This is a genomic window from Chitinophaga solisilvae (assembly GCF_009928525.1).
Classification (GTDB): domain Bacteria; phylum Bacteroidota; class Bacteroidia; order Chitinophagales; family Chitinophagaceae; genus Chitinophaga; species Chitinophaga solisilvae.
The window spans coordinates 115,344-205,372 of sequence record NZ_JAABOK010000014.1 but is presented as its reverse complement, the minus strand read 5'-3'; the positions used below and the strand labels follow the sequence as shown (position 1 = coordinate 205,372).

At 50.0% G+C, this 90,029-nt stretch carries 62 protein-coding genes (1 of these 62 only partly in view); 38 read left to right on the top strand and 24 right to left on the bottom strand.

Annotation, left to right across the window (positions count from 1 at the left end; all coding sequences use genetic code 11):
• Positions 1 to 2: 2 nt before the first annotated feature.
• From GWG06_RS25040 to GWG06_RS25030, 3 genes are all read left to right on the top strand, one after another.
• Complete coding sequence (locus tag GWG06_RS25040) at positions 3 to 14,531, top strand: non-ribosomal peptide synthetase (RefSeq protein WP_338076707.1); 14,529 nt, start codon at positions 3 to 5, stop codon at positions 14,529 to 14,531.
• Positions 14,532 to 14,592: 61 nt separating this feature from the next.
• Positions 14,593 to 15,879: a diaminobutyrate--2-oxoglutarate transaminase gene (gene ectB / locus GWG06_RS25035; protein ID WP_127043447.1), complete on the top strand. Its 1,287-nt coding sequence runs from the start codon at positions 14,593 to 14,595 to the stop codon at positions 15,877 to 15,879.
• 61 nt (positions 15,880 to 15,940) lie between these two features.
• Positions 15,941 to 17,731 carry an ABC transporter ATP-binding protein gene (locus tag GWG06_RS25030; protein ID WP_235938516.1) on the top strand — a complete coding sequence of 597 codons (1,791 nt, stop codon included), beginning with the start codon at positions 15,941 to 15,943 and terminating at the stop codon, positions 17,729 to 17,731.
• Between the two features lie 154 nt (positions 17,732 to 17,885).
• Here GWG06_RS25030 and GWG06_RS25025 read toward each other — a convergent pair whose 3' ends face one another.
• Both GWG06_RS25025 and GWG06_RS25020 read right to left on the bottom strand, forming a co-directional pair.
• Positions 17,886 to 19,106, bottom strand: coding sequence for an NAD-dependent epimerase/dehydratase family protein (locus GWG06_RS25025; RefSeq protein WP_160716849.1), 1,221 nt, complete (start codon positions 19,104 to 19,106; stop codon positions 17,886 to 17,888).
• Positions 19,107 to 19,352: 246 nt separating this feature from the next.
• Entirely contained in the window at positions 19,353 to 20,237 is an 885-nt protein-coding gene (locus GWG06_RS25020; protein ID WP_160716847.1) for an aminoglycoside 6-adenylyltransferase, read from the bottom strand.
• A gap of 255 nt (positions 20,238 to 20,492) precedes the next feature.
• On the opposite strand from GWG06_RS25020, the gene GWG06_RS25015 reads away from it, so the two are divergent.
• Positions 20,493 to 21,149 (top strand): hypothetical protein, encoded by a 657-nt coding sequence (locus GWG06_RS25015; RefSeq protein WP_160716845.1) that lies wholly within the window; start codon positions 20,493 to 20,495, stop codon positions 21,147 to 21,149.
• Positions 21,150 to 21,489: 340 nt separating this feature from the next.
• Complete coding sequence (locus tag GWG06_RS25010) at positions 21,490 to 22,239, top strand: hypothetical protein (RefSeq protein ID WP_160716843.1); 750 nt, start codon at positions 21,490 to 21,492, stop codon at positions 22,237 to 22,239.
• 116 nt (positions 22,240 to 22,355) lie between these two features.
• On the opposite strand, the gene GWG06_RS25005 is transcribed toward GWG06_RS25010, so the two are convergent.
• The 5 genes from GWG06_RS25005 to GWG06_RS24985 all read right to left on the bottom strand — a co-directional run bounded on the left by GWG06_RS25005 (position 22,356) and on the right by GWG06_RS24985 (position 34,812).
• On the bottom strand, positions 22,356 to 23,528 hold the full coding sequence (locus GWG06_RS25005) for an alginate lyase family protein (RefSeq protein ID WP_173962680.1): 1,173 nt from the start codon (positions 23,526 to 23,528) through the stop codon (positions 22,356 to 22,358).
• A gap of 253 nt (positions 23,529 to 23,781) precedes the next feature.
• Positions 23,782 to 24,657, bottom strand: coding sequence for a hypothetical protein (locus tag GWG06_RS25000; protein WP_160716841.1), 876 nt, complete (start codon positions 24,655 to 24,657; stop codon positions 23,782 to 23,784).
• A gap of 10 nt (positions 24,658 to 24,667) precedes the next feature.
• Positions 24,668 to 32,302, bottom strand: a complete 7,635-nt coding sequence (locus tag GWG06_RS24995) for a non-ribosomal peptide synthetase (RefSeq protein ID WP_160716839.1) — start codon at positions 32,300 to 32,302, stop codon at positions 24,668 to 24,670.
• Positions 32,303 to 32,332: 30 nt separating this feature from the next.
• Positions 32,333 to 34,216, bottom strand: coding sequence for a phosphopantetheine-binding protein (locus GWG06_RS24990; protein ID WP_160716837.1), 1,884 nt, complete (start codon positions 34,214 to 34,216; stop codon positions 32,333 to 32,335).
• Between the two features lie 311 nt (positions 34,217 to 34,527).
• Entirely contained in the window at positions 34,528 to 34,812 is a 285-nt protein-coding gene (locus tag GWG06_RS24985) for a hypothetical protein (protein ID WP_235938514.1), read from the bottom strand.
• Between the two features lie 308 nt (positions 34,813 to 35,120).
• On the opposite strand from GWG06_RS24985, the gene GWG06_RS24980 reads away from it, so the two are divergent.
• The 3 genes from GWG06_RS24980 (at position 35,121) to GWG06_RS24970 (ending at position 38,299) form a co-directional block, all read left to right on the top strand.
• Entirely contained in the window at positions 35,121 to 37,052 is a 1,932-nt protein-coding gene (locus GWG06_RS24980; protein ID WP_202183111.1) for a tetratricopeptide repeat-containing sensor histidine kinase, read from the top strand.
• Positions 37,045 to 37,680: a response regulator gene (locus GWG06_RS24975; protein ID WP_160716833.1), complete on the top strand. Its 636-nt coding sequence runs from the start codon at positions 37,045 to 37,047 to the stop codon at positions 37,678 to 37,680. The genes GWG06_RS24980 and GWG06_RS24975 overlap by 8 nt, the downstream gene beginning before the upstream one ends.
• A gap of 121 nt (positions 37,681 to 37,801) precedes the next feature.
• Complete coding sequence (locus GWG06_RS24970) at positions 37,802 to 38,299, top strand: hypothetical protein (protein ID WP_127042607.1); 498 nt, start codon at positions 37,802 to 37,804, stop codon at positions 38,297 to 38,299.
• Between the two features lie 297 nt (positions 38,300 to 38,596).
• Here GWG06_RS24970 and katG read toward each other — a convergent pair whose 3' ends face one another.
• Positions 38,597 to 40,864, bottom strand: a complete 2,268-nt coding sequence (katG, locus tag GWG06_RS24965) for a catalase/peroxidase HPI (protein WP_160716831.1) — start codon at positions 40,862 to 40,864, stop codon at positions 38,597 to 38,599.
• A gap of 512 nt (positions 40,865 to 41,376) precedes the next feature.
• Positions 41,377 to 41,721, bottom strand: coding sequence for a hypothetical protein (locus tag GWG06_RS24960; RefSeq protein ID WP_127044613.1), 345 nt, complete (start codon positions 41,719 to 41,721; stop codon positions 41,377 to 41,379).
• A gap of 295 nt (positions 41,722 to 42,016) precedes the next feature.
• Here GWG06_RS24960 and GWG06_RS24955 point away from each other — a divergent pair, with 295 nt between their 5' ends.
• On the top strand, positions 42,017 to 42,760 hold the full coding sequence (locus GWG06_RS24955; RefSeq protein ID WP_127044614.1) for a GntR family transcriptional regulator: 744 nt from the start codon (positions 42,017 to 42,019) through the stop codon (positions 42,758 to 42,760).
• Between the two features lie 157 nt (positions 42,761 to 42,917).
• Here GWG06_RS24955 and GWG06_RS24950 read toward each other — a convergent pair whose 3' ends face one another.
• Genes GWG06_RS24950 through GWG06_RS24940 form a run of 3 tightly spaced genes read right to left on the bottom strand, consistent with a single transcriptional unit; the run spans position 42,918 to position 50,220 of the window.
• Positions 42,918 to 46,172 carry a glycoside hydrolase family 38 C-terminal domain-containing protein gene (locus tag GWG06_RS24950; RefSeq protein WP_160716829.1) on the bottom strand — a complete coding sequence of 1,085 codons (3,255 nt, stop codon included), beginning with the start codon at positions 46,170 to 46,172 and terminating at the stop codon, positions 42,918 to 42,920.
• 11 nt (positions 46,173 to 46,183) lie between these two features.
• Positions 46,184 to 47,575, bottom strand: a complete 1,392-nt coding sequence (locus tag GWG06_RS24945; protein WP_160716827.1) for a sugar porter family MFS transporter — start codon at positions 47,573 to 47,575, stop codon at positions 46,184 to 46,186.
• A 17-nt stretch (positions 47,576 to 47,592) separates the two neighbouring features.
• Positions 47,593 to 50,220 carry an ROK family protein gene (locus GWG06_RS24940; RefSeq protein WP_160716825.1) on the bottom strand — a complete coding sequence of 876 codons (2,628 nt, stop codon included), beginning with the start codon at positions 50,218 to 50,220 and terminating at the stop codon, positions 47,593 to 47,595.
• Positions 50,221 to 50,333: 113 nt separating this feature from the next.
• Here GWG06_RS24940 and GWG06_RS24935 point away from each other — a divergent pair, with 113 nt between their 5' ends.
• The 6 genes from GWG06_RS24935 to GWG06_RS24910 all read left to right on the top strand — a co-directional run bounded on the left by GWG06_RS24935 (position 50,334) and on the right by GWG06_RS24910 (position 54,081).
• Entirely contained in the window at positions 50,334 to 50,774 is a 441-nt protein-coding gene (locus tag GWG06_RS24935; RefSeq protein ID WP_160716823.1) for a hypothetical protein, read from the top strand.
• Positions 50,775 to 50,820: 46 nt separating this feature from the next.
• Positions 50,821 to 51,201, top strand: a complete 381-nt coding sequence (locus GWG06_RS24930; RefSeq protein ID WP_160716821.1) for a tautomerase family protein — start codon at positions 50,821 to 50,823, stop codon at positions 51,199 to 51,201.
• Positions 51,202 to 51,230: 29 nt separating this feature from the next.
• Complete coding sequence (locus GWG06_RS24925; RefSeq protein WP_160716819.1) at positions 51,231 to 51,752, top strand: GNAT family N-acetyltransferase; 522 nt, start codon at positions 51,231 to 51,233, stop codon at positions 51,750 to 51,752.
• Positions 51,753 to 51,774: 22 nt separating this feature from the next.
• Positions 51,775 to 52,350 carry a Crp/Fnr family transcriptional regulator gene (locus tag GWG06_RS24920; protein ID WP_127043424.1) on the top strand — a complete coding sequence of 192 codons (576 nt, stop codon included), beginning with the start codon at positions 51,775 to 51,777 and terminating at the stop codon, positions 52,348 to 52,350.
• 44 nt (positions 52,351 to 52,394) lie between these two features.
• Positions 52,395 to 52,988 carry an NAD(P)H-dependent oxidoreductase gene (locus GWG06_RS24915; RefSeq protein WP_160716817.1) on the top strand — a complete coding sequence of 198 codons (594 nt, stop codon included), beginning with the start codon at positions 52,395 to 52,397 and terminating at the stop codon, positions 52,986 to 52,988.
• A gap of 61 nt (positions 52,989 to 53,049) precedes the next feature.
• Positions 53,050 to 54,081, top strand: a complete 1,032-nt coding sequence (locus GWG06_RS24910; RefSeq protein ID WP_160716815.1) for a linear amide C-N hydrolase — start codon at positions 53,050 to 53,052, stop codon at positions 54,079 to 54,081.
• Between the two features lie 130 nt (positions 54,082 to 54,211).
• On the opposite strand, the gene GWG06_RS24905 is transcribed toward GWG06_RS24910, so the two are convergent.
• Complete coding sequence (locus GWG06_RS24905; protein WP_127043421.1) at positions 54,212 to 54,601, bottom strand: winged helix-turn-helix transcriptional regulator; 390 nt, start codon at positions 54,599 to 54,601, stop codon at positions 54,212 to 54,214.
• Positions 54,602 to 54,848: 247 nt separating this feature from the next.
• Here GWG06_RS24905 and GWG06_RS24900 point away from each other — a divergent pair, with 247 nt between their 5' ends.
• Positions 54,849 to 55,379 carry an NAD(P)H-dependent oxidoreductase gene (locus GWG06_RS24900; RefSeq protein ID WP_160716813.1) on the top strand — a complete coding sequence of 177 codons (531 nt, stop codon included), beginning with the start codon at positions 54,849 to 54,851 and terminating at the stop codon, positions 55,377 to 55,379.
• A gap of 124 nt (positions 55,380 to 55,503) precedes the next feature.
• Here GWG06_RS24900 and GWG06_RS24895 read toward each other — a convergent pair whose 3' ends face one another.
• The gene (locus GWG06_RS24895; RefSeq protein ID WP_160716811.1) at positions 55,504 to 56,286 is read right to left on the bottom strand and encodes a nuclear transport factor 2 family protein; all 783 of its coding nucleotides are present in this window, start codon (positions 56,284 to 56,286) and stop codon (positions 55,504 to 55,506) included.
• Positions 56,287 to 56,511: 225 nt separating this feature from the next.
• Between GWG06_RS24895 and GWG06_RS24890 the strand changes: the two genes are divergently transcribed.
• Together GWG06_RS24890 and GWG06_RS24885 are read left to right on the top strand one after the other, a co-directional pair.
• On the top strand, positions 56,512 to 57,174 hold the full coding sequence (locus tag GWG06_RS24890; protein ID WP_160716809.1) for an ATP-grasp domain-containing protein: 663 nt from the start codon (positions 56,512 to 56,514) through the stop codon (positions 57,172 to 57,174).
• 189 nt (positions 57,175 to 57,363) lie between these two features.
• Positions 57,364 to 58,044, top strand: coding sequence for a hypothetical protein (locus tag GWG06_RS24885; RefSeq protein WP_160716807.1), 681 nt, complete (start codon positions 57,364 to 57,366; stop codon positions 58,042 to 58,044).
• 177 nt (positions 58,045 to 58,221) lie between these two features.
• Here the strand turns inward: GWG06_RS24885 and GWG06_RS24880 are convergent, their stop codons facing one another.
• Complete coding sequence (locus GWG06_RS24880) at positions 58,222 to 59,598, bottom strand: serine hydrolase domain-containing protein (RefSeq protein ID WP_160716805.1); 1,377 nt, start codon at positions 59,596 to 59,598, stop codon at positions 58,222 to 58,224.
• Between the two features lie 121 nt (positions 59,599 to 59,719).
• Between GWG06_RS24880 and GWG06_RS24875 the strand changes: the two genes are divergently transcribed.
• Genes GWG06_RS24875 through GWG06_RS24865 form a run of 3 tightly spaced genes read left to right on the top strand, consistent with a single transcriptional unit; the run spans position 59,720 to position 62,464 of the window.
• Positions 59,720 to 60,610, top strand: coding sequence for a DMT family transporter (locus GWG06_RS24875; RefSeq protein WP_160716803.1), 891 nt, complete (start codon positions 59,720 to 59,722; stop codon positions 60,608 to 60,610).
• Positions 60,610 to 61,338, top strand: coding sequence for a 3-keto-5-aminohexanoate cleavage protein (locus GWG06_RS24870; RefSeq protein WP_160716801.1), 729 nt, complete (start codon positions 60,610 to 60,612; stop codon positions 61,336 to 61,338). Before GWG06_RS24875 ends, GWG06_RS24870 begins: the two co-directional genes overlap by 1 nt.
• A gap of 43 nt (positions 61,339 to 61,381) precedes the next feature.
• Positions 61,382 to 62,464 (top strand): alpha/beta fold hydrolase, encoded by a 1,083-nt coding sequence (locus tag GWG06_RS24865; protein WP_160716799.1) that lies wholly within the window; start codon positions 61,382 to 61,384, stop codon positions 62,462 to 62,464.
• Between the two features lie 88 nt (positions 62,465 to 62,552).
• Here GWG06_RS24865 and GWG06_RS24860 read toward each other — a convergent pair whose 3' ends face one another.
• From GWG06_RS24860 to GWG06_RS24850, 3 genes are all read right to left on the bottom strand, one after another.
• Positions 62,553 to 62,963, bottom strand: a complete 411-nt coding sequence (locus GWG06_RS24860) for a VOC family protein (protein ID WP_127040741.1) — start codon at positions 62,961 to 62,963, stop codon at positions 62,553 to 62,555.
• Positions 62,964 to 63,000: 37 nt separating this feature from the next.
• Entirely contained in the window at positions 63,001 to 63,429 is a 429-nt protein-coding gene (locus GWG06_RS24855) for a helix-turn-helix domain-containing protein (protein WP_160716797.1), read from the bottom strand.
• Positions 63,430 to 63,596: 167 nt separating this feature from the next.
• Positions 63,597 to 64,334, bottom strand: a complete 738-nt coding sequence (locus GWG06_RS24850; RefSeq protein WP_127040747.1) for a class I SAM-dependent methyltransferase — start codon at positions 64,332 to 64,334, stop codon at positions 63,597 to 63,599.
• Between the two features lie 285 nt (positions 64,335 to 64,619).
• On the opposite strand from GWG06_RS24850, the gene GWG06_RS24845 reads away from it, so the two are divergent.
• Both GWG06_RS24845 and GWG06_RS24840 read left to right on the top strand, forming a co-directional pair.
• A complete protein-coding gene (locus tag GWG06_RS24845) occupies positions 64,620 to 65,189 on the top strand; it encodes a hypothetical protein (protein ID WP_160716795.1) in 570 nt (189 codons plus the stop codon).
• 749 nt (positions 65,190 to 65,938) lie between these two features.
• Positions 65,939 to 66,679 (top strand): LuxR C-terminal-related transcriptional regulator, encoded by a 741-nt coding sequence (locus GWG06_RS24840; protein WP_127040753.1) that lies wholly within the window; start codon positions 65,939 to 65,941, stop codon positions 66,677 to 66,679.
• On the opposite strand, the gene GWG06_RS24835 is transcribed toward GWG06_RS24840, so the two are convergent.
• Entirely contained in the window at positions 66,645 to 67,724 is a 1,080-nt protein-coding gene (locus GWG06_RS24835) for an AAA family ATPase (protein WP_160716793.1), read from the bottom strand. The two genes, GWG06_RS24840 and GWG06_RS24835, sit on opposite strands and share 35 nt — an antisense overlap.
• A 79-nt stretch (positions 67,725 to 67,803) precedes the next feature.
• On the opposite strand from GWG06_RS24835, the gene GWG06_RS24830 reads away from it, so the two are divergent.
• The 8 genes from GWG06_RS24830 to GWG06_RS24795 all read left to right on the top strand — a co-directional run bounded on the left by GWG06_RS24830 (position 67,804) and on the right by GWG06_RS24795 (position 75,608).
• On the top strand, positions 67,804 to 68,439 hold the full coding sequence (locus GWG06_RS24830; protein ID WP_160716791.1) for a class I SAM-dependent DNA methyltransferase: 636 nt from the start codon (positions 67,804 to 67,806) through the stop codon (positions 68,437 to 68,439).
• A gap of 6 nt (positions 68,440 to 68,445) precedes the next feature.
• Complete coding sequence (locus tag GWG06_RS24825) at positions 68,446 to 68,925, top strand: DinB family protein (protein ID WP_127040762.1); 480 nt, start codon at positions 68,446 to 68,448, stop codon at positions 68,923 to 68,925.
• Positions 68,926 to 69,152: 227 nt separating this feature from the next.
• Positions 69,153 to 69,935: a hypothetical protein gene (locus GWG06_RS24820; protein ID WP_160716789.1), complete on the top strand. Its 783-nt coding sequence runs from the start codon at positions 69,153 to 69,155 to the stop codon at positions 69,933 to 69,935.
• Positions 69,932 to 70,531 carry a tetratricopeptide repeat protein gene (locus GWG06_RS24815; protein ID WP_160716787.1) on the top strand — a complete coding sequence of 200 codons (600 nt, stop codon included), beginning with the start codon at positions 69,932 to 69,934 and terminating at the stop codon, positions 70,529 to 70,531. The genes GWG06_RS24820 and GWG06_RS24815 overlap by 4 nt, the downstream gene beginning before the upstream one ends.
• Positions 70,532 to 70,673: 142 nt before the next feature.
• On the top strand, positions 70,674 to 72,131 hold the full coding sequence (locus GWG06_RS24810) for an aminoacyl-histidine dipeptidase (protein ID WP_160716785.1): 1,458 nt from the start codon (positions 70,674 to 70,676) through the stop codon (positions 72,129 to 72,131).
• A gap of 148 nt (positions 72,132 to 72,279) precedes the next feature.
• Positions 72,280 to 73,725 carry a sensor histidine kinase gene (locus GWG06_RS24805; RefSeq protein WP_160716783.1) on the top strand — a complete coding sequence of 482 codons (1,446 nt, stop codon included), beginning with the start codon at positions 72,280 to 72,282 and terminating at the stop codon, positions 73,723 to 73,725.
• Positions 73,726 to 73,938: 213 nt separating this feature from the next.
• Positions 73,939 to 74,742, top strand: a complete 804-nt coding sequence (locus GWG06_RS24800) for a hypothetical protein (protein ID WP_160716781.1) — start codon at positions 73,939 to 73,941, stop codon at positions 74,740 to 74,742.
• A 161-nt stretch (positions 74,743 to 74,903) separates the two neighbouring features.
• The gene (locus tag GWG06_RS24795; protein ID WP_160716779.1) at positions 74,904 to 75,608 is read left to right on the top strand and encodes a hypothetical protein; all 705 of its coding nucleotides are present in this window, start codon (positions 74,904 to 74,906) and stop codon (positions 75,606 to 75,608) included.
• A 4-nt stretch (positions 75,609 to 75,612) separates the two neighbouring features.
• On the opposite strand, the gene GWG06_RS24790 is transcribed toward GWG06_RS24795, so the two are convergent.
• Both GWG06_RS24790 and GWG06_RS24785 read right to left on the bottom strand, forming a co-directional pair.
• The gene (locus tag GWG06_RS24790) at positions 75,613 to 76,839 is read right to left on the bottom strand and encodes an RNA polymerase sigma factor (protein ID WP_160716777.1); all 1,227 of its coding nucleotides are present in this window, start codon (positions 76,837 to 76,839) and stop codon (positions 75,613 to 75,615) included.
• 45 nt (positions 76,840 to 76,884) lie between these two features.
• Positions 76,885 to 77,661, bottom strand: coding sequence for a hypothetical protein (locus GWG06_RS24785; protein ID WP_160716775.1), 777 nt, complete (start codon positions 77,659 to 77,661; stop codon positions 76,885 to 76,887).
• Between the two features lie 449 nt (positions 77,662 to 78,110).
• Here GWG06_RS24785 and GWG06_RS24780 point away from each other — a divergent pair, with 449 nt between their 5' ends.
• From GWG06_RS24780 to GWG06_RS24765, 4 genes are all read left to right on the top strand, one after another.
• Positions 78,111 to 79,331 carry a sterol desaturase family protein gene (locus GWG06_RS24780; protein WP_160716773.1) on the top strand — a complete coding sequence of 407 codons (1,221 nt, stop codon included), beginning with the start codon at positions 78,111 to 78,113 and terminating at the stop codon, positions 79,329 to 79,331.
• Positions 79,332 to 79,416: 85 nt separating this feature from the next.
• Positions 79,417 to 81,117 (top strand): GMC oxidoreductase, encoded by a 1,701-nt coding sequence (locus GWG06_RS24775; protein ID WP_160716771.1) that lies wholly within the window; start codon positions 79,417 to 79,419, stop codon positions 81,115 to 81,117.
• Positions 81,118 to 81,417: 300 nt separating this feature from the next.
• Positions 81,418 to 82,602, top strand: a complete 1,185-nt coding sequence (locus tag GWG06_RS24770; protein WP_160716769.1) for a cytochrome P450 — start codon at positions 81,418 to 81,420, stop codon at positions 82,600 to 82,602.
• Positions 82,603 to 82,628: 26 nt separating this feature from the next.
• Positions 82,629 to 83,612: a terpene synthase family protein gene (locus GWG06_RS24765; RefSeq protein WP_127044437.1), complete on the top strand. Its 984-nt coding sequence runs from the start codon at positions 82,629 to 82,631 to the stop codon at positions 83,610 to 83,612.
• A gap of 29 nt (positions 83,613 to 83,641) precedes the next feature.
• Here GWG06_RS24765 and GWG06_RS24760 read toward each other — a convergent pair whose 3' ends face one another.
• Positions 83,642 to 85,459, bottom strand: coding sequence for a hybrid sensor histidine kinase/response regulator (locus GWG06_RS24760; RefSeq protein ID WP_127044438.1), 1,818 nt, complete (start codon positions 85,457 to 85,459; stop codon positions 83,642 to 83,644).
• A gap of 411 nt (positions 85,460 to 85,870) precedes the next feature.
• Between GWG06_RS24760 and GWG06_RS24755 the strand changes: the two genes are divergently transcribed.
• Positions 85,871 to 86,383 (top strand): cupin domain-containing protein, encoded by a 513-nt coding sequence (locus tag GWG06_RS24755; protein WP_160716767.1) that lies wholly within the window; start codon positions 85,871 to 85,873, stop codon positions 86,381 to 86,383.
• Between the two features lie 12 nt (positions 86,384 to 86,395).
• Here the strand turns inward: GWG06_RS24755 and GWG06_RS24750 are convergent, their stop codons facing one another.
• Positions 86,396 to 87,184 carry a PhzF family phenazine biosynthesis protein gene (locus tag GWG06_RS24750; RefSeq protein WP_160716765.1) on the bottom strand — a complete coding sequence of 263 codons (789 nt, stop codon included), beginning with the start codon at positions 87,182 to 87,184 and terminating at the stop codon, positions 86,396 to 86,398.
• A gap of 47 nt (positions 87,185 to 87,231) precedes the next feature.
• A complete protein-coding gene (locus tag GWG06_RS24745; RefSeq protein WP_160716763.1) occupies positions 87,232 to 87,606 on the bottom strand; it encodes a hypothetical protein in 375 nt (124 codons plus the stop codon).
• 163 nt (positions 87,607 to 87,769) lie between these two features.
• Here GWG06_RS24745 and GWG06_RS24740 point away from each other — a divergent pair, with 163 nt between their 5' ends.
• Both GWG06_RS24740 and GWG06_RS24735 read left to right on the top strand, forming a co-directional pair.
• A complete protein-coding gene (locus tag GWG06_RS24740) occupies positions 87,770 to 88,849 on the top strand; it encodes an aromatic ring-hydroxylating oxygenase subunit alpha (RefSeq protein WP_160716761.1) in 1,080 nt (359 codons plus the stop codon).
• 9 nt (positions 88,850 to 88,858) lie between these two features.
• Positions 88,859 to 90,029: the 5' portion of an APC family permease gene (locus GWG06_RS24735; protein WP_160716759.1), read on the top strand. 263 nt of this gene lie beyond the right edge of the window; only the first 1,171 of its 1,434 coding nucleotides appear in the window; it begins with the start codon at positions 88,859 to 88,861; the stop codon falls past the right edge of the window.

The window sequence follows — 90,029 nt, the reverse complement described above, 5'->3', positions numbered from 1 at the left end:
ATCTGACCAACCGCATTACTTCTACCACCATCCGTTATGTGATCTTCGGTGGTGAAGCCTTGAACCCCGGCAAGCTGCAGCCCTGGCAGCAGCTGTATCCGGCAAGCCGTCTGATTAACATGTACGGTATCACGGAAACAACGGTGCATGTCACTTACCAGGAATTGTCCGCCGCTCATCTGAACAGCAGTGCGAGCGTGATCGGTAAGCCTATCCCGACGCTGAGCGCCTACATACTGGATCAGCACCAGTCGCTGGTGCCGGTAGGTGTAGCCGGTGAATTGTACATCGGTGGCGCTGGTGTGGCGCGTGGTTACCTGAACCGGGATGAACTGACGGCAGCAAGATTTATCAGCAGTCCGTTTGCGGCAGGCGAACGGCTGTACCGCACCGGCGATCTGGCACGCTGGTACCCTGATGGCAACCTGGAATACCTGGGCCGTATAGATGACCAGGTGAAGATCCGCGGCTTCCGTATAGAGCTGGGTGAAATAGAACATACGCTGCAACAGAGCGGCCTGGTGAATAACGGTATCGTACTGGCTAAAACAGATACTACCGGCAATAAGCAACTGGTAGGTTATGTTGTGCCCCGTGAAGCATTTACGCGTGAAGCTGTTCAGGCATTCCTGAAAATGCATTTGCCGGAATACATGGTGCCGGCGCTGTGGGTACTGCTGGATGAAATACCACTGACCTCCAACGGAAAGGTAAACCGTAAGGCATTGCCGGACCCGGTAGCAGCACTGCTGACAGACAGTATATATGAAGCGCCGCGCAATGAAACAGAAGCGCAGCTGGCGGATATCTGGCAGGAACTGCTGGGCATACAACGGCCAGGCATACACGATAATTTCTTCGCACTGGGCGGAGATTCTATCCGGGTAATAAAAGTAGTCAGCAGAATATCTTCCGTGATGGGCAAACAGGTAAAAGTGTTTGATGTATATCAGTCAGCCACGATTGCGCAACTGGCTGCCCTGCTGGAAGAAAAAACAACTGAGGATGATACGGCGCAGGTATATGCTGCCGTGAAAACCGAACTGGATACATTGCGTCAGACAATACTGCCGCAATTACCTGATGCCGCACTGATAGAAGATGTTTACCCCATGAGCGATATCGAGAAGGGAATGATCTATGTATCGCTGGTAAATCCTGAAGACGCATTGTATCACGACCAATTCGTGTATAAGATCACCCCTGCGTTTACCAGGGAAATCCTGGAACAGGCTTACAGCCTGCTCGCGGCGAAGCACAGCATTCTCAGAACTGCATTCAGAATAGGCAAGGAAGAACAGGATGTGCAGATTGTCTATTCATCAGTGCCCGTACAGATAGACTGGTCTGATATTTCAGAACTGCCGGATAACGCTGTCAGGGATAAAGTAGAAACCTGGCTGCAGGAAGAAAGAAAACGACCTTTTGCCGTGGATCAGGCGCCTTTATGGAGAAGCAGTGTATTCCGCCTGAAGGAACATAACCTGCTCGTATTCCAGTTCCATCATGCTATCCTGGACGGATGGAGTGTTGCCTCGCTGAATACGGAACTGTATGAGATCTGCGCTGACCTGCTGGCAAATAAAACGGTTATTCCCGAACCGCTCCGCTGCAGTTATAAAGATTATATCATCGAAAGTCTGGTGGCTAAAAGAAATGATGCCAACCTGCACTTCTGGCAGGAAGAACTGGCTGATTATAAACGCCTGGATATTTTCTCCAGGGATAAATCAGTACGGCAATCCCTTACACATCGCTATGATAAAGACTTCCAGCAGCGGCTGACAGAAAGGACGCAGCAGGACAGGTTATCTGTCAAAGGTATTTTCCTGGGCGCTTACCTCGCGGCCCTCAATCTGCTGACATATGAAGAAGAAGTAACCATCGGGCTTGTGACCAACAACCGGCCTGTATTGGAAGACGGAGATCGTTTGCTCGGCTGCTTCCTGAATACTGTGCCTTTCCGTTTTGAAATGGAAAGAAACACGATGAACTGGAAGAACTATTTCAGCAGGATAGAAGAGAAGCTGTTACAGTTAAAGGAAAGAGATCGTACCAGCCTCTTTGAAATTACCAAAATCACCGGTGAACAAACCACTGATGAAAACCCTTACTTCGATGCATTGTTCAATTTCGTGAACTTCCATGTGTATGAAAATCTGGGTGGTGATGTAGAAACAACCGCCCGGCAGGAAGATACACAGGAAAGAATCAGTGATCACGAACAAACCAATACCTTCCTGGATTGCACGGTGAGCCTCACCGGTGGCGATCTGCAGGTCGAATATTCCATCCGTAAGGAACTCCGCTCCGGCAAACGGCCGGAAGATCTGCTCCGGTATATGAACACTGTACTGGCAGCTTACCTGGATCAGCCGGAAACCCTTATGAATAGCAGCTCGCTGCTGCCTGCAACCGAAATGTCACAATTGTCGGTACTGGCAGCAGGTAACGTCACCGACTATCCGCAGGATAAAACACTGCATGCCCTGTTTGATGAACAGGCACAGGCCGTGCCGGAGCATACGGCGCTCGTGTATGAAGATACCGTTATCACTTATCGCAGCCTGCAACAGGCAACGGACCGGCTGGCGCATTACCTGCAGACGCAAGGCGTTACTGCGGGTATGAATGTACTGGTAGGCCTGGACAGAAGTATTGAAATGATGGTGGCTATCCTGGCCATCCTGAAGGCAGGAGCAGCATATGTGCCTGTTGATATGTCCTATCCTGCAGAACGCATCCGCTTTATCCTCGAAGATATAGGCAGTGGCACCGTTATTACCGATGGACATTACCGGCAACAGCTGTTTGATACATTTGATACAGCCGTTAACGTTATCTGTGCAGATGCAATGACAGCAGATTCCTCCTGGGAGCAGACACGCTGGACAGCTCCGCAGACAGCGCCGGAAGATGCTGCCTACGTGATGTATACATCAGGATCTACCGGAAAGCCCAAAGGGGTAATTGTATCTCATCGCAATGTTGTCAGCCTGGTTATAGCCGGTACCTATTTCCCGTATGATGCAGACGGCATCCTGCTTTCCACCGGATCTACCGCGTTCGATTCTGTCACCGGCGACTACTGGGGCACGCTGCTCCATGGCGGGCAGCTGATACTCGGCGCTGAACGAACCCTGCTCGACAGCAACCAGCTGAAACAGTTACTGACCGACCGGCAGGTGAACGGCTTCTTCATCACTACCGGCTGGTTTAACCAGCTGGTGAATACAGACATCAGCGTGTTTGCCGGCCTGAAAACCGTATCCAGCGGCGGTGATAAGCTATCGGTAGAGCATGTGCTGAAACTGAAGCAAGCCTACCCCGAACTGGAAATTATTAACGCATACGGACCTACGGAGAATACGGTAGCTGCCAGCAGTTACGTAGTAACGGAGACGGCCTACGAAAGTTCTATTCCTATCGGCCGGCCGCTGAACAACCGGAATGTGTACATCGTGGATAAATACCTGCAGCCTGTGCCTGCAGGCGTACCGGGAGAAATACTGGTAAGCGGCGCCGGACTGGCAACCGGTTACCTGAACCTCCCGGAGATGACAGCAGAGAAGTTTGTCAGCCATCCTTTTGAACCAGGCGCCAGCGCTTACCGTACCGGAGATCTTGGCCGCTGGCTTCCGGATGGAAACATAGAATTCCTGGGCCGTGCTGATGACCAGGTGAAGATCCGTGGATTCCGTATAGAACTGGCAGAAATCGAAAATGTACTGGAACAGTCTGAACACATAAAAGCCTGCGTGGTACTGGCAAAGCAAAGCCAGGGAGGCGGCAGGTTCCTGGTGGCATATGTGGTGCCGGAAGCTACATTTGACAAACCAATGGTGCGCCAGTGGCTGAAGGAACGGTTGCCGGAATATATGATACCTGCGCAATGGGTGATGATGGATGCATTGCCACTGAGTTACAGCGGTAAGGTGAACAGGAAGGCATTACCCGATCCGGATATGTCCGCATTGTCCGGCGCTGCCTACGTAGCACCGCGTAATGCCATCGAAAATAAACTGGCTGAAATATGGCAGGAAATACTGGGACTGCAACGGGTAGGCATATACGATAATTTCTTTGAAACAGGAGGCCACTCCTTGCTGGCTATCCGCCTGATGGGAGCGGTGCGTAAGGAACTGTCGGCCGACCTCATTGTGCGGGACCTGTTTATACACAGCAATATTGCATCGCTGGCGGCACATGTGTTGCAGCAGCAGGGTAAGGCTGTGGAGATACCGGCCATCGGCACGCAGCGCCGGCCGGAAAGAATTCCGCTTTCCTTCGGTCAGGAAAGGTTGTGGTTCATCGACCAGATGGAAGGAACCACGCATTACCATATCCCCGTTGTGCTGACGCTGGATCACAGCGTAGACCATGACGCGCTGGCATATGCGCTGCAGCATATCGTGGACCGCCATGAAGTGCTGAGAACAGTGATCCGTCAGGCAGACGATGCGGATACTGCTTACCAGGAGATCATGCCGGCCGCCGGATGGCAGCTGCAGATCCGCCACGGCGGCGCTCAGCAGCAGGAAGAGATCGCAGCATTTGTAGATCAGCCGTTTGATCTGTCTGCCGATTACATGCTGAGAGCAGCTTTGTTTATTAATAACGCCGATGAATATACGTTGGTTATCGCGATGCACCACATCGCGGCTGACGGATGGTCCATGTCTGTAGTCGTGAAGGAGATGACCGCCTTTTACACGGCCTTCCTGTCCGGTACCGCACCGGAGCTGGAACCGCTGCCTTTCCAGTATGCCGACTACGCTGTATGGGAAAGATCTTACCTGCAGGGGGATGTACTGAAGAACCAGGAAGCCTACTGGCGGGAAAAATTATCCGGCGCGGCTCCGCTAAACCTGCCCACCGACTTTGTACGGCCATTGCAGGAAAGCCGCAACGGCGCCGTGCTGAATTTTACTTTGCCGGCATCTCTGACGCAGGCATTGCATCAGCTGAGCCAGCAGTCCGGCGCTACGCTGTTCATGACCCTGCTCTCTGTATTTAAAGTGCTGTTATCGCGTTACAGCGCACAGGATGATATCTGCGTAGGGACGCCGGTAGCTGGCAGGAAGCAACAGGAACTGGAAGGACTGATCGGATTCTTTATTAATACCGTGGCGCTCCGTAGTGATCTCAGCGGGGAACCGTCTTTCCATCAGTTGCTGCAACAGGTGAAAGCCACCTTGCTGGAGGCGTATGAACACCAGGAAATGCCATTTGAGAAAGTGGTGGAAACTGTGGTGAAAACCCGTGACCTCAGTCGCAGCCCTGTATTCCAGGTGATGTTTGAATTACAGCAGATGCCGGAAGTGACACGCACACCATTGGGTGAGGCTGACTTCCGTATGGAAGAGGTGGAAAGAACGGCCGCCTTGTTCGACCTTACTTTTACATTATCAGAAAATGCTGATGGATTAACACTCAGCATTGAATATTGCACAGACCTGTTTGCACCGGACACCATCAGCCGTATGGCTGGTCACTATGAACAGTTGCTGCAGGCAGTTGTAGCCAACCCGGTTAAAAAAATCAATGCGCTGCCGATGCTGACCACAGCGGAAAGCGCGGAGCTGCTGGATTTATTCAGCGGACCGGTAACGGCATATCCTGAAAACAAAACTTTCGTGCACCTGTTCGAAGAACAGGCACAGCGTACGCCGGATGCGGTGGCGCTGGTGTTTGAAGAACAGGAACTCACCTATGCAGCCCTGCATGCGCGCGCCAACCAGCTGGCGCATCACCTGGTGCAGTCCGGCGTTACTACGGATACGCTGGTGCCTATTTGTATAGAACGTTCCCTGGAAATGATCGTGGGCGTGGTAGGCATTATGAAGGCTGGCGGCGCTTATGTGCCGGTAGATCCCAGGTTCCCTGCGGATCGGGTGAGCTATATTCTGGAAGACAGCTCCGCAAAAATCATCGTCAGCAGTGAAGCCAGCCGCGGGGTATTACCGGCAGATATGCAGGTGATCTCTATGGACGGGGACAGGGAGCTGCTGGCGCAATACCCGGCTACAGCGCCTGCAGTGGTAACTTCGCCGCAGGACGTGGCCTATGTGATCTATACCTCCGGTTCCACCGGCAAGCCCAAAGGCGTGCTGGTAGAACATGCCGGCCTGCTGAATCACCTGCTGGCCATGATTACGGAGTTCAACATGAGTACCGCTACGGTGCTGGCTTTCACGGCACCGTATACGTTCGATATTTCTGTCTGGCAGATGATCAACACGATGATCTGCGGCGGCCGCACGGTGATCTATACCGAATCGCTGATCCTGCGCCCGGATGCCTTGATCCGCGATGTGGACCGGCGCGGGGTAACACTGCTGCAGCTGGTACCTTCGTACCTGACGGCAGTGCTGCAGGACGACGGCGGCGTAGGGCTGTCAGCGTTAGACTACCTGCTGGTGACCGGTGAGGCGGTATCACGGCAGCTGCTGGAACAGTGGTTCAGTCATCCGGTGTTCGGCCGCATACCGGTAGTGAATGCCTACGGTCCGACGGAAGCGTCTGACGACGTGAGTTTCCACTTCATGCGGGAAACACCGCTGTCTGCCAACGTGCCGGTGGGCAAGCCGGTACAGAACCTGCACTTATACGTGCTGGACGCCAACGGAGAACTGTGTCCGTATGGCGTGCCGGGAGAAATCTGTGTAGGCGGTATCGGTGTGGCGCGTGGTTATCTGAACCGCGATACACTGACTGCGGAGAAATTCATTGCCAATTCCTATCATCATGGCCGCCTGTATAAGACAGGCGATGTAGGGCGGTGGCTGCCTGACGGCAACATCGAATACCTGGGCCGTGCAGACGATCAGGTGAAAGTCCGTGGCTACCGCATTGAGCTGGGCGAGATAGAAAATATCCTGCATCAGCATGCCACAGTGAGCAATGCCGTAGTAGTGGCGAAAGCCGGGGCCGGCGGCATCAAGCGCCTGGTGGGCTATCTGCTGACAACCGCTGACTACAGCCGGGAAGCACTGCAGTTATGGCTGCAGGAGCAGCTGCCGGAGTATATGATACCGGTGCTGATGGAACTGGATGCTTTCCCGCTGACGGCCAACGGCAAAGTAGATAAGAAAGCGCTTCCGGACCCCTCCGACGAACATTCACCACAACGCATATACGTAGCGCCGCGCAATACCGTGGAAACGCAGCTGGCCACCATCTGGGAACAGCTGTTAGGGGTAGCGCGTATAGGCGTGCACGATAATTTCTTTGAGCTGGGCGGCCACTCGCTGCTGGCTATCCGCCTGCTGTCACAGCTGCGCCGGGTGCTGTCGGTGGAGCTGACCGTAAAAGACGTATTCCTGTCGCCCACCATTGCCACGCTGGCGTTGCAGGTGGCCGGCCATGATACCGGCGTGCAGCTGCCTGCCTTAAGTGTACAGGAGCGTCCTGCGCGCATCCCGTTATCGTATAGCCAGGAACGTTTGTGGTTCATCGATCGTTTGGAAGGCAGCACGCATTACCACATCCCGGCGGTGCTGAAGCTCACCGGCGCGGTAGATACCGCTGCGTTGTCGCTGGCGCTGCGCCGCATCGTAGAACGCCATGAAGTGCTGCGCACGGTGATCCTGGAAGAAGAGGGTACCGGCTATCAGCAGGTAATACCGGCAGATAACTGGGAATTACGTATAACCGTAGCCGGTAGTGATACCGCGCAGCAGATAGCAGAACTGACGGATGCGCCATTTGATCTCTCGCGGGATTACATGCTGCGGGCGGGATTAATCAGGCTCACCGCATCAGAACATTTGCTGGTGATAACGTTACATCACATCGCATCCGATGGCTGGTCATCTTCCATTATCATCAACGAACTGAGTATAGGTTACAGCGCAGCGCTGGCAGGAGTGGAAGCGCCGTTGCCCGCCCTGCCGGTACAGTATGCAGACTATGCCATCTGGCAGCGCAGCTACCTGTCAGGGGAGGCGTTGCAGCAGCAGCTGGCCTACTGGTCCGCACAATTATCCGGCGTGGAAACGCTGAACCTGCCGGCTGATTTCACCAGGCCGGCCACACAAAGTATTCAGGGCGCTATTGCCGGTTTCCGGATCAACGGACCGGTAGTGGATGCATTGAATAAACTGAGCCGGCAGCGGGGCGCTACGCTGTACATGACGCTGCTGGCGGTATTCAAGGTATTGCTGCACCGTTACAGTGGTCAGGATGACATCTGCATCGGTACACCCGTAGCGGGAAGGAGTCAGCAGGAAACAGAAGATATGATCGGCTTCTTTGTCAATACCCTGGCCGTACGCACTGATCTCAGCGGAAATCCTTCTTTCGGAAAATTATTGCAACAGGTAAAAGATACGCTGCTGGCTGCTTACCAGCATCAGGAAACACCTTTCGAAAAGATAGCGGACATGGTGGTGAAATCCCGCGACCTCAGCAGGACACCGGTATTCCAGGTATTATTCGTCTTGCAGAATACACCGGACAGCGTTGCAGAAACGCCTTTGCCGGAACTGCAGCTCTCTGAGTATGATACCGCACATCATACCGCAAAGTTTGATCTGAGTTTTGTGCTGGAAGAAGATGCAGATGGTTTATCCGTTAACGTGGAATATTGCACGGACCTTTTCCGCGAATCGACAGTAGGCAGCATGGTAGCGCATTTTGAACAACTGCTGCTGGCCGTTGCTGCTGATCCTGAGCAGGAGATTGGTTCGTTGCAGATGTTACGCGCTGCAGATAAAGTACAGCTGCTGGATACTTTTGCAGGAGAACAGCAGCCATATCCTGCCGGCAAAACGCTGAAAGACCTGATAGAAGAACAGGCTGCAGCCACACCGGATGCTACCGCCGCAGTATTTGAGGGGCAGTCGCTCACCTTTAAAGCGCTGGATGAACGTGCGAATCAGCTGGCGCATTATTTAAGAAAACAAGGCATTGCAGAAGATACGCTGGTGCCGCTCTGCCTGGAGCGAAGCCTGGAAATGATCGTCGGTATTACTGGTATCCTGAAGGCAGGAGCTGCATATGTGCCTGTAGATCCGGAGTATCCGCAGGACCGTATCGCTTTCATGTTACAGGATACTGCCGCCACGCTGGTGCTCACGAATGCTGCGCAGGCTGCGATGTTATCTGCAGTAGCAGCAGGCGTCAGCGTGATAGCACTGGATACGCAGTGGAATCAGATTTCGGAGGAACCGGTAACACCACCGGCAACAGCCCTGCAATCCCATCACCTGGCCTATATGATCTATACCTCCGGATCTACCGGTATGCCTAAAGGGGTGATGAATGAACATGCAGGCGTAGTTAACCGTTTGCTGTGGACGCAGGATTATTTTAAACTGAATGCTTCAGATGCAGTACTGCAGAAAACAACCTTCTGTTTTGACGTATCTGTGTGGGAACTGCTATGGCCGCTGATTGCCGGTGCTAAGCTGGTATTTGCCGCACCGGGAGGCCAGAAGGATGCAGGTTATCTCCGGAAGCTGATAGCAGCAGAACAGGTGACGACCATGCACTTTGTGCCGTCTATGATGGATGTTTTTCTGGAAGACATGCCTGCCGGTACCTGTCATTCCCTACGCAGGGTGCTGTGCAGTGGTGAAGCCCTGAAACCGCAGCAGGTAGACAACTTCCACCGGAAATTTACCGCCGCAGGATTGTATAACCTTTACGGACCTACGGAGGCAGCCATCGACGTTACCTGCTGGGATGCAGTACGCGCCACGGCGCCGGTAACCCTGGTGCCGATAGGGAAACCGGTAGCCAACACGCCGCTGTATATACTGGACAGATACAACAATCTCGTGCCTGCGGGCGTACCCGGAGAACTGCATATCGGCGGTGTCCAGGTAGCTCGCGGATACCGGAACCGTCCGGAGCTGCACCGGGAAAAATTCATCCGCGATATTTTCGCGGAAGATAGTAATGCCCGCCTGTATAAAACGGGCGACATCTGCCGCTGGCTGCCCGATGGTAACATCGAATATCTCGGCCGAATCGATGACCAGGTGAAGATCCGCGGGTTCCGCATTGAGCTGGGCGAAATTGAAAATGTGCTGGAGCAGAGCGGACTGGTACAGCAATGCGTAGTGATGGCGAAACCGGATAACGCCGGCAATAAACGGCTGGTAGGTTATGTGGTACCTGCGTCCTCATTCACAAAAGCGGCTGCAATATCATGGCTGAAAGAACGGCTGCCGGAATATATGGTGCCTGCCGCCTGGGTGGAACTGGAAGTAATGCCGCTGACATCCAATGGTAAGGCCAACCGCAAGGCGCTGCCGGAACCGGAAGCAGCCGCTGTTTCCGCTGCCGCCTATGTTGCGCCGCGCAACAGTACGGAACAGGCGTTGGCCGGCATCTGGGAACAACTGCTGGATATAAAACAGGTGGGGGCCAACGACAGCTTCTTTGAGCTGGGAGGGCATTCCCTGCTGGCTATCCGCCTGATAGCAGCAGTGCGCCGGACATTGTCAGTAGAACTCGCTGTGAAAGATGTTTTTGTTCACCCTACTGTTGCCGCACTGGCAACACATATACAGGAACATGGCAACCGCAGCCTGTTACCTGCCATCGCGGAGGTAACGGAGAAGCCCGTACGGATTCCGTTGTCCTTCAGCCAGGAGCGTCTTTGGTTCATCGATCAGCTGGAAGGCAGCGTGCATTATCATATTCCGGTAGTGCTGCGGCTGCAGGGTATCCTGAACAGAATGGCCCTGCAGTATGCATTACAGGGCATCATCAGCCGGCATGAAGTGCTGCGCACCGTGATCCGTGAAGAAGACGGACAGGGTTATCAGGAAGTAATGCCCGCCGGCAACTGGGAACTGGATGTACTGGAATCCGGCGGAGATGTTACCGCCGCTATCAGCGATTTCGCACAGCAGCCGTTTCAGCTCGATACCGATTATATGCTGCGGGCAGGAATTTTTCCGCTGGACATGATGGAACATATGCTGGTCATCGTGATGCACCACATTGCATCCGACGGATGGTCCATATCCATCATCATGGAAGAGCTGGCGGCGCTCTACCAGGCATATGAAAAACAGCAGGAATCCGGCTTACAGCCGTTGCCGCTGCAATATGCTGATTATGCCATCTGGCAGCGTACCTACATTACCGGCGAAGTGCTGCATTCGCAGCAACGTTACTGGTCACATCAGTTGTCAGACCTGGAACCGCTGGACCTGCCCCTCGATTTTCCACGGCCTGCTGTTCAGCGCACAACAGGAGATGTAAAACATTTCAGCCTCGATACCCTGCTGGTAGAAAAACTGAAACAGCTGAGCAGACAACAGGGAGCTACCTTGTTTATGACGATGCTGGCAGCTTTCAAGGTATTGCTGCATCGTTACAGCCGTCAGGAAGACATCTGCGTGGGTACGCCGCTTGCCGGCAGAACACAGCAGGAAGCAGAGCTCCTGGTAGGATACTTCATCAACACACTGGCCGTACGCAGCCGTATAGATGGCAGCCAGCCGTTTACCGCCCTGCTGAAACAGGTGAAAGATACCATGCTCGATGGCTATGCCAACCAGGATATGCCTTTTGAAAAGATAGTGGAAGCAGTGGTGAAAGACAGGGACATGAGCCGCACACCCCTGTTCCAGGTAATGTTCTCCATGCAGAACATGCCGGAAGCAACAGCGCCGGTAATGGGCAAGGTAACACTGCTGCCGGAAGCGCCCGCACATACCAGCGCCAAGTTCGAACTCAATTACAGCATCACGGAATCTGCCGATGGCCTTGAACTGAGCATAGAATACCGGACGGATTTATTTGCAGCTGCTACCATAGAAAGAATGGCTGCCCACTACGAACAGCTGTTATGGTCAGCAGTAGTACTGCCTTCTCAGAAGATAGGCGCACTGCAGATGCTCACCGCAGCAGAAGGATATGAACTGCTGCATGAATTTAATACCGTGTCTGTTCATCAGCAGCCACCCATTACTAAAACCATTGTAGACCTGTTTGTCATACAGGCATCCGTACAGGCGAATATGACCGCAGTGGTCTATGAAGGCGCTGAGCTGACCTACAGGGAACTGGACAAAAAATCTGATCAGCTGGCACACTACCTGCTGCAACAGGGACTGAAGCAGGGCGCGCTGGTGCCGGTATGTATGGAAAGAAGCCCGGAGCTGATGATCGGCATACTGGGTATCCTGAAAGCCGGCGGTGCTTACGTGCCCATAGATCCGGCGTTCCCGGCAGACCGTATTGCCTTCATCCTGGAAGATACTGCCTGCCAGATTTTCCTGGCAGACAGCAGCATCAGAGAGAAGATAACACTGCCAGCCAGACCGCTCACATGCCTGGATATCCGCAAGGACTGGTCTATCGTCAGCAAGGCATTTGCGAAGCCGGCAAAAATAAATCTCAGTAACAGCCAGGACCTGGTATATGTCATCTATACTTCCGGTTCCACCGGTCAGCCGAAAGGGGTGATGATTGAACATCACAGCCTCGTGGATTATGTAACGGGATTATGCAGCCGCATCAGCATAGCGGAATGCAGCACCTTCGCACTGGTTCCTACCGTAGCCACAGACCTGGGCAATACGGTATTGTTTGGTGCGCTCGCCACCGGCGGCGCGTTGCATATCATTTCAGAAGAACGGATAAATGATGCCGTACTGTTACAGGAATATTTTAAAACACATCAGATAGACTGCCTGAAGATTGTGCCTTCGCACTGGAAGGCACTGAGCGCTGATACAACACCGCTGCTGCCGCAACGCCTGCTCATCTTCGGCGGAGAAGCCCTGCAGCAGGATGTGATTGATACGGTGAAAGCTGCCGGTACCTCCTGCGAAATTATTAACCACTACGGACCTACAGAAACTACGATCGGTAAGTGCATGCATACGGTGGACCCGGAAAGAATATATAACGCTGTGCCGGTAGGACAACCCTTCTCCGCGACTACCGCCTATATACTGGATACAGACGGAGAAATGGTGCCGGTGGGCGTTAGCGGGGAACTGTGCATCGGTGGTAACGGTGTGGCAAGAGGCTATCTGAATCAGCCGGAACTGACAGCAGAGAAGTTCATTCCGAATCCTTTCAGCGCCATTCCTGGAGCACGCCTCTACAGAACCGGTGACCTCGCGCGGTGGCTGCCCGATGGCAACATTGTATATATGGGCCGCATCGACGATCAGGTGAAAATCCGCGGATACCGCGTGGAACTGGGAGAAATAGAAAGAGTGCTGCAACAGAGCGGACTGGTAAGTCAGGGGGTAGTACTGGCACAGACAGAACGCACCGGCAGCAGGCGTCTCGTGGCCTATGTGGTAACCTCCGGCGGTTTTGATAAAGAACAGCTGCAGGCATATCTGCGGAGCCGTTTGCCGGAATATATGATACCCGCAGTATGGATGGAATTACCGGAAATGCCGCTGACAGCCAACGGGAAGATTAACCGGAAGCGACTACCCGCCGCCGTGCAGGCAGATGAATTACTGCATACAGCGTATACCGCACCGCAGACACCGGTGGAAATGCAACTCGCCGCTGCATGGAAAGAATTACTTGATATAGAACGGGTAGGCATATACGATAATTTCTTTGAACTGGGCGGGCACTCGCTGGCAGCAGTACGTTTGCTGGCGCGTATCCGAAGGATGGGATATACCGCGAAGCTGAGTGACCTCATGCATCATAAAACCGTGGCCGAGCAGGCTGCCCTGTTCAGCGGGCAGCAGGTGGACAAGCCATCCTGGCAGCATCCGCATATTGTTATACTCAAAGATGCTCCCGGTAACTATCCTGTCTTTATTATCCCCGGTGGCGCCGGTGTTACGGATGGCTATGAAACGCTGGCTGATGCATTGAAGACTGCCGGCAAAGTATACGGCCTGAATATGATGGGCGCGCTTGCCGGCGAGCAGCCGCTGGATACCATTACTGCCATCGCCGCACAGAATATCCGGTGGATGAAGGAAGTGCAGCCGCAGGGCCCTTATCAGCTGGTAGGTCACTCGCTCGGCGGAAAGATCGTATACGAAATGATCCGTCAGCTGGAGGCTGCAGGAGAACAGGTGCATATCGCCGCTATACTGGATACCGCCATAGATGCCGCCAACACACCGGTCAGCGCCGCAGTGATGCTGGAAGATATGACTGCATACCTGGAAGGCGGCGGATGGTTGTCAATGCCGTTCCCTGCCTGGTTGCAAACGCTGCAGACAGACATGGAGGCATTGCCTGCAGCAGATATGCGTGCGCGCATGATAAACGTCATCACGGAAAAGTGCCTGTCTGCCTGTAATACGGAAGACCTGCAGCTGTTCCGCTTACTGGCGGTCAATACCAACATGCCCTATGAAATTGCAGGCAGCAGCATCCAGGCGCCCGTGGCCGTTGTCAGAGCAGCGGCGCAGGACTGGGCAGCACACGGCATTGATGACACCCTGGGATGGAAACCGTTTATCCGCACCATCCATGCGTTCACCACACCAGGCAGCCACGATAATATGATCCGTGGCGAAAATGCAGCGCCGCTTGCCGCCTGTCTGCATCCATATTTCTTACAGGATGGAAAGTAAAACAACAGATTCCCCATAAACGATTCAATCACTATTAAAAACGATTATTAAAACAGTTTGTATGTTAACACAAGTTTTCGAAACACTGGAATCCAATGTACGCAGCTATTCCAGAAGCTTTCCGGCCGTATTCAGAAAAGCAAAAGGTTCCCTGATGTATACAGATAACGGTGACGCCTATATCGATTTCCTGATGGGCGCCGGTGCACTCAACTACGGGCACAACAATGACTTCATCAAGAAACAGCTGCTGGATTATATGACGGAAGATTATATTATGCAGGGGCTGGATCTGTTTACGGTAGCTAAAAGTGAATTTATCACCACTTTCAATGAACTGCTCCTGAAACCCCGTGGTCTTCATTACAAATTCCAGTTCTGCGGCCCTACCGGTACCAACGCCATTGAAGCGGCTTTAAAACTGGCGCGTAATTATACCCGTCGTTCCAACGTGATTTCTTTTATGGGAGGATACCATGGTCTGTCACAGGGCAGCCTGGCGCTGACCAGCAACGAATATAACAGGAAGGCGGCAGGCGTAGGACTGCACAACGTTACCTTCCTGCCTTTTGAAAATAACAGCGGCGGATTTGACAGTCTTGCCTACTTTGAAATGATCCTGGAAGATGGTCACTCCGGTATTGAAAAACCTGCCGCCGTTATCCTGGAAACAGTACAGGCAGAAGGTGGTGTAAATGTGGCTTCCCCGCAATGGCTGGCAAAGCTGAAAGCCATCTGTGAAAAACATGGTATCCTGTTTATCGCCGATGATATTCAGATAGGCTGCGGCAGATCAGGCGATTTCTTCTCCTTTGAACGCGCCGGTATTGTTCCCGACATCGTAGTGTTATCCAAATCACTCAGCGGCTACGGCCTGCCTATGTCGATGTTGCTGTTTAAACCAGAGCTGGATGTCTGGCAGCCGGGAGAGCATAACGGTACCTTCCGCGGTTATCAGCTCGCCTTTATTGGTGGTAAGGCAGCCCTGGAATTCCGGGAGCAGTCCGGCCTGGAAGCAGCTGTAAAAGAAAAATCTGCCTTCATCAACCGTTTCCTGCATGAAGAAATAGCTACTGCCGATGAACGTATCAGGATCCGCGGGCTGGGTATGATGTGGGGCATCGATTTATCGGGCTTTGAAGATACTTTACTGGCGAAGAAGATAGCGCAGGACTGTTTCAAGAAGCAACTGATTGTGGAATGCGTGGGCCGCGAAGACCGCGTCATCAAATTACTGCCGCCGCTGACTGTAGAGCAGGACATCCTGGAGAAAGCGCTCGGCATCGTACATGATACCCTGCGTCAGCATCTGGGCGCTCAGGTATCCGTACAGGCAACACTGGCATAATTAAGGCAGGCAGACCGCCGCCGGGGATAACAGATTATTCCTTCATCATTGAATCTTAACAATGAAAGCTACAATGGAATTGAACGAAGTAAAGAACAGCCAGCGCAAAGGTACTTTCAAACAAACCTTACGCTTATACAAGTATGTGAAGCCCTACTGGATTGAATTCACCATAGGTATGATATTGCTGCTGGCCTCCAGTATATCCAGTCTGATGATCCCCAACCTGCTGGGAAAGCTGGTGGATTCAGGACAGAAAATACACCTGGTTTCAGAGATAAACCAGCTGGGATTTACGCTGGTAGCAATATTGATAGGACAAGCCATTTGTTCTTTTTTCCGGGTGATATTTTTTGTGAACGTAACAGAGAAAACATTGTCATCCTTACGGCAGCATATCTATAATCACCTGATACAGCTGCCGATGAAATTTTTTCTCAACCGGAGGGTGGGAGAGCTGAACAGCCGTATATCCGCAGATATTTCCCTGTTGCAGGAAACCTTTACTACCACCATTGCAGAGTTTATCAGGAACGTTATCATCCTGGCCGGCGGCTTTGTATTGCTGATTACCACCTCCGCCAAACTGACCCTCTTCATGGTACTGCTGCTGCCTGTTATCCTCGTTGTAGGACTGGTTTTCGGCAGATATATCCGCGGGTTTTCAAAAGAAGCGCAGACACGCGTGGCAGAAGCCAATACCATTCTGGAAGAAACGCTGCAGGGCATCCTGAATGTTAAGGCTTTTGCCAACGAGTTTTTTGAGATGAAACGTTATAAGAAGAAAATCCTGGAAGCGGCTGATATAGGCATGAAGAGCGGTAAGTACCGCGGCGCATTCCTGTCATTCCTGATGCTCTGCATCTTCGGCGCGATGGTCGCTGTCATATGGAGAGGCTCCGTACTGATTGCCACCGGTGAGATGCAATCCGCCGGCGAGCTGCTGTCATTTGTTATCTACTCTGCTTTCATCGGCGGTGCGGTGACGGAGCTGGCGGAGGTGTACACCAACCTGCAGAAGAGCATCGGTGCAACAGAGAATCTGCTGGAAATCCTGGATGAACCGGCCGAACAGCTGACAGACAGTACCCATATACCACCGGAATACCTGCTGAACGGGTTAATCACTTTCGGAAATGTATCGTTTCATTACCCTTCCCGGAGTGATGTACATGTACTGAAAGATATCAGCTTCTCGGTGAAGGCTAACCAGAAAGTAGCGCTGGTAGGTCCCAGCGGCGCCGGAAAGAGCACCATCGTATCTTTACTGCTTCGCTTTTATGATCCGGCTTCCGGCAGCATCAGCTTCGATGGCCGCGACGGAAAGCAATTCCCGTATTCGGCCCTCAGAAGCCAGATGGCAGTTGTGCTGCAGGATGTCTTTCTTTTTGGCAGCTCTATCCGGGAAAATATTGCCTACGGCAAACCCGGCGCTACAGAAGAAGAAATTATTCATGCCGCAAAACAGGCCAACGCCTGGGAATTCATACAGCATTTCCCGGCCGGACTGGACACCCTGGTGGGTGACCGTGGCGTACAGCTTTCCGGCGGTCAGCGGCAGCGCATTGCCATTGCCCGCGCCGTACTCAAAAATCCACGTATCCTGATACTGGACGAAGCTACCTCCGCACTGGACTCCGAATCGGAAAAACTGGTACAGGAAGCCCTGGATAAACTCATGGAAGGCCGTACCTCCATCATCATCGCCCACCGCCTTGCAACTGTCCGCGAAGCAGACAAAATCGTAGTACTCGACGATGGCTATGTAGTGGAAGAAGGCACCCACCATGAACTGCTGACCGTAGACGGCGGCGTGTACCGTAATCTGAGTGCGATGCAGTTTACAAACTAGATGGTTGGGAATTGCGAATTACGAATTACGAATTACGAATGTAGAAGCGAAGATCAAAACGAAGATGAAAGGAGAATATTCAATGGCTATCTCCTTTCATCTTCGTTTTGATCTTCGCTTCTACATTCGTAATTCGTAATTCGTAATTCGCAATTCAGCATTTCAATCCCGAAGCCACCTTTACCTTCTTCTGCGATCTGTAATTTTCCCATCCTGTACTGAACCGCAGCTGATACGCATAACTATACAGCTGCTGAAATACGGCCGTTATATCCGGTTCGGGTATATCGTGCATGAGTGCTCTGAGCCGGGAGGTGTTAAACTGATGAGGGGGCATCAGCAGGTATCTGGTATATACTTCCCCACATTTCTGATAGTAATAGCTTTCCTGCGGGGTCTGGTTATCGGGGAAGCGATCTGTAAATTCATACGTTGCTTCAAGGTGACGGAATACTTCATCCGCAATTTCCCTAAGTGATATTGGCTTTGAAAGTATGATATTAAGCTGCCGGATATCCGGATGGCGGAAGGCCCGGCATATGGCCTGTGCCACATAATCTACCGGTACGATGTCCATCTGTGTTGTTGCCTTTCCGGCAATCCTGGGAGCCGGAAACTGCAGGTGGGAATTGCGTGCCTTCCAGTTGGTAAATACAATTCCCACCTGATAAAATACATTGTACTTTACCGCATGATATAGCGGAGCATCTGTTAACCGGCCTCCTATCAGGCCCGGGCGAAGGATCTGCCATTCCAGCTGGTGTTGCACACACCATGTCACTATCTCCCGTTCTATAATAATTTTATACAGTATATACGGAGATTGGGGCATGACCATGTTCCAGTCCGCCGGCAGACCATCTTCATGGAGGTTTATATATTCGTCTGTGATGGCTCCTTTGAGTATATCTTTTGAATAGATAGTGCTGATAAAGGTAAATTTCCGAAGGTAGGGTGTCAGTGTTTTCAGCAGATACAGGGTGCCAAGATAATTCAGCTGGTATATTTCCCGGAGTGCCTCCGCTGTATAACCCATATTGGTAGAGGCAGCGCTGTGTATCAGATACAACGGTCCCTGAGCGGCGATGGCCGCTGTGTCTGCCGGAGTGAGCTGATAATATACTGCATCTATGAGCAGGATATGCTCCATGAGCTGAGCCGTACTATACAGATGAATATACTGCGGTCGCTCCGGATATTCCAGCATATGCAGCAGTCTTTCTTCCGCCGTTTTTTCAGGGATACTTCTGATGAGCAATACTAATTTTCCAGATAATTCGCCGGAGGCGTACGCTGCCAGCAGCTGATACATTACCTCGCTACCCAGAATGCCGGTGGCGCCTGTCAACAGGATGTTGGTTACTTCTGTTTTCATGGATAGTTTTTTAAAATGAATAATGGGAATGTCAGAGGAGAGAGTACAGGCACACAGTGCTGTACAGATGATTTATAGCTGTTACATAAGCCGGTTAATTTGAGGTGCTGCCGTGCGGTTTCCGGTATTATATACGGGAGAAAGTGGATGCCCGGATCTTTCAGGGCGTTTTTTGCGGGGGAATAGAAAACGGCCATATAAATGGCTGTTACATCATGCTTACCCGCTCATTACGATTATTGCTACTTACAGATATATCTGCTTTGCATCCTCCGGCAGCTGTTGCACATGTTTCAGGTATGCGGTGATTTTCCGGTGCTCCTCTTCCGGATAGGTAAAGCCGGCGTGCCCGGCAACTGCCTGCGCAGCCTTGTGGAAGAGGTCCATGGCGGTAAACAGCGCCTCCCAGGTTTCGCCGGTTTCCGCGGTGCGGTAGGTAGAGAGCAACGCTGCATACAACTCTGGCTCCAGTAGTTGCGGATAGAATTTTCCGTATTTCCCGGCGTTGACAGAAAAGTTGTGCCGGCAACCGATATGCCAGTCCAGCATCTGTATCAGGGCGCCCTGGGTAACCGTATAAAAAAGTTGCTTTACCAGCACTGTTTGTTTCCGCCAGATACCTTTTGCAAGCCCGGTAGCCGTATAGAGAAATTCATTGCAGCAATCGCTGAATTCCTGTGCAGCAGGTGGGTTTACATGATAGGAGGAGTCACCGGAAGGCGCCAGGTCAGCTAATGCAGGGAGGTGATCTTTGTCCAGCATTACTTTACAAAGACTGTCTTCCAGGAAATCCTCCAGCCTGTCTGCCGGCACCAGGGTAAGATCAATACGGTTGCCATCCATAAACTGCATCAGGTAGGAAAATGCGCCGTCCAGCTCCGGCGGATACAGCTCCATAGCTTCCGGCATCTGCAGGATCATACGTTCCCCGAAGACATCTATCCAGCTATGATCCGCCAGGAACGGGGCAAGAGCTGTCACCACACAGATGATATCATAGTCCCGGAATATATCCGGCGTCACGCGGGGATTTGCCCGGGAACCGTTTAACAGTACAGCTCTGATCCGCGTATCGGCCGTAGCGGTATCCATTATCAGCTGCATCATCTGGTATTCACTTCTGCTCGTCATATCAGCTTATTAGTTTTTCTTCCCCATAAATGTATAACAGGAATTGTTAAAATACAGGTATGGTTTTTGTAAAAAAATCAAGATTCAGGATGCTGAGATAAATCTATAAAAAGACCGGCGTTTATTGGTAATACCCGGATGTTACATGCAGCGAAAGTAATCTATCCTTATTACTGCCAACGGTTGTATGTCATCGTGAAATATAGGTTCAGGCATATTTTGTTTGCTGCTGTCAATGAATTTTTTTAAAATGATATGATGATACTGAAACATTTCAGACAGGGAATGCTGATGCTATCCCTGCAACTGTGCTGTGTCTGCAGCATTTCCCTTACCGCTTCCGGCCAGAAAACGAAGCTGACGGGCACCGGAGATTTCATTTACGGAAGGCCCGGAAAGAAAGGAGAAGTACTGAAAGATACCCTTTACAACCGGCAGGTAACGAATATCACTGGCTTCCGGGGGCCAAATTTTCAGCCTTTCTTCCTGGTTAATACCGGTGGGGAAGGAAAAGACAGCATAAAGCGTATTCCGCTGCTGTCCTTATTTCAGGCAAAGATAAAATCGGCAGACAAACAAGACTCCCTGGTATATATGTTTTATGGCAGCTACCTATGGCAGGTACTGAAAGAGAAGAATAACCTGCGTGTACTCTACCGGAGCTATGATAAAGACGATACCATATATGACGGGACCAACAACCAGTCACAGACAAACCGGTATTCCCTGGAATCAATCATTGTATTGAGAAATGACAGAAAAATCTGGAATATCCCCGAAACAAACTACAGTAAAAAATCACTCCTGAAAATCATCAACAGCAGATACCACCAATCATTCAGAGAAAAAGATTTCTCCGGCCCGGACCAGCTCCTGGATTATTTACTGGAGGCAGAGAATAAGGGGATTTAATTATTTTATTATTTGGTTATTTGAGATTTAAAATGCAGCGAAGAGGAACGTTTGTTATTTTATTATTTGGTTATTTGAGATTTAAAATGCAGCGGAGAGGAACGTTTGTTATTTTATTATTTGGTTATTTGAGATTTAAAATACAGTAAAGATAGAAACAACTTTTATCTACGCTAAAATCTCCGATGCATTCCAAATCTCAAATAACCAAATAATAAAATAATAAAATAAACCAAAGTTTTCTTGTTTTCGAAATAGTTGCTGCCAACAAAATGTTGCGTTATTTTCATGGTGTTGTTGTACTCGACCCATTCTCACTATATCACCAAAATATAACGCCATGAAACGCCATTCTATCTGCCGCCTGACGGCATTGTTGCTGCTTGCCCTAGTCGTAGCCTCCGGATGTAAAAAGGAAATGAATGCCACTGAAGTTCTGCCTGATGTCAGTAAAAATGCTAGCCGGAAAACGCATTTTGATACGATACCACTTAGTACTTCTCCTTCAGCACGCGGGTTTTATGAAGAGAAAACAACTATGCTGTTCGGTAATGCACAGACTGATGGTACCATCTATCCCTATCGCCAGTTTATTGCCGGCAGATGGACGGTAAAGGGTATCTGGTATACGTACAGGAGTATTTTTTTTACTACGCTGCCTATTGCTTCCGGTGATCCGAATATCCTGAAGTCCGCGAAGCTCGTTTTGTTCTCTGATCCGCATCCGGTTGGCAACGGTGATCAGGTACATGCCAATTCAGGAACCAGCAATGCCTTTTATATCAGAAGAGTTACCAGCTCCCTGAATATTACCACTATAAATCAGTTTAACTGGTTTAACCAGCCCACCGTTACAACAGTAAACCAGGTGCTGGTACCGCATACCAATCAGCCTTTCCAGGATCTTCAGATCGATTTAACGGCTATGATGAAACAGGTTATAGCAGAAGGCCCTACTATCGGTGCCCTTGGCCTGATGGCACAGCTGCAGAATGAAACAAACAGCTACAACATCAGAATTTTCTGTTCCACCGATCAGCCGGATGCATCGAGGAAGCCGTATCTGGTGCTGGAATACTATGATATGTAATTATGAATTATGAATGATGAATTATGAGTTAAGGCGAAGATTTAAGCGAGCGAAAAAAATTACTCGCTTAAATCTTCGCCTTAACTCATAATTCATCATTCATAATTCATAATTCTTTATCTCAGGTTGCTGACATTATAATGGGTATACGACGTAAAGCCCAGAAACGTATTATCATTAGGTACGCCCAGTGGCGCCTGTAATCCTCTTAAATAGGCCAGGTTGCTGGTCTGGTAGTGGTTGGAGGCTACTTCGGTGCCGGGGAATACGGGACTGGAGGTAGAGCAGTAAGTACAGCTGGTGGTGCGTGCGTAGGCGGCGCGCATATAGTCATAGCCTGCGCTGATGCGGCTGTTGCTGGCAGTCCACAGGGAATTGTCTCCCTGGATTTGTGCCAGCTGGGCTGCATAGGCGAAGGCTGTCAGCGAGTACTGGAAGTGTACACAATCCTGGCGGTTGCAGTATTCAGGTATATTACCGTTTGATTGCACAATGATGGGCAGATAGATGGTGATGAGATCATAGCCGCTCTGGTATACCGCAGCGCTGTTCAGGAAAATGCCGATAGCCATTTTGGCGTAGCCCTGCGAGGCGTTCCAGTTGTTGTTATATACCGGCATGTTGTTGATGTAGTTATTTTTGACGTTGTTGAGATAGGAGGCGAACTGGTTGATGTCTGCGGCAGACCATCCGGAGCCATGGCCATTGATCTGGTAATAGCGCATGATTTCTGCTGCCGCTACAAAGCTGGGGGTGGTCCAGGAAGCTTCCAGTCCAGGTTGATTGGCATTGGTGGAAGCATCCAGCAATGCGTAGTTGCGGAAGGTGTAGGACCAGCCGTTCAATATCTGAATGCATTTGTCTGCCCAGCTCTGCGTGCCTGTTTTAGCCCATCTCAGCGCTAAGGCATAGGCTAGTTCGGCATCCTTCCTGATCTGCGATTTGGAGGGAGAGGTGGCGCCATTGGAACCAACTACTACGGTAGCATAAAAGGAGGCAGGTACCGGATGACTGTCTACATAATCAATTACTTTCTGATAATAGGCCGTTCGGGTGGCATCTCCGCCATTTGCCTGGCTGCCGATGAAGTCAAGACTGGCCTGTGTGTTCATGACGCCAGGATGTACAAATACGGCTGGTGCAGCAGCAACATCTGCTCCCGCCTGCAGCTGTGCCCGCGAGCCGGCATCCAGACTGTCTTTCAGTTGTTGTTTCCCACAGGAAAATAATAATGCAGCAGCAGAAAGCATGCCCGCGGCGAGGCAATGAAAAAGGGTGTTCGTTTTCATAATGGAATTTTATATTAATCAATAAGGGTTAGCGACGTGGAATTATGTTATGCCTGTTTAGTGCAATCGTTTGCATGAAAATAACAAAAGGAATATTACAAACAACGTAAACAACAAAAAATAGATATTCTCTAATAAACATTCATTTTATTATTTTATTATTTGAGATTTAGCAGCCAATCCTGGTTGCTGCTGAGCCTTGCCGTTCAAGGCAAAACCAGGATTGGCTGCTAAATCTCAAATAATAAAATAATCACATCCATAGTCCCTGCGTATCGGACTCGGTTACGCATCGCAGGAAGGGTTTCTCGTTATCAATGTACAAGGAGGCATCCAGATAGGGAAGACGTTTGTCCCTGATGCATTGTTCTGCAAAATCACTTCTGATAAGCGCCTTGTCTTTCACATTTGCTTCAAATGCTTTCAGCTTGGTGAAGGCATTGGCAGCGGGCTGCAGCCATGAATGATGGAAACCCATAAATTCCTCTGTGCAGTGCACCGTTTTTAAAAGGCCGCCGGAAATGCCTTTCTTCCGGAGATAATCACCGGTGAAAGGCATTTTACGGAAATATTTTCCGGTCATGATATAGGTCCGGTAGCTGAAGTCGTCTACACCATGACTTTTATCTGAAAACAGGTTCAGGTAAAAGACAGAGAAATGCAGCTTCACCGTAATGATCTGGTGCTTCTTTACGGTATCAATGATCCTGTCGGCCAGCCGGCTGTCCAGGAATTCATCCAGGTCTGAGAGGATGATGATGTCATCATCTCCGGCTATATCCTTCAGGATATGACAGTAGTTCCGCTGCATCGCTTCATTGTGATAGCCCATATTATGCGTAAGTATGTGCCAGTACCATTGGTCAAACTGTTCCGGCGGACAATTATCCGGGTGATAGTAAGACTGTTCCGGTAATGCCGGCCTGAACAGGTCTGTCGCCGCTATCCGGTGATATTTTACCTTATCGCTCAGCATAGCAGTATCAAAGAGATAAGGCTTGTCTTCATAGCTGAAATTTCTGTCGGCCTCACAGATATGGAGTTCATCAATCCAGTAACCGGTTTCCCGGATCTTCATGGAAGCAATCTTATGCTCATTAAAAAAGGGACAATATTCAAATATCTTCATACAAAAAAAATTACGGGTGGTAAGTGTTGATTATCTGTAACAGGTGTTGCCGGAATGCCCTGAAAAGCGCTGCTATCGTGCTTTGATAAAAGTGCCTTCCGCTGTAGTAAAAAGTAGTTTTCAATCCTTCCGGCCCGGATACCGCCGTGATATTAATGAGATAGGCGGAAGGATTTTCCGGATCATGTGTTAGCCCGACGGGCAGCTGTAAGGGCGTAAAGAAGTCACTATCCTGCAGACCCGGCGAGAGGTTCATGAAATGAAACAGTATCGGGTATACAGGTTCCTGCGCAGTCAGCATAGGAACCGGCAACGGCAGATGCTTCATGACAAAGTAATCCATTCCGCCTTTGGGAACACGCAGCAGCATATCTTTTATTGACTGAACGGTATGGCTGTACTGACCGTTCACCGGTGCGGCTGCTTCCAGGCACACAGGATATGCCCCTGCAAAGAATCCTACTGTCTGCTGAATATCCATTCCCGGAAAAAAGGATTCCCGTTGTGCTGTCATCACATATAACGGCAGATTCCTACGGTCCTGCAACTCCCTGGTGGCACAGAAGAAGGCAGACAACAGGAGGGTGAATACGTTGGCCTTGTAATATCCTACCGCCTCATGTAAACGGGAGAGTTCCGCTGCCGAAGTAATGGCTTCCGCTTCGAAATAAGTCATTTCTTTCTGCAGCGGTTTTACATCGGGCGACATGTCCGGCAGAAAAGGCTGCCCTTTCTGCAACACTTTATTCCAGTAGGTAGCGGCTGATTTGAACTTCCCTTTCCGTGCATACTGTTCCAGCTGCCGGCACCATTCCGCGTACGTGGCACTCCCGGCCGGAAGCGGAGTACCAGGCTCCAGGCATCGCTGCCTGAACTCCCCGATAACTACCTGCCAGGAGATACCATCAGAGATCAGGTGATGAAAGAGAAAGAACAACACCTGTTGCCCGGGCTGCAGGTAATCTTCAAACAATACTACCCGGAACAGCGGCCCAGCTGTAAGTGAAAACTGTTGCTGCAAGGCATGGCAGTGGTCCGAAATATACTGCTGCTGCTCCGTGGCAGGAACCTGTTCCAGCGTTATCTGCGAGAAATACGACGATGCTGCCAGCGGCCTGTAACACTGCCGCCACCGGCCATCGGGCAGCTGACGGAAATAAGATGTCAGCACCGGATGCTGCTCCAGGATGCCCTGCCATGCTGCCAGCATTGTATCCACCGGAACGGGATGCCTCAGCGCGATCAGAAACGGACTGTTGAAAATATTATGATTACGCAAGGGACGCTGCAGGAAACGTTGCTGTACAGCCGACAGCGGATATTCCTGTTCCTCCTGTGCGGCCTGCACTTTTACATTGCGCTTCTTCTTCGGAACTGCCTGCTGCCAGCTCACTACCGCTGCCAGCTCCTGTATGGTAGGGTGATTGAACAGGTCATTCACGGTAATCACAAACCCTTCCTGCTGCAGCAGGTTCACTACATGTAACGCTTTCAGGGAATGCCCGCCGAGTGCATAGAAATTATCCTGTATACTTACTTTGTCAAGACCGAATACTTTTCTCCAGACAGCAGCAACAGCCTGTTCTTTGGAAGTGACGGGAGAAACAAACGTCTGTTCCTGCCGGCTGCCGTTATCTTCCGGGTGTATATCTGCATCTTCAGCCAGTGCCTTTCTGTTTATTTTACCGTTCGTATTCAGCGGCAACCTGTACAACCGGGTGAACCAGTCTGGTATCATGTAGGGAGGCAGATGCTGACCCAGGTAGCTTTTCAGCGCTTCGGACTGCACCTCTTCCGTGGCGCTGTAATAAGCATATAATCCCTTCTCCCCGGTATGCATATTCTCTTTTACGATGACGGCACACTGATCGATACCGGGATATGTGCCCAGCCTGTTTTCTATTTCTCCCGGTTCAATACGGAACCCGCGTACTTTTACCTGCTGATCCATTCTTCCGAGGAATACCAGGTTACCGTCTTCCTGCCATTTCACCAGGTCGCCTGTTTTGTACATGCGGGTACCGCGATGGAAGGGGTTCTCCGGAAAACGTTCTCTGTTCAGCTCCGCCCTGTTCCAGTATCCCGGGCCTATGCCGTTGCCCGACAGATATAGTTCTCCCGGTATGCCCACCGGATTCAGGCGGTTACTGTTGTTAAACACATATGCCTGTGTGCCGGCCAGCGGAATACCGATGGGAACTTCATCGCCTGCGATGTCCCGGACAGCATATGCTGTACTGAATACCGTATTCTCTGTCGGCCCGTAAACATGTATCACCTTATCACTGCCCAGCTGTTCCAGTGCCAGCCGTACATGAGACGGTGATACCTGCTCTCCGCCGAACAACAGCTTTCTCACGGTATCAAAAATTTCAGGACAATGTTGTACATACACGTTGAACAGTGCGGTGGTGATAAACATGATGGAGACACCCTGTTCTTTTATCAGCGCTTCCAGCTGACCGGTATCAGACAGCGTTTCCTGTTTTATCAGTACCAGTGTGGCGCCGTTCAGCAATGCGCCAAAAATGTCAAATACAGATCCGTCAAAAACATAGTTGGATACCTGCAGGATACTGTCTTCCGGTGTAATACTGATGTAATTCGTTTGTACCACGGTGCGTATCACATTATGATGTTGTATGGCAACACCTTTAGGCGCTCCGGTGGAGCCGGAGGTGTACATGATATATGCAGGGCCGGCAGGAGCAGTAATAGCGGGCAATTCAGCCGGAAGGTCCGGTGGCATATTGTCTGTATCTACAACCAGCATGTTTCCGCTGAAGGGTATCTGTACGGAGGCGTAAACAGCGTAGGTAGTCAGACAAACAGCCGCTCCGCTGTCCTGCAGCATAAACGCAATTCGCTCCGACGGGTAATCAGGATCTATCGGTACATAGGTAGCGCCGATGCGCAGGATAGCCCAGATAGCAACAATCATCTCCGGAGAGCGGTCCATGATAACCGCGGTTTTTGTATGACTGTCTGCTCCGGCTGCTATTAACTGCGCGGCATAATATTCCGCCCATGTATGCAGCTCCCGGTAAGTGAGCTGCGTATCCTGCAGGACTACGGCTGTATGCTCCGGCCGTAACAGTACCTGTTCCTCAAATAACCGGAACAGGTGGCTGTCTGCCGTAAGCGTTGGTCCCGGAGGATTAAATGCGGATAGCAATTGCTGCTGTTCCGCTGCTGTCAGCAGCTCCATTTCCCTCAGCTGTTTGGTGGGATGGGTTACAATGCCTGTCAGCAGCTGCAGGTAATGCCCGGCCATCCGTTGTATGGCAGCTTCCCGGAATAAGCCGGTGTTGTATTTAAAACTGATTTTCAGTGTGCCGGCATCTTCCAGTACTTCTACCGTAAGATCTACTTTGGTCGCGTTATCAGTTACGGGACAGGGTTGTATGTGCAATCCGTCTATTGCCGGTAAGGGCAGTCCGGTACTGTGCAGGGCAAATATGGTATCAAACAGGGGATTCCGGGAGGTATCTTTCTTCAGCTGCAGGGCATTGACAAGTTTTTCAAACGGATAATCCTGATATTGGTAAACACCGGCGGCTGTTTCTTTTATTTCCTGCAGATAGGAAGAGAACGGCTTACCTGGCTGTGGATAGCTTCTCCAGGGAACCATATTGACAAACATGCCCATGATTTCCTGCAGGTCAGCATGCATCCTGTTTGCGAGCGGAACGCCGACAATAATATCTTCCTGGTCTGTGTATTTGTGCAGTAAAGTGGTGTAGGCTGTCAGCAATACAATAAACAGCGATGTCTGATGAGCGGCTGCAAATGCCTGCAGCTGCCGGGATAAAACGGTATCGGTACTAATGGTGACCGTATGCCCGTCGAATGTTGCCTGCGCGGGCCGCCGGAAATCGCATGGCAACGCGAGTACCGGCAATGTTCCATGGAGATGTTCCAGCCAGAACTGTTCACTGCTGCGGTAGTATCCTGCCGCCCACTGCTCCTGCTGCCATTGGACATAGTCTCTGTGCTGCAGCCTGACGGGTTTGAGTTCCGCGCCCTGATACAGCTGGCCTATCTCGTACATGAACAGGGTTTCGGTGATGCCATCTGAAATGATATGATGATTGGCGAGCGCAAAGAAATATTTATCTGTTGCCAGCTTCAGTAATACTGCCCGGAAAAGCGGTGGCGCTGCCAGGTTGTACGCTGCCCGTAATTGCTGCACCATAGCGGGAATATCCGCTTCTGTACCTTCCTGGTAGTGCAGTGATATGTCTGCCTTTGCGGCGATTTTTTTAACTGGCACTCCTTTGTGCAGGAGGTAGGCGGTGCGGAAAATTTCGTGCCGCTGTACCAGTATTCTCAATGCCTGCTCCAGCTTTGCCACATCCGGCGTTCCGGTGATGAGCATCGGGAAGATGGAGTTGTAGCTATGGTTATGCTGCGTGCTGTGCTGATGAACATATACCATGGTTTCGGAAAAACTCAGCGGGTAGGAGGGCTGCCGGCGGCCCGGACTGATGGTGTAATGCTGCTGTTGCGGCGTTGCTGCTGCAGCATCTATCATGGCTGCCAGCCCTGCAATGGTGGGATGCCGGAATACTTCACTCAGCGGCAGCGTAGTCCGGAATACCTGTTGCAGTCTAACCGCCAGTATCGTTGCTGTAAGGGAATGTCCGCCGCATTCGAAGAGGTTCTGATGTATATCCGGGTTTTCCGTTTTCAGCAGGCTGCTCCAGATAACTGCAATCTCTTTTTCCGTATCGTTGCGGGGCGTTGTGCCGGTATGCCGGGATAATGACGTGCCGGCCGCCAGGGCGGCCAGTTTCCGCCGGTCAATTTTACCGTTGCTCGTCAGTGGTAATTCATCTACCTGTGTATACACGGATGGTATCATGTAGGAAGGAAGCTGACCGGACAGGTAGTGATGCAGTTGCTGTATGGTAACAGTGGTATCCTGCTGCACGGTGTAATATGCCTGCAGGTATTTATCGCCGTCGGCATGTGAGCGGACAATCACCACCGCGTTTTGTATGCCCCGGCAGCTACGGAGTTTCACGGCTATTTCTTCCGGTTCAATACGGAAGCCACGTATTTTTGTCTGCTGGTCAATTCTTCCCAGAAACATGATAGCATTATCTTCTCTTTGCTTCACCAGATCACCGCTGCGGTATACGGTTACGCCCGGCAACTGCGGCAGTGTGGTGAATCTGCCCTGCATACGTGCTGTGTCGAGGTAACCGGCAGCGAGCCCGTCGCCGGCAATGCACAGTTCTCCCGGAATGCCCGCTGGTGCTAATACATTACCGCTCACGATATACAGCTGTGTGTTGGATACCGGATATCCGATAGGAATGGTATCTGCATCTGCGGGGATATGATCGGCAGGATACCAGGAAGAGAAAACGGTTCCTTCCGTAGGGCCGTACAAGTTTAACAGCCGGCCCGGACCCAGCAGCTGCAGGGCTTTCCGCATATGGCTGACGGAGGCGGCTTCTCCGCCGGAGAGCACTTTCCTCAGTGGCGTCAGTGCCTCCGGAATATTTTCGGCTATTGCATTGAAAAGTGCGGTGGTCATAAAGGAAACGGTGATCTGCTGCTCCTGTATCAATTGCGCAATACGATGTATGTCCTGCCTGACTTCCGGCGCTGCAATAACCAGTGTGGCGCCATTGAGCAGAGCGCCGAAAATATCAAACAGCGAAGCGTCGAAAGCATAATTGGATAATTGCAGTAGCCTGTCTGCCGCCGTAATAGTAATATAGTCGGTGCTAACGGTTGTTCTGATGATGTTGAAATGCCGGATAATGATACCCTGCGGCTTGCCGGTGGTGCCGGAAGTATAAATGATGCAGGCCGGGGAAGCGGCGTCTGTACCGGCAGGTACAAAGTGTCTGTCTGCCTGCTGTACCTGCGGCGCATCCAGTACAATAATATCACGTTTAAATACACGGGCGGCAGATAACAACTGCTGCTGTACCAGCAATACGGCCACCTGGCTGTCTTCCAGCATGGCGGCAATTCTTTCTTCCGGAAAACTGGTATCTACCGGTAAGTAAACACATCCCGCTTTCAGGATACCAAAAATACCGGTCACCATTTCGCAGCAGGGAGTGGTCAGCAGCCCGATGACGGCGCCGGGAGCAATGCCGGCAGCGCGGATGATACCGGCTACCTGGTTGCTGCTTTCATGCAGCTGTGCATAGGTTAGCACCTGGTGCCGGAATACCAGCGCCGGATGTGCCGGCGTCAGCTGCGCTTTTTCTTCCAGCAACTGATGAATGGTACATGACGGATAGGCGCTGCTGATACCCCGGAATGCCTGCAGCTGCTGCTGTTCCTCTGTGTCGCTGAGCAGGCTGATATCTGCCAGCGTTATATCCTGCTGACTGCTGAGCGTATCCAGCAGGTGCTGAAAATGCCGGGCCATCCGCACAATAGTGGCTTTCCGGAACAGGCGGCTGTAGTATTCTATGGAGAAGTCAAGCCGGTCATCTGTTTCAATGATACCAAAGGTGAGATCCAGTTCTGCTTTATGATGCGTGAAGGTCACCGGGCTGACTTCCAGCTCACCAATGGTGGCAGATTGCTGCTGCTGGTGAAAGAATAATACATCGTACATCGGGTTCCTGCCGGGATCCCGCTGTCCGCAATATTTTTCTACCAGTTTACCTACATCATAGAAAAAATGTTGTTCTGCTCCGCTGGTATAGGCGCTGACCGCTGACAGCAGTTCGCGGAAAGTCATGTCGGGCTTCAGAGACGCCGTTACAGGCAACGTGTTGATGAACAGCCCGCATATATTTTCATGCGCAGGGTCCGGGCGTATTTCCCTGGGCATGCCGATGATGATGTTTTCCTGGTGACTGTACTTATGGAGCAATACAAATAAGGCAGACAGGCATATCCTGTACAGAGGAATGTTATGCGCGGCAGCCATCATCTTTAAACGATGCGCTACTTCCCCGCTGACAGGATAATGATCGATACTGCCGCTGAAATCAAATACAGCCGGACGTTTGAAGTCGGCCGGCAGTTCCAGCAGCGGCATGTCTTCACTCAGGGCGGCAGACCAGAATACTTCTGCTTCGTTTAGCCGTTCGGGTGAAATATTATTGCTGAGCCACGCGGCATAACCGGTGTATTGTACGGTAAGTGGTGGTAAAGTCTCCTGGTTATACAGCCGGAAGAGATCCTGTAAAAGCAGTTCTTCCGATCTGAGATCTGATATGATGTGATGCATATCGATCATCAGCATATGACTGTCTGTGCCGGTTTTCAGCAGGCCGGCCCTGAAGAGCGGCGCCTGATCCAGCCGGAAAGGTTGTATGAAGCTGCTGATGAATGACGGAATCTGTTCGTCCGGTATCTGCTCATGATAGCTGAAAGTAAAGGGTGGCGCTTTCTGTTGAATGTACTGTACCGGTTCATCCCGTTCCAGCGCGAAGGATGCTCTCAGTTGTTCATGCCGGGCCAGCAGCAGTTCAAAGGCCTGCCGCAGGCGGGGAATGTGAATGCTGCCCGTCACTTTTCTGACAACGGGAGAATTATAAGCGGTACTGGAAGGATTCAGCTGATGTATAATCCACATCCTTTTCTGCTGGGGCGTTACGGGGAAAGCGTCATGCAATGGCGCTGTCAGCAGCGGACTGCGGGCCACAATGGTTTTATGTTGCATAGGTTTCTGTTGTCTGGTAAAAGATGAATGTTACATTTCAGGGACTACTGCTGCAAATATTTTTCTGAGTGCATCAATATCGATTGTATAACTGCTGCGGAAGCGGAAAGTGATGCTGCCAGGGCCGGAAGAGGCAATGCAGTTCAGCAGGCTGTAAATGGGAAGCGGGTTCGGTTGTATATCTGTCTGTTCATCTGTCGTAACAGGCACTTCCTCCGCATTACCGAGAAAATTGAACATCAGTATGTCGAAACGTTCAAGCGCTTCTCCTGCGTCCATCAGCCGGCTGATCTCCGGCTTGTCAGCGCGGGATGAGGGATGCAGCAACAGGTGCAGGAAGTTGAGGTTGTGTTGCTTCAGGGCTGCCAGTCTGCCGGAAATAATATCGCCGGTTTCTTTAACCGTCCAGGCAGCATCGGTGAGCATGGGCACCATATCCGTAAACTCGCCGACGGTATTGTAATACAGTTTATTTTCATACTGCCGCCCGTCGCAGACAAACAGTAGCGGAAGCTGTGAAACGCCCAGGTAACGGTGCAGGGCGCGGGTATATATCGCCAGCGTTGTTGCCAGGGGATCCTGAACCGTATCCTGTAAAGAAACCGTTATACTGAAGGCATAACTCTGTGCAGATTCCCTGCCGTGGACAGTTTCCAGGATGCGTTGTTTCGCGTTGTAAAAATCTTCCAGCTGAAAATTACGGATGATGTCTGCTGTGCTCAGCTGTTGCGGTCCTTTCTCTATAGCTCTCACATAGGATTCAAACGGAACAATTTTTTCTTCCCTGATTCTTCTTTTATCTGCCAGATCCTGATAATACTGCTGCAGCTGGCTTTTCAGCACTTCTCCTGTGACCCGGTCAAAAATTACATGGCTGAAGATCATGACCAGGTAATATTCTTTCAGGTTGACACGGAAGAGTACCAGCTGGTGGAAAATTTTTCCGGGATCATATTTACGGAAAACAAATGATGTTACGAGCGGATAGAAGTCGGCCTCCGGATATTGATAGCCGGAAAGGTCTATTACCGGAATTTCCGGTACCAGGGCCGGATCGAAGGCATGTTCTTCCCAGTTGTGAAAATGTTCGCCTTTTACCGCTACGCTCCGCAGGAGGCTATGCCGCTTTATCAGCGTGCTGTATACCTGTTGCAGCAGTGGTACATCCACATGGGTGTGCAATGGCAGGAGGTCCACGCATGCCTGTGTGTGAAAGGAAATCTGCAGTTGCTGCATGGCGCACAGCGGGTATTGCCGTAATATGACCGGCTTCCTGATGGCGGTGTCATTGGCCTGATAAGTGGCCAGTATGTTTGCTGCAGCTGCGGGAGCATCAAACAGTTCCAGCGGCTGCAGCCCCAGCAGGGCCTGGAAGATGGCAGCAGGTAGCGGCGCACCGGTAGTTTCGTTAAACTCCGTTTTGTCGGAAATGTAATGCGGCAGGATGCCGGCGGCAACCGGCAGTGCCGGGTTGCTGATGAGTTGTTGTACCGCGGCTGTCTGACCAGCTTCGGTCTGCAGTATCTGATATTCCCGGATACCATGGGGATACTGTACCTGCACATTGCGGAAGGTGACAGCTATGCCGCCTTCCTGAAGAACAAAAGATTCCAGGGCTTCTGCTGTAGCAATGAGCGGTGAGGTGGAAGGTTGCAGTACTTCATCCACTATTTTCCGGATAGACTGATGATGTATAATATCCCTTAGTGTCACGGGATAGCCGGCTTTTTTCATTTTGCTCATGACGGCGATGGCATTGATAGAATTACCGCCCAGCGAAAAGAAAGGCTGATACAGGTCAATGTCGGGAAGACCCAGTACTTCTTTCCAGATGGCGGCAATTTCAGTGATTGCCTTGCCGGCGGCAGATGCAGGGTTTTCGGCTGTGCTGATGGCATGTAGGTCGGGTTTCATAAACAAAACTTTAGGGTAATGAAATGCGTGAAAGCATGATTTCAAATGCTACCGTAGGGCTATAAGAAACAGATGCAGGATTTATGATGCGTGAAAATAAGGGTATGATGCGCGATATTTCTGCAGCGCGTATGCAGGCAAAAGTTACCTGCAGGGAAAGAGGGTAGGACGTGATGCCGGCAGCCGTATTTTTTGTGTGGTACAGCCGGAAGGAATGTAAGCGATTCCGTTGAGCAGGGAAGAAATGCCGGACTCAACGGAATCAGTTTTTTTCTGGGATAATTACGGGGCAGTGTGACAGGCGGTATCTGTCAGTTACCAGCTACCGGGGAGCCGAAGATGCCTACTGCCAGCTCTATCCAGATGAGCAGCAGCGTGCCCAGAATGGCGATGATGAAGGCCACGCGGTATCCGGTTTTCTTTACTTTCCGCATGACCAGTTCACACAGCAGACCGGTGCCCAGCAATAAAGCGCCGGCTACAATGAAATCGGTAAGGGACCAGTTTACTTCGCCGGTAAACTGCATGGCTGCCAGCGGGATAAGCAGCAGCAGGCCAACGGTGAGTAAAATGCCGATGAGTCTTTTGTTTTGCATAATCAGGTGCGTTTGGAGGTGATAGTTTTAATCATGCTGCAGGTCCGTTTTAACGAAGAATAAATTATTTAAAAAGTACTTTGTATTGCAAAGTTAGTGGTTTTTTTCATAAATCCTACCTGTGTATAAAAAATAACCAGGGAGAAAAAGGAGAGGGGCAGCAGGCGGGCCGGGATGATTTTTACTGAATCATTGTATAAGCCGGACAAAAAACAGATATTACAGCATCAATAAAATGGTTTGCCCGTATATTTATGCTAAAAGAGAACTGCATGTTTGCCTGCACGCTGAAGCGGATAATGCTTATAATGATTTGTTGGGTTGTTGGGGCGCCCGTTGGTTATGCCCAGACGAAGAATAAGATTGACAGTCTGAATAATGTTTTACAGTCAGCCACCACAGATACGGCGCGTATTACAGGGCATAACAGGCTCGCGAAGGAGTGTTTCCTGCATCGCGACTCTGCCCTGGCATTTCAGCATGCGTACAGCGCGCTGGCACTTGCCGGTAAAACCTCATCCAGGTATCACAAGGCTTATGCAGACCAGATACTGGGCTACCTGCACACCGTGCTGCTGCATAAGGACAGCGCCATGTTTTACAATAACAGGGTAATTTCCCGGCTGGAACATGAGCCTTCGCTGGAAGACCTCCGGCTCATAGTATATGCGACCAACAATAATTCCTCCATATATGCCGTCAACGGCCATGTAAGGCAGTCGGCCGAAATGCTGATTTCCAATTTACCCAGACTGGAAAAGCTGCAGGACAACTGGGGATACGGTATTACCATCCAGAATATTACTGCCTGCTTTACGAACATGGGAGAATACCAGAAGGCGTATCCCTACATGCGGAAGGCCCTGGGCGTGATAGAGAAAGGGAAATTTTCGCCGCCGGAAAAAATAGGGGCCTATCTTACCGCCACACATTTAATGATACGGATGGATAGCCTGGACAAAGTAAATGAGTATCTGCAGAAAGCAAAAATCTACCTGGATGAAATCGGGAATCCGGTTCCCGCCTCCGGCAGATACTATTCCTACCAGGCATTTTATTATGCGCATATCAGGAAACCCAAAGAGGCAAACGCCATGCTGGCAAAAGCAGAGGAGGCATTGCAGCAGTTCAGTAGCAGAATGAATTACTATGATTATTATTTTGCCAAAAAGAATGTGATGCTCTGGCAGGGAGACTACCGGGGAGCCAGGGATGCAGCCCTGCAGGTATATAAGTTGAGTGAAGAAGATCATAACAATGAAATAAAACTCGGTTCCGCCAAGGAAATAGCCGAATATGCCTGGGAAGCCGGCGATTATAAAACGGCGTATGGATACATGAAAAAATACGCTGAGTTTGCAGACAGCCTGAAGTATGCCCAGACTGTGCTGGAAGTGCACGATCTGGAAACTAAATACCAGACAGCGGAGAAAGAGAAAAAAATTACCCGCCTGCAGGTAGAAAAGGAACAGGCCATCTTAAAAAGCAAAAACCAGTACCTGCTCAATTTATTACTGGGAGGTGGCGCCGGTGTACTATTGCTCATCACCCTTTTCCTGATTTATTTTTACAGAAACAGTAAGCAACAGGCCGCACAGCAACTCCGCGAAATGGAGCAGCAGCAGCACCTGCAGCTTACCCAAACCATGCTGGAAGCTGAGGAAAGAGAGCGTACCCGCGTGGCGCGCGACCTGCACGATGGCCTGGGCGGAACCCTGTCAGGCATTAAACTGAAACTTTCTGCAGAGCAGAAGCCACACTCCCCGGTAGTGGAAGATGTGATCCTGCAGCTGGAAGAAGCGATCGGTGAATTGAGAACAATAGCCCGTAACATGATGCCGGAAAGCCTGATCAGATTAGGGCTGGAAGCAGCGCTGAGAGATCTGTGTGCGTCTTTGTCCGACCGGAACCGGGAAATCGAATTCCAGGCCAGCAGTATCAGCAAGGAACTGCCGCTGGTATCGCAGGTAAATATCTACCGGATCATTCAGGAGCTACTGGCCAACGCCATCCGCCACAGCCACGCTACTAAAATTATTGTGCAATGCATACAGGACCACAACAACTTCCTGATTACCGTAGAGGATAACGGCAGCGGCTTTAACCTGGACAGCGCCCGCAAGGCAAAAGGAATCGGGCTGAGTAATATCTACACCAGAGTAAACTATGTAAAAGGTAAAATCGATATTACCTCCGTCATCAATGAAGGAACCTCTGTCAATATTGAACTATATGTCTGACGAGCAGAAAATACTGGCTGTGGTGGACGATCACCCTATTGTAAGCGAAGGCATGAAACACTTGCTCAGTAAAGAGGAGCGTTATCAGTCTGTTTTAAGTTTCTTCAATGCACAAAGTTTTTTATCCTTTATTACACACCAAAAAGTAGACATTGTACTGCTGGATATGCTGCTGCCGGATGGCAACGGGGTAGACCTGTGCAAGGAAATCAAACTGCTGTACCCGGAGATCTGTATCCTGGGCATGAGCAACCTGGCAGAGAGAAGTACGGTGCTGAGCTTATTACAGCACGGCGCCTCCGGTTATATTTTAAAAAGTGCGCCTGCCGCAGAAATACTGAACAGTATAGAGCTGGCGCAACGCGGCGAAATTGTGCTGAGCCCGGAAATAAAGAAGTTAATGACGGATGTGCCGGCAGAAAATACCCGGAAGCTCCCTGGAGTTACGAAGCGTGAAAAACAGCTGCTGGAGCTGCTCGCAGCCGGTAAAACCACCACCGTCATTGCAGCAGAATTGTCGCTTACCCGCTTTACGGTAGATACCTACCGTAAAAATCTGCTGCAGAAATTCGGTGTAAAAAATACGACCGAGCTGCTGATGTTAGTCGTACAGGAGAAATTGATTTAACCCCCGCCTATGCACCCTCCTATAATTAGGAGGGTAAAAAACACTGCTTATCCGGTATTGTTACGCGTGCCTAACCAGCCTACATTTGTTTCATTATTTGACTATTTCTTAATTGAAGCAGATGGAAACTAAAAGCGTAAAACACTTCATTTACAGTTTGTGCCTCACTGCATTGGCAGGTATTTTATTTACAGGATGCGGCGGTAAAAAGGATGATCCTGCTCCTCAGAATTATGGTAAAATCTCTCTTAAAATCACGGTTACAGTAACAGGTGCTGACCAGATGGACCAGGTTGATCTCGGCATCAGCGCCGGTAATCATGATGCCAGCCAGTATGGCGAACCTGTATGGAAGATCAACGGTGTTACCCAGGGTAACGAGAATGTGATTTTATGGGATGAGAAAAAGTTTTTCGGCAGTACCAAGACTTATGTTTTTGAAACGGTGAGGCCTTATAATTTCGGTGGCCTGAGCGTTTCCTATTCCAACCAGGAAGGAACGCCGATCACCCTGAGCTATAAAGCAGAAGTAGATGGTAAGGTAGAAACCAATGTACAGAACCAGGTTATTGCTGTAGGTCAGTCTCAGTCGCACAACTACAAGTATACGGCTAAGTAGTGATACTGCTGCCGGGCGCCGCCCGCCAGCTTTTACCAAAAATGTTTAATGATGGAATAATGGTATAGACTTGTTGGTGTCTACGACAGGTTAAAAGGGACAGGCTGCAACACCTGTCCCTGTTTTTTTGGGTAATTACGAATTGCGAATTACGAATTACGAATGTAGAAGCGAAGAGTAAAGCGAAGATTAAAGGAGATAACTATTGAATATCTTTATTAATCTTCGTTTTACTCTTCGCTTCTACATTCGTAATTCGCAATTCGTAATTCGCAATTCGCAATTAAATTATCTGCATCAGAATCTGTCCAGATTCATCACCTTATTCCAGGTTGCCGCGAAGTCTTTTACAAATTTTTCCTGTGCATCGGTGCTGCCGTAAACTTCGGCGAGGGCTCTCAGTTCGGCATGGGAGCCGAATACGAGGTCGGCGCGGGTGGCAGTCCATTTAACTTTGCCGGTGGTACGGTCGGAGCCTTCGTAGAGTTCTTTGTCGGCTGATACTGCTTTCCAGGCAGTGTTCATATCGAGCAGGTTTACAAAGAAATCGTTGGTAAGCTGGCCGGGGCGTTGGGTGAAAACGCCTTCTGCAGTGCCGTTATAGTTGATGTTCAGGACGCGCAGGCCACCGAGTAATACGGTTAATTCCGGTGCTGTCAGCGTGAGCAGCTGTGCTTTATCTATCAGCAGCTCTTCGGTGGATGCCGGAATTTTGGCCTTGCGGTAATTGCGGAAGCCATCAGCCAGTGGTTCCAGGTAGCCGACAGATTCCACGTCGGTTTGTTCCTGGGAAGCGTCCATGCGGCCGGGTGTAAACGGAATGGTGATGGTTTGACCTGCATCTTTGGCTGCTTTTTCAACGGCTGCACCGCCGGCGAGTACGATGAGATCTGCCAGCGATATTTTTTTGCCGCCGGTCTGCGCGTTGTTAAACTCCTGCTGAATACTTTCAAGTTTGTCCAGCACTTTCTGCAGTTGGGGCGGGTTGTTTACCTGCCAGTATTTCTGCGGAGCCAGGCGGATACGTGCGCCGTTTGCGCCGCCGCGTTTATCGGAGCCGCGGAAGGTAGACGCGGAAGCCCATGCGGTAGATACCAGTTCCGAGATGCTGAGGCCGGATGCCAGTACTTTTTGTTTCAGGGCAGCGACATCTTTTTCATCTGTCAGCGGATGATTCACTTCCGGAATAGGATCCTGCCAGATCAGTATTTCCGCCGGAACATCAGCTCCGAGGTAACGTGCGCGCGGGCCCATGTCGCGGTGTGTTAATTTAAACCAGGCGCGGGCAAAGGCATCTGCAAATGCATCCGGATTTTCCAGGAAGCGCCGGGATATTTTCTCATATACGGGATCTAATCTCAGGGAAAGGTCTGTGGTCAGCATCGTGGGCAGATGTTTTCTGGCGCCATCATATGCATCCGGAATAATGGCATCGGCATTTTTAGCAACCCATTGATGTGCGCCGGCGGGGCTTTTGGTGAGTTCCCATTCGAAGGCGAAGAGGTTCTCGAAGAAGTTATTGCTCCATTGGGTAGGCGTTTTGGTCCAGGTTACTTCCAGGCCGCTGGTAATGGTATCTGCGCCTTTGCCGGATCCAAAGCTGTTCTGCCAGCCAAGTCCCTGCAGCTCCAGGTCTGCGCCTTCCGGTTCCTTGCCTACATGGGTAGCGGGAGCAGCGCCGTGGGTTTTACCAAAGCTGTGGCCACCTGCAATGAGGGCAACGGTTTCTTCATCATCCATCGCCATGCGTCCGAAGGTATCCCGGATATCTTTGGCAGCGGCAATAGGATCGGGGTTGCCGTCAGGTCCTTCCGGATTTACATAGATCAGCCCCATCTGCACGGCAGCCAGCGGTTTTTCCAGGTTGCGGGAATGTATATCTCCATCTGCCTTTTCATCAGATACCAGTACGCCATGATTTTCTTCCACGCCCGGAGAGCCGTGCGCATAACGCAGATCGCCGCCCAGCCAGGTGGTTTCAGAACCCCAGTATACGGCTTCATCTGCTTCCCATACATCTTCCCGTCCTCCGGCAAAGCCGAATGTTTTGAAGCCCATGGATTCCAGTGCGATGTTGCCGGTGAGGATGAGCAGGTCCGCCCAGGATATTTTACGGCCGTACTTCTGTTTGATAGGCCACAACAGCCTGCGTGCCTTATCCAGACTCACATTGTCCGGCCAGCTGTTGAGGGGGGCGAAGCGCTGTTGCCCTGCACCTGCACCGCCGCGGCCATCAGTCACCCGATAGGTACCTGCACTGTGCCAGGCCATGCGGATAAACAACGGACCATAATGCCCGAAGTCCGCCGGCCACCAGTCCTGCGAGTCTGTCATGAGCGCATGAAGATCTTTTTTCACCGCTTCCAGGTCCAGGCTCTTAAAAGCTTCGGCATAGCTGAAATTTTCATCCATAGGGTTGGTTAAGGATGAATGCTGACGCAGTATACTCAACTTTAACTGGTTAGGCCACCAATCTTTATTTCTGGTGCCGCCGCCGCCCACATTGTGTTTCAGGGTACCATTATGAAACGGGCATTTACTGATGTCGTTTAATTCTTTTTCCATTTTTACAAGTTTAGGGTGTGGAGTATACACTGATTGCACAATGCGTTTGTGCAGGTTTATAAAATTAAGTTATTGTAGATATAGTTACAATCAATTAATTCTATTATTTTATAGTTAAAACCTATTTGCTGTACTGCCGGATATTAGCATGAATAGTCTGTCACATTATCTGTAATAATAGGTAAGGGTTAAAACAGGGCGGTCCGAAGTAGCTGCAAATATGATGAAGATGCCGGTCATCTCCGGTAATATACATGTGGGGAAAATCTTCTCCCTTATTCAAATCTGACTTACGCAATATACAAAATTCAGGTTTATATCAGCCATCTGTTTCGTACTTGGAAAAATACATGCTGCCATACTTTAATGCCCGTTTTTTACTGCCGGATTGCTGCTGATAAGCAGGCCAATCCGGCAGGTAAATAACGGAAAAGCATATACGTAAATTGAAGGGAAAACAGCGGATCAGTTCACCACCGGGGAGCGTGATGGCAACATGATGGATACATACACTAGTATAGCTCGTGCAAGGAACCGCCGGTGGCATCATTCAGCTGAACAGAAGCGCCGTTTTTCTCATATAACAGCCGCAGGACACCTTTATCTGTACCGGATTCCAGCGATTTCGCCCCATCCAGTACCTGTAAAAATTCATATACGCCGGCATCGGCTGCACGGGAGATCAGCTGCTTCACTATGTCCCGGTCTGCCTGCCCCAGTTTACTATACCAGTCTGTTTCCTGTTTCAGCTCTCTGGAAACTGTTGTCACCTGCTTTTCCAGCAGGTTGATGACCTTGTTTGCTGCAGCGGTGGCTACATTGATTTTAACGGCGCTGACAAATTCTCCTTTGTTCATGGGTTTACAATTTTTGAGGGTTAAAGAATAAACAATATTACACACCTACGGTGTTATTTTTCTGCATAACACCTGAAGCATGGAGATGCCGGTATAACAGGCTGTAAACTCCATAACAGCCTGCCCGGGTTGATTGTTTGTATAGCACCGTGGCATCGGTCTGATGATATCTGTGCGTATGTCTTTCAGCCATTCTCTGCCCCGGTTTATCTTACGGCAGATAAAAATAAAAGTAACATGATTATCTCCCGAAAAATTTCTCATCATCATAAAAAAGCAATATGTTCGTACATATATGACGAAGATACCTTTATTAGACCATGATAGTAAAGTGCCCCTGCATCAGCAGGCGGAAGAGCAGTTGCGTAAACTCATACGGGAAAACCACTTCCGCGAGGGAGATATTTTTCCAAAAGAAACAGATCTCGCCAGGAGATGGGGTATATCCCGAAACACCCTGCGCATGGCTATCGCCAACCTGGTAAGAGACGGGCTGCTGGAGAGAAAGAAAAGATCAGGCACCCTGGTGAAAAAGAAGAAGATTACCACCAACCTCGATAACTGGTACAGCTTTACCCATGAAATGGAAGACAAGGGCATTCCGTTTAAAACGCTGAAAAGCGCCGTGGCTGTAGTGAAAGCTAATATGGATACATCAAAAATGCTGCAGATACCGTACAACCAGCCCGTTGTTTGCCTGGAACGTATACGCAGCACCGGCAGAAAACCAATGGTCTATTTCGAGTCCTTCTTCCACCCCAGAATAGGACTCACCGGCAAGGAAAACTTTGACCGCCCCCTCTATGAACTGCTGGATACTGAATTCCACATTGTACCGGTTTATTCCCAGGAAGAAATCCGCGCCATCGGCGCCAACGAAAAAATAGCTGCCCTCCTGGATATCGAAAAAGGCGCGCCCGTACTGGAACGCCGCCGTATTGTTCTGGACGCCGCCCGCAAACCCATAGAATTCAACATCTGCTGGTACCGCAGCGACTGTTTTACGTATAGCATTGAATTGAAGCGGCCGGAGCTTTAGACTTTGAATTACGAATTGCGAATTACGAATTACGAATGTAGAAGCGAAGATTAAAGCGAAGATAGGAGAAGATCACTATTAGAAATCTCCTCCTATCTTCGCTTTAATCTTCGCTTCTACATTCGTAATTCGTAATTCGCAATTCGTAATTCACAGTCTAAAATTCCACTTCTTTCACTCCCATCGCTTCCAGCTTCACCTGCAACGTACCTTTGCCCAACCCGGTGGTTTGTGCGGATTGTTCCGGATTGAACAGCCGTACGATATACCGGCCGTTTTCTGCCGGTGTGATACTGGTAACTACAATGGCCGGATTGGTGAGCGTAAGGAGGCTGGCAGGCAGCGTAATGCCCTGTTTCAGCGGGAAGCCTATCAGGGGCTGTGTAAAGGCGGCAGCAGCCTTCTCCTGATCGGCGCCGCTGTCTGCGCCATGCGGACGAAGTGCATAATGATAGCTGCTGATACCTTCCTGATCTGCCTTATAGTTGGTATGCCAGTAGTTGTTCATGATGTAGTTGAACCACGTGGTGGTAGGTTGTCCTTCTTTTTTCCATTCTTTGTGGCTCTGTACTACTTTGAGCTGTTCGTCTATCATGCTGCCAGGTTCTACCATCGGTGTTTCCAGCAGCATCCATTGGAGGCCGTTGTTTTTACCGGAAATATCCAGCCATCTGCGGCCGAACATAAAGTCCATATTGGAGCCCGGCAACTGATCGTCCAGGTAGCGGAGAGTGCCGTAACCTGCGTCCAGCGTTACTTTGCCGGAGGGTACATGGAAAGGAAATCCGAAGTGTACGGCCTCTTTGGTGCGCACGGATTTTTTGTTGATCGTATTTTCTATCATAGCGGCAGCAGCGCCGGCATATAAGGTGATGCGCTTTTCTATGGATTGTGCGCCGGGGGCTGCGGCGGACAGCAGGATGGTTGTTACAACCGGGCCGCTCTCTGTTGCCTTCACCTGTACTGCTCCGTTGGAAACCGCTGCTGCAGGGTCTTGACCTGGTACATACCAGTAGCTGTTCAGGCCCTGATCCCGGAAGGTGCCGGCATAGTTATGGCCATCTTTGCCGGAAAGCTGCGAGATGCTGCCATTGCTGCTATCCCACGCTACAGTGATAGTGCCGTTGGATAAAGTGCCGGCACTTTGTGTAAAGGGAGAGGGTGCTTTTACAGCTTCATTACTCACTTCATATACAGCGGTACCCAGTGCAGGCACATTGGTGGCGATGAATACGTATCCGCCGTCTGACAGGCGTTGCAGCGGATAGCGGTTGCCGCTGGCATCTTTCACGGATTTACCGGCAACACTGATTTTCACAGGTCCGGTTCTGGGCCAGGAGAGGGTGTTGACTACCGCAATCTTCTTTGAATGAGCATCCGTAAGCGGTGCAAAAAGCTGACTTTCCAGTCTGTTGATCTGGCTGTCTGCATCCAGCATAAACTGTTTTTTGATACGCCACTGTTCTGTAACGAAAGATACATCCGGCTGAGAGATGCTGTTATGCGCTCCCCAGGTATGCTCATGGAACATCAGGATGTTGGTCCATGCCTGATAGAACTGCTGTGCATCATATTTTGCGGGCGACAGCAGCGCATAGGCATTGGTGAGCTGCTGCAGGCGCAGGCTGTTGGCGCGGTTCTGTCCGGCCTCCCTGGCGGTGGATCCTGCGCCGTCTTCCCAATAGGGGGTTATGTCTCCCTTCACTACGGGAAGCGTTTTTCCGTATTTCTGTTCAAAGGCGGCAAACAGTTTATCGGTTGTATTGAGGATGATTCTGGGAGATGCGTACTTCTCATTCCATTCTTTTACAAACCTGGAAACAGCGGTGTCTATGGGGCCGTTGTCGGCCACTACATTATAACGCCACTGCACCATGTCATAAGGGTATTTGTTTTCATCCAGCTCGTTGAGATAGGAAGCGATTTTCTGCGGACCGCGTTCAAACACTGCACCAGGGGCTGTTCCGTGCCAGGAAGAATATCCTTTGCCTCCGGTCCAGAATAGTATTTTTTCTTCTCCTGACGGCGATTCCCACCATACGGGCTTATCACCCCACGCACGTACGAAATGCCCTACGCGGTCGCCCAGGTAAGGATGGCTTTCGCCCAGGTAGTTAGGCCCGCTGGAGAAATATTTTACGCCGCCTCTGGCCAGCGCGGTAACGGTGGTCCAGGTATAGCCCGGCACATCGGAGATCATGGCGCTGGGAATAGAGAGCTGATACGTTTTACGCAGCTGTGCAGCGTAGTCGGTATAGTGAAAGGTTTCTTCCGGCAGACTCAGACCTGTGAGTATATTGGCATATAAGGCAGACAGGCAGATGCTGCCTTCCTTTACCGCCTTAATGAAGGCTGTCTTATCTTCCGGGGTGGCCTGCTGCAGGAAGTGTTCTACAGCCCAGAGTGATTCTATATTCCATCTGAACTTCGCTTCTTCGGGGTAGTTACGGGTGGCTGCAATCATGCTGAGCGCATCGTAAATATTGCGGAGATGTATTTTCAATACTTCCGGTTGCAGATGCGAATAACCGATGTCGGTATGGGAATGGTGAATGAAATGTAACTCCCGGTAGGTCACAGGATGGAGCGCTACGTATTTGTCTGCCAGCACCTTCTTCCCATCGGTGATAGCGATACGGATACTGTCTGGATGATCCACTTTATTTACCGGTATCTCCAGGGTATTGAGCCCGTCTGCTACCGCGAACGGATATACGTTTTTATCGCCTGCTTTCACCTGCAGGGTACGTGCTGTGCCGAAATGCAGTACCCGGATGCTGATGGGCTGCTGACCGTTTTTCAGCAGGAAAGGCTGCGGGATGATATCGGCTTTTTCTTCAAAGGAGAATTTGAAGGTCATGAACCAGTCGTTGCTTTGCTGCGCCTGCCCGGTGATGCGGAGCTGTACCGGTTTTCCGGGAGTAATGCTGCTGACGGGCACGCGGAGGAACATCAGGCCGTGCGCATCGTTGGCGCCGTCCCGGCGTGTCTGCTGGAATACTACCCGGCTGCTGTCGGACGCAGCGTAAGACCAGTCAGGCGTCTGATTACCCGGTTTAGTCGTGAACGTTAGTAATTTTCTGTTGTTGAGATACAGATCAAAATGCCGGTCGCCGCTGCTGGTAGCGCTGGAATGGCCGGCTACCCAGCTGAAATAGACGTAAGGCCCCTTTACTTTCGCGGGTACGGGAGCGGTCTGCCATTCCATGGTTTTATGACCGTCGGTAGTCCGCGACAGCAGTGCGATGGTGGCATAGTCGGGAAATGCGGAGTAATAGCGGATGTTTTCTCCGGAAATCTCTTTTTCGTAACCGCTGATCCAGTCGATACGACCGAAATATGGAACGGTTTTCTGCGCCAGTCCCTGCAGGGTACAGGCCATCAGGGCAGCGACCCAATAAAATATTCTCATTACGCAGATGATTATGGATGGATAATATTTTCTTCTATAGTAATATCTTCCAGTGATTTGCCTTTTGTTTCGAACAAATGCTTTCTGGCATAGAAAAATGAAAAGAGGCAGCAGCCGGCAAAGATGAAGAAGGTGGCTGCCACGCCGATGCCTTCCCGCAATATGGGAAACAGCAGATTCAGCAGCCAGTCGGAAATCCACATGACGAGGATGCAGACAGACAATGCCAGGCTGCGTACGGATGTAGGAAATATTTCTGTGGCAATAACAAATTTCAGCGGTCCCAGCGAAAATGCGAAGAACAGCAGGAAACCTGTTACCGGCAGTAACATCACCCATCCGCCGATATTAAACAGGAAGCAGGCGCCTGCCAGTGCCAGCGTAACTGCTGCACATAGTGAACCGGCGAGGTAAAGCGGCCGGCGGCCCAGGCTGTCCACTTTCCAGATGGCGATGAAGGTAAACAGCATATTGGCTGCACCCAGCAACACCTGGTAAAATAATGTGTCTGTGGCTACAATGCCGGAGGCTTTCATAATGGTAGGCCCGTAGTATATTACGGCATTGATGCCGCTGAACTGCGAAAAGGCGGTCAGCACACAGGCCATGATGAGCAGGTGCCGCAACGGTGGCCGGAGCAGTTCCCGCAGCCCGCCGCCGGATTGCAGCGTAGCGGCGGCAATGATGGCCTGCAGCTCTGTAGCTGCAGCGGTGGTGCCGTTAATTTTTTCCAGTATGCTGCGTGCCTCATCTGTACGGCCTTTGCCGGCGAGCCAGCGCGGGCTTTCAGGAACAATGGCCAGCAGTAGAAAAAAGGCCGCTGCGGGTATTACGCCCACGAAGAACATGCCCCGCCAGTATTCCGTTACGAACAGGCGGTGCATCCACCCGTCCTGGTCTGCAGCAGCTGTGAGGGCATAACGCTGGATCGCCAGGTTGGAACAATACGCCAGCAATATACCGATGGTGATGGCCAGCTGATAGGAGATAACCAGCCTGCCGCGACGGGAGGCCGGCGCCAGCTCTGAAATATAGAGCGGCGAAATGTTGGAGGCTACACCTACGCCCATGCCGGCCAGCAGCCGGAAACAGATGAGCAGTGTATAGGAAGAGGCAAAGGCAAAGCCGGTAGCACTGATCAGAAACAGGCAGGCCGCCAGCGCCAGCACTTTCTTCCTGCCGATACGGTCGCTCAGCGTGCCGGAAACGGCTACGCCTGCAATACATCCCAGCAGTGCGCAGGATACGAACCATCCCTCCTGTGTGGAGGTCAGCATATACTGGGTTTTGACGGGTGTAATGATACCGCTGATCACGGCTACATCAAATCCGAACAACAATCCTCCCAGCGCTGCTATCAATGTAATACCTGTTATAAACATGCGTGTGCCGCTGTTTTTCATGACGTGAAATTTATAAGTCAGCAATAATTGTCTTTAACATAGGCGACTACCAGCATGGCGGTGCCTTTACCTTCATACCGGCAGGTGTAATGGCCGGCGGCTGCCGGAACAACAAATGTTTCGGCATAATGAAAGGTCTGCTGCCCGTTGCTGCCGGTAACCTGTATCCTGTCGCCTTCTACCAGCATACAGATATGACACTGGCCGAGGTTTTGAATGGTTACCTCTCCGGTAAATGCATATCTGTCTACCGTATAAAAATGTTCCGGATGGGTAGGCAGCTGCCATTTTTTCCCGTTCGCCCATTCATCAGTGATACGGGGCCGGGAGATGAGGGTGGCGGGAACCACATCGCCCTTGCGGTCGAAATGGAGGTTGGCGAATGCATGATCCAGGTGAATGGGGCGTGGCCGGCCGTTAAGGTCTTTCCGCAGCCAGTCGTACATCTTAAATGTAAAGATGTAGGGTGTGCTGCTGATTTCCAGTACCAGGTTATTTTTCCCGGAGGCGTGCACGGTGCCGTTCGGAATCAGGAACAGGTCATGCTTCTGCGCGGTGAACTGTTGTATGTATTGTTCTACCGGCAATGGAATATTCCTGTTCAGAGCATCTTCCAGTGCTCCCCTGAGTTTTTCCGGAGAGATGTTTTCCTGAAAGCCAAGATACACCTGTGCATCCGGCTCACAGTCCAGTATATAATAGGTTTCATCCTGCGTAAAGTCTTCCCCGAAATGTTCTTTGGTGAATGCTGGCCGCGGGTGGCATTGTATGGAGAGGTTGCCGCCGTCGAATGTATCCAGAAAATCAAACCGGATAGGGAAGGCTGTACCGAAGCGGGTGGCAGCTTTACCCAGCAGTTTGTGGTGCTGCCGGAAGAGCAGGAAATCAAAGGAGACTTCCAGGAGCAGTCCGGCGCCTGCCAGAACGATACCGTTTTCCGGTGTAATCAGTTCAAAGGACCAGGCATAGTTTACTTCTTCAGGCGGGAGGCCGGGCAGGTGTTGTTTCATCCAGTTGCCGCCCCATACGCCGGCTTCAAACCAGGGCCTGGCGCGGAACGGTGCGGTCAGCATGTTGTCCAGTTCCGCGCGGAAATCATCGCCCTGCATCCAGGTGATGGTGCCGGGCCTTTGTCCGTCGATGATTACATCCACATACGGAAGCAGGTCCTGCTTATGTTTGCTGAGTACAGGCCAGTCAGTAAAGTAACAACGTTTATACGTATACGTTGGAGTACCGATATTGGTGATACTGCCTGCCCGCAGGCGGTACTGGATCTCGTTTTTCGGCACGTCGATATAGAGCAGCAGTCCTTCGGGGGCCGTCAGCGCAGCGCCGGTGCCATAAATGATATGAATGTCAGCACCGTTGCCGGGTTCAATCTGCAGGAGCAGGTTCAGGTCAAAGAAGTCTGCCAGGCTGCCTTCATATCTTTTCCCGAATACGGGATCTGCGGCATTCATATTTTCCTGCAGCATGTTTTCAATGACGGCAGGAGCTTGCAGGCATGCACCGGTATGGTACCAGCGCACCGTTTTGTTTTGTGCCCGGAGGGAGGTATGCAGTGCGGCGCGGACATGCTCCCACAGTACACCGTCGTATCCGTCCAGGATGACTACTCTTTCGCCGGCAATAAGTTTGGCGAGGGAGTCATAGCCTTCCTGCACGGGGGAGCTGGTATGGAAGGAAGGAAATATCGTATAGGCGGCATCGTTATGCGGTGGCAGGGCTGCCGGCAGCAGGAGCTGCCTGGTTTGCCGCAGTTGTGCCGGACCGGGTTCATGGGCGGAGAGGGCTGCGCCTGCAAGGATACAGTGCTCCGTATCGGTGCAGCAGGTGATGGCGATGCCGAGCGGTTCCAGTTTACGCAGGAGGGGAGCGGCAAACAGGTTCCATGACCTTGCGATGTTACCGCCGATGACCAGTTCCCGGCAGCCAAATGCCTGCAGTTGTGGCAGCAGGAAGCTGCCCAGGTGGTCGCCAAACTGTTCAAATACCGGGCGTGCCTGTGCGGTGTATTGTTCCGCCATCTCTTTTACCGTGGCTGGCCGGATGCCGGTGTTGCGGTGAAAGGCTGCCAGGAGCCAGCGGGAGGAAAAGTAATCATCTGCCGCAGCCTCCAGGAAAGGCATGTCATAGTACGCGCCGGATGCTGGTATGCCGTCGCCTGCCGTCGCCAGTTCTCCGTTCCGGAGGAAGGAGGAGCCGAAGCCTGTTCCCAGCGTAAGCAATACGGTGCTTTCGCCCTGCAGCCCCAGTATTTTCAGGGCGCCGGCAGCAAAGCAGTGGGCATCATTGAAAAACTGCAGGGGCAGGTCGCCGGTGGCAGCGGTATCCTGCAGGGCCTGTTTCAGGTGGAGCCCGAACATACTGCCGAATTTCCCGCCTACGTTAGCGATGGCGCAGATACCGTTGCGGTAGTCAAACGGTCCGGGAACGGCTATGCCGATGCCTGAAACGCTGCTGTCCTGCAACTCCTGTATACAGGTGGCTATGCTGCTGATGATGGCTTCCGCGCTGCCGCCGGCGTCCAGGTGCCGGCGTATGATCTTCTCCGGTGCGGCTTCCGGGTGGTCCATGTTGAGTATACAGGCGGTTACATGACTGCCGCCGATGTCTAAGGCTATCTTCTTCTGATGCATCATTTATCTATGTTCATATGTTCAAACATAATAAAATTTTTCTGACCGGCAAATAAATTCGTAAAAGCGGCGGTATATGGAATTTATCTGCCGGCACATCTCTCTTAAAAAAAAATATGTACGGATTAAGACAGCACAAGTGGTTACCACCGGTAACAGCGGTGGTAGTAATATTGTTGTTGTCAGGTGCAGGGTATATCACCCTGTTTTCCGGCGGGCCGCAGCAAAGAAATGTAGTATTGATACTCCCGGATACGGGAACCATCCGCAAATACTACGGTGGGCCGCAAGCGCCTGTCCGCAATTACCTGCACATCACCTTTGACGGCAGCTCCCGTAAGAATGATATCCGGCTTTCGTTTGCACGGATATACATGGAAGATATGCAGCAACATCAGGATACGCTGCGGGGCATTCACTTTCATTTCGATAAAACAGCGCATTATGAAGACCTGGTAAAAGTCCTGGATCTGTTGTGGTGCATGAGAACACAAAGATGGCTGGCGGAACCGGAAGACATCTGGTATTTCCAGTACGGGGATGAACACGACTTTTAGGAAGATAACTTTTTAAGGAATACATTCGCATAATCAATTTCAGACTATGCCATTAGTAACAGTTACCATGCACAAAGGCCACAGCGCCGACCGGAAAACAGGAATACTCAATGCCGTACATACAGCGCTGGTTAACAGCGGAGTGCCTGCGACAGACTGTTTTCAACGGATTATAGAACTGGAGCCGGAGAACTTTGTATACGACCTGCAGTACCCTGACCTGGAAACGCCGCGGACAAACAATTTCACCATCATTGAAATTACTTTATCTGCCGGCAGAAGTGTGAAAGTGAAAAGGAAAATACTGGAAGATTTAATGCAGCTGCTCACCGCCATCAACGTATCACCAAACGATATAATGGTGCATTTCCAGGAAACAGCCTGGGAAAACTGGGCTTTTGCCAACGGTAAACAGATTCACGTCTGACCGTATTTTTTGAACGTTAACCATCTACTATGCGAATTATTTATCAGAGCAGCGATATCATCATCCGGGAATTTTTACCGGAAGAACAAGTATTATTTACCTCACTTTTTGAAGATGAAGAAGTAATCCGTCACCTGCCCCGGCGTACACGGGAACAGTATGTAGAGATTTTTCAGGCTTCCCTGACTGCCTATGGTAACAGTCCTTTCAGCCGCTGGGGTATATTCACCGCTGCCGGCAGCGGCTTTGCCGGCATGTGCCTCATCAGGGAATTTGCAGACGTTCCCGGTCAGGTAGAGCTGGGGTATTCACTGGGCCGCAGCTACTGGGGGCGTGGTATCGCCACGGAATGCGTGCGTGCTCTAACGGCATACGGCTTTGCCGGTACAGATACAGCGGAAATGGTGGCCGTTACCACACTGGAAAATATAGGCTCCCAGAAGGCCTTGCTGAAAGGAGGTTTTACGCAGCAGCAAAACCTGAAGAGAGCAGAAGAGGAGCTGGCTTACTTTCTCCTGAGCCGGGCTGAATACGAAGAAGGGAAGGCATAGGAAACAGGTGTATCTTTGCGGCATGACACCTATTGTTCAGTATCTGAATCCGTTTAATGTATTGCCGCCGGAAGAAGTGGCGCTGCTGGAAAACCTTGGCCATCCCGCTTCCCTGGCAAAAGGAGCATATCTGATAAAAGAAGGCGCTGTATGCCATAAAATTGCCATCATCAGCAGTGGCATACTGCGCTCCTTTTATACAGACCAGGAAGGCCGCGATATTACGAACTGTTTTACCTTCCCTAATGAAGTGGCTGCCGCCTATACCAGTCTGATTACACGTAACCCTTCCCTGGAGAATATTGTAGCGCTCACCGACTGTGAAATGGTCATGATAGATTACAGCGAGTTGTCCGCCTTGTACAGCCGGAATATTCACTGGCAGCATTTAGGCAGACTGATAGCAGAATCAGAATTTATTTTTGCAGAAAAAAAACTGATGATGCTGAAAACATTTTCTGCGCGGGACCGCTACCTGCATCTGGTTAAAGAGCATCCGGACTATATCCGCCAGATTCCCCTGCAATACCTGGCGTCCTACCTGGCCATCACCCCGCAGCATCTGAGCCGCATCCGCAAAGAGCTGCAGTTTTCTTAACAAATGTTCAGTATTTCCTTTCAGCGCCCCGGTACTTTTGTGGCATGAAAAAGATCGTTATTATCAACGGCCATCCCTATAAGGAAAGCCTGAATTATGCGCTGCATGCAGCTTACAGAAAAGGTGCGCTGGAAGCCGGCGCCACTGTGGAAGATATCTGCATCGGCGAACTCTCCTTTGATCCTAACCTCCGTCACGGATACAGCAAACGCATGGACCTGGAACCGGACCTGCTGGCCGCCTGGGAGAAAATTCAACGCGCCGATCACCTGGTATGGATATATCCGCAGTGGTGGGGATTTATGCCCGCCGTTACCAAAGGGTTCCTGGACCGCCTCTTCCTGCCGGGACTGGCCTTTAAACGTAAGGAAGGTACCGTTATGGCAACACCTTCCCTGAAAGGCAAAACAGCGCATATCATTCATACGATGGATTACCCGGTGTGGTACTACAAATGGATCATACGCGAGGGAGGCATCAAAATCATGAAGAAGGTAATCCTGGAATTCTGCGGTATCAAAACAAAAAAGGTCACCTATATCGGCCCATCCGGCATGACGCCCATTAAACATACCCCGGACGCCTACCGCCAGAAACATATAGAGAGAGTGGAACAGGCCGGCAGACAGCTGATGTAGATCCTGATAAACCATTCAGTCACTCAGGTGTTGGTAAGGTATTCACCTTAAAGATAACTGTATGAAAACGCTGTTTGCCTCCTTTATGCTACTGCTGTTAACCGCCGCGGCATTTGCCTGCACCCGTGTAGTTTACAGGGGACCGGATAACCTTATTCTGACAGCCCGTTCTATGGACTGGAAAGAAGATATTCAGACCAACCTGTGGATCTTCCCCCGCGGTATGAGCCGTAACGGGGAAGTGGGACCGCAATCCCTGAAATGGAAATCGAAGTATGGCAGTGTGGTGGCTTCCGGCTACGATATTTCCAGTACAGACGGTATGAATGAAAAAGGACTGGTAGCCAATCTGCTATGGCTGGTGGAATCTTCTTACCCGACATGGGACCAGCACGCTAAACCAGGGCTCACCATCGCTGCCTGGGTACAATATGTGCTGGACAATTTTGCTACGGTAAGTGAAGCCGTGGAAGAGCTGAAGAAGGAGAAATTTACTATCGTTACAGCGAATGTACCGGGTCAGTCAAGACTGGCGACCCTGCACCTTTCTATCTCCGACGCGAAGGGCGACAACGCCATCTTTGAATATATTGATGGCAAACTCGTGATCCACGAAGATACCAGCTATGTGGTGATGACCAATTCTCCGGTATTTGACAAACAGCTGGCACTGAATGAGTACTGGCAGGAAATAGGCGGAACGGTAATGCTGCCGGGTACCAACCGTGCGGCTGACAGGTTCGTACGGGCTGCCTTCTACATCAATGCCATTCCCAGAACAGATAACACGCGGGTGGCTGTAGCAGGCGTTTTCAGCGTTATCCGGAATTGTTCCGTACCATTGGGCATCTCCACACCCGGCCAGCCTAATATATCATCTACCCGCTGGAGAATAGTCGCAGACCATAAAAATAAAGTCTATTACTTTGAATCCACACTCACTCCGAATACCTTCTGGGTTAACTTCCGGGACGTGAACTTTTCAGACAAGGCGCCCGTCAGAAAACTTAACCTGACAAACGGAGAAATATATGCCGGCAACACAGTAAATTCCTTTGTGAAAAGCAAACCGTTTAAGTTTCAGGGACTATAAGGGATTGGTTATTTGAGATTTGGTTATTTGAGATTTGTTTTCAATCAGTATGCACGCTGAAGTTAAGCATACATCTGGAGGAAAAACAAATCTCAGATAACCAAATCTCAAATAACCAAATCTCAAATAACTACATAATTGCCTCCTCCGTTTGCAGCGCCTTCACGCTGCTTCCGCCTTCCAGGATGGCTCTGAGGTGAGGGGAAAATTCAAGACCCCAGGTATTCAGGGCCTCAATCAGCGGCAGCAGCGTCTTGCCGGTGGCCGTCAGGTGATATTCTACACGCAGGGGTACTTCTGTATAAATTGTTTTTCCCAGGATACCATGCATTTCCAGTTCTCCCACCTGCTGATGCAGTACTCTTCTCGTAATACCGTTAATCGCCTGTGCCAGGTCTTTCGGACGTTGTATTCCTTTAGAAACAGCATCCAGTATGCAAAACTTCCATTTGGAACCAATCACTTCCATGGCAATACCGAGGCCGCAGTTATAATCAATAGGAATTTTTCTCTGATACATATGCCTGAAATTATAATCTGATAAATAAAAATACGCTTCGTTGAGCCAGCACGCCATAGTGATAAATTTATCACTGACTGATTAATTCGTCACATATTGCTCAACCCGGCTACCTGCACCATATTTGTGCCAGCAAACACCGAAACAGTAAATTATGCCGTATTGTCGCAACTGCTGCGCCTTACAGCAATACCCGTTACGGAAAACTGTTCGGTTGTCATATATTCTGGTAACTAAAATAAATGTAATGAAAACGTTGGTGATTGTAATTCATTCGGACATGGACAACTCCGTGGTAAACAAAAGGTGGGTGGAAGAACTGCAGCAATATCCTGAGAAGTACACTATTCATCACCTGCATGCCCAATATCCTGATGAAAAAATTGATGTTAAAAGAGAACAGCAACTGGTGGAAGCACATGATAAAATCATTTTCCAGTTTCCTTTTTACTGGTTTAACTGCCCGCCCTTCTTTAAAAAATGGCTCGATGAAGCGCTGACCTATGGCTGGGCCTACGGTTCTACCAGTGGCTACCGTATGCAGGGCAAAAAAGTAGCGCTGGGCATTTCCGCAGGCATCCGTGAGGAAGACTACCGCCCGTCCGGCCGGTATAAATATACCATGCAGCAATTGACAGCTCCCTTTGAGGTAACTTTCGATTATGTAAAAGCAGACTATAAATCCTTCTACACCTATTACGGCGTAGAACACAAACCATCCTCCGCAGAAATAGATCAGAGCGCGAAGGAGTACCTTCAGTTTATTGATGCGATCTGATTATTTGAGATTTGGTTATTTGAGATTTGTTTTCAATCAGTATGCCTGCTGAAATTAAGCATACACCCTGATGAGAAACAAATCTCAAATAACCAAATCTCAAATAATCAAATCCTCCCGTGGACTATTGAATAAGCTGCAACACTTCCGCTGTCTGGTCGCCTTCACGGATGGTCAGTTGACGGGTGCCATTGCTGCCGGCAAGAAATTCGAAGGTGAGGTCACGGTCTTTTGAAAAGAAAAGATGGTTGCCGGCAGGATAGAGGGGAAAGTCTTTTCCATTGATATGCATGATCAGCAGACCTTTGTCCGGCTTCATATACATGGCTTGGGTCTGCGGTCCTGCATATTTGCCGGCGTATGTCTGCAGTATGCTGTCAGATAATACTACCGCCACTCTTTTATTGATATAGGGTGCGGGCGCATGATCGTAGCTGAGGATACGTTTCATTTTCCACTCCCTGTTTTCATACAGCCACAGGTGTGTAAATCTGGCCAGCCCGTCGGCCCGTTCTTTCTTTCCTTTCTCCTGCACATAAAAGAGATGTTCACCGCTGATGACTGCGCCGTAAATAACGCCCGCATTTTTCAGCGGATATACCTTCAGGGTACCGCTGACGGCTTCCCGCCGCAGGCGGAATTGCTCCCTTTTGCTGCAGATGTTTGTCCTGAATGTTTCCATCATCGCGTTAATCCCTGTGGTCATGCCTCCCTTATCATGATAAAATTCAACATCTGCAGTGACATATCCGGACATCTGCTGAACATCACAATTGTTATAGGCCCGCCAGAAAATGCTGTCTTTCTGAATAATCAACGCTTCCAGTTCCTGGTCATTGCTTTGCGCAGATAAGCATAAAGGAACCGCAAAAAGCAGTAGCAGCGCGGAGATGAAATGTTTTCGCATGACAATAATTTTTACATTCCTATAAAAATAAGAAACGCTTCCTGCTACTGCAACAGGAAAGGCAGCTGATTTACAGAAGGTGAATAGTATCTTTGGCCGGACATATTAAAAGCAATTTTTCATGTGACTGTTGAAGTCTTATCCTGATTATCATTTGAAATAACTATGACAACTCCTATACTCTTAATTCCGGAAAAAACTGATAAAGAATCTGAACAGGTAACTATGGCATGGACTAGCATGGGAGGTGACATCAGGCGGTTGGGCAAGTACTGGATCAGGGATGAAGCCCTGGCTGCAGTGCCACTGGCTGTATATGGTAATCAGGCATTTGCACTGGTGTTGGCACAGATCTATAATTTAACGCTTTTGTGCCCGGATGATGCCCTGATAGCCCGGCTGGCCATACCATGGACCAAACGTAAAATAATGCTGCAACAAATCATAGATACAAAACCAGCAGATTTTCCTGTGTTTATCAAGCCGGTAATTCCCAAAATTTTTACAGCCGGTATTTTTGAAACACATGCAGCATTTCTGGAAGTGACTGCCGGACTACAACCAACGGAAGAGATATTGATATCCGCTGTAGTTGCGGATATACAGGCAGAAGCCCGCGGGTTTATCCTGCATGGTGAAATCATGGATGTAGCACTCTATGAAGGAGCAGCAGATCTGCATACTGGAAGAAGTTTCCTGCAGGATTTCATAAATACTCACTTTCACCAGTTACCTATATCAGTAGTAGTGGACATTGCATACAGCGGAACATCAGGCTGGTTTGTGTTAGAGTTCAATGCCTGTTGGGGCGCCGGGCTGAATAACTGCGCTGCAGACAAGGTAATTCCCTGCATTACTGCAGCCACCATGAATAGCTTGAATATTTAATTATGTGATTATTTGAGATTTGGTTATTTAAAATGCAGCGAAGACCAAAGTCTGAAATATCTGCTCAAATCTCCGCTGCATTTTAAATAACCAAATCTCAAATAACCAAATATTCAAATAATTAATAGTATCTTTCTGTACCTATACTATTACATCTGTATCGCCAACTTTATCCGCTAATCTATATTTATGAAACAACTATTCTTATTACTATTTGCCGGCATACTGACGCATACCGCGTATGCCCAGAAATCCACGCTGCCGCACTTTCGTTTCGTAGTGAACGGAGGATACAGCTACCGGCTGGGGAAAATCTCTTCCCAGATCACCGGGGATGCACTGACCTACATGCGGAAACTTAAATCAGGTTTCAACATAGGTGCAGATGCGATGTATTATTTCAATGAAACTTTAGGAGCCGGTATCAAGTATAACCGCTTCCAGTCCAGCCAGAGCGGCGTAATACCTATCGAGTACAACGGCAGCCGTATACGCACCAACGTGATGGATAATATTGCCATCAATTTTATTGCTCCCTCTTTTGTGGTACGTATTTTTGATGCAAAAGACAGGAACTCCCTGCACATGAACATGGCGCTGGGATACCTCGGCTTCCGCGACAACGGATGGGTAAACCACGGGAAAGTAATACTCACCGGAGGCACAGTTGGCGTTGGCCTGGATTTCGGCTATGATATCCGTATCAACCGCATGCTTTCCGCCGGGGCGCAACTCTCCCTCATCAACGGAAAGCTGACCAGCTATATGCAGGAAGACGAATCCGGCAGAAGAAAAATCACCCTCCAGGACGACGAAACAGAAAACCTGGGGCACTTGAATATTTCGCTCGGCCTGCGCCTGAACATCTAGTCATTTTATTATTTTTTTATTTGAGATTTAGTATAAAATCAAGATGCCATCCGGACTGTCCGGATGGCATCTTGATTTTATACTAAATCTCAAATAAAAAATACCTTCCTGGCGGCTCTGAAGACATCTTGATTTTATACTAAATCTCAAATAAAAAAATAAAAAAATAATAAAATCTCATTTAACTAGCTGGTTGACGGTTTTTTGTGCTGCGGGGTTGTTGGGGTCCAGGGCGAGGGATTGCTGATAGTATTTGAGGGCATTGGCTTTGTCGCCTTTGTGGTAATAGGCTTCGCCGAGGCTGTCGAATACATTGGCGGAGTGGGGGAAGAGCCGGGTGTTATACAGGAAAACGGCGATGGCGTCATCTGTACGGCCTTTGCGCATCAGGTAGTAACCTATTCCGTTCAGCAGAAATTCACTTTCGAAATCGTGGGTATCCTGGTGTAATTTTTTCTGCTGATGATAGTAGGCGAAGAACTGTTTTTGAGAAAGGGTATCCAGCGCAGCCATAAACAGGCGGGTGGCGGTTTTCTTCGGCTGGACATAAGGTTTGTTGTCCAGGATATTTTGTATGGCGTTGTTGAATTCGTAAATGTTCTCCTGTTTGTTGTTGGACAGGAGCAGTACTGTTCTGCCCTTCGGCGGATCGCTTACCAGCAGGGCCTGATAGCAGCGGGTGGCGCCGTCGTGTATATGTTGGATGATCTTGTCCTGTTCTATAGTGCCGCGGCCGAGGCTTGCCTGTCTGCCCGGACCGGTGCTTTGCATAATGATGCTGGTGGAAGCCGGGGTGAGCAGCCGGAAATGGTTGAGACTTTCGGACCATTGCAGAAAATCATCCGGGGTAACGGTTACCCAGCCGGATATTGGATATAATAGTGGTTCCTGTTGCCCGGCATCATTGAAACCACGTGCTACCAGCGTGTCGCTGCCGTCTGGGTCTACCAGGGAAGCACGCATTCCCAGCGGTTGCAGGATCTGTTGTCTGACAAAATCATTGAAAGATACACCGGTTACTTTTTCTACAATGCGCCGCTGTAGAAAAACATTGTTGTTGCTGTAGAAATAATCTGTTCCCGGCTCAAACTTCAGCGCAGTCAGCTTCTTCAGATCTTCCATGATGTCCGCATCAGATTGTATGGTGGTCCAGTTCAGGTCCGGCAGCCCGCTTGTATATTGCAGCAGCTGCAGGATATTCACCTGCTGCGCCCATGCCGGCAATCCGGGAATGTACTGTGCTACTTTATCTTCCAGCTGTAGTTTACCTTGTTGCTGCAGCATCATGATAGCTACTGCGTTGAACTCTTTTGCAATGGAACCGATGTGGAAGCGGTGCCGCGTGGTCAGCGGGATGCGCCTGGCAGAATCGGCTACGCCGGCTGCCGCTTTATAAATAACCGTACCATGATCTGCTACCAGCACATCGCCGTTGAAGGCGCCTGTACGCGCAGCCGTGCGGATCATCTTATCTATCCGGGCAGCTTTATCCTGCTGCGCGTATACGGATGCATGCAGCAGGCAACTCAGCAGCAGGGGGGATAACCATTTCATAAAGGATATTAATTGTGGTGGGCATCTGAAAAAAAATATTTCATTTACAGATGATGTAATTTTGGATTTCAAAAGAAAGGTAGAAAAAAATAATCCGGGATACAAGCCGGCAGAAATGTTTATGGGAAAAATCATTCTGACTGACCGCACCAAAGGTTTTATCAGCATCATATTTGTAATGCTCATCTGGGGAAGTTCCTTTTCTGTGACCAGAACAGTGGTACAGGAAGTGCCACCCTATATATTTGCTACGCTGCGGCATATTATTGCCTGCATGGCGCTGCTGCCGTTTTATCTTCACCGCCGGCGTATGGTGAAGCAGCAGCTGCCTTACGGAAAACTCGCCCTGATGGGACTGGCAGGAGTTACGGTGTATTATGGCCTCTTCAACTTTGCCATGAAATATATTTCTGCCTCTACAGGGGCGCTGATAGAAGGGCTGATACCCGTATTCATCGCCATACCGGCAGCGATCATCCTGAAGGAACAGCTGCATAAAAAACTGATAACAGGCATGGTGTTATGTGTAACCGGCGTGATACTGGTGGGTTTTATCGGCAGTCCGAAAGGAGATACGCATGCGCTGGCGGGCAGTGTGCTGATGCTGCTGGCAGTTTGCTGCTGGAGTGCGTACACGCTGCTGTCCAGAAGTGTAAAAGAGACAGATACGCTGCTGACTACTGCGGTGAGTACTTTCATCGGCAGCGCGTTGCTGATACCAATAGCTGCGGTGAATATAGGTTTGCACGGGATGCCGGAAATATCGCTGCGTGCCTGGGCCGGCATTGTTTACCTGGGAATATTCGCTTCCGCGCTGGCATACTTTCTGTATAACCGGGCGCTGGAGAGTCTGCCGGCTGCGCAGGTAGGTAATTTCCTCAACCTGAATCCGGTGATTGGCGCGGTCATTGCCATGATTTTTCTGAAAGAAGCATTTACCGGCTGGCAGATAGCGGGAGGGCTGCTGGTGCTGGCGGGTATATGGCTGAGTGCTAAACGGGTCAAACATTAATGATGCTTATAAAGGCTGCCTTAAACGGAACAAGGACTTTACAGGATCATCCACAGGTACCGGTTACCACGCATGCGCTGGTAATAGCGGCCAGAGGGGCCGTGGCAGCTGGTGCGGGGGCTATCCACTTCCACGTACGCGACAGCGGGGGAAGAGAAAGCCTGCATCCGGACGATGTTAACAGCCAGGTACAGGCGATGAAACATGCGCTGCCGGGCATTCCTGTAGGTATCAGCACCGGCGCCTGGATAGTGCCGGAACTTGCGCTGCGGCTGGAATATATAGAACAGTGGATGGTGCTGCCGGACTTCGTTTCTGTAAACGGTGATGAAGCCGGCTTTGAACAGGTGGCAGATAAAATGCTGCAACGCGGCATCGGGGTGGAAGCCGGTATCAGTAGTGAAGCGGCTGTACTGAATTTTAAAAGAAGCGGCCGGCTGCCACATTGTTTCCGCCTCCTCCTGGAACCTGGTGAACAGGAGATGGCAGCGGCACTGCACACCGCAGCGGCTATTGAACAACACCTGACAGATAAACTACCCGGACAATCAGTATTACTGCACGGTACAGACCTCACCTGCTGGCCGTTGCTGAAAATGGCGATCAGCAAAGGTTATGACCTGCGCATCGGTTTTGAAGATACGCTCCTCCATCCCTCCGGTATCCCGGCTGCGGATAATGCGGAACTGGTACAGACAGCCATGCTGTACAAAAATGGAAATCTGTGAATTTATCTTATCTTGACAGATAAATACTATCCGAGCACATCTTATGCGTAACCGAATCTTATGGCTCCTATGTCTGAGCCTGTTGCCAACATGGCTGTCTGCACAGAAAACAATCGAGACAGGAAGAAAAATCATCAGAGATCTGGGAAGAATTGTCAATCCCAATGGTATCCAGGAAAATTATACCGTTAACATCAACGGGGTGGATCAGTGGCTGTATGCCCGCGGACAAAACAAGGATAATCCGGTTATTCTCTTTATCCACGGTGGGCCTGCATCGCCGCTTTCGCCGGTGATGTGGACCTTCCAGCGCCCGCTGGAAGAATATTATACTATCGTCACCTACGATCAGCGCGGCGCCGGCAGAACATTCCTGAATATTCCGCCGGACTCCATCGCAGCCAGTATCAGGATCGACACCTTCGTGGATGATGCCATCGAGGTAGCGTCGTATATCCGGCAACGTTATCACGCGAAAAAAATTATTCTGATGGGACATAGCTGGGGTACTATCCTCGGTATGAAAGCAGCGCTGAAAAGGCCTGATCTCTTTGCGGCCTATATCGGCGTAGGGCAGGTGATTAACGTGATGGAAAATGAACGGGTGAGCTTTGACTATGCCGTGGAACAGGCTACCCGCCATAAGAACGATTCCGCACTGGCGGAACTGAAATCCATCGCGCCTTATCCGGGTAATGAGCCGATAACACGGCACCGTATTATTATAGCCAGAAACTGGGCACAGTATTACGGCGGACTAAGCGCCTACCGCAGCGAATCGATGTATTTCTACAATGCGCCGTGGCTGTCTCCGGAGTACGCCGCCGATGATATTCCGGCTATAGATAACGGTAATATCTTCACGCTATGGCGTATCCTGCCGGAGTTCCTGCAGGTAGACTTCAAAAAGGTACATACCTTTCCTATCCCTGTATTCATGTTCCTGGGAAGGCATGATTACACCACACCTGCTGAGCCTACAGCCGCCTGGATGAAACAGGTTAAGGCGCCGGTGAAAAAAGCGGTCTGGTTTGAGCATTCTTCTCACCTGATACCCATGGAAGAACCAGGTAAGATGCTGATCTCCCTGAAAGAATGCCTGGATCCTGTAATCCGCGGAAAGTAAAAAATGTTCCGGCCATCGCATACTAGTGATGGCCGGAACGGTTTATGGAAAGATATGGTTTGTTTGTCCGCTGATGGCTGATAACCGGTTATTCCGCGAGCATCGCAAGGGAAAACCAGTTGCCGGAATCATCTCTGAAAACAGCTTCAGTGCCATAGAATTCTTTCTTCGGCGCTTTGGTGAATTCAACTCCTTTGGCTTTCAGCTCTTCATAGGTAGCATAAATATCATTACAGGTAAGTACGCCTACGCCAAAGGTACCTTTGGCAATCAGCTCCCGGAGCGTATCTGCTGCTTCAGGGGAAAAGCCGCCGGCGCTGACCGGCATCAGCACTATTTCAATTCCGTCCTGCTCCTGGGGTGCTACGGTAAGCCACCGGTGCGCTGTACCCATCGGTACGTCTGTAATAACCTTAAATCCGAGTTTGTTGACATAAAAATCGCGGGCGCGCTCCTGATCCAGTACATACACGCTGGTATGAGTCATTTTAGTAATCATGCAGGTTTCTTTTTATTATTTATACAGTGTACTTCCGTTAATCCCTGAACCATCCGTTCTTTTCTGCAAAGCAGCCTGGCACATACGTCTGCGGGGAACGGATCATCTGTGCCCTTAACTCCTGATGCCGCGCCAGGTAACGGGAAGGAGGTTCGCCGGTGATACGCCTGAATAACCCGCTGAAGGTGCTGACGCTTTCAAAGCCTACCTCATAACAGGCGTCAGTTACCGGTACGCCTGCTTTCAGCAGCTCCATCGCTTTTTTCATCCTCACAAATATCAGGTACTGATGCGGTGTACGCCGGTAGATGTTTTTGAACTGGCGGACAAAATGAAACTTGGAGAAGCAGGCTTCATCTGAAATGTTGTCCAGATCAATGTTTTCAGCATAATGCATGTCAATGTACAGCTTTGCTTGTACCAGCCGCCGGTAGAAATAGATTTTAGGATATTGATCTGCCGTCATATTGCTAAAGACTGTTGTACCCCAAAAGTAAGGGGTATCCGGGAGTCAGAGCAGGGGGTATTGTGACTGGTTTAGGGTAAATTCCGACATAAAAGAACGGGCGGAAGAGTTACTTCCGCCCGTTCGGGTACAAATAAATAACGTATGTTCATCACCGTTAGCTGCCGCTATTTGCTGCAGATAAACTGGATCACCCAGGGAGCGGCGATGTAGCTGTCCCAGAATCCCGGCGGATATTTAGCTGTTTCCTCTTCAGGGATCAGGTAAGGTTCCAGGGCCCAGGAGCGGAAGCCCGCGCGGCGGAATGCTTCCTGGTAGGTATCCCAGCTGTGCCACCAGGCGTCAATAGTCACCGCTTCTCCGTCGCCCAGCAGGGTCACGTGTATGGTGGCGCCTTCTTTCAGGGGAGATGCCGGCATCTCATAAATAAACTGATGCCCCTCCGGCTCCAGGGAAGGGTAGGGCGGCAGCTGCGGATTGAGGTTGCTGCCGATGAACAGCTGCCCTGGTTTCAGGTTGTCGTAAATGGACTGTACCATCTGGTTCAGTGTGGAGCGGGTACGGGCATAATGAAGCAGGTAGGAGGTGGTAACGATATCAAAAGCCCCCAGACTACCCATCCCGGCCACATCGGCGGTAACGTAGTCTATACCCAGCTGCTCTTCGAACTCTGTCTGCCTGGCCAGCCGGATCATTTCTATGGAGATGTCTACACCTGTTACCCGGGCTGCCCCCCAGCTTTTAATACGGCGGCTGCTCATACCGTCGCCGCAACCCAGATCAAGTACGGACAGTCCTTTAAGATTACCCATTCTTTTGTAAAGGGAATACCATTCAGGGCCTCGGTAAGGGATGGCTTCTGCTACTGCCCGGTAGCCTGTGGCGATGTGGTCATATTGTGTCATAATACGCAGGGTTTAATGAGGGTAACGATGAACCTGATGTATCAGGGTTTATTTCATTATCAGGAATTTGTATTTTAGTATATTAATAAACATAACCATATGGTTATTGTTGTGACAGTATCCGGAGGAGCGTGACTCACCACATCCTGTACAAGGCGCGCCGGGATGAATGACTCCCCCTTCCGGGTTAAGCGAAGATAAATGACATGCACTGCAATTACATTTCCTGTAAGTGTATCCGTACAGGGAAGATGGAAAATGCAGATAATATAATCCCTGACTACCATGATATTACTTATCAGTCGCCGTAATCATGCCATCACCATCTTTCAGGAGAATGAACAGCAGGTGCTGGCCACCGGCCGGTGGGAACGTGTACGCCGGGCAGGAAAACAGCTGTGGCTCTGTTCGCATAACAACCGGCAGGAGCTGCATATCCGTCGTAATCCCTGCAAATGGTTTCAGTGGAGCTGGAACATTACCTATACGCTGACCTTTTCCCGGGACCTGCATCCGCAGGAGTTCCGCATCTCCTGTGTGAAGTATGTGCCGCCACACTGGGAGATGACAGCCGGAGAGCATACCTGGCACTACTTTGCACATAACGGACATGCAAAATCCATTTTTAGGGACGACCGGCAGGTAGCAGGCATTGATAAGGATGCCTTCTACTGGTTTAATCAGGAAATGATGTACATCGCGCTTAACCATGAGGAAGAACCTTTGCTGATAGCCGGTCTGGCACTGCTTTTTAACCTGGAATCCAATGACGATGCTGAAATGTTTTCCGTGGATCTGGGTGCTTACTACGGACCCGGAACAAAGAAATATGACAAAACCTGGCGTCCCCGGTGACCAGTTTGACCTAAATGGGGCAATAACGTTCATGAATGTACGAATATGAATGCAGCATGCGCCGGATACTGTCTTGACATGTCTTTATGAAAAGGATAAACAGGTCAGGTCCTGTACTTGTTGCGGAAGCGATCCGGTGCGTTACCTTCAGTAAGTGCACAGATAACGTGGCTGCCGGTCTGCGGCTTTACCTGCGAAAGAGGCGCACCCGACCTGCTCATCACTAACGCCGATCAGTATACGAATATCAATACCTTGTTTACCCCTTACAGGGTAATCAAGGCAGGTAGATTGGCGGAATAAAAAAACGTGAATATTGTCAGACAGTAGGTTACCCCGCACGGAGCCTGTAGGAGCTGGTTTCCGCGGCGGGGCTGACCACTTGGTTTTTCATTGAAAAGACAGGACAGGCGCAACAGCAACTGCTGTTTGCCAGCAGCTGCGCTGCGCCGGGTCCAGGGGGAACATTGCATCAAATGAGGATGGGGTTTTTCAATAACAAACTTTTCCTCTCGCTTTCAATTCATTCTTTCGAAATCAACTTTTTTGACATCACCAGCCGGTACTTGCCATACCATTGAAATAGCCGGGTGACGGGGATTACCGGATAAAAGGCCGGGTCTCTTACTATACTCGTAAACCTCTAACTAATTCGATTACAGGCGCAAAAGTAATAGTGTATTGGTCGCCGGTCAACTGTGTAAATTCGCAGGTTATCAGATTCTTTATTAATTTTAGGCAAAAAAAGGATGCATCCCGATAAGTTGGAGTTTGGAACCTATTCAAAAGCATTTATTACAGACGTACCTGCTGACCTCAACAGTCAGGAGGCCATGCAGTTTAAACAAACCATCCGGAGATTTCCGGATGAGGCTATCTATATATATTCCTTTAAGGAGAACCGGATGCTGTATGCAGACGGCTGGGAGGAGCTGCTGGGCTACCGGGATGATGAAATCACCATGATGACCATCGTGAACATCACCGCACCGGAATACGCCCCCTTCTCTAATGAGTTGAATGATAAAGCCCTGATGTTCCTGCATAATAAAACTACTAACCTGGAACAGTACAGCTTTACCATAGAACTGAAGAAAATTCATAAAGACGGCACCCATGTACCGCTGATTTCCAAAGTAGGCGTATTCGCTTCTGAAAACGGTCAGGTAACCACCATCATCGGGCACTCCCAGAAAAATGAAAGTATCAACCTGGGTAACGTTATGCGCTATGCGGCATACGGTCCGGAAAAGAATGAGTTTGAAGAGGAACTGAACAAGCACCTCTTCCGTCATTATGCTATTTCAGAGAAGGAGAAAGAAGCGCTTTCACTTGTGGCGCAGGGATATTCCTTCAAGGAAATAGCCGCCAGGTTTGGAGTATCTCAATCTGCTATTGAAAAAAGGATCATCCCCATGTACCGCCGTTTTGATGTGAAAAGTCTGACTCATCTCATCAGCTTTGCGTTTGCAAATCATATTTTGCCATAGTAGAAGGCTCAGCGCCCGCATCCAGCCGAAGGTTCAGGGAAATCATCTTTCCTCTTTCCACCCCTATGCTGTGCAGCATATCCCGCCATTTCTGCGAGGAGGTGTCGCTATCGCCCATCACCCATATTACGCTGGTTTCTTTTAAAACGGTCCGGTTAATATCGTTTGTGGAGAAGGTATCTACAAAGCTAAGGAACCGGTCCGGGCTGATAATATCTTCCTTGATAGGGTCGCCGGGATTAATATCGTCAATCACCAGGATAGACGCCTTACGCCAGTTCCATAACATATCGTTCGAAGTACCTTCGTCATGATCGAAGAACATGCAGTACAGCTTCATGGCGGAGGTATAAACGGCGGATCTGTGGCGGATAGACAACTCCGTGGCGATGGCCACGCTCAGGCTGGTTTTACCGCTTCTTTTAGGTCCGAACAGAAACAGGTGCATGCCTGGCGTTTTATGGTCCATAAACTGCCGGATCAGGGCTACATCTTCCTGCGGAATATGTTCGGTGTTCCACTGGCTCAGCCTGAACTGGAAAGGATATGCCGGCGCCTGCAGGTACATTTTGGTAAGGTACCAGTAGTAGGCAGGGTAGATCATCAGCAGGCCCAGTACCACCACGGCGATGGCTGCGGCAGATGTTTCTGCGCACAGCAGGGAAGCGGTGAAGGCGCCCGTCCAGAAAAACAGCAGATCCGTGATGGTATCGAAGGCAATGTTACCCCAGGCCGGCTGAAATACATAATGCTTCTTCACACCTCCCGGTTTGCTCATCAGCAATGGCCCCAGGAAATTGATGGTTTCAAATGCCAGCCACAACACGCTGATTGCCCCGGCGCTGTACAGCGATGCCTGCGTTTCCGACATCCTTTTTTTCAGATAAAGAAATAACAGGAAAGTAGGAATAAAACCCAGGGAGAAATGACCAAACTGGTTGGCCAGCCATGAATACGTCAGGGTTACACCCCTGTAGGAATCTTTTCCTATCAGGTCTGCCTTCAATTGTTGGAATACATTTCTGCCTGTTATCGTCTTCTTCATGTGTAAGCTATGGGTACTGGGAATTTCTCATTGAATTTGACGGTAAATATAGTAAGTTACCGGAAAATAGCAGCAGGGTATGGATAAAACAACCATGGCGGCAGCCTTATTTGACAAGCGTGCGACGGAATACCAGGAGCGGTTTATGAACCAGGAAGGGTATCATGATACGTTTGATTTTTTCTGCCGCCACATCCCGCAGAAGCAGCCACAGATACTGGATGTGGCCTGCGGCCCCGGGAATATTTCCTGTTATCTGCTGCAGCAGCGCCCTGACTTCCGTATCACCGGTATAGACCTGGCTCCCAATATGCTGATACTGGCTGAGAAAAACAATCCCGGTGCAGATTTCCTGCAGCTGGATGCCCGCCGTATCCGCGATATGAACCGTACCTGGGAGGGTATTATCTGCGGTTTCTGTCTGCCCTACCTGTCAAAGGAAGAAACCCGGCAGCTGATAAAGGATGCAGCAGCGGTATTATCTCCCGGAGGAATTTTTTACATCAGTACCATGGAAGATGAAGAAGATAAATCCGGTCTTACACGCTCAGCGGCAGGAGATGAGCTGTATATGTACTATCACCGGGCGGATTACCTCTCTGCTTACCTGGAGGAAAGCGGGTTTGAAATACTATGGCTGGTAAGAAAAGCATTTCCCGGCAAGGATGGCGCGCTTACAACAGACCTGATTATCATCTCAAGAAAGCGTAATTAATAAATAATGGATAAAGTATATCGTAAGGGAGCAGTCGGTGCATTGCTCGATGAATATGAAAAAGCAATAGGTGAGCTGAAGGAACTGATAAAAAAAATACCGGATGAGGAACTACCGGTCATTGTGGATGCAGCCACTGCAGATGAAAACTGCCGGTCGGTACAAACTATACTTACACATGTGGTATATGCGGCCTATGGATATGCTACGTATCTCCGTAACCGGAAAGGCGGTACTGCTGAGTGCCCGCCAAAAGCAACGCAGTCAACAGTGGCGGCATACATACAGGATCTTGATACGGTTTTTCAGTTCACGGTTACCATCATGGAAGAGATGACCGAGGCAGAAATGGAAGATACCCGCAAAGTATTCACCGGATGGGGAGAACGGTATACTACCGAACAGCTGGTGGAACATGCCATTGTACATATATTAAGACACAGAAGGCAACTTGAAAAATTTCAGGTTGCCTTACAAAAGAGGTAAGGGATGCCGGCATAATGCCATCGTTGTGATATACTGTCCTGGCGAAAGGAGAATACCTTCCCGTGTGCGGAAGCCTGCCGGAATGGTGAACAGCAGGAGCATCATGAATTGTACAGTGTAGCGGTTGCCGGTGAAGGTAAACAGTCTGCTGCAAAAATATTCATATACTGATAATCCCGGAATACCGGCAAATTTGTATTTTCAGTTACCGGAAAACCAGTAGTGGTATGCAGCAGGTATTACCTGCTTTTCCGTTGAAATCCCTGATTATGAATTTTGAATTGTTACCGGTTGTGGATGCTATGCTGGCAATATATGTCCTGCCCGCCGGTATGGACCGGTTTCAGCAGTACCTGCAGCTGCTGCAGGGGAACACCCCTGGAGATATGCTGGTGCCGGCAGGCGGCTTTAACCCCATGGGAAAGAAACAGACAGCTGCACAGCTGCAGCTGCTCAGGTCCTTACAGGCAGAGCGTATCATGGCAGCAACGCTGGACACACTCAATGGCGGGCCGGAGAATGGCCCGGTTTTTAAAGTAGCCCTAAACCTGGCCGACGACCTCCACGGCGCGTGGACGCATCACTTCACCACCGACTATGATAACCGGTTTAAACTGAGCGGGCTGATAGCGCGTAATTATGCCACCGTTGTTTTCTGGACCAGCGAAACGTACAGTGAAGAACTGATCCGCCGCCGCACGCTGGAAAGTTGTCACCGTACCCGCTACCGGATCAGCCATCCGCCGTCGCAGACGCTGCAGGAACATGTGGCGCAGGAATTGTATGTGGCATCGCAGGTAAATTATCATGAAACACATTGCATGGCAGACTTCAGCCTGTTGCATGAATTTTACACGGCACATGCAGCTGATACTGATTATAGTATCATTTTTGATTTTTTATACGGAGATGAAGCTGCAGCCGGGCTTAACTATGCGCAGTATGGAATTGAGGGAGAAAAGGCCGGCCTGCATTATATCCGACATCTGGCAAATGGTCAAAGAAAATGAAACTTCTAACCAAAACACAACAGCAGAAAAATTTTCACTATGCCTACTACCTGGCGTTCACGGCGCCGGCTAAACGAAAAAACAGGAAACGCATCTTTGAACTGTGGTATTCCGCCGCTATCAACGGACATCTGCGGGCACAGTTTTATGTAGGTACCTGTTATGATAACGGGCTGGGCGTAAAGAAAAATCTGGAAGAAGCATTTAAATGGTATCTCCGCGCTGCCTACCAGGGACATCCTGATTCACAGTTCAATGTAGGTATGCTCTATCGCGATGGTATCGGCATTGAGCTGGACTACGGCAAATCGCAGAAGTGGATGAAAATGGCGGCTGATAACGGTATCATCGATGCCTGGCGGGAAATGGGCTACTTCTGTTTCTATGGCATCGGGGTGAACAAAGACCATGAAAAGGCCATCTTCTGGTATAGGAAGGCTGCCCGCAAAAATGACCCTATGGCTATTTATAACCTCGGCCTCTGCTATAAGTACGGAGACGGGCTGGCACGTTCCCGGCGCTGGGCAAAGTACTATTTTGAAAAGGCCGCAGGAATGGGACACCGGCGGGCAGGGAAGGAACTGGGGAAACTTTGAATGACGAATGACGAATGTGGCGGGGAGACGGGAGCGGAGATAAGTAGCGGAGATGAAGTACAGGTAATTCCTTTTGCCGGTTTAAGCATATTTACCTACATTGGCCCCTTACTGGTTACAAACAATATTTAAATATAGCTGAATGGAATTAAAAGATTTGTCTCCCGAAAATCTATGGCGCAATTTTGCCGGTCTGAATGCTATTCCCAGAGCTTCCAAGAAAGAAGAACGGGTAATTAACTTTATCATAGACTTCGGTAAAAGGCTGAACCTCGAAACCCACCGCGATGCAGTGGGTAATGTGGTGATCAAAAAGCCGGCTACTCCCGGTATGGAAAACCGGCAGACGGTTATCCTGCAATCCCACCTGGATATGGTACACCAGAAAAACGGGGATACCGTTTTTGATTTCGATACACAGGGCATTGATATGTATGTGGACGGCGAGTGGGTGAAAGCCCGCGGTACCACGCTGGGTGCGGATAACGGCATCGGCGTTGCCGCTATCATGTCCGTACTGGAAGCCACAGACCTGGTGCATCCTGCAATTGAGGCTATGTTCACCATAGATGAGGAAACCGGTATGACTGGCGCAATAAAACTGGATCCTGCGTATTACAGCGGCACTATCCTGCTGAACCTGGATACGGAAGAAGAAGATGAAATTACCATCGGCTGTGCCGGCGGTATTGATACCAATACCCGCGGTACTTACGAAGAAGTGCCTGCAGGCGCTGGCACGGTTGCCTTTGAAATCACCGTCAAAGGGCTGCTCGGCGGCCACTCCGGTATGGATATTAACAGCGGCCGCGCCAATGCCAACAAGCTGATGAACCGGTTGCTGTACAAAGCGCAGCGCGCAGGTGATATCAGCCTGGCACGCCTGGAAGGCGGCAGCCTCCGGAACGCCATCCCGCGCGAGTCTAAGGCAGTGGTGGTAATACCTGCTGCTGCAAAAGACGCCTTTGTGCAACTGGTGAACGATTTCGCGGCCACTGTTAAGGATGAATACCATACGCTGGAATCAAGGCTGGAAGTGACCTGCAAGGAAACGGAGACGCCTGCGAAAGTAATGGCTTCCGGTTACTTCAGTAAACTGCTGCGCGCCATCTATGGCGTACCCAATGGCGTATATCGCATGAGCCCGGATATCCCAGGTCTGGTGGAGGCTTCTACCAACCTGGCAAAAGTATCTGCAGCAGATGGCGTGTTTATTACCCATTCCCTGCAACGCAGCAATGTGGAAAGTACCAAGGAAGATGTAGCCTTTGCAGTAAGAGCTGCCTTCGAAAATATGGATTGCGAAATTATCCAGGAAGGCGGTTACCCCGGCTGGAAACCCAACGCGGATTCCGCTGTGCTGAAACTGCTGCTGGACCTGTACGGCAGCCACTTTGAACATAAACCGCATGTGGGCGCAGTACATGCCGGTCTGGAATGCGGTATCCTGGGAGCCCATTTCGGCGGCCGCCTGGATATGATCTCCTTCGGCCCGACCATCCGTGGCGCCCATTCTCCTGATGAAAGGGTGATGATTAGTTCCGTAGGCAAATTCTACGGTTATCTGCTGCATATACTGCGGGAAATCCCCGCCAGATAATATGGCAAAGGCGTCCGCTAAGGACGCCTTTCTTATTTTGCTGAAATGAAAACAGCGGCAGATAAAAAGATAACGTTTATTTTATCCTGACAACAATTACCCCTGCGAAGTAACCGGAAGCAGTCATTCTTATATTTTTATAAAGCGTATGCGTAGCCCGGAATGCCTGCGGGATATGGAAACGGTGCTTCCCGGCCTGCCCGGAGGCAGTTGCGGCAATCGCTTATCTGGATTTTCGGTTTATCTTTGCGACGCTATGCTGAGTCGCCTGATCCATTTCCTGTACCGGATTGTCGAAAGTTCCTGGAATCAGATTGTCAATGTAGGGATACGCCCGTCCATGCCTTTTATTGAGTCAAGGCGGACCAGGTTACTGAACCTGCTGGCGCTGCCCTGTATACCTTTCATTTTTTTATACGCCGTCCTGAATTTCTTTCAGGAAAGATATCTGTTGTCTGCACTCAACCTCATCACCTGCCTGATGTGTTTAAGCGTGCTGCTGCTGCACAAATACCAGCAGTATCCCAGCGCCCGGCTGGTACTCATCTTCGTCAGCGTAGGCATCTACACGTTTACCGGCCTTTACTTCCATAACGGATCTGAATACTTTCTGCTCAATATCCTGTTGATAACAGTATTGGTATATGACAACAAATGGGTGGTGATCGGCCTGAGCATATTGATTATTGTGGCGTTTATGATGATTGTGCTGATGCCGCAGAGCTGGTACCTGGCGCCGCCGGTGCCTGTTGCCCGTGTATGGAGCAATATCGGCGTATCCCTGATTTTCTTTACCATCGCACTGGGATGTTTTAAATATATACAGTCCGATTATCAGCGGGAGCTGGAACGGCAGCACCAGATGCTGGTGACCGTCAACAAGGATAAGGAGAAACTCTTCTCTATTGTAGCGCACGATATCAGAAGTCCGCTGGCTACCCTGGAAAGTTTGCTGGAGATGTTTCACCGCAACGAATATACGACGGAAGAGATGCAGGAAGCCACTGCTATCCTGCAACGGAAAATATCCCAGTTGGGAGGGGCGTTGGATAATGTATTGCGCTGGAGCAGCCGTAGCCTGAGAGGTATTCAGACGCAGCCGGCACATTTCTTCCTGGAGCCGCTGGTTACAGAAGTGCTGCATTTTTTCCAGATAAGCCTGGAAGAGAAAAAGATGGCCGTACATATGGAAATCCCGTCTGCTGCAACGTTGTATGCCGACCGGGACCAGGTGTCTGTTATATTGCGGAATCTCTTCGGTAACGCCCTGAAATTCAGCCATAGAAGCAGCACTGTTGCGATCGTGGTGAAAGAAGAAGAAAAGGATACGGCCATCGCAGTCATAGACAGCGGTATCGGGATGCCTGCCCAGCAGATGAAAACACTGTTTTCCCAGCAACAGACGCCCGGCTATAGTACCGGTGGGGGAAGGGGTACCGGCCTCGGTCTGATATTATGTAAGGAATTTGTAGCCCAGAACCATGGTCATATAGAAGTCGCCGCCAATGAACCTGCCGGTTGCCGGTTTACTGTTTTCCTTCCCCGTGGTTCCGCAGTGATCGCAGAGGCACAGGAAAAGGATGATTTCTTCTGACCCCGCTTTTCTCCCTACAAATAGGGATTGACAGCAGTTTTTTATTTTCGTATAGCCATCGCAGTGAGTATTTACTCGCTGTCCTGTAGCAGTGTATGCTGATAATTTAGTATCAGCATGCTGTATTTTAACCATCCCTGTCCAGAACCTCCGGATATATTTTCGTGTATTCATTGCTGTTATATTTTCATTCATCCTTTAATTCATTTCACCATGAAAAAATTGTTAGCCTGCATGGCTGTGTGTATGCTGATACTGACAGCCGGCATGTTCAGCGGCTGTAATAAATTGCCGTGGCCCGGCGGGGGCGGAGGGCTGCCGCATCACCTGCGCCAGGTGAAAAAGGTAACTATCGGAGAGGTGGTGCGTTCCTATACGTATGATACACAGGGACGGGTGAAAACCATCCGTAAGACAGATGGCACGCATTCCGTAGCCTTCAGCGTGGCATACGGTCCGTTGAACCGGGTAGATTCCCTGGTGATAACGGAACCGGCAGGGGAACCGTTTGTTATCCGGTATGAGTATGATTCCATAGGCTATAAACGTATGGTAGTGGCGGACCACGAATATGACATAGAAGAGCAGCGGCCGCCGTTTCCGTTTAATGTAACGCCGGTACCGCAAAGGATGTATACCATCACCGGTAATCCTTACTTCTGCCTGTATATAAATGCCGGTCAGAATGTGACCCGGGCCCTGGCCAAGATAGAAGGACTCTCTCACATCTGGGATGCCACCTATACTTACTCCGCATTCAATAACCCGGAGTATGAAACAGATAAAGCCCTGCATATACAGGAAATCAATTTTGCACTGAACTACTTCGGATTTAACCTGTCGATAATGGATGTAAACAGTCCGCAGCTGCCGGCCACGATGCAACTGAAGACACTGGGCGGACCGGCAACCAGCTATAGCCTTGCATACGAAACAGATGCGCTGAAACGCGTAACAGCTGTATACATAACGGATGGCGGCAAGAAAACGCTGAACCGTACATACGAATATTATTAATCAGTACAGCGAGCGAAGGTGAAAGAAAGAGCCGCTCTACGGAGCGGCTTTATTTTTCAGCGCAACCTCCTTCCTCAGCTGTAGCTGAGGAAGGAGGTTTATATTATACCTGCTTTCGGGAAACGGATTTTGATTACCATTGCAGTAAGAAACAAAGGAAGATGGATCAGGAAAAGATAGCCTTGCTGCGTGAGCAGACACCCGTGGGGATACGCCATGCCATTACCTTACTGGAGCGTACAGGCGGTAACGTTAGTGCAGCCCGGGAGCTGTTTGAGGCAGCGCAGATACAGACGGTAGCCGGCAAGGCCGGAGTGCCGCCGGAAACGGCGGCAAGGCATTTGCAGCTGCACGGCTTTGATATTTCCGCTGCATTACAAAGCATTGACAGGGAGCGTTACACGGTAACCGAACTGATTTTACGGAAACATGCGCATAAGCCGGAGGAGGCCGTCAGCCTGATCCTGCTGGCGCTGGAGAAAGTGTATTCCTTCAGAAAGGAATACTGGATACAACCGGCGCATGTCGCTGACCTGAATGAATGGCCGCGGGCAGTCGCACTGGTGTATGAGTGGATTTCCTGCAAAGATTACGAAGGCTTTGATACAGCGCTCCACATGTATCCTGAGCTGATGGCCACTTTACTGCAAACCACGCTGGAGCTGGAAGAAGGTGCAGATCTTATCCGTCGTGCACATATGCGCGTTTTACAGCTGGATGAACAGTGCCGGCTGCACGGCCGGCCGGAAGTGATGTACGGAGATCCGGAGCTGGACGCCTGCGAAAAAACGTTCCATGCCTTATGCCCGGTTATTATGGAAAAGTTGTATGCACTTATACAAACGCATGTCACCAGCTTCCCCTGAGCATTTACCTGCATCGCAGCATCTTGGCGGCAATCAGTTTTTTATCTGCCGGCGCACTGCACAGCATCATCGCTTTTTCAAAATGTTGCAGCGCCTGGTGATTGTCCGTACCGGTATATAATTCTCCCAGCAAAGTATGATACAGATGATGCCCGTTTAGCTGCAGCTTCTCTGCTTCCGCGATGGCTTTTGCTTTCCCGTGTACGCGCGACAGTACGTAGGTGCGGTTGAGTGCAGCTATGGGTGAATATTCCAGCTGCAGCAGGTGGTTGTACAGCTGCAGTATCTGCTGCCATTTGTCCGGTGTATCTTGCCTGATGGTATGCCAGTAGGCAATACCAGCTTCCAGGTGGTATCTGGTGAGCTGATCTCCCTGGGAGGAATATTGCAGGTAGTGTTCTCCCTGGGCAATCAGCGTATCGTTCCACAGGCTGGTATCCTGGTCGGAATAGAGAATGGTATCGCCGCTGCTGCTGGTCCGGGCGTCAAAGCGGGAGGCCTGAAAACACATCAGCGCCAGCAAAGCGTTGACAGGCGGTTGGTTGGTAGCCGCATTTTCCGTGAGCAGCTGGGTGAGCCGCATGGCTTCAAAGCAAAGCTCGCGGCGCAGGGGAGTATTATGACTGGCAGAGTAATAGCCTTCGTTGAAGAGCAGGTATAAGGTACGTAACACTATTTCCAGACGCCTGCCCGTTTCATCCGGGCCGGGAAACTGAATGGCAATATTGGCTTCCCGCAGCTTGTCTTTACCCCTTAATAATCTTTTATTGATCGTTTCCTTACTGGTCAGAAAGGCATCTGCAATTTCCGTGATGCTGAATCCGCAGAGCAGTCGGAGGGCAAGTCCTATCTGAGCTTCCGCAGGTATGGCAGGGTGACATACGGTAAACATCATCTGCAGCTGACTGTCCCGGATGTTTTCCGGCGACAGGTCTATTTCCGGCATCTCTTCCGTTGTTTCATGGCCTGCGTTTGCGGCGGCATTGCGGGTTACGACCTGCTGATGTTTCAGCAGGTTTTTAGCTTTATTGCCGGCTACGGTATACAGCCATGCTACGGGATTATCCGGTAAGCCCTGCCGCTGCCATGTTTCGGTGGCGGAGAGAAAGGTGTCACTGACAATATCTTCCGCAGTTTCGAAATGATCGAAACCAAAACGTCTGAACAGGACAGCGGCAATTTTCCGGTATTCAGTTTTAAAGAGATGTGGTATGATCGGATGCGCTTCCATGACGTTGTAAGTTACAACGCAGCCTGCAAATATCCATGCCGGCTGTTATTCGCCTTCCGGTAATTCTGCCTTCTCATTAAAATCATACCGGCGGAGGGCCGGCGCCTTGTCCTGTTCTTCCTTCACTTCCAGGGTAGGTTCGCCGAACCAGTTAAACCAGGGCTCGTGGATGCCCATAATATTGTAGAGGGGCGTGAGTCCCTGTTGTGCAATGAATTTAATATTGCTGCCTTTTTCACTTACCGTGGTAAGACCCAGGTTGGCGTCGGTAATTTTTAATCCTGCGCCGGCGCCTATGTCAGCATTGGCTTTCAGCTCCAGGCGGCCGCTGCTGCTGGTGGAAATAATGATGGTGGCGGCATCTGCCTGTACCAGGTTGGTAATTACATGCCAGTCCTTCTTCCAGGTACCATTTTTATATTTATCGAGAATAGCATCTGTAATTGCTGCCAGATTTACGATCTGCAGTGTTTTAAAACCGCTGGCTTTAAATACAATGGCTTTATCGCTGCTGAATCCGATGTCGAAGCCTGCATCTACCTGTGAGAATACACTGCCGGCGGCCGGTACGCTGCCTTTCAGCTTCACATCAATGCTCACTTTACTGCCGGAGGTATAGTCCATGTCAGCAGCGCTGTGATCTCCGCGTACCTCGGCTTTGATACCTTCCTTCTCCAGGGAGGTATGCACGGAAAAACTACCGTCAGGTTGTAATTTGCCAACATCTCCGATACGCAGTTCTCTTCCCGGGTCCCAGGTAGCGCGGTAGCCGGTTTCTTTGTGAATGTACTTGAGATAGTACTGTTGGGGGCTGAGGCTCATAACAATAATTTTGAGGTTAAGAGGGGGGTATACTGTCACAAACAAAATAAGGGTAAATAAATGAATCGGTGAAATTATTTACACCCGGTTTTTATCCCCGTCAGTCTCCCGCTTTCAGGCGTTTTGCCGGCAATGCCACGGCAAAGAATGCCTGCAGATGACCGGATTTACGAAAAATACCGGCGTGATACGGTTTTAAAATGCTTATATGCTGAAAGTTAAATATATACATATATTTTATTGTTTGGCTTGTCAGCTGCTGCAACTACACCGGGTATAGGGGGAAAGGCGTATTCAGGTGTCATTGTATGGAGCGCGTACAACAACAACTCCCCGGATTTTAGCAATTCATCGGTTTTATTCTACAGATCATTGGAAATTAGATGGACAGGAGAAGAGCGCTTTGCAATTTTGTAGTATGAATTGCTTCGTTCATTAAACAACTGTATATGAAATTTGAGAAAGTGCATAACAAGGGCCAGGCTACACTGTTCAGGAGCAAGTACCTGGAGGCGCTGACTAAAACCCATCCTGCTGTTATCTTTGGAATGTATCTGCCGGTAATCGGATATATGCTGTATTATAGTTATGCCGGCCTGCATTACTCGCTGCTGCGGATCATCCTGACTTATCTGGCCGCGCTGTTCAGCTGGACATTGTTCGAGTATGCCGCACACCGCTATATATTCCATTGGGTGAGCGGGCATCCTGTGGCAAAACGGATGGTATACACGCTGCATGGGAATCATCATGAGTACCCGCGCGACCGGCAGCGGCTCTTCATGCCCCCGGTGCCGAGCGTAATTATTGCTTCCTTCCTGTTTGCCGTCTTCTACCTGCTGTCCGGAAAAAATGCGTTGATGTTTTTCCCCGGATTTATTTCCGGTTACCTGATATACGGGAGCATGCACTACGCCATTCATGCCTGGGCGCCACCTTTCAGATGGCTGAAACCCCTGTGGCGTAATCATCACCTGCATCATTATAAAAATGATGACCTGGGCTTCGGCGTCAGCTCCACTTTGTGGGACCGTGTGTTTCGTACCATGTTCAGCGTTGCCGTGCTGTTGCTGCTGGCACAGTCGCCGGCATCCGCACACCAGCTGAGCGATGGCAGCTACAAGCTGGTGAAACAGGAGAAAAACATTGCCCTGTACGAGCGCTGGATTGCCGCTTCCGGCATGGAAAGCGTACGGGAGGTGAAGGCCGTGTTCACCGTAAAATCTGATGTACGGTCTGTGACGCAGCTCCTGAGAAGTCAGGAGCAGGGAACTAACTGGAACGCACATGTGAAAATGTACCGGGTACTCCTGTCATCCGACAGCAACCAGTGGACTACCTATCTCAAATACAAGATACCATGGCCTTTCGGCGACCAGGACTGCTGCCTGCTGTACCGTTTCAATCCGCATACCGCCGGAGAACGCCACGGGGAGATAACCTTTGAAAGCACCAGCAGCAGCCTGTTTCCGGTTACTGCCGATGTAAGCCGCATCACCGGTACCCGTGGCAGGTGGCTGATGGAAGATACAGGTGGCAGCATGAAAATAACCTACACCATTACCACCAACCGGAGCAAAGTACCCCGCTGGGTGTCCGATCCGATCGTGAGAAATAACCTCTTTTCCACGATGGACGATTTCCGCAGCATCCTTGAAAAGCAGCGCTGAGACAAACTATCCTCCGGTCATCCTATTTTTTGAACTATCTGTAATTATTTTGCTACTTTAACCGGGAAGTGAATTTTTCCGGCGTATGATCAATCTGAATATAAAAGCAACGGCCACCCATACTTTTGATGCTATTGTAGTAGGGTCGGGTATTACCGGGGGATGGGCCGCAAAGGAACTGTGTGAGAAGGGACTGAAAGTATTGGTGCTGGAACGGGGCAGGCACCTGGAGCACGTGAAAGACTATACGAACGCCACCAAAGATCCATGGGAAGTGACGCACCGCGGCGTACTCACCAACACGCAGAAAGAAGACCGGCCGCACCTGGTGCGCGACCGCCCGTATGATGAATTCAATGAGGCTTACTGGATGAAGGATAAAGACGGCCCGTATCTGGAAGAGAAGCGCTTTGACTGGATGCGCGGTGATATTCTGGGTGGGCGCTCCCTGATGTGGGGCCGCGGATCACTGCGCCTCAGCGATCTCGACTTCGAAGCCAACGCCAGGGAAGGCATCGGTATTGACTGGCCTATCCGCTACAAGGATCTTGCACCATGGTATGACCATGTAGAAGCCTTCGCCGGTATCAGCGGGCAGGCAGAAGGCCTGCCGCACCTGCCGGACGGAAAATTTCAGCCGCCCATGGAAATGAACTGCTTCGAAAAAGCGGTGAAAGGGCGCATCGAATCTGCTTTTCCCGATCGTAAAATGACCATCTTCCGCACCGCCAATCTTACACAACCGATAGGAGACAGGGGCAAATGTCAGTACCGGAACCGCTGTAGCCGTGGATGTCCGTTCGGCGCATATTTCAGCTCTCTGTCGTCCACATTGCCTGCCGCTGCCGCTACAGGCAACCTCACGGTGGTAACAGATGCCGTTGTCAGCTCCGTCATCTATGATGAGCAGAAAGGCAAAGCCACCGGCGTGCGCGTGATCGACAAGCATACGAAAGAAACCAGCGAATTTTATGCACGCGTTATTTTCCTGAATGCCTCCGCGATGGCCAGCACCTTTCTGCTGCTCAACTCTACCTCCGCCCGCTTCCCTAACGGATTGGGCAACGACAGCGGCGTACTGGGCAAATACCTGATGGATCATCATTTCCATGTAGGTGCTATGGGAACTTCAGAAGAATTTCCTGATAAATATTATTATGGCCAACGCCCGGCCGGCTTTTATATTCCACGCTTCCGCAATGTGCACGGAGAGAAACGGAATTACCTGCGCGGCTTCGGATACACCGGTTACAGCAGCCGTACCAACTGGGCAAGAGGCATTGCAGAACTGGGCATAGGTGCAGCTTTCAAAGATTACATCGCAGAACCCGGCCCCTGGCAGATGGGACTGATGGGCTTCGGAGAATGCCTGCCTTATGAAAATAATCAGGTGACCCTGGATCATACCACCAAAGACCCCTGGGGCCAGCCCGTACTTAAATTCAACTGCGAGTTTAAGGATAATGAAACCCGCATGCGGGAAGATATGGCCGCAGATGCAGCAGCCATGCTGGAAGCAGCCGGATTGAAAAATGTAAAACCATTCAACCGGGATTCCTATCCCGGTATGGCCATTCATGAAATGGGCACCGCGCGTATGGGAAAAGATCCGGGTACCTCTATCCTGAATGAATGGAACCAGGTACACACCGTGAAAAATGTTTTTGTTACCGACGGCGCCTGCATGACATCTTCCGCCTGCCAGAACCCGTCGCTGACCTACATGGCGCTCACCGCCCGCGCCGCCAACCACGCCGTATCACTCCTCAAACGCCAGGACTTATAATTTGGTTATTTGGTTATTTGAGATTTGGTTATTTAAAATACAGCGGAGATCTGAGCGTAAAATACTTGCTTAGATCTCCGCTGCATTTTAAATAACCAAATCTCAAATAACCAAATAATCAAATAACAAATTCTTTTCGCTTAACTCCTTATTAACACCCCTCGTAGCGATATCAACTATACATTGTATCTGCAATTTTGTTTTCTTTAACATCAAGTTATCTGCCAATAGTTGAAAAACCAGAATAACCGTACTACCGTCAACCTTTTATTGATTTGTTCGCACTAAAACCCATAGCATATGGTTTCTCACAATTCTATTCCCTGGTTTGCTGACATGAGAGCAAACAATCCTGTCTTTTACGATCCTGAATTTGTTTTCTATTATGGGGTAAAGGGGGCCTGGCAAGTGTTTCGTCATAAGGAAGCAAAGCGGGTATTGAGTGATTACCAGTACTTCTCCAATTTATTCATTCCTGATCTGGGAAAGAATATTATGGGAAGAAATGTTAACCAGAGCGATCCGCCGGATCATAAGAAACTGCGATCGCTTGTAGCAAAAGTTTTTGTTCCTGCTGTTATTTCAAAGCATAAGGACTGGATTAAACAGCAGTGTGAAGAAATCCTGGAACCCTGGCTGGAAAAGGGTGAGATGGATTTTATTCACGATTTCGCCATCGCACTTCCCAACCGCGTGATTGCGCAGATACTGGGTATCCCGGCGCAGGACCATGCACAGGTGCATGAATGGGTAACTACCATTGTTACCAATGTGAAAACGATGGAAGAAATGGAAGCCTCTTTTGCTGCGCAGCAAAGCATTGCGGGCTACCTGGAGAAAATGATGGAGCTGCGTAGAAATGATCCGCAGGATGACCTGGTCACCCACCTGCTGCAATCAGAAGTCAACGGAGAAAGACTTGGCAAGGAAGATCTGCTGGGAACCGTTGTAGGCATGTTCCTCGCCGGATTTGAAACCACGGCCTCGCTGCTCGGAAATGTGATGTACACTTTCTGTCAGCATCCGGAAGTACTGCAGCACCTGCTGGATCATCCGGAAGATTATGATAAGATCATCAATGAAGTACTGCGGGTATTGCCATCTGCCAAATCCATGACCAGGGTGGCTAAAGAAGACCTGGAACTGGGCGGGCAGCAGATTAAAAAAGGAGACTACATTAATATATGGCTCATCTCTGGCAATTATGATCCGGAAGTTTTCCCTGATCCGGAAACCTTTGATTTCAATCGTCCCAATCTTGCAGACACACTGAGTTTCGGGCATGGTATCCATTATTGCTTTGGCGTACCGCTCACCAAACTGGAAACGCAGATAGCGCTCGATGTTGTGTTCTCCCGGATCCGGGATGTACAGATCAAAAAGGGCGCAACGCTGGAAATGACGCCCAGCACAATTATCACCGGATTTCAATCGCTTCCTGTCACTTTCTCAAAGATCAAAGAATTAAGCGATGTAATGCAGTAAACTGTTCCTTTAATCTTCCGATTGTCATGTCTATGAATGCATATGAAACTTTCGCAAAGGTTGTCATTCCAAGGCTCTATTGCCCGTTCCCAACCAGAATCAGCCCTTATACAGACAAAGTAGCAGCGAACACCTATAAATTCCTGCACGACTACCAATTGTTGGAAACAAAAGAAGCCGAAGAACATTTTGCCACTTACAAAATGGCCTGGATGACCTGCCGCACCATGCCGGATGCAGATTTCGACCTCCTGTGCTGCATCGATAATTTTTACAGCTGGCTATTCGTACTGGATGAGCAACTGGATCATGTCACACCCGCAACGGCTTATATCCGGGAAGAAAACTATATCAGACAGCTCATTGAAGGATTTGTTGAAGCGCTCAGAAATAATGCGATACCAAAGGATAACAAGTTCTTTCATGCGCTCAGCGATATAGGCGCCCGTCTGCAGAAGATGACCCGGGCCAGCTGGCAGTCCCAGTTCCAGATCAGCGTGCAGGCTACCTTTGAAGCCGCTATCTGGGAAGCCTACAATAACAAGCATCCTGAGCATCATCCCGCAGTAGTGCAATACATGCATATGCGGCAGTTCTTTTCCGCAGCCAATATAGGTACGGATATCAATGAACTGGCTACAGGTGTTGAACTCCCCATGTACGTGCTCCAGCACCCGGATATCATGTATATCACGGAACTGGCCAGGAGGGTAGTATGCTGGGCTAACGACCTCTTTTCGCTCAATAAGGAACTGCAGCACGGGGATGAACATAACCTGGTGATGATGTTAAAACACCAGCATCAGTATTCCCTTAATGAAGCCATTCAGAAGGCCGCTTCCATCCATGATGCAGAAATGCGGGAATTTGTTACCCGGCGCAGCCGCCTGGCGGATTTCGGAGAGGATCTCAACAGAAAAATTAAAAAATACATCGATGGTCTTGAAACCATGATTGCAGGGTTTTTCTACTGGAGTATTATAGATACGCCAAGATACAATCCGTATTAATGCAGAAAAGAACCTGCTGCCGGCAGCTGTCAGTTCCTGACAATCACGCCCGTCAGCAGGTTTTTCACCATAATATCTATGAGTATAGGAAAATCGATCGGTTTTACCATATACGAACAGGCCCCATCCAGCATAATCTCTTCCATATTCGTTTCATCCGTATCCGCAGAAGCTACAATCACCGGAATATCTTTCAGGGTAGGAGAGGCTTTCAGCTCCTGTAAAACATCCTGACCGGATTTGCCCGGCAGGCTCATATCCAGGATAATAATATCGGGCCGGTCCTGGGCCTTTATCAGCGCCTCATGGCCATTTTCCGCATGCATGATGGAGAACCCGCGTTTGCTCAGTAAGAGCGACAGGTAACGCTTGGTCATATCATCATCATCTACCAGCAGCACTTTCTTGCCTTCAAAGGAAATCAGGGTATTATCTTTCAGCTGCACAGACGTGCTCTGGATCTGTCCTTTGTATTCTACTAACGGTAAGGATACTACGAATTCCGTGCCTTCGCCCTCCTGACTGTAAACTTCAATGGTGCCGCAGAGGATCTTTACCAGCTGATGGGTTATATTCAGCCCCAGGCCGCTGCCTTCCGCAAAATTGATGGTGGTGCGGGTAAACTCCTTGAAGATGGTGGAAATCTTATCTGCCGGAATGCCTTCCCCCTGGTCCCTGACGGCAATACACCACTGACTGCCGTTGTTCCGGTAAATACGTGTATGGATGACCGTATTGGCGCGCGTAAACTTAATGGCGTTCACGAGGATATTGTTGACAATCTTGGTCAGCTTGATGCTGTCTTCCAGGATGGCCATCGGGAAATCCTGTTCTATCTCCAGCTGTATCTTCACCCTTCTTTCATTGGCGAAGTACTGGTAAATATTGACAATATTATTGATCCAGCTATAGGTGAGAATAGATTCCTTCTTTACCTCATCGAAGTTGCCGGTATCCAGCTTGCATTTATCCTGCGTATTATTAATAAGGCTCTGCAGATTTCTGCAGGCAATGAACAGGTCTTCGTCTATCTTTTTCTCAATACTGTTTTTAGTTTTGGCCAGCAGCTTGAGCTGTGCGATGCTGTAAATGGCATTGAGCGGGGTTCTCAGCTCGTGGGTCAGCTCCCTGACAAAAATATTCTTCGCTATAACGGCGTTCTGCAGGTTGGCCGTGCGCTCTTTTACCTGATCCTCCAACCGGCTGTTGCTGATATGCAATTCCTTATTGAGCCTGACCAGCTGGTCATTTCTCATTTTGATAGTCCGGAAGAGTTTAGCGTTATAATATACAATAGATACCAACGAAATAGATGTTAGTATAACCACGGTAAATGCTGTACAGTAATGAATGAGCTGCGTCATGGATTCTGTGAAATCCAGGGCAGGCACCACCGGGTAAATCCGGTTCACCTCCAGTAACACCAGGGATAAGGCTGACAGGATCATGCACATGATCTGGGCCCGCCCTACTTTAATAAATGAAAGACAGGATATCAGCAGGAAAAGCGTAAGCCATAACGGATCAACCGCTTTTGCCAGAATGAATCCGTAATATACCGTTGAACAATTAATCATCGTTTGCAGGGTTACTCCTGCAGCCGTATGCTTTTTCTTTTTGTTCAGCAGTAGTATCAGCGAAAATAGGGCGGCATGCACAAGTGCAGAAACAAGTAATATCAGCATCCACGACATGACGTAATACACGATCCCAAATCCTAAACTGAGCGAAATCAGTAAAAGCGCGGTAATGTTTACCTTCTGGATTCTGTAGTTGTCTTCTTTAGGATAGAAATTACTGGTACCCGAATGAATGAGCGATGTGAAAAACACAATTGTTTCTTTCATTTAGATTGTAAGTTTTCGGTGTGATTGAGGTGTTATCCGAGAGGCTTTATATGGTTACTTTGGTTGTTGATTGGGTGTCCGTTTAGCTGCCCAATCGTTGTTTCTCCCTAATTTAATAATTATTAGGATGCCGATTGAAAATTATTTCCAGTATAGGTGGGATTAACAAAATTTAGTAGTTATCAAATTGTATTTAACATAAATATATTTCTTTCTGTAGAAGTTGTAATTAAATATCCCGGTTAATTTTTAAGATTAAATTGAATTTCATAATTGATTGATTGTTATATATTTATAAATGATTGTCTGAATGGTATTATTTATTGATATTTTTTCGGAAAACCTCAACATATGTAAATGTTTGGGTATGGCAGCAGGCTGATCTTTGTCTTCACAAACAAAAAAGACCAGATGAACGCAACACATAAAGATTACTTTAACGACCTGCTGGAAAACAAAGCAGTGATATTACAACCCGGAGAAGGGGAGAAAACAGGGCTGGGAGGATTTTCCTGCACGTTTAAAGTGACCAGCGAATTATCGGGCAACCGGTTAGGTATATACGAAATTACGCTGCCGCCGCACACCATTGGCGCCAACCTGCACTACCACCGGTATATGGATGAAGCCTTTATCATCAATAAAGGTGTGCTCACCATACAGCTGGCTGATAAAATGGTGGAGGTAGCCGCCGGAGGAGTAGCCTATGCGCCCCGCTTTACCCCCCACGGATTTCGTAACAACTCCGTGGAGCCGGTAACCCTGACCCTGATCTTCAATCCCTCCGAAAACCGCGAAGGCTTCTTCTATGGCCTGATTGAAACCCTGAGCGAACAACCGGTGGACCCGCAGAAATACCTAAAGCTCTATCATAAATATGACAGCTTCCCGGTAGACACAGACAATATGCTGCCGGTAAAATAAGAACGGAAGAATTTACCCGATCCGGATAGAACCGGTTGCGTAAGTGCGGGCATAGCCGGCAATGGTAACAACAGTATCATGATCGCCGCAGTACAGCGTACCTACGCGGTCCGACAGCTGCATGGCTGTCAGCTGCCGTTTGCCCAGCCGCCCGCTCCAGTAGGGAATCAGGGAACAATGCGCGGAGCCGGTGACAGGATCTTCAAAGATGGAAGCCTGCGGTGTGAAATAGCGGGATACGAAATCACAATGCACCCCCGGAGCCGTAATCACCACCCCGCCGGGGTCCAGGTTGATCTGGTCCATCACCTGCCGGTCAGGCTTCATTTCCCGTATATCCGTTTCCGTTGCATAGACGAGTATATAGTCCCTGGACTTCCACACTTCCAGCGGTTGCTTACCGAGAGAACGGCTGATGGCCTCCGGCAGTACGGCGGGCACGGGTTTACGGGAAGGAAAGCGAAGGGTATACAGGTCGCCGTCTGCTTCCACTTCCAGCGGACCGCTGGCGGAGTTGAACAACAGGCGGCGGGAAGAATGCTGCAGCAGGGAGATAATCACATGTGCCGTTGCCAGCGTGGCGTGGCCGCATAGGTCCATCTCAATTTCAGGCGTAAACCACCTCAGCGCGAAATCATCGCCCTGCGGAAGGAAGAACGCTGTTTCAGCTACCGCATTCTCGCGGGCTATCTTCAGCAGCATTTCATCCGGCAGCCATTGCTGCAGTGGTATGACACAGGCCGGGTTACCGCCGAATAAAGTATCTGTAAAGGCATCAATCTGATAAAACGGGAGTTGCATGGTGTTCTTATAAAGTATAAATGTACAATACTTCTGACCACTCTTTTTTAACGTCCGGCTATCATTCTGGCAGGTATCATACCGGCAGTAACCAGGAAGGTCAGTACCTTTGCCAGTGCTGTCCAGCGGGTTAAATCCAGTGAAGGCCAAATGATAAATAAGGTTATGAAAATGCCTGATAATGAGATGATTGGGATTATCCATATAAAGGACCCCTTGAAGGTGTGAAGCTGGTTCAACCTACGTATAACGGTACCGGTTAACCGGTAACTGACCGTCAGCAGCAGCCAAACAAACGGTATCATAGCCAATGCGCTTACGGTAGTATTCAGGTCATAAAACCACGTGATCAGCATCATCAGTACTCCATACATGCCGGCAAGGTAAGCCAGGGATAAAATCAACAGTTGTGTCGCCCTCATCTATGCGAAAAAAATTAATCCACAAATAAACATTCACGTTGATTACAGGTGGTCAGCCCTGTAATGGCAATAGTATAAAGGTATGATTTTATTGTACAGCACGCCCCCCGCCGGTATAGATTTCCAGGGAAATTATGCTTAACTTCCTGAACAAACATTGTCTATGTCCTTGTTTCATGTAGACCCTGATATAGCGGCCGCCAAAACCCTGCACAGTTTTTTTTATACTGACCCCGGCATCTATGATCTGTGCCGCAGCAAAATCTTTTTCCCTTCCTGGCAGCTGGCCGGCGATGCGGGTAACCTGCAGGAGAACGGTCAGTGTCATCCTTTTACCCTGCTGGAAGGATATATGGATGAACCCTTGCTGCTTACCCGCGATGCGGCAGGTGAACTGCATTGTCTGAGTAACGTATGTACGCACCGGGGAGCTATCCTGGTGCAGGAGCGATGTAAGGCCGCGCAGCTGCGTTGTCCGTACCACGGGCGTATATTTAAACAGGACGGCAGCTTTCACAGCATGCCGGAGTTTAAAGAGGTCAGGAACTTTCCGGCTGCGTCAGATAGCCTGCCTGCTTTTCCGCTCCTGCAGCTGGGGCCGCTGCTTTTCACCTCGCTGGACCGTGCAGCCGGCTGGAAGCCGTACCTGCAGGATATGACCGATAGAATCAGCTGGCTGCCCCTGCATGAATTTACGTATAGCCGGGAACGTTCCCGCACCTACCAGGTGGAAGCGCACTGGGCACTCTACTGCGAAAATTACCTGGAAGGCTTTCATATACCTTTTGTACATGCCGGACTGAATACGGTGATTGACTTCGGCCATTATACCACCGAGCTATTCCCGTTATCCAGTCTGCAGCTGGGCATTGCGAAGGATGAAGAAGACTGTTTCAGTCTGCCGCCGTCTTCTCCTGATTACGGCAAGAAGGTAGCCGCATATTACTTTTTTATCTTCCCCAATATGATGTTCAATTTTTACCCCTGGGGCCTGAGCATCAACATCGTGAAACCCAAAGGGCCGGATCGCTGCGAGGTGGAATTCCTGACCTATATCTGGAAGGCGGATAAGCTGGATACCGGCGCCGGCGCTGCGCTGGACGAAGTGGAACTGGAAGATGAGGCCATTGTGAAATCCGTGCAGCGGGGCATCCGTTCCCGGTTCTACGAGCAGGGACGGTATTCCGTTACGCGGGAACAGGGGACGCATCATTTCCACCGGATTATTTCTTCCATGTTATAATTTATTACTATGCCGGCAGATGACCAGGGAACTTCTGTTATTTCCTATCGCGGCGCCACAGCGATTGTAGCAGGATGTATTATTGGATCAGGGATTTTTATGAAACCTGCTACTATGGCAGCACAGGTAGGATCTCCCGTATGGCTGGCGGTCGTCTGGCTCATTGCCGGATTGTTTTCTCTCTGCGGCGCACTGATCTATGCAGAACTGGGCGCTATGTTTCCTAAAACAGGCGGATTGTATGTCTACTTCCGGGAGATGTACGGCGATTTCCCCGCGTTCCTGTACGGCTGGTCGGGTTTCGCAGTGATCAACTCCGCCTCTGTGGCAGCTATTGCTTTTGTATGCGCGGATTACAGCAACTATTTCCTGCACATCCCTGATCTGCCGCTGGAACTGGCGGGCGCATGGGAGCTGCCGTTGCCGTTCCTGGGGAAGTTGTATCCGCTGCAGCATGCAGGGGTAAAGCTGATTGCTGTTGTGCTGGTGCTGGGGCTCACCTGGCTGAATTATCTGAGCGTTAAAGCCGGGAGCGCCCTGCAGGTGATATCTACCGTTATCAAGATAGCCGCGCTGGGTATGCTGGTGGCGGGCATCCTCTTGTCCGGCAAGGGATCGGCGGTCAATTTTATACAACCCGGCGCAATGGAAAAACATGGCCTGGCGCTGGTCAGCGGTATCATCAGTGCGCTGACAGGCGCTTTCATGGCTTACGACGGCTGGATCAACGTTACTTTTATGGCAGGTGAGCTGCAATCGCCCAGGAAGGATATTCCGCGGAGCCTGACTACCGGGTTGCTGCTCAGTATGGTGGTATACCTGCTGGTAACGGCAGCGTACCTGTATGTGTTGCCGGTAGATACGATGGCGAAATCGCCACTGGTAGCTGAGCAGGCGATGTATGCAGCATTGGGAAATGTGAGCAGTACCATACTCGCCGCCATGGTAGTGATCTGTACGTTTGGTGCGGTGAATGGCAATACGATGGCTATTGCGCGGGTGACCTATGCCATGGGCAATGACCGGCTCTTTTTTCCGTGGACGGGTAAGGACCATCCGCGCTACCGTACGCCAGGCAATGCTTTATGGCTGCATGGGGGATGGGCGGTTATACTGGTGATCAGTGGTTCATTTGATATGCTGGCCGATATGTTCACTTTTGTTGCCTGGGTGTTTTACC

Bases quoted from the DNA above. Each gene is read 5' to 3' on its own strand.
- GWG06_RS24840 (WP_127040753.1), top strand. From the start codon at position 65,939: ATGCATCCCGATAAGTTGGAGTTTGGAACCTATTCAAAAGCATTTATT.
- GWG06_RS24775 (WP_160716771.1), top strand. From the start codon at position 79,417: ATGATCAATCTGAATATAAAAGCAACGGCCACCCATACTTTTGATGCT.
- GWG06_RS24810 (WP_160716785.1), top strand. From the start codon at position 70,674: ATGGAATTAAAAGATTTGTCTCCCGAAAATCTATGGCGCAATTTTGCC.
- GWG06_RS25015 (WP_160716845.1), top strand. From the start codon at position 20,493: ATGATGATACTGAAACATTTCAGACAGGGAATGCTGATGCTATCCCTG.
- GWG06_RS24975 (WP_160716833.1), top strand. From the start codon at position 37,045: ATGTCTGACGAGCAGAAAATACTGGCTGTGGTGGACGATCACCCTATT.
- GWG06_RS24825 (WP_127040762.1), top strand. From the start codon at position 68,446: ATGGATAAAGTATATCGTAAGGGAGCAGTCGGTGCATTGCTCGATGAA.
- GWG06_RS24755 (WP_160716767.1), top strand. From the start codon at position 85,871: ATGAACGCAACACATAAAGATTACTTTAACGACCTGCTGGAAAACAAA.
- ectB (WP_127043447.1), top strand. From the start codon at position 14,593: ATGTTAACACAAGTTTTCGAAACACTGGAATCCAATGTACGCAGCTAT.
- GWG06_RS24940 (WP_160716825.1), bottom strand. From the start codon at position 50,220: ATGATGCATCAGAAGAAGATAGCCTTAGACATCGGCGGCAGTCATGTA.
- GWG06_RS24955 (WP_127044614.1), top strand. From the start codon at position 42,017: ATGACGAAGATACCTTTATTAGACCATGATAGTAAAGTGCCCCTGCAT.
- GWG06_RS24950 (WP_160716829.1), bottom strand. From the start codon at position 46,172: ATGAGAATATTTTATTGGGTCGCTGCCCTGATGGCCTGTACCCTGCAG.
- GWG06_RS24815 (WP_160716787.1), top strand. From the start codon at position 69,932: ATGAAACTTCTAACCAAAACACAACAGCAGAAAAATTTTCACTATGCC.
- GWG06_RS25020 (WP_160716847.1), bottom strand. From the start codon at position 20,237: ATGACGAGCAGAAGTGAATACCAGATGATGCAGCTGATAATGGATACC.
- GWG06_RS24835 (WP_160716793.1), bottom strand. From the start codon at position 67,724: ATGAAGAAGACGATAACAGGCAGAAATGTATTCCAACAATTGAAGGCA.
- GWG06_RS24930 (WP_160716821.1), top strand. From the start codon at position 50,821: ATGCCATTAGTAACAGTTACCATGCACAAAGGCCACAGCGCCGACCGG.
- GWG06_RS25025 (WP_160716849.1), bottom strand. From the start codon at position 19,106: ATGAAAACAGAAGTAACCAACATCCTGTTGACAGGCGCCACCGGCATT.
- GWG06_RS24820 (WP_160716789.1), top strand. From the start codon at position 69,153: ATGCAGCAGGTATTACCTGCTTTTCCGTTGAAATCCCTGATTATGAAT.
- GWG06_RS24740 (WP_160716761.1), top strand. From the start codon at position 87,770: ATGTCCTTGTTTCATGTAGACCCTGATATAGCGGCCGCCAAAACCCTG.
- GWG06_RS25005 (WP_173962680.1), bottom strand. From the start codon at position 23,528: ATGAAAACGAACACCCTTTTTCATTGCCTCGCCGCGGGCATGCTTTCT.
- GWG06_RS24925 (WP_160716819.1), top strand. From the start codon at position 51,231: ATGCGAATTATTTATCAGAGCAGCGATATCATCATCCGGGAATTTTTA.
- GWG06_RS24795 (WP_160716779.1), top strand. From the start codon at position 74,904: ATGGATCAGGAAAAGATAGCCTTGCTGCGTGAGCAGACACCCGTGGGG.
- GWG06_RS24785 (WP_160716775.1), bottom strand. From the start codon at position 77,661: ATGAGCCTCAGCCCCCAACAGTACTATCTCAAGTACATTCACAAAGAA.
- GWG06_RS24970 (WP_127042607.1), top strand. From the start codon at position 37,802: ATGGAAACTAAAAGCGTAAAACACTTCATTTACAGTTTGTGCCTCACT.
- GWG06_RS25030 (WP_235938516.1), top strand. From the start codon at position 15,941: ATGAAAGCTACAATGGAATTGAACGAAGTAAAGAACAGCCAGCGCAAA.
- GWG06_RS24750 (WP_160716765.1), bottom strand. From the start codon at position 87,184: ATGCAACTCCCGTTTTATCAGATTGATGCCTTTACAGATACTTTATTC.
- GWG06_RS24960 (WP_127044613.1), bottom strand. From the start codon at position 41,721: ATGAACAAAGGAGAATTTGTCAGCGCCGTTAAAATCAATGTAGCCACC.
- GWG06_RS24985 (WP_235938514.1), bottom strand. From the start codon at position 34,812: ATGCAAAACAAAAGACTCATCGGCATTTTACTCACCGTTGGCCTGCTG.
- GWG06_RS24945 (WP_160716827.1), bottom strand. From the start codon at position 47,575: ATGAAAAACAGCGGCACACGCATGTTTATAACAGGTATTACATTGATA.
- GWG06_RS24895 (WP_160716811.1), bottom strand. From the start codon at position 56,286: ATGCGAAAACATTTCATCTCCGCGCTGCTACTGCTTTTTGCGGTTCCT.
- GWG06_RS24900 (WP_160716813.1), top strand. From the start codon at position 54,849: ATGAAAACGTTGGTGATTGTAATTCATTCGGACATGGACAACTCCGTG.
- GWG06_RS25000 (WP_160716841.1), bottom strand. From the start codon at position 24,657: ATGAAGATATTTGAATATTGTCCCTTTTTTAATGAGCATAAGATTGCT.
- GWG06_RS24915 (WP_160716817.1), top strand. From the start codon at position 52,395: ATGAAAAAGATCGTTATTATCAACGGCCATCCCTATAAGGAAAGCCTG.
- GWG06_RS24875 (WP_160716803.1), top strand. From the start codon at position 59,720: ATGGGAAAAATCATTCTGACTGACCGCACCAAAGGTTTTATCAGCATC.
- GWG06_RS24890 (WP_160716809.1), top strand. From the start codon at position 56,512: ATGGCATGGACTAGCATGGGAGGTGACATCAGGCGGTTGGGCAAGTAC.
- GWG06_RS24850 (WP_127040747.1), bottom strand. From the start codon at position 64,334: ATGACACAATATGACCACATCGCCACAGGCTACCGGGCAGTAGCAGAA.
- GWG06_RS24760 (WP_127044438.1), bottom strand. From the start codon at position 85,459: ATGAAAGAAACAATTGTGTTTTTCACATCGCTCATTCATTCGGGTACC.
- GWG06_RS24845 (WP_160716795.1), top strand. From the start codon at position 64,620: ATGATATTACTTATCAGTCGCCGTAATCATGCCATCACCATCTTTCAG.
- GWG06_RS24765 (WP_127044437.1), top strand. From the start codon at position 82,629: ATGTCTATGAATGCATATGAAACTTTCGCAAAGGTTGTCATTCCAAGG.
- GWG06_RS24905 (WP_127043421.1), bottom strand. From the start codon at position 54,601: ATGTATCAGAGAAAAATTCCTATTGATTATAACTGCGGCCTCGGTATT.
- GWG06_RS24865 (WP_160716799.1), top strand. From the start codon at position 61,382: ATGCGTAACCGAATCTTATGGCTCCTATGTCTGAGCCTGTTGCCAACA.
- GWG06_RS24805 (WP_160716783.1), top strand. From the start codon at position 72,280: ATGCGTAGCCCGGAATGCCTGCGGGATATGGAAACGGTGCTTCCCGGC.
- GWG06_RS24770 (WP_160716769.1), top strand. From the start codon at position 81,418: ATGGTTTCTCACAATTCTATTCCCTGGTTTGCTGACATGAGAGCAAAC.
- GWG06_RS24995 (WP_160716839.1), bottom strand. From the start codon at position 32,302: ATGCAACATAAAACCATTGTGGCCCGCAGTCCGCTGCTGACAGCGCCA.
- GWG06_RS24980 (WP_202183111.1), top strand. From the start codon at position 35,121: ATGATTTGTTGGGTTGTTGGGGCGCCCGTTGGTTATGCCCAGACGAAG.
- GWG06_RS24855 (WP_160716797.1), bottom strand. From the start codon at position 63,429: ATGACGGCAGATCAATATCCTAAAATCTATTTCTACCGGCGGCTGGTA.
- GWG06_RS25010 (WP_160716843.1), top strand. From the start codon at position 21,490: ATGAAACGCCATTCTATCTGCCGCCTGACGGCATTGTTGCTGCTTGCC.
- GWG06_RS24745 (WP_160716763.1), bottom strand. From the start codon at position 87,606: ATGAGGGCGACACAACTGTTGATTTTATCCCTGGCTTACCTTGCCGGC.
- GWG06_RS24880 (WP_160716805.1), bottom strand. From the start codon at position 59,598: ATGAAATGGTTATCCCCCCTGCTGCTGAGTTGCCTGCTGCATGCATCC.
- GWG06_RS24780 (WP_160716773.1), top strand. From the start codon at position 78,111: ATGAAATTTGAGAAAGTGCATAACAAGGGCCAGGCTACACTGTTCAGG.
- GWG06_RS24885 (WP_160716807.1), top strand. From the start codon at position 57,364: ATGAAACAACTATTCTTATTACTATTTGCCGGCATACTGACGCATACC.
- GWG06_RS24935 (WP_160716823.1), top strand. From the start codon at position 50,334: ATGTACGGATTAAGACAGCACAAGTGGTTACCACCGGTAACAGCGGTG.
- GWG06_RS24910 (WP_160716815.1), top strand. From the start codon at position 53,050: ATGAAAACGCTGTTTGCCTCCTTTATGCTACTGCTGTTAACCGCCGCG.
- GWG06_RS24860 (WP_127040741.1), bottom strand. From the start codon at position 62,963: ATGATTACTAAAATGACTCATACCAGCGTGTATGTACTGGATCAGGAG.
- GWG06_RS24990 (WP_160716837.1), bottom strand. From the start codon at position 34,216: ATGAAACCCGACCTACATGCCATCAGCACAGCCGAAAACCCTGCATCT.
- katG (WP_160716831.1), bottom strand. From the start codon at position 40,864: ATGGAAAAAGAATTAAACGACATCAGTAAATGCCCGTTTCATAATGGT.
- GWG06_RS24870 (WP_160716801.1), top strand. From the start codon at position 60,610: ATGATGCTTATAAAGGCTGCCTTAAACGGAACAAGGACTTTACAGGAT.
- GWG06_RS24790 (WP_160716777.1), bottom strand. From the start codon at position 76,839: ATGGAAGCGCATCCGATCATACCACATCTCTTTAAAACTGAATACCGG.
- GWG06_RS24830 (WP_160716791.1), top strand. From the start codon at position 67,804: ATGGATAAAACAACCATGGCGGCAGCCTTATTTGACAAGCGTGCGACG.
- GWG06_RS24920 (WP_127043424.1), top strand. From the start codon at position 51,775: ATGACACCTATTGTTCAGTATCTGAATCCGTTTAATGTATTGCCGCCG.
- GWG06_RS24800 (WP_160716781.1), top strand. From the start codon at position 73,939: ATGAAAAAATTGTTAGCCTGCATGGCTGTGTGTATGCTGATACTGACA.